Annotated in this window: 90 protein-coding genes, 1 tRNA gene, 4 pseudogenes and 1 riboswitch (2 of these 96 running past the window's edge); of the genes and pseudogenes, 48 read left to right on the forward strand and 47 right to left on the reverse strand. The window is 71.2% G+C overall.

Annotated features, from left to right (window positions below; translation table 11 throughout):
- Together ACN27G_RS22825 and ACN27G_RS22830 are read left to right on the forward strand one after the other, a co-directional pair.
- Positions 1-892, forward strand: the 3' portion of a protein-coding gene (locus tag ACN27G_RS22825; RefSeq protein WP_421494809.1) for a hypothetical protein. It extends 428 nt beyond the left edge of the window; only the last 892 of its 1320 coding nucleotides appear in the window; its start codon lies beyond the left edge, outside the window; its stop codon occupies positions 890-892.
- Between the two features lie 139 nt (positions 893-1031).
- Positions 1032-1502, forward strand: coding sequence for an ATP-binding protein (locus ACN27G_RS22830; protein ID WP_421494810.1), 471 nt, complete (start codon positions 1032-1034; stop codon positions 1500-1502).
- Between the two features lie 111 nt (positions 1503-1613).
- On the opposite strand, the gene ACN27G_RS22835 is transcribed toward ACN27G_RS22830, so the two are convergent.
- Entirely contained in the window at positions 1614-2954 is a 1341-nt protein-coding gene (locus ACN27G_RS22835) for an extracellular solute-binding protein (RefSeq protein WP_421494811.1), read from the reverse strand.
- A 104-nt stretch (positions 2955-3058) separates the two neighbouring features.
- Positions 3059-3985 carry an SMP-30/gluconolactonase/LRE family protein gene (locus tag ACN27G_RS22840; protein ID WP_421494812.1) on the reverse strand — a complete coding sequence of 309 codons (927 nt, stop codon included), beginning with the start codon at positions 3983-3985 and terminating at the stop codon, positions 3059-3061.
- Between the two features lie 287 nt (positions 3986-4272).
- On the opposite strand from ACN27G_RS22840, the gene ACN27G_RS22845 reads away from it, so the two are divergent.
- Genes ACN27G_RS22845 through ACN27G_RS22860 form a run of 4 tightly spaced genes read left to right on the forward strand, consistent with a single transcriptional unit; the run spans position 4273 to position 8811 of the window.
- Complete coding sequence (locus ACN27G_RS22845) at positions 4273-4443, forward strand: hypothetical protein (protein ID WP_421494813.1); 171 nt, start codon at positions 4273-4275, stop codon at positions 4441-4443.
- Positions 4444-4497: 54 nt separating this feature from the next.
- Complete coding sequence (locus ACN27G_RS22850; RefSeq protein WP_421494814.1) at positions 4498-5736, forward strand: FxsB family cyclophane-forming radical SAM/SPASM peptide maturase; 1239 nt, start codon at positions 4498-4500, stop codon at positions 5734-5736.
- Positions 5733-7556, forward strand: a complete 1824-nt coding sequence (locus tag ACN27G_RS22855; protein ID WP_421494815.1) for an HEXXH motif domain-containing protein — start codon at positions 5733-5735, stop codon at positions 7554-7556. Before ACN27G_RS22850 ends, ACN27G_RS22855 begins: the two co-directional genes overlap by 4 nt.
- Before the next feature lie 7 nt (positions 7557-7563).
- Positions 7564-8811: an MFS transporter gene (locus ACN27G_RS22860; RefSeq protein WP_421494816.1), complete on the forward strand. Its 1248-nt coding sequence runs from the start codon at positions 7564-7566 to the stop codon at positions 8809-8811.
- A 149-nt stretch (positions 8812-8960) separates the two neighbouring features.
- Here ACN27G_RS22860 and ACN27G_RS22865 read toward each other — a convergent pair whose 3' ends face one another.
- From ACN27G_RS22865 to ACN27G_RS22880, 4 genes are all read right to left on the reverse strand, one after another.
- Positions 8961-9773: a hypothetical protein gene (locus tag ACN27G_RS22865; protein WP_421494817.1), complete on the reverse strand. Its 813-nt coding sequence runs from the start codon at positions 9771-9773 to the stop codon at positions 8961-8963.
- A 77-nt stretch (positions 9774-9850) separates the two neighbouring features.
- A complete protein-coding gene (locus tag ACN27G_RS22870) occupies positions 9851-10378 on the reverse strand; it encodes an O-acetyl-ADP-ribose deacetylase (protein ID WP_421494818.1) in 528 nt (175 codons plus the stop codon).
- A gap of 127 nt (positions 10379-10505) precedes the next feature.
- Positions 10506-11519, reverse strand: a complete 1014-nt coding sequence (locus ACN27G_RS22875; RefSeq protein WP_421494819.1) for a coiled-coil domain-containing protein — start codon at positions 11517-11519, stop codon at positions 10506-10508.
- A gap of 3 nt (positions 11520-11522) precedes the next feature.
- Positions 11523-11656: riboswitch (cyclic di-AMP (ydaO/yuaA leader) on the reverse strand.
- A gap of 249 nt (positions 11657-11905) precedes the next feature.
- A complete protein-coding gene (locus ACN27G_RS22880) occupies positions 11906-12934 on the reverse strand; it encodes an SDR family oxidoreductase (protein ID WP_421494820.1) in 1029 nt (342 codons plus the stop codon).
- A 249-nt stretch (positions 12935-13183) separates the two neighbouring features.
- On the opposite strand from ACN27G_RS22880, the gene ACN27G_RS22885 reads away from it, so the two are divergent.
- Complete coding sequence (locus tag ACN27G_RS22885) at positions 13184-13963, forward strand: polysaccharide deacetylase family protein (RefSeq protein ID WP_421494821.1); 780 nt, start codon at positions 13184-13186, stop codon at positions 13961-13963.
- 24 nt (positions 13964-13987) lie between these two features.
- On the opposite strand, the gene ACN27G_RS22890 is transcribed toward ACN27G_RS22885, so the two are convergent.
- Together ACN27G_RS22890 and ACN27G_RS22895 are read right to left on the reverse strand one after the other, a co-directional pair.
- Positions 13988-15109 carry a glycosyltransferase family 2 protein gene (locus ACN27G_RS22890; RefSeq protein WP_421494822.1) on the reverse strand — a complete coding sequence of 374 codons (1122 nt, stop codon included), beginning with the start codon at positions 15107-15109 and terminating at the stop codon, positions 13988-13990.
- 104 nt (positions 15110-15213) lie between these two features.
- Complete coding sequence (locus ACN27G_RS22895; protein ID WP_421494823.1) at positions 15214-15759, reverse strand: hypothetical protein; 546 nt, start codon at positions 15757-15759, stop codon at positions 15214-15216.
- 108 nt (positions 15760-15867) lie between these two features.
- Here ACN27G_RS22895 and ACN27G_RS22900 point away from each other — a divergent pair, with 108 nt between their 5' ends.
- Both ACN27G_RS22900 and ACN27G_RS22905 read left to right on the forward strand, forming a co-directional pair.
- On the forward strand, positions 15868-17157 hold the full coding sequence (locus ACN27G_RS22900; protein ID WP_421494824.1) for a GNAT family N-acetyltransferase: 1290 nt from the start codon (positions 15868-15870) through the stop codon (positions 17155-17157).
- Positions 17158-17358: 201 nt separating this feature from the next.
- Entirely contained in the window at positions 17359-17673 is a 315-nt protein-coding gene (locus tag ACN27G_RS22905; protein WP_421494825.1) for a hypothetical protein, read from the forward strand.
- A gap of 59 nt (positions 17674-17732) precedes the next feature.
- On the opposite strand, the gene ACN27G_RS22910 is transcribed toward ACN27G_RS22905, so the two are convergent.
- The 3 genes from ACN27G_RS22910 to ACN27G_RS22920 form a co-directional block, all read right to left on the reverse strand.
- Complete coding sequence (locus ACN27G_RS22910; protein ID WP_421494826.1) at positions 17733-18209, reverse strand: ribose-5-phosphate isomerase; 477 nt, start codon at positions 18207-18209, stop codon at positions 17733-17735.
- A gap of 77 nt (positions 18210-18286) precedes the next feature.
- A complete protein-coding gene (locus ACN27G_RS22915) occupies positions 18287-19612 on the reverse strand; it encodes a DUF1015 family protein (protein ID WP_421494827.1) in 1326 nt (441 codons plus the stop codon).
- A gap of 124 nt (positions 19613-19736) precedes the next feature.
- Positions 19737-20366 (reverse strand): disulfide bond formation protein DsbA, encoded by a 630-nt coding sequence (locus tag ACN27G_RS22920; RefSeq protein ID WP_421494828.1) that lies wholly within the window; start codon positions 20364-20366, stop codon positions 19737-19739.
- 219 nt (positions 20367-20585) lie between these two features.
- Here ACN27G_RS22920 and pepN point away from each other — a divergent pair, with 219 nt between their 5' ends.
- Positions 20586-23138 carry an aminopeptidase N gene (pepN, locus tag ACN27G_RS22925; protein WP_421497423.1) on the forward strand — a complete coding sequence of 851 codons (2553 nt, stop codon included), beginning with the start codon at positions 20586-20588 and terminating at the stop codon, positions 23136-23138.
- Between the two features lie 111 nt (positions 23139-23249).
- Here pepN and ACN27G_RS22930 read toward each other — a convergent pair whose 3' ends face one another.
- Positions 23250-23438 carry a DUF397 domain-containing protein gene (locus ACN27G_RS22930; protein ID WP_421494829.1) on the reverse strand — a complete coding sequence of 63 codons (189 nt, stop codon included), beginning with the start codon at positions 23436-23438 and terminating at the stop codon, positions 23250-23252.
- Positions 23428-24210, reverse strand: coding sequence for a helix-turn-helix domain-containing protein (locus ACN27G_RS22935; RefSeq protein WP_421494830.1), 783 nt, complete (start codon positions 24208-24210; stop codon positions 23428-23430). The genes ACN27G_RS22930 and ACN27G_RS22935 overlap by 11 nt, the downstream gene beginning before the upstream one ends.
- 350 nt (positions 24211-24560) lie before the next feature.
- On the opposite strand from ACN27G_RS22935, the gene ACN27G_RS22940 reads away from it, so the two are divergent.
- The 8 genes and pseudogenes from ACN27G_RS22940 to ACN27G_RS22975 all read left to right on the forward strand — a co-directional run bounded on the left by ACN27G_RS22940 (position 24561) and on the right by ACN27G_RS22975 (position 31204).
- Positions 24561-24857 (forward strand): hypothetical protein, encoded by a 297-nt coding sequence (locus ACN27G_RS22940; RefSeq protein WP_421494831.1) that lies wholly within the window; start codon positions 24561-24563, stop codon positions 24855-24857.
- Between the two features lie 107 nt (positions 24858-24964).
- Positions 24965-25156 (forward strand): flavin reductase, encoded by a 192-nt coding sequence (locus ACN27G_RS22945; protein WP_421494832.1) that lies wholly within the window; start codon positions 24965-24967, stop codon positions 25154-25156.
- 419 nt (positions 25157-25575) lie between these two features.
- The gene (locus ACN27G_RS22950; RefSeq protein ID WP_421494833.1) at positions 25576-26079 is read left to right on the forward strand and encodes a hypothetical protein; all 504 of its coding nucleotides are present in this window, start codon (positions 25576-25578) and stop codon (positions 26077-26079) included.
- 232 nt (positions 26080-26311) lie between these two features.
- On the forward strand, positions 26312-27175 hold the full coding sequence (locus ACN27G_RS22955) for a TIGR02391 family protein (RefSeq protein ID WP_421494834.1): 864 nt from the start codon (positions 26312-26314) through the stop codon (positions 27173-27175).
- A 230-nt stretch (positions 27176-27405) separates the two neighbouring features.
- Positions 27406-28047 carry an SIMPL domain-containing protein gene (locus ACN27G_RS22960; protein ID WP_421494835.1) on the forward strand — a complete coding sequence of 214 codons (642 nt, stop codon included), beginning with the start codon at positions 27406-27408 and terminating at the stop codon, positions 28045-28047.
- A gap of 35 nt (positions 28048-28082) precedes the next feature.
- On the forward strand, positions 28083-28532 hold the full coding sequence (locus ACN27G_RS22965) for an SRPBCC family protein (RefSeq protein ID WP_421494836.1): 450 nt from the start codon (positions 28083-28085) through the stop codon (positions 28530-28532).
- Between the two features lie 328 nt (positions 28533-28860).
- Positions 28861-30497: pseudogene (locus ACN27G_RS22970) on the forward strand (IS1634 family transposase).
- Between the two features lie 251 nt (positions 30498-30748).
- Positions 30749-31204, forward strand: a complete 456-nt coding sequence (locus tag ACN27G_RS22975) for a hypothetical protein (protein WP_421494837.1) — start codon at positions 30749-30751, stop codon at positions 31202-31204.
- Between the two features lie 347 nt (positions 31205-31551).
- On the opposite strand, the gene ACN27G_RS22980 is transcribed toward ACN27G_RS22975, so the two are convergent.
- On the reverse strand, positions 31552-35259 hold the full coding sequence (locus tag ACN27G_RS22980) for an NACHT domain-containing protein (protein ID WP_421494838.1): 3708 nt from the start codon (positions 35257-35259) through the stop codon (positions 31552-31554).
- Between the two features lie 587 nt (positions 35260-35846).
- Between ACN27G_RS22980 and ACN27G_RS22985 the strand changes: the two genes are divergently transcribed.
- Positions 35847-38054 carry an ATP-dependent nuclease gene (locus ACN27G_RS22985; RefSeq protein WP_421494839.1) on the forward strand — a complete coding sequence of 736 codons (2208 nt, stop codon included), beginning with the start codon at positions 35847-35849 and terminating at the stop codon, positions 38052-38054.
- The gene (locus ACN27G_RS22990) at positions 38051-39913 is read left to right on the forward strand and encodes a UvrD-helicase domain-containing protein (RefSeq protein ID WP_421494840.1); all 1863 of its coding nucleotides are present in this window, start codon (positions 38051-38053) and stop codon (positions 39911-39913) included. Before ACN27G_RS22985 ends, ACN27G_RS22990 begins: the two co-directional genes overlap by 4 nt.
- A 150-nt stretch (positions 39914-40063) precedes the next feature.
- On the opposite strand, the gene ACN27G_RS22995 is transcribed toward ACN27G_RS22990, so the two are convergent.
- The 6 genes from ACN27G_RS22995 to ACN27G_RS23020 all read right to left on the reverse strand — a co-directional run bounded on the left by ACN27G_RS22995 (position 40064) and on the right by ACN27G_RS23020 (position 44593).
- Complete coding sequence (locus ACN27G_RS22995) at positions 40064-40618, reverse strand: hypothetical protein (RefSeq protein WP_421490766.1); 555 nt, start codon at positions 40616-40618, stop codon at positions 40064-40066.
- 157 nt (positions 40619-40775) lie between these two features.
- Positions 40776-41186: a RidA family protein gene (locus ACN27G_RS23000; RefSeq protein ID WP_421494841.1), complete on the reverse strand. Its 411-nt coding sequence runs from the start codon at positions 41184-41186 to the stop codon at positions 40776-40778.
- A gap of 272 nt (positions 41187-41458) precedes the next feature.
- Complete coding sequence (locus ACN27G_RS23005; protein ID WP_421494842.1) at positions 41459-41884, reverse strand: DUF5130 family protein; 426 nt, start codon at positions 41882-41884, stop codon at positions 41459-41461.
- Positions 41885-41888: 4 nt separating this feature from the next.
- Positions 41889-42167, reverse strand: a complete 279-nt coding sequence (locus ACN27G_RS23010; RefSeq protein ID WP_421497424.1) for a hypothetical protein — start codon at positions 42165-42167, stop codon at positions 41889-41891.
- Between the two features lie 227 nt (positions 42168-42394).
- On the reverse strand, positions 42395-43672 hold the full coding sequence (kynU, locus tag ACN27G_RS23015; protein ID WP_421494843.1) for a kynureninase: 1278 nt from the start codon (positions 43670-43672) through the stop codon (positions 42395-42397).
- A gap of 27 nt (positions 43673-43699) precedes the next feature.
- The gene (locus ACN27G_RS23020) at positions 43700-44593 is read right to left on the reverse strand and encodes a tryptophan 2,3-dioxygenase (RefSeq protein WP_421497425.1); all 894 of its coding nucleotides are present in this window, start codon (positions 44591-44593) and stop codon (positions 43700-43702) included.
- Between the two features lie 190 nt (positions 44594-44783).
- On the opposite strand from ACN27G_RS23020, the gene ACN27G_RS23025 reads away from it, so the two are divergent.
- From ACN27G_RS23025 to ACN27G_RS23035, 3 genes are all read left to right on the forward strand, one after another.
- Positions 44784-45236, forward strand: a complete 453-nt coding sequence (locus tag ACN27G_RS23025; RefSeq protein WP_421494844.1) for an Lrp/AsnC family transcriptional regulator — start codon at positions 44784-44786, stop codon at positions 45234-45236.
- 148 nt (positions 45237-45384) lie between these two features.
- Positions 45385-45909, forward strand: coding sequence for a hypothetical protein (locus ACN27G_RS23030; protein ID WP_421494845.1), 525 nt, complete (start codon positions 45385-45387; stop codon positions 45907-45909).
- Between the two features lie 15 nt (positions 45910-45924).
- Positions 45925-46752 (forward strand): class F sortase, encoded by an 828-nt coding sequence (locus ACN27G_RS23035; RefSeq protein WP_421494846.1) that lies wholly within the window; start codon positions 45925-45927, stop codon positions 46750-46752.
- A gap of 42 nt (positions 46753-46794) precedes the next feature.
- On the opposite strand, the gene ACN27G_RS23040 is transcribed toward ACN27G_RS23035, so the two are convergent.
- On the reverse strand, positions 46795-47328 hold the full coding sequence (locus ACN27G_RS23040; RefSeq protein ID WP_421494847.1) for an HNH endonuclease: 534 nt from the start codon (positions 47326-47328) through the stop codon (positions 46795-46797).
- A 394-nt stretch (positions 47329-47722) separates the two neighbouring features.
- Between ACN27G_RS23040 and ACN27G_RS23045 the strand changes: the two genes are divergently transcribed.
- The 3 genes from ACN27G_RS23045 (at position 47723) to ACN27G_RS23055 (ending at position 50928) form a co-directional block, all read left to right on the forward strand.
- Complete coding sequence (locus tag ACN27G_RS23045; RefSeq protein ID WP_421497426.1) at positions 47723-48763, forward strand: mechanosensitive ion channel family protein; 1041 nt, start codon at positions 47723-47725, stop codon at positions 48761-48763.
- A gap of 229 nt (positions 48764-48992) precedes the next feature.
- Positions 48993-50369, forward strand: a complete 1377-nt coding sequence (locus tag ACN27G_RS23050; RefSeq protein ID WP_421494848.1) for an MFS transporter — start codon at positions 48993-48995, stop codon at positions 50367-50369.
- A gap of 127 nt (positions 50370-50496) precedes the next feature.
- Entirely contained in the window at positions 50497-50928 is a 432-nt protein-coding gene (locus ACN27G_RS23055) for a globin (RefSeq protein ID WP_421494849.1), read from the forward strand.
- A gap of 39 nt (positions 50929-50967) precedes the next feature.
- On the opposite strand, the gene ACN27G_RS23060 is transcribed toward ACN27G_RS23055, so the two are convergent.
- The 4 genes from ACN27G_RS23060 to ettA all read right to left on the reverse strand — a co-directional run bounded on the left by ACN27G_RS23060 (position 50968) and on the right by ettA (position 54762).
- Complete coding sequence (locus tag ACN27G_RS23060; RefSeq protein ID WP_421494850.1) at positions 50968-51570, reverse strand: YbjN domain-containing protein; 603 nt, start codon at positions 51568-51570, stop codon at positions 50968-50970.
- Positions 51571-51701: 131 nt separating this feature from the next.
- Positions 51702-52469 carry a hypothetical protein gene (locus tag ACN27G_RS23065; RefSeq protein WP_421497427.1) on the reverse strand — a complete coding sequence of 256 codons (768 nt, stop codon included), beginning with the start codon at positions 52467-52469 and terminating at the stop codon, positions 51702-51704.
- A 111-nt stretch (positions 52470-52580) separates the two neighbouring features.
- Positions 52581-53081, reverse strand: coding sequence for an acyl-CoA thioesterase (locus ACN27G_RS23070; protein ID WP_421497428.1), 501 nt, complete (start codon positions 53079-53081; stop codon positions 52581-52583).
- A gap of 4 nt (positions 53082-53085) precedes the next feature.
- Positions 53086-54762: an energy-dependent translational throttle protein EttA gene (gene ettA / locus ACN27G_RS23075; protein WP_421494851.1), complete on the reverse strand. Its 1677-nt coding sequence runs from the start codon at positions 54760-54762 to the stop codon at positions 53086-53088.
- Between the two features lie 319 nt (positions 54763-55081).
- On the opposite strand from ettA, the gene ACN27G_RS23080 reads away from it, so the two are divergent.
- Both ACN27G_RS23080 and otsB read left to right on the forward strand, forming a co-directional pair.
- The gene (locus ACN27G_RS23080) at positions 55082-56482 is read left to right on the forward strand and encodes an alpha,alpha-trehalose-phosphate synthase (UDP-forming) (RefSeq protein ID WP_421494852.1); all 1401 of its coding nucleotides are present in this window, start codon (positions 55082-55084) and stop codon (positions 56480-56482) included.
- Positions 56483-56493: 11 nt separating this feature from the next.
- Positions 56494-59088: a trehalose-phosphatase gene (gene otsB / locus ACN27G_RS23085; protein WP_421497429.1), complete on the forward strand. Its 2595-nt coding sequence runs from the start codon at positions 56494-56496 to the stop codon at positions 59086-59088.
- 275 nt (positions 59089-59363) lie between these two features.
- On the opposite strand, the pseudogene cobA reads toward otsB, so the two are convergent.
- From cobA to cobC, 3 genes and pseudogenes are all read right to left on the reverse strand, one after another.
- A pseudogene (gene cobA / locus ACN27G_RS23090) lies at positions 59364-60767 on the reverse strand (uroporphyrinogen-III C-methyltransferase); the annotation flags it as partial.
- The gene (cobT, locus tag ACN27G_RS23095) at positions 60764-61864 is read right to left on the reverse strand and encodes a nicotinate-nucleotide--dimethylbenzimidazole phosphoribosyltransferase (RefSeq protein ID WP_421494853.1); all 1101 of its coding nucleotides are present in this window, start codon (positions 61862-61864) and stop codon (positions 60764-60766) included. The gene cobT and the pseudogene cobA, both read right to left, overlap by 4 nt.
- Positions 61864-63132 (reverse strand): Rv2231c family pyridoxal phosphate-dependent protein CobC, encoded by a 1269-nt coding sequence (gene cobC, locus ACN27G_RS23100; protein WP_421494854.1) that lies wholly within the window; start codon positions 63130-63132, stop codon positions 61864-61866. The genes cobT and cobC overlap by 1 nt, the downstream gene beginning before the upstream one ends.
- Positions 63133-63276: 144 nt before the next feature.
- Here cobC and ACN27G_RS23105 point away from each other — a divergent pair, with 144 nt between their 5' ends.
- Positions 63277-65439 (forward strand): transglycosylase domain-containing protein, encoded by a 2163-nt coding sequence (locus ACN27G_RS23105; RefSeq protein ID WP_421494855.1) that lies wholly within the window; start codon positions 63277-63279, stop codon positions 65437-65439.
- A 46-nt stretch (positions 65440-65485) separates the two neighbouring features.
- Here ACN27G_RS23105 and ACN27G_RS23110 read toward each other — a convergent pair whose 3' ends face one another.
- The gene (locus ACN27G_RS23110) at positions 65486-66055 is read right to left on the reverse strand and encodes a GNAT family N-acetyltransferase (protein ID WP_421494856.1); all 570 of its coding nucleotides are present in this window, start codon (positions 66053-66055) and stop codon (positions 65486-65488) included.
- 872 nt (positions 66056-66927) lie between these two features.
- Positions 66928-68301, reverse strand: a pseudogene (locus ACN27G_RS23115) (cobyrinate a,c-diamide synthase); the annotation flags it as partial.
- 297 nt (positions 68302-68598) lie between these two features.
- Here ACN27G_RS23115 and ACN27G_RS23120 point away from each other — a divergent pair.
- Entirely contained in the window at positions 68599-69474 is an 876-nt protein-coding gene (locus tag ACN27G_RS23120) for an SURF1 family protein (RefSeq protein ID WP_421494857.1), read from the forward strand.
- A gap of 30 nt (positions 69475-69504) precedes the next feature.
- Here the strand turns inward: ACN27G_RS23120 and uppS are convergent, their stop codons facing one another.
- The 3 genes from uppS to ACN27G_RS23135 form a co-directional block, all read right to left on the reverse strand.
- Positions 69505-70281, reverse strand: a complete 777-nt coding sequence (uppS, locus tag ACN27G_RS23125; protein ID WP_421494858.1) for a polyprenyl diphosphate synthase — start codon at positions 70279-70281, stop codon at positions 69505-69507.
- A gap of 83 nt (positions 70282-70364) precedes the next feature.
- Positions 70365-72209 carry an ATP-dependent DNA ligase gene (locus tag ACN27G_RS23130; protein WP_421494859.1) on the reverse strand — a complete coding sequence of 615 codons (1845 nt, stop codon included), beginning with the start codon at positions 72207-72209 and terminating at the stop codon, positions 70365-70367.
- 78 nt (positions 72210-72287) lie between these two features.
- A complete protein-coding gene (locus ACN27G_RS23135) occupies positions 72288-72494 on the reverse strand; it encodes a hypothetical protein (RefSeq protein WP_421494860.1) in 207 nt (68 codons plus the stop codon).
- Positions 72495-72713: 219 nt separating this feature from the next.
- On the opposite strand from ACN27G_RS23135, the gene ACN27G_RS23140 reads away from it, so the two are divergent.
- Positions 72714-74468 (forward strand): hypothetical protein, encoded by a 1755-nt coding sequence (locus tag ACN27G_RS23140; RefSeq protein WP_421494861.1) that lies wholly within the window; start codon positions 72714-72716, stop codon positions 74466-74468.
- Between the two features lie 52 nt (positions 74469-74520).
- Here ACN27G_RS23140 and ACN27G_RS23145 read toward each other — a convergent pair whose 3' ends face one another.
- The 5 genes from ACN27G_RS23145 to ACN27G_RS23165 form a co-directional block, all read right to left on the reverse strand.
- Positions 74521-75885, reverse strand: coding sequence for a dipeptidase (locus ACN27G_RS23145; protein WP_421494862.1), 1365 nt, complete (start codon positions 75883-75885; stop codon positions 74521-74523).
- Positions 75886-75967: 82 nt separating this feature from the next.
- On the reverse strand, positions 75968-77140 hold the full coding sequence (locus tag ACN27G_RS23150; protein WP_421494863.1) for a M48 family metallopeptidase: 1173 nt from the start codon (positions 77138-77140) through the stop codon (positions 75968-75970).
- A 90-nt stretch (positions 77141-77230) separates the two neighbouring features.
- Positions 77231-78010, reverse strand: coding sequence for a hypothetical protein (locus ACN27G_RS23155; protein ID WP_421494864.1), 780 nt, complete (start codon positions 78008-78010; stop codon positions 77231-77233).
- 10 nt (positions 78011-78020) lie between these two features.
- Positions 78021-79547: a cobyric acid synthase gene (locus ACN27G_RS23160; protein ID WP_421497430.1), complete on the reverse strand. Its 1527-nt coding sequence runs from the start codon at positions 79545-79547 to the stop codon at positions 78021-78023.
- Positions 79548-79687: 140 nt separating this feature from the next.
- Positions 79688-80746 (reverse strand): cobalamin biosynthesis protein, encoded by a 1059-nt coding sequence (locus tag ACN27G_RS23165; protein ID WP_421497431.1) that lies wholly within the window; start codon positions 80744-80746, stop codon positions 79688-79690.
- A 429-nt stretch (positions 80747-81175) separates the two neighbouring features.
- On the opposite strand from ACN27G_RS23165, the gene ACN27G_RS23170 reads away from it, so the two are divergent.
- Positions 81176-82537, forward strand: coding sequence for an acyltransferase family protein (locus tag ACN27G_RS23170; RefSeq protein ID WP_421494865.1), 1362 nt, complete (start codon positions 81176-81178; stop codon positions 82535-82537).
- Between the two features lie 269 nt (positions 82538-82806).
- On the opposite strand, the gene ssb is transcribed toward ACN27G_RS23170, so the two are convergent.
- Entirely contained in the window at positions 82807-83622 is an 816-nt protein-coding gene (gene ssb / locus ACN27G_RS23175; RefSeq protein WP_421494866.1) for a single-stranded DNA-binding protein, read from the reverse strand.
- A 171-nt stretch (positions 83623-83793) separates the two neighbouring features.
- On the opposite strand from ssb, the pseudogene ACN27G_RS23180 reads away from it, so the two are divergent.
- The 11 genes and pseudogenes from ACN27G_RS23180 to ACN27G_RS23230 all read left to right on the forward strand — a co-directional run.
- Positions 83794-84825: pseudogene (locus tag ACN27G_RS23180) on the forward strand (alpha/beta hydrolase); the annotation flags it as partial.
- A 1002-nt stretch (positions 84826-85827) separates the two neighbouring features.
- Positions 85828-85900: transfer RNA gene (locus ACN27G_RS23185), tRNA-Arg, on the forward strand.
- Positions 85901-86228: 328 nt separating this feature from the next.
- Complete coding sequence (locus tag ACN27G_RS23190; RefSeq protein ID WP_421494867.1) at positions 86229-87740, forward strand: hypothetical protein; 1512 nt, start codon at positions 86229-86231, stop codon at positions 87738-87740.
- A 396-nt stretch (positions 87741-88136) separates the two neighbouring features.
- Complete coding sequence (locus ACN27G_RS23195; RefSeq protein WP_421494868.1) at positions 88137-89189, forward strand: hypothetical protein; 1053 nt, start codon at positions 88137-88139, stop codon at positions 89187-89189.
- Positions 89186-90022, forward strand: a complete 837-nt coding sequence (locus tag ACN27G_RS23200) for a fumarylacetoacetate hydrolase family protein (protein WP_421494869.1) — start codon at positions 89186-89188, stop codon at positions 90020-90022. The genes ACN27G_RS23195 and ACN27G_RS23200 overlap by 4 nt, the downstream gene beginning before the upstream one ends.
- A 17-nt stretch (positions 90023-90039) precedes the next feature.
- Positions 90040-91755: a non-ribosomal peptide synthetase gene (locus ACN27G_RS23205; protein WP_421494870.1), complete on the forward strand. Its 1716-nt coding sequence runs from the start codon at positions 90040-90042 to the stop codon at positions 91753-91755.
- A gap of 5 nt (positions 91756-91760) precedes the next feature.
- On the forward strand, positions 91761-93536 hold the full coding sequence (gene asnB, locus ACN27G_RS23210) for an asparagine synthase (glutamine-hydrolyzing) (protein WP_421494871.1): 1776 nt from the start codon (positions 91761-91763) through the stop codon (positions 93534-93536).
- Entirely contained in the window at positions 93533-94267 is a 735-nt protein-coding gene (locus ACN27G_RS23215; RefSeq protein WP_421494872.1) for a thioesterase II family protein, read from the forward strand. The genes asnB and ACN27G_RS23215 overlap by 4 nt, the downstream gene beginning before the upstream one ends.
- Before the next feature lie 22 nt (positions 94268-94289).
- Positions 94290-95024, forward strand: coding sequence for a hypothetical protein (locus ACN27G_RS23220; protein ID WP_421494873.1), 735 nt, complete (start codon positions 94290-94292; stop codon positions 95022-95024).
- Entirely contained in the window at positions 95021-95755 is a 735-nt protein-coding gene (locus ACN27G_RS23225) for a hypothetical protein (RefSeq protein ID WP_421494874.1), read from the forward strand. Before ACN27G_RS23220 ends, ACN27G_RS23225 begins: the two co-directional genes overlap by 4 nt.
- A 109-nt stretch (positions 95756-95864) precedes the next feature.
- Positions 95865-96638 carry an SDR family oxidoreductase gene (locus ACN27G_RS23230; protein ID WP_421494875.1) on the forward strand — a complete coding sequence of 258 codons (774 nt, stop codon included), beginning with the start codon at positions 95865-95867 and terminating at the stop codon, positions 96636-96638.
- 5 nt (positions 96639-96643) lie between these two features.
- On the opposite strand, the gene ACN27G_RS23235 is transcribed toward ACN27G_RS23230, so the two are convergent.
- The 3 genes from ACN27G_RS23235 to ACN27G_RS23245 are packed head-to-tail and all read right to left on the reverse strand — an operon-like array spanning position 96644 to position 101887.
- Positions 96644-97921: an MFS transporter gene (locus ACN27G_RS23235; protein WP_421494876.1), complete on the reverse strand. Its 1278-nt coding sequence runs from the start codon at positions 97919-97921 to the stop codon at positions 96644-96646.
- Complete coding sequence (locus tag ACN27G_RS23240) at positions 97918-98742, reverse strand: alpha/beta fold hydrolase (protein ID WP_421494877.1); 825 nt, start codon at positions 98740-98742, stop codon at positions 97918-97920. Before ACN27G_RS23240 ends, ACN27G_RS23235 begins: the two co-directional genes overlap by 4 nt.
- Positions 98732-101887, reverse strand: a complete 3156-nt coding sequence (locus tag ACN27G_RS23245; RefSeq protein ID WP_421494878.1) for a non-ribosomal peptide synthetase — start codon at positions 101885-101887, stop codon at positions 98732-98734. The genes ACN27G_RS23240 and ACN27G_RS23245 overlap by 11 nt, the downstream gene beginning before the upstream one ends.
- 294 nt (positions 101888-102181) lie before the next feature.
- On the opposite strand from ACN27G_RS23245, the gene ACN27G_RS23250 reads away from it, so the two are divergent.
- Positions 102182-103027 (forward strand): AraC family transcriptional regulator, encoded by an 846-nt coding sequence (locus ACN27G_RS23250; RefSeq protein ID WP_421494879.1) that lies wholly within the window; start codon positions 102182-102184, stop codon positions 103025-103027.
- Here ACN27G_RS23250 and ACN27G_RS23255 read toward each other — a convergent pair.
- On the reverse strand, positions 102987-105965 hold the full coding sequence (locus ACN27G_RS23255; RefSeq protein ID WP_421494880.1) for a BTAD domain-containing putative transcriptional regulator: 2979 nt from the start codon (positions 105963-105965) through the stop codon (positions 102987-102989). The genes ACN27G_RS23250 and ACN27G_RS23255 overlap by 41 nt on opposite strands.
- A 414-nt stretch (positions 105966-106379) precedes the next feature.
- Here ACN27G_RS23255 and ACN27G_RS23260 point away from each other — a divergent pair, with 414 nt between their 5' ends.
- The 3 genes from ACN27G_RS23260 (at position 106380) to ACN27G_RS23270 (ending at position 108692) form a co-directional block, all read left to right on the forward strand.
- Entirely contained in the window at positions 106380-107009 is a 630-nt protein-coding gene (locus tag ACN27G_RS23260) for a ClpP family protease (RefSeq protein ID WP_421494881.1), read from the forward strand.
- Positions 107010-107068: 59 nt separating this feature from the next.
- The gene (locus ACN27G_RS23265) at positions 107069-107554 is read left to right on the forward strand and encodes a GNAT family N-acetyltransferase (RefSeq protein WP_421494882.1); all 486 of its coding nucleotides are present in this window, start codon (positions 107069-107071) and stop codon (positions 107552-107554) included.
- A 145-nt stretch (positions 107555-107699) separates the two neighbouring features.
- Positions 107700-108692, forward strand: a complete 993-nt coding sequence (locus tag ACN27G_RS23270) for a DNA polymerase domain-containing protein (protein WP_421494883.1) — start codon at positions 107700-107702, stop codon at positions 108690-108692.
- Positions 108693-108815: 123 nt separating this feature from the next.
- Here ACN27G_RS23270 and ACN27G_RS23275 read toward each other — a convergent pair whose 3' ends face one another.
- The 4 genes from ACN27G_RS23275 to ACN27G_RS23290 form a co-directional block, all read right to left on the reverse strand.
- A complete protein-coding gene (locus tag ACN27G_RS23275) occupies positions 108816-110165 on the reverse strand; it encodes a PHB depolymerase family esterase (RefSeq protein WP_421494884.1) in 1350 nt (449 codons plus the stop codon).
- A gap of 172 nt (positions 110166-110337) precedes the next feature.
- Positions 110338-111378 carry a LacI family DNA-binding transcriptional regulator gene (locus tag ACN27G_RS23280; protein WP_421494885.1) on the reverse strand — a complete coding sequence of 347 codons (1041 nt, stop codon included), beginning with the start codon at positions 111376-111378 and terminating at the stop codon, positions 110338-110340.
- Between the two features lie 71 nt (positions 111379-111449).
- Positions 111450-112445, reverse strand: a complete 996-nt coding sequence (locus ACN27G_RS23285) for an asparaginase (protein WP_421494886.1) — start codon at positions 112443-112445, stop codon at positions 111450-111452.
- 97 nt (positions 112446-112542) lie between these two features.
- The gene (locus ACN27G_RS23290; RefSeq protein ID WP_421494887.1) at positions 112543-113364 is read right to left on the reverse strand and encodes a Clp protease N-terminal domain-containing protein; all 822 of its coding nucleotides are present in this window, start codon (positions 113362-113364) and stop codon (positions 112543-112545) included.
- Between the two features lie 379 nt (positions 113365-113743).
- Between ACN27G_RS23290 and alaS the strand changes: the two genes are divergently transcribed.
- Positions 113744-115343 carry the 5' portion of an alanine--tRNA ligase gene (gene alaS, locus ACN27G_RS23295; protein ID WP_421494888.1) on the forward strand. The gene runs 1076 nt beyond the window's last position, so only the first 1600 of its 2676 coding nucleotides appear in the window; its start codon is at positions 113744-113746; its stop codon lies off the right edge, out of view.

Raw genomic sequence — 115343 nt, forward strand, 5'->3', positions numbered from 1 at the left:
CCTCGACACCCTGCGGCAGCAGATTCCGGCCGTACCGGTCGAGCCGGCTCCGGCCGGCACGGCGGTGGACGAGGATCCGCCGCCGAGGGCGCTGCTCGACGGCGACCCGGAGGAGGTCTTCCCGGCGGCGGGTGGCCCGGAGTTCGACGCCGGCCTACCGGAGTGGTCGGGGGGTGCGGCCGGGATGGCGCCGGACGGCGGCGCGGCCGGACCTGTGCCGGAGGGCGGCGCGGCCTGGCTCGGGCTGGACTTCGGCGGTGTGCTGCGCCAGGCGCGCGGCCTGTTGAACGTGACCACCTACTACACGATGAAGGACCGTGCCGGGAGGGTCGGTGCGGGCGGCGTCGCCACGCTGCTGGCCGGGCTGGCCACGGCGACACCGACGGTCCGGCTGCATCTGGCCGGCCATTCCTTCGGTGCCCGCGTGCTGGCCGCCGCCGCCGCGCGGCACCGTGGGCTGCACTCCTGCACCCTGCTGCAGGGTGCGTTCAGCCACCACGCCTTCGCGGCGAACTTCAACGGCCGAGGCGACGACGGGCTGTTCCGGCCGGTGCTGGCCGACCGGCACCTGACCGGTCCGATGCTGATCACGCACACCGTCAACGACCGGGCGGTCGGGCTGGCGTACGCCGCCGCCTCCCGGCTGGCCCGGCAGGCCGGCGCCGGCCTGGGCGACGCGAACGACCCGTACGGGGGCATCGGGCGCAACGGGGCACTGAAGACGCCGGAGGTGGCCCAGCCCTGCGTCGATCTGCTGGAGGTCGGCGCCGGCTACCGCTTCCAGTCCGGCAGGGTGCACAATCTGAAGGCGGACCGGTTCGTCAGCTCGCATGGCGACGTCAGCGGCGGGGAGGTCGCCTACGCGCTGTGCTGCGCAATTCACTCTCAGTAGCATCGCCGGGCGCCGCTTCACCAATCGGCCAGCGGATGGGGTCCCGACGGCCGGATATCCGATCACCTTTGATTGACTCCGGCACCGCTGGGTACGGTCCGCTGTACCGTGACGAATCCGCGGTGATCTTGGAGGCGCCATGACTGACGGTCCGTTGCCGGATCAACGGACGGAGACGCAGCATGGCCCTCTGCTGCTCCATGCCGACTTCGACGGTGAGAGAGTTACCGAGATACGCCGGATGCTGACCGACTGCCTCCGGGCGGCCGGGCTCACCGGCGAGCGGCTGGACGACTTCGTGACCGCGGTCAACGAGGCGATGACCAACGCGATCCGGCACGGCGGCGGACGGGGCGAGATGCGGCTCTGGCGGAGAGGGCATCTCGTCTGCGAGGTCCGCGACCGGGGGCCGGGCTTTGCCGACCCGCTGCCGCATCTGCCCAGCAGCCGCCCCCGGCCCTCCGCCAACGGCGGGATGGGACTCTGGCTGGCCCGGGAACTCGCCGACACGGTCGAGCTGCACAGCAGTGCCGACGGCGTCCGGGTGCGGCTGAGCATGGCCGTGCCTCCGGCCGTCCCGCACGGCGACCTGACGGGCGGCGCCAGCTAGCCGCTCTCCGCCTCCCGATGGCACTGCCGGTCCGTCCGGTGCGGACGGGCCGACCGCGGCTCACTTCACCGCGCTCGCCGTCAGCCCCTGCGCCGGGAAGCGTCGCAGCGTTCAGCCACCGGTGCCCATCTCCTGTTGGGCCTTGCTGAGCGCCGCCATGATCTCCGGCTCGCCGACCGGCTGCCCACTGGCGACCTTGGCGAAGAGGTCCCGGACAGCGCCGCCCACGGTGGTCTCGTACCGGCCTTCCTCGGGCACCTGCGGCAGCGGCGCGGCGGTGTCCGCCAGTACGTCCCGGAAGACCCTCATCAGCGGGGTCTGGAAGGCCGGGTCGGAGTAGGCGTCCTTGACCACCGGCAGCGACCCGAACGCCTTGTTGAGGATCTGCTGCTCCTCGCTGCTGGTCAGGAACTTCACCAGCTCGAGGGCGCCGGCCCGGTTGTCGGTCTCCTTGAAGACCGAGACGTTGATCCCGGCGACGTGGCTGTTCACCCGGCGGCCGCCCGGCGGTAGCGGGTCGGCGATCGGGATCGGCGCCACGCCGTACTCCTCGGGCTTCATCCCGGCGGCGGCGAGCACCCCCACCGCGTTGTTCTGCCCGAGCAGCATCGCCGCCCTACCCTTGGCGAAGTCGCCGATCGGCTGGTCGGCGGTGCTGTACCCGGCGTTGCTCGGGTTGACGATCTTGTGAGTGGCCATGAGGTCGACGTACTGCTGCAGCGCCATCAGCAGGTGGTGAGTGGTGAACTGCGGCTTGCCGGTGGTGTCGAAGACCTCCACCCCGTGCTGCTGGCCGAGGACGAAGGCGTGCTGGGCGTTCGCCCGGGGGCTGGCACCCTCGATCGCCAGCCCCCACTGGCCGTCTCTGGTGAGCTTCCTGCCGACCTCGACGAACTCGGTCCAGTTCTCCGGCGGGCTGTCGATGCCCGCCTCGGCGAAGAGCCGCTTGTGATAGAAGAGCCCGTGCGCGAGCCCGTAGAGCGGCATCGAGGTCGGCGGCTGCCCGGCCGCGCCGGTCGCCGAGAAGCTCGGCCCGAGGAACCGCTCGGGACCGCCGAGCGTCTGCAGCTCGGCCGCCTCGAACGGCAGGAAGGCCCCGGTCGCCTGCAACGAGGCGGACCAGGCGTTGTCGATGTTGAGCACGTCGGGGCCCTGCCCGGAGGTGGTGGCGGCGAGGATCCGGTTGAGCAGGTCCGGCCAGCCGATCACCTCGAGGTCGACCGTGATCCCGGTCCGCCGCTCGAACTTGTCGAGCTCCGGCCGCAGGACCTTCCGGTCCTCCTCCAGGCTGGCGCCCTGGTTGCTGGCCCAGTAGGTGAGGGTCTTCCCGTCACCATCACCGTCACCGCCGCCGCCGTCATCGTCGCCGCAGCCGGCCAGCGGTATCAGCAACAGCGCGGCAAACGCGGTCGCACCGGCCGCCCGGACCCGGCCGACCTTCCGAAAACGCATGTCAACCCCCAGGACACCATCGTCGAGGTGACCCGGGCGAGCCACCCGGTCACCATCGACCAATGGAAATCCATACATCGAAGGCTGTCAAACCCCGAATGCTCTCACGGCTTGCGGACGGCCACCGCCGTGTACGGGGTCTCGGGCGTCGGCGGGGTGCTGAAGCGCGCGTTCGGCAGGTAGAGCCGGTTGCCGTACGAGGCGACGGTGGTCGGGACGTCGAACCGGGGGTCGGTGAGCCGATCGACGATCCGCCCCGAGCGGCCGTCCCGGGACAGCCGCAGCACCGCCACCGTGTTGAGCTGGTTGAGCACCGCGTAGAGGGTGCGCCCCTCGAGCAGCAGCCCGTCCCCGTTGGTCAGCAGTTCCCCGCCCAGGTCGACCTGCCGGGTCACCCCCGAGCGCGGGTCGACGTGGAACAGCAGGCCGGTGCTGGACTGCACCACCAGCAGCGCCCGGCCGTCCGGTGTCCGGCAGATGCCGTTGGCGTTGAATCCGGTGGTGTAGGCCATCTCCCCGGTCAGCGGCAACCGCCGCACCTCGGCACGCCGGCCGGTCGGTACGACGTAGAGCACCGGGTTCGTCGAGTCGGTGAAGTACGCCGCGTGCGGCGTCAGGACCACGTCGTTGACGAAGCTCGGCTCGGTGGTGAAGCTGAGATCGGCGAGCAGCCGGCCACTCCAGGCGTCCACGATCCGACCGGTGCCGGCGGTGCCGCCCGCGACGAAGAGCCGGCCCCGATCGTCCAGTTTGAGCCCGATCGAGGGGAAACCCTCCCCCGGCCCCCGACTGATCACCCGTCCCTCGCCGGTAGCCAGGTTCGCCCGGTAGATCGACCCGTCGGCCCGGGAGCCGAAGTACGCGAACGGCAGCGCGCCGATGGTGATCCCTTCCGGCATCCAGCCGTCGGGCAGGTCGAGGGTGCTGGGGAACGGCTTCCGGGACGGGTGTGCGCCCGCCTTCTCCGGGGTGCCGACCGCGGCGGCGACCCCCAGCGCGGCGAGGCCGGTCAGGACATTACGTCGGATCATGAAAGATCTCCATCCGTACTCCTGGAACACTCTTCGTGCCGGAGCACGCACGCGGGCGTCGACGGGTTCACTCAGCAGCCCGCTGCCATCGCGACGGCCACCGCCACCGCCACCGTCACGTGTGACAGAGCCATGACAAATCGATGATCGTTAGCGTTACCGTGATCGCCACTCGTACGAGATGTTCATCGGCACCCGGGGCAGCGGCTACGGCGAATCCGGATCGCCCTCCGGCTCCTGCCGTCGGGTCCGAGACACCCACGGTTGTACGAAGGGATGTGGAGAAAATGACTCCACCGCACGATTCCGCTCACCACGAGACCCCCGAGTTCGCCATCCCGTCGCTCGCCCGACTGAGCGAGGGCGACAACCCGGTCCTGAGCCGGACCCTGGAGCGCGCCCTGGACGACGACGGCGACGAAGGCAAGAACTCGGCCGCCTTCGCCTCCTTCATCTAGGCCCCGCCAGGCAGCCGATGGTCGTCACGTCGACGGGGTTGTGAAGGAGTTGCAATGAGCGTAGACCTCGGAATGCCGTCGACCCGCGGCCATCGGCTCTGGCCCGACGACGTCCTCGACGTCGACGGGTTGCGGGCAACCGGGTGGCGGCCCCGTCCCATCCGCCAGTACATCCTCAAGATCAACAGTAGGTGCAACCTCGCGTGCGACTACTGCTACGTCTACGGCATGGCCGACCAGAGCTGGCGCGACCAGCCGGTGAGGATGGCCGCGGCGGTGGTCGGGGCGGCCTCCCGGCGCATAGCCGAACATGCCCGACGGCACCGGCTCTCCGCCGTGCAGGTCGTCCTGCACGGCGGGGAGCCGCTGCTCGCCGGCCCCGAGCCCGTCCGCGAGATCGTCTCGACGGTACGGAGCACCGTCGGCGCGCAGACGGCGGTCCACTTCGGGCTGCAGACCAACGGAGTCCTGCTGGACGGCCCGTTCCTGGCGGTGCTGGCGGAGCTGGACGTGGCGGTGGCCGTCAGCATCGACGGTGGTCCCGCCGCCAACGACTCCCATCGGCGGTATGCCAACGGAAAGGGCAGCTACGCACAGGTGGCCCGCGCCCTGCACCTGCTCCGGCACGACTACCGGCAGCTGTACTCGGGGCTGCTCTGCACCATCGACATCGCCAACGATCCGATCGCCACCTACGAGGCGCTGCTGGAGTTCGCGCCGCCCTCCGTCGACTTTCTGCTGCCGCACGCGAACTGGGGCACCCCACCGGCCCGGCGCGGGGCGGCCGGCGGCACCGAGTACGCGGACTGGCTGTCCACCATCTTCGACCGCTGGTACGCCTCGGGCGGCCGGGAGACGCGCGTCCGCTACTTCGAGGAGATCATGGCGACGATGTTCGGCGCACCGAGCAGGACCGAGATGATCGGTCTGTCGCCGGTGGCGTTGGTGGTCGTGGAGACCGACGGGACGCTGCAACAGGTCGACACCCTCAAGTCGACGGCGCAGGGGGCGGCGAGGACCGGCCTGAACGTCTTCGACGACTCGATGGACGACGTCCTCGGGCATCCGTCGATCGCGGCCCGGCAGCTCGGTCACGCCGGGCTCTCGGGCACCTGTCAGAGCTGCGCCGTGCACCGCATCTGCGGCGGCGGCTACTACCCGCACCGCTACGATCCGGGCAACGGCTTCCTCAACCCCTCGGTCTACTGCGCCGACCTGAAGAAGCTGATCACCCACATCAGGGACACCGTGGCCCGCGACCTCGACACCCCTCCGCCGGGAGCAGCCCGATGACCGGCATGCCGAAGCTCTCCGACGCGCAGGTGGCCGAGCTCGCCGTCGGTGGCGCGACGGCCGGCACCGTCGCCGTACTCCGCGCCGGCCAGGCGGTCAAGACCACCCTGCGGCTGCACCGGCTGCTGACGTCGATCGACGAACGCCATCCCGGCAGCCGGCTGGCGGCCCTGGCCCGGCACCAGTTCGACGCGCTCGCCGACGTCCAGCGCTCCGCCCCGGAGACGGTCCTGGAGCTGCTGACCCATCCGCACGTCGGCGCGTGGGCCGCCCGGTGCCTGCGACGGGTCCGGCAGGGTGCGCCGGCCGACGACGAACTGACCGCCGAGGTCGGCCACCTCGCCGCCGTGGCGGGCGCGGCCGCGATCCGCGCCGGACAGGAGCTGACGATCCCGGTCCCGTCGCGACACGGGTGCGTCGCGCTGCCCTCGCTCGGCGTGGCGCGCGTCGCCGACGCCCCCGACCGCGGTTGGGCGACCCTGGTCTGCGCCGCCGGCGAGGGCGAGGTGGCCGGCGGCGGTACCCCGGTGGCGCTTCCGGCGGATCCGCGAGCCGACGGTCCGGGCTGGACGCCGATCCGCGTACTGCGCAGCGAGGGTCCCGTGCCGCTGGAGGTCCACCTCGACGACCTGGACCCGTTCCGCGACTGCGGGCACCTGCCGGTCGCGGCACGGCTCCGGGCCGAGGAGGCCGAGCGGTTCGCGGTGGCGTTCGACGAGGGCTGGCGGCTGCTCTGCCGGGACCATCCCCGGTACGCCCCGGGACTGGCGGCCGGCCTGCGCTCCCTGGTCCCGATGCGGGACGATCCCCGGCGGCGCAGCTCGGCGGTGACCTCGATGGACGCGTTCGGAGCGGTGGCGCTGACCACCCCGCGTGACGCTCCCGGGCTCGCACTCACGCTCGTCCACGAGTTCCAGCACGGCAAGCTGGGCGCCCTGCTCGACCTGCTACCCCTCTACGAACCCGACGACCGGCCACGCTACTTCGCGCCCTGGCGCGACGACCCCCGGCCGTTCGGCGCCCTGCTACAGGGCATCTACGCCCATCTCGGCGTCACCGACTTCTGGCGGGTCCGGCGCCATCGCGACGACGACCCGGCCGCGCTGGCACACGTGGAGTTCGCCCACTGGCGGGACCAGACCATCGAGGCGACCGCGACCGCCCGCGCCGACGGCCCGCTGACCGAGGCGGGCGGGCGCTTTCTCGCCCTCCTCGACGGGGAGCTCCGGCGGTGGGCGTCGGAGCCGGTCCCACCGGCTCCGCTACGGCTCGCCGAGGCCGCCACCACGGACCGCCGGATCGGCTGGCGGCTCCTGTGGCAGCCCGCTCCCGACGACGTGGACCCGCTGGCCCGGTCCTGGGTCGCCGGCGAGGCCGCACCCCCGGCAGCCGGCGCCGTACGGATCAGCCTGCCCCCTCGGGCCGCGACGCACCGCAGCAACCCCCGTCTCACCCTGCTCTACCTGCTGCTGGCCGAGCCCGGTCGGACGGAGCGGCTCGGCGACGACCCCCAGCGACTGGCGCGGGAGGTGCCCGGCGCCAACCCGGCCGACCTGTGCTACCTGCTGGACCGGCACGAGACCGCGGTGACGGAATACCTGCGCCAGATCGCCGCCGACGGCGGCACCGACTCCGCGTGGAGCGGCCTCGCCCTGGCCTACCGGGAGCAGGCCCCCGCGACGGAGGCCAGCGAGATGCTGATGCAGCATCCGGAACTGGTACGCGCCGTCCACCGACGCGTCGACGAACTCTCCGGCCACCGCCCCGACCCGGTGACGCTGGCCGCCTGGCTGCGGCCCGTCCGCACCACCAGCGGGTGACGCCGTCGTGGTCGCCACCGCTACCGGCGCGCCGGAGCAGGACGAACCAGCCCGCTACCGTGACATCTTCGCGGTGCCGGAGTTCCGGCTGCTGGCCGCCGGGTCGGCGCTGCAACTGACCTTTTCCATGGTGGTCACGCTGACCCTGTCGGTGGTGGTCTACCGGGAGACCCGGTCTCCGCTGCTGGCGGCGCTGGCACTGGCCGCCGGCTTCCTCCCGCATCTCGTGGGCGCGACGTTCCTGCTCGCCATCGCCGACCGGGCCCGCCCGCGCCGGGCCCTGGTCCTGCTGGAACTGCTCCGCGCGGCGGTCGCCGTCGTGCTGGCCCTCGGATACCTACCGGTCTGGGCGATGCTGCTGCTCGTCCTCACCGCCAACGTGCTGGCGCCGGTCAACACGGCGGTCCGGTCGGCGCTCCTGCCCGACCTGCTCGACGGGGACGCGTACGTGCTGGGCAGGTCGGTGATGAACATGATCGCGTCGAGCGCCCAGATCGCCGGGGCGGCCCTCGGCGGCCTGGCGCTCGCCACGGTCGGTCCGAACGGCGCGTTCGTGGCGGTGGCGGCCGGCTGCACGGTCACCGCGGCGGCGTACCGGTTCGGCCTGGCCGAACGGCCGCCCCGGGGACGCGACCAGGGCTCGACCATCCGGCAGACCTGGTCCGTCAACCGGTGGCTACTGCGCAGCCGGACGACCCGGGGACTGCTGCTGGTGCAGTGGCTGCCGCTGGTGCTGGTGGCCGGCGCGGAGGCGCTCTTCGTCCCATACTCCGCCGGCTGGAACGTCCCGTCCGCCGCCGGCCTGCTCTTCGGGGCGGCGGCCGGCGGGATGCTGCTCGGCGACATCGCCGTCGCCCGCTTCCTCGGCCCCCGCAGACGCGAGCAGCTCGCCCTCGCCCTGGCGCTGCTGCTGACCGTCCCGTACCTGGCCTTCGTCCTCCAGCCTGGCCTCTGGCTCAGCGTCGCCGTGGCCGGTTTCGCCAACATCGGCGCCGCCTACCAACTCGGGGTGCAGCGGCGTTTCCTCGACGCCGTCCCGGAGTCCATGCGGGGGCAGGCCCTGGGCCTGGTCCCCACCGGCATCATGGCCATCCAGGGCGTCACCTTCACCCTGGCCGGCTGGCTCGCGCAGCGGTGGAGCCCGCACGTGGTCATGCTCGGCTTCGCGGCCCTCGCCGTCGTCTCGACGCTGGCGCTGGCCGCTCATCTGCTGCCCGATCCGTGGCGTCGCCGGGAGGTCGTGCGACCCGGGTGACGGCCGGCCCCGCCCGCCGCCGACCGAGGTTGCGGGAGGACGCCATGATCGCAGGGGACGGCACTGGCATCGCCGCTTAAGGAGGCATGGATGGTCCTCACCGCTCAGCCCCGACCGCGCCCCCTGCCGAAGCGGGATCGGTCGGGGCCTCAGCTGCGCTTTCGGGGCCCGGTGTCGCCCGTCTCCACCCCGCCGCCGCTCGGTCGCGCCGCGAGGCTGGCGTGCAGCCGGTCCAACTCCGTGGCGGTGCCGATCCCGGCGCGGAACCGGGGATGTGCGACGTACTCGCGGATCGCCGCGGCGAGGAAGTCGGGTTGCACGTTCAGCAGTCCGACCGGTAGCTCCGTGCCACGGGGTGAGCCCGGCCCCGGATGCCAGTCCCGGCGGTGGAGGATGATGCGCGGGCTGACCGGCGCCGGTGCCGGCGGACCATCCGGTGCCAACTCCTCCCAGGCGATGGTGGTGCGCCCCCGCACCCCCCGCAGGGCGATCCCGCCCGGTTCCAGCGCGATGCTCGCCTGCCGGAGAAACGGCATCGCCACCGCCATCCCGAGGACGACGGCGAAGAGCATCGCGTGATAGGTCTCGGACGGCCAGTCGTGGAAGCCCGGCCCCTCCCGGTCGGGCCAGCGGTCCAGCACGACGAGACCTCCGGCGAACCAGAGCATCGCGATCGCCAGCACCCCCTGCGAGCGGGGAAAGGCACCGGCGACGAACCGGCGCGCCGTGGCGTCGACCGTGAACGTGGCGGGACGCAGTTGCGGCGGGGCAACGGTCCGCGCGAAGACGACGAGCGGCACGACCACGCTCGCCACCAGCGCCAGCACGTGGATCAGCAGTCCCAGCTCGGGGGGCTCGATCCGGTCGGTGACCGGTTCCACCCACCGGGTCACCGCGAGCCGGCTCAGGAAGGCGGCGATGCCGAGCGCCAGGGCGGCGCCCCGGACAAGGCTGAACGGCATGCTGCCAGCGTAGCGAGGCCGCTCAATGCCGCCGGCCGCGCCGGTGGGCTCCCGGAACTCGGGCTGCGGCTGGACCATCAGCCGGTCGAGGCGTTCGTCTCCGGCGGGTCGAGCGCCGCCCGCAGCAGCGTCAGGGTCGTCTCGTCGAAGGCGACCAACCTGATCCGCTCCACCTGCGACGGGGTGGAGCGGAGCGTCCCGACCGCGATCCGGGCCGCCCGGTCGGCGGGAAAGCCGTAGACCCCGGTGGCGATGGCCGGGAAGGCGACGCTTCGCGCGCCCAGCTCATCGGCGACCGCCAGGCAGCGGCGATAGCAGGAGGCGAGCACCTCGGCCTCGCCGTACCCGCCACCCCGCCAGACGGGTCCGACGGTGTGGATGACGTGCCGGACGGGCGGGTCGAGGTCGAAGGCGGGCGTCGCCATCGCCTCGCCCGGCGGGCAGGGGGCGATCGCCCCGCCCGCCTCGGCCAGCCGGGGCCCGGCGGCACGGTGGATCGCACCGTCCACACCACCGCCGCCGAGCAGCGACTCGTTGGCGGCGGTGACGATCGCGTCCACCTGCTCCCGGGTGATGTCGCCCCGGACGACGTCGATGACGGCCATCCGCCGATCATGCCAGCCGAGCCGCGCCGCTGTCCCCGGCACCCGGCCGGCCCCGCGCGCCGATCGCCCCGCCACCCGGTGCCCGGGTGACGGGGCGATCGTTCGGAGGTCGGGTGCGACCGCCCGGCTACAGCATCGACACGTGCACGTGGTCGGTGTGGTCGCTCGGGCCGCTGTACGATCTCCAGCCCTCGCCCGGGAACCAGATCTCCCTGTACCAGATCACGTAGAGGATCCCGAGCCGGTCCGAGTTGCGGATCAGGAACGCGGCGAGGTCGTTGCCGTACTTCATCTGGTCGTCGTTGGCGGCCCGGCTGAACCCGGAGTTGCGCAACGACCAGTCACACGCCCGTCCCTTGGGGTGCTCGAAGGGCCCGCCCGGACGGAAGCAGCCGACGAACCTCTTGAAGCCGGCGCGACGTACCTCGTTGTACATGTGCAGGGTCCGGGCGGTGATGCAGCCGCCGGTGGTGGGATCGTCCTTGTTGCACGGCAGCGACGGGAAGCCGTCGTCCATCCCCGGCCCGGGTCGGGCGACCGGAGAAGTGGCCTCCACCAGCCCCTTGTCCGGACGCGACCTGCCACCCACCAGGGCGAGGGCCTTCTGCGCGTCCGTCTGCTGCTTCTTGATGACCTTTTCCTGGGCGGCCTGCTTGGCGACCTCGTCGTCGATGGCCTTCTTGGCCGCGCCGACCTGCTCACGCGCCTCGTTCAGCGACCGGAGCTTGCTGTTGTTGAACAGGTTCAGCTCGTTGAGCGCCGACATCCGCTCGATGAACGAGTCGGTCTCGCCGGCGTTGCCGTTGCCCAACAGCATCGAGATCGCGCTGAGCTTGCCGCTGCGGTAGGACGCGGCCGCGATCTCGCTCGCCTCCGGTGCGAGTGCCGCCAGCCTGGCCTCCGCCTGCCGCAGCTGGGTGCCGAGCTGGGCCTGCCGCTTCTTGGACTTGGCGAGCTCGGCCTTTGCCTCCGCGAGTCGCTTGCCGGCACTGGCGAGCACGTCGCCGAGGAGCGGCGAGTCGGCCTCCTCCTGCGGGGCCGGCTTCGGCGCCGCCGACGCCTCCGACGGGACCACGACCAGTGCTGCGGCGGTGAGCAGTGCCAGGGCAGTCGCCAGCCTTCGGCGTAGGGGTGCCCTCACATGTATCCCTTCCGTCGGCCGCCGACCGGGTTAGCTGACGGGTTCGGGATGGAAGTGGTCCCTACCGCTCTCGCGGATTCACCCCAGGGGTGCGTGGGTCCCCGGCTCGCCGTGCGGCGATTAGGCGGCGATCAGCGCCGGCACCATGCGGTATCCGGCGACTCTGAACGGCAGACAGCATACCCGGTTCCACTTCCGAAATGGCAAGACCAGATTTCCGGTAATAGCGTTGCCGGACAACGACTATCAGTAATCGTGGCGCCTCGGAGGCATCGAAGGGCATCCTTCGTCCGCAGTTATCGACAATCTGCTGTCGGCTATTCACCAACCGCGTAACCTGCGGCGGTGCGAACAGCCGTCCAGGTTGGCCGGTGGTGGTTGCCCGGCTACCGCCGGCGCCAGGGCGCTGTGCCGAAGAGCACACCGGCAACCGCACCCGCCGACAGCAGCCCGGCGGTCAGCACCCTCCGGTGCCGGGACAGCCACAGTTGCGGGCTACGCCCCCGCGACCGCGCGTCGAACGAGCCGTGCGCGCCCTGGTCCGCCTCGCCGCCGTCGTCGACCGGGTGCCAGAGGTTGGTCGGGCGGTCCGGGTCGGTCGGCTGGTCCGTCTGCTGACTGGCGTAGCCGGTCCGGGCCAGGTAGCGGTCGAGCAGCCCGGGTACGAACCGGTTGCCGAGGATGGTGCCGACGGTCGAGGCGCCGACCCAGTACTCCCGCCGCTCCGGATGGTCGGCGGCGTACACGATCGCCCTGGCCGCGACCTCGGGCTGGTAGATCGGTGGCACCGGCTGGGCACGGTTGCGCAGCCGGGACAGCACCCAGTCGAACTGCGGGGTGTTCACCGCCGGCAGCTGCACCATGGTGACCCGCACCGGGCTCCGGTCGTGCAGCAGCTCGCAGCGCAACGACTCGGTGAAACCGACGATGGCGTGCTTCGCCCCGCAGTACGCCGACTGGAGCGGGATCGACCGGTAGGCCAGCGCCGAACCGACCTGGACGATGGTGCCCGTTCCGCGGGGCAGCATCCGGTCGAGTGCGACCCGGGTGCCGTAGACGTAGCCGAGATAGCAGACCTCGGTCACCCGGCGGAACTCCTCCGGGCCGATCTCCTCGAACGGCGCGAAGACCGAGGTGAAGGCGTCGTTGATCCAGAGGTCGATCGGCCCGAGTTCGCTTGTCGCCCGCTCCGCAGCCGCCTCCACCTGGGAGTGCTCCGACACGTCCGTCTCGATCGGCAGCGCGACGCCGCCGTTGGCGCGCACATCCTCGGCCACGGCGTGCAGGCCGGTCTCGCCGCGGGCCAGCAGCGCCAGCCGCATCCCCCGGCGGGCCAGTAACCGGGCCGTCGCCCGGCCCACCCCGGCACTCGCTCCGGTGACCACCGCCACTCGTGCCGCAGGTCGCCCGCGCATCCGTCTCCTCCGTCCTCCGGCCCTCGGCGGGCCGGATCTCGCCGGTGTCGACGGCGCCGGCTACCCCGGCCCGGGCTCCGGCAAACCTCGGCCGACGACCTGCGGCACACCGGACCGGACGGCGGGCGAGCCACGGACCGACGGGCGAGCCACGGACCGACGGGCGATCGGGGCCACCCGTCCGGGTGAGGATGAACGCCGGCCGCCCGGGTAACCGCAGCCGCGATGGTGTGGCGGGTGGAGGAACGGGTGCGTGCCAGCACGGTACCGGCGACGACCGTCGGTGCCGCGCTGGCCGCCCAGGTGGTGCCGGCGGTGACGGTGCTGCCCGGCGTACGGCTGCGGTTCTTTCCCCGGCTGAGCGGGCGCGGCGCCCCCGGCCACGTCGCACTCACCTTCGACGACGGCCCCGACCCGGTCTCCACCCCGCTCTTCGTCGAGGCCCTCGCCGCGCACCGGATCCGCGCGACGTTCTTTCTGCTCGGCTCCATGCTGGCCCGTGCGCCGGAACTCGGCCTGGATATCGCCGCCGCCGGGCACGAGGTGGCGGTGCACGGCTGGGGACACCGCAACCTCCTGCTGCGCGGCCCGCGCGCCACCTACCGCGACCTGGCGCGGACCCACGAGCTGATCGGCGCGGTGACCGGCCGGGTTCCCCGGTTCTTCCGGCCGCCGTACGGGGTGCTCAGCGCCGCCGCGCTGGTCGCCGCCCGCCGGCTGGGCCTGACCCCGGTGCTCTGGACCTGTTGGGGGCGGGACTGGACCCGGTCGGCGACCCGCGCCTCGGTGCTCGACACCCTGCTGGACGGGCTGGGCGGAGGCGGCACGGTGTTGCTGCACGACTCCGACTGCACCTCGGCGCCGGGTGCCTGGCGGGCCAGTCTCGCCGCGCTGCCGTACCTGCTCGACGAGTGCCTGCACCGGGGTTGGCAGGTCGGCCCGCTCGGCGAACACGGCCGGGCCGGACCCGGCCGACCCGGGCCGGTCGCGGTGCGGCGGCGATCGGTCCACCGGCCGGTTCACCACTGACGAACCGGCCCGGCATGCTCGCGGTCAGCCCAGCCGGTCGGTCAGCTTCCCGGAGACCGTACCCGCGGCCCGGCTGCCGGGCACGGTCGGCGCCGCGCCGGGCGGGCCGGCGGTGTGCTGCGCCCCAACCCGCGGATGCCGGACCCGGGCGACCACGCCGAGGTGCGCCCGACGGGCGACCTGGAGCGCGGCGAAGAGCCCGTAGGCGCCGCGACCGAGCAACCGGTGCTTGACCCCGAGCGTGCCACCCGGCGGCTGGTAGCCGGCCGGGGGCAGGTGCGCCCGGTACCGGGTGACGATCTCGGCGAAGAACTCCCGACGCCGCTCCGGCGGCACCCGGCGGGGATGCCCGAGGACCTGCAACAGGTGCCAGATCATCCGCTGGAAGATCAGGTGACGCAGGTCGGCCGGCACCTCCGGATCGGCGTCCAGGCCGGCCAGGACCCGGTCCCAGTGCGCGAAGACCTCGAAGTGCCGTCCACTGACCGTGGCGGTGATCGCCCCCTCCGCACGCTGCCGGTACGCGTAGCAGCAGCGGTCGAGCAGCGTGATCCGCCCGGCGGCGAGCATCAGCGGGAAACTGAACGAGACGTCCTCGTACCAGCCCGGACCGAAGGGTAGGTCCAGGTCGACGAGGAACCGGCGCCGGATCACCTTGTTGCAGGTGATGTGCAGCACCGAGAGCAGGGCGGGCCGCTCCCGCAGGGTGAACGTCTCCGGTGCCGGGCGGCCGGCGGCGACCTGGGCGAGCGACAGGTGCCGGGTGCCGCCGCCCGGGTAGTGCCGGGTGTAGGCGGTGACCAGCAGGTCCGGCCGGGTCCGGGTGAGCCGGTCGGCGACGGCGGCGAGGCTTCCCTCCGGCAGCCAGTCGTCGCCGTCGACGAACCACACGTACTCGCCGGTGGCCCGGGCCAGGCCGGTGTTGCGGGCCGCACCGAGCCCCTGGTTGCGGTCGAGGGTGACCACGACCAGCCGAGGGTCGCGGGCGGCGTACCGGGCCAGGACCGCGGCGCAGCCGTCGGTCGAGGCGTCGTCCACCGCCACCAGCTCCAGATCACGGAAGGACTGGCCGAGGATGGAGTCCAGGCAGTCGGCCAGGTACTCCCGTACCTGGTAGACCGGGACGATCACGCTGAGCAGAGTCACCGTGGGCAACCTCCGGGGAGGACGGAGCCCGAATATAGCGCCCAGTAATCAGAAGGCGCGCAGACAGTAACTGTCGAGTGACCAAATTGTGACTTGTCGCCCGCTCAGAGGCTCGCCACCCAGTTCCAGAGGTCGACGACCCACTCCGTCTGGCGCAGGTACGCCACCCCGACCCCGGCCAGGAACAGCCCTGTCACCAGGTGTGCCCCCCGGGCGCTGCGGCGGATCCGTCCGAACTGCCGCTCCCAGATCACCCGCCCGACCAACCGGGCCAGCGCGAAGAGGCCGACCGCGACGAAGAGGGTCAGCACGAAGGTGACCACCGGGCTCGTCAGGTCGCCCCGCGCCGAGATCGCCCAGATCCCCCAGCAGACGAAGGCGAAGAGACCACCCATCACGCTCCAGTGGCGTCCGATGCGGAGCTGCCGCCAGTGGTAGCCCGGCGGGAGCTGCTCCCGCTCCGGCTCGGCCGCCGGCCAGCCGGTGCCGGTCGGCTCGTGCGGCGCCTCCGGCCCGGTACCCGACCGGGGCACCCCGACCTGTGCCACGCCCCGCCGGAAGCCCTCCGGCACCGGCGGCGTAGCGGGGTGCTGCGCGTCGGGCGGCATCTCGACGGTCCGCTCGGCCCACGGTTGCGTCTGGTCTGCCATCTGTCGTAGTCCTCCCCATCGCGCGGGCCCGGAACCCGTCCCGGTTCCGAGGGTAGCCAGCCGGTTAAACCATTCGCCGGGGCACCGGCGATCGACTAGACAGGGGCGATGACCGACACCGGACCCCCGTCATCGCCGGCGATCGAGGTCGGCACCGCGGCCGACTGGGACGGCACCGCCGCGCTGCTGAACACCGCCTTCCACAGTTTCCCGGACGACCCGGCGGCGGCGGAGGCGACCCGGGCCGTCGGCGAACCCGACCGGTCCCTGCTGGTCCGCTCCGGGGAGTCCGTGGTGGCGCACGCGGCGGCGTTCACCCGGGAGCTGACCGTGCCGGGTGCGGTGGTGCCGGCGGCGCACGTCACCCGGGTCGCGGTGGCGGCCACCCATCGGCGGCAGGGGCTGCTCAGCCAGCTGATGCGGCGACAGTTGCGCGACATCCTGACCACCGGTGACGAGCCCGTCGCGGTGCTCTGGGCCAGCGAGAGTCCGATCTATCCCCGGTTCGGCTACGGGCAGGCATCACAGCGGTTGCAGCTTGACGTCCACACCGCCGAGCTGCGCCTGGTCGAGCCCGACGGCACCGGGCAGGCCCATCCGGGCACCGGACGCGCCGCCACGCCACCGATCACGCTCCGCACCGGCGACCCCGTCGCCCTGCAACCCGTCCTGGCCGCCCTCTGGGACCGGCTCCGCCCCGAGCGGCCGGGCTGGTCCAGCCGGCCCGATCCGTGGTGGCGGTACATCCTGGCCGAGGGCGGCACCGAGCGATCCGGCGGTGCCACGCCCCGGTTCGCCGTACTCGCCGAGACGGCCGACGGACCGGTCGGCTACGCCCTCTGGCGCAGCCGCGCCGGCTGGGACGAGCGTGGTCCGAGGGCGGCGGTGACCCTCGACGAGCTGGTGGCCGCCGACCCGGCGGCGTACGCGACGCTGTGGCGGTTCCTGCTCAACATCGATCTGACCCGGCACCTCTCCTATCTCTTCGCCGCCGTCGACGAGCCGTTGCAGCACCTGGTCGACGAGCCGCGCCAGCTCGGCGCCGTGCTCGCGCCCGGCCTCTGGATCCGGATCGTCGACCTGCCGGCGGCACTCGCCGCCCGCAGCTACGCCGCCGATGTCGACGTGGTGCTGGAGGTCAGCGACCCGCTGCTGCCGGAGAACGCGGGGCGGTGGCGGTTGACGGTTGCCGGCGGGACGGCCCGATGCCGGCGTACCGACGACCCCGTCGAGCTGGCCTGCGACGTACGCGATCTCGGTGCCGCCTACCTCGGAGGTCCGTCCCTGGCGGCGCTGGGCATGGCGGGCCGGGTCCGGGAACTTCGCCCCGGCGCCCTGGCCCGGACGTCCGCCGCGTTCGGCTGGCACCGCGCGCCCGCCGGTCTGGCGATCTTCTGAGCCGCTCCTGAGCCGGAGGCCACGCGCTTCCGAGCCGCGAGCCGCGCGCCCGTGGGCGACCAGCGGCAGGCTGACGCGCCGCTGCCGAAGGTCCGGCGAGCGGGCCGCGACCGAAGGTCCGGCGAGCGGGCCGCGACCGAAGGCCCGGCGAGCGGGAAGGAGTAGGGTCGGGCGCGTGGCCGAACGCAGTGAGGAGGCGCCGTGACCGACCCGGAGCGCCGACGGCGGCGGCTGCGCCACGATCCGTCGGGCGGTCCCGGCGACCGGGCCGGCGAGGCGCGGCGCGGCGCCGACCCGGGCACCGGACCGGGCACGTCCGGGGAGGAGCGGGACGCGGAACGCGGCCTGCGCGGGCTGATCGGCTCGGGCGCCTCCCAGGTGAGCGTCGCCGCGGCGATGCGTGCCCGGGACGCGGCCCGGCCGACCGATGCCGATCTCGCCGAGGCGGCCGAACGGCTGGTGCTGATCCGGCGTAACTGGGTGCCCCGCGACGAACTGCCGCGCGGCGGTCGCTGAGCGCCCGCCCGACCGCCACGTCGGCGGAGCGTCGTGACGACGCGGCGGGTGGCGGGCCGTTACGACGCGGCCGGCAGCGCCGGCAGGGCGCCCGAGCGTTCGTACTCGGCGACCTGCCCGATCCGCCGGGCGTGCCGCCCGTTGCCGGAGAACGGCGTCGTGAGGAAGGCTTCCACGATCGCCGTCGCCTCGTCCAGGGTGTGCTGCCGGGCGCCGACCGCGACCACGTTCGCATCGTTGTGCTGCCGCGCGAGCTGGGCGGTCTCGACGTTCCAGGCGAGCGCGGCGCGCACCCCGACGACCTTGTTGGCGGCGATCTGCTCGCCGTTGCCCGAACCGCCGATCACCACACCGAGGCTGCCCGGGTCGGCCACCACCCGGGCACCGCTGTGCAGGCAGAAGACCGGGTAGTCGTCGTCCGGGTCGAAGAGGAACGGCCCGACGTCGACCAGTTCGTAGCCCTGCTTGGCAAGGTGGTTCGCCAGGTGCACCTTGAGTTCGTAGCCGGCGTGGTCGGATCCCAGATAGACGCGCATACCGGGCAGTCTCTCAGCCCGCCACGGCGGTCCGCGCGCAGGCACGGGCCAGCGCCGAACGGATCACAGCGGAGCCCTCACTCCGGGGTGGTGCCCCGGTCCAGCTCGGCCAGGACCAGCCCGGCCCGGGCCTTCGGGGTGAACCAGGTGCTCTTGCGGGGCATCTTCTGCCGGGCAAGGTTGACCGCGACGAAGTCCTGCACGGTCACCGGAGCGATCAGGATCGCCAGCTCCGCCCGGCCCGCGTCGACCTCGCCGACCAGCCAGCTCGCCGGGTAGTCGCCGCCGACGTACGTGATCCGCTTGTCGCCGGGGTCGAGCCCGAGCGCGTCCCGCAGCAGCACCCGCTCGACGAGTGCGTGGTCGAGGTTCTCCACCCCGCCGCCGGAGCCGGCGGGAAGGGTGACCGCGTAGGTCGTGCCGGCCGTGTAGAGCTGGATCGTGCCGCCGGCGGCCGGCACCGCCGCCGGGCCCGGCACCGGCTCGATCCGGGCGCCGGCAGCGCGGAGCCGGTCGACCAGCTCCTCCGGGGTACTGGTCAGCTCGCTGACCAGTCGGTTGTAGGGCTGGATCGCCACCGAGGCGGGGGTGGTGACCACGGCGAGAAACCGGGGTAGCCCGCCGGTCTGCGCGGCCAGGCTGCGGTGGTTGCCGTCGGCGACGACCAGCTCGCCGGCACCGGCGAGCGCCAGCAGCTCGCTCTGGCGCGCTCCCGGCCCGAGCAGCCAGATCGCGTGGGTGCGTCCCGCCTGGTCGATGTCGGTCGCGGCGGGCGCGCCGGCCGTGTCGGTGGCCTCGGCGAGCGCCCGGTGCAGCGCCTCGCCGGCGTTGCCCCCCGGCTCGGCACCGCTCCCGCCGGCACCGCTCCCGCCGGCACCGGCACCCGGGGTGCCGCTCCCGCCGACGCCGTCACCTCCGGCCGAGCCGCCGGACCGGTTGCCGGTCTGGAGCAGCAGCACCGGCGAGAGGAGGTGACCGGTCGCCTCGGCCAGCGCCACCCGCTCCCGCACCTTGGCGATGAAGACGTCCTCGTTGCGGATCACCAGCCCGGGCTCGTCCGCGCTGGTGGAGATCTGGTCGGTGTCGACCATCGCGAACATCCCGTAACCGGGCTCCTCACCCGGCGCGCTGATCCGGTAGAGCACCACGACCTGCTCGGCCGGGGTGTAGCTGCCGTCGGCCCGCGCCCGCGCCAGCCGGGCGACGGCGTCGGACAGGGCGTCCGTGAACGACCTCCCGAGGCTCTCCGGCGCCCGGTGCGGCATCTCGATCGCGAGTGCGCTGGATGGGTTGTCCCGGATGATCGCCGTGATCTCCGCGTCGTCGGCGAACTCGTCGTAGTTCTGCGCGCCGGTGCCGCCAGTGGTGACCCAGGCTCGGGTGATCGGATGCACGACCGTCATGTGCCGGAACGCTACCGGCGGCGGCGGAACCGGCGTGCGGACACCCCGACCCTGTCCACCCCGTGGGCGCCCCGGCCGGCGACACGCCACCGTCGCCGCCCGGGGGATGCCGTGCGGATGCGCCTCAGTCGAAGCTCGGCCGCTCGTTGCGGGTCCGCTTCAACTCGTAGAAGCCGGGAGTGCCGGCGACCAGCAGTACGCCGTCCCAGAGCCGGCCGGCCGCCTCTCCCTTCGGAGCCGGGGTGATCACCGGGCCGAAGAACGCGACGGTCTCTCCCGGCACCGGGCCGGGGGCGTGGATCACCGGCGTGCCGACGTCCTGACCCACCGGCTTCATCCCGGCGTCGTGACTGGCCCGCAGCGCCTCGTCGTACCCGGTGGAGCCGGCGACGTCGGCCAGTGCCGGGTCCAGGCCGGCATCGGCCAGCGCCGCACGGTACAGCTCCGGGCCCCGCTCCTCCCTGTCGATGTGGATCCGGTTGCCGAGCGCGGTGTAGAGCCTGCCGACGGCCGCGGAGCCGTACCGCTGCTCGACGGCGACGCAGACCCGGACCGGGCCCCACTTGCTTTCCGGCCCGTCCTGGTCGCCGTCGGAGCGGCCGTCCCGGCCCGCGTTGAGCACGACGAGACTCATCACCCGGAACCGGATGTCGACCGGACGGACCCGTTCCACCTCCAGCAGCCATCGCGAGGTGATCCAGGCCCACGGGCAGACCGGGTCGAAGAACATGTCAACGGATGCGCGCTCGGACAAGGCACGGCTCCCTTCGCCGTCGGAGAGGTCGGGACCTGCGGCACCGTTACAGATCTTCCCCCCGACGGCCGTTTGTCGACAGCGGGGATGAGACCGTGATGTGGAGCACCGGTGCCCGGACCGCCGGCATGAAACACTCGACGTCGAGCCGTGGGGATGGCTTGACGCTGTCAACGGGGACAGCCAGCGGGAAGATGGATGGAGATTCACGTGCCAGGAGTGCGTAACCTGACCCAGGTCGAGGCCACCGAGCGGGGCCGCCTGCTCGACGTCACCGGCTACGACATCCGCCTGGACCTGTCGTCTGCGGGGCAGGGCGCGCAGAGCCGCACCTTCCGTTCGACGACCGAGGTCCGGTTCCGGTGCGCCGAGCCCGGTGCCCACACCTTCATCGAGGTGGCGGCCGATTCGGTACGCGGCGCGACGCTCAACGGCGCGCCCGTCGACCTGTCCGGCTGGTCCGCCGAGGCCGGACTCGCGCTTACCGGTCTGGCCGCCGAGAACACCCTGGTCGTGGACGCAAACTTCCTCTTCTCCTCCAGCGGGCAAGGGCTGCACCGCAGCGTCGACCCGGTCGACGGCGAGACCTATCTCTACAGCCAGTTCGAGACCGCCGACGCGCAGCGGGTCTTCGCCTGCTTCGACCAGCCCGACCTGAAGAGCGTCTTCACCTGGCACGCCACCGTGCCGGCACACTGGCGGGTGATCTCCAACATGCCGGTAGGCGCCGAGGAGCCGGCCGGCGCGGAGAGCAAAACGGTCCACTTCGCCGAATCGGCCCGGATGAGCAGCTACGTCACCGCGCTCTGCGCCGGTCCCTACCACGAGGTGCGCTACCGCCACGACGGCATCGACCTCGGCTACTTCTGCCGGACCAGCATGGCGCGGCACCTCGACTCCGACGAGCTGAACCTGATCACCACCCAGGGCTTCGACTTCTTCCACGAGCAGTTCGGCGTCCGCTACCCGCTGCCAAAGTACGACCAGGTGTGGGTGCCCGACTTCAACGCGGGTGCGATGGAGAACTTCGGCTGCGTCACGCACGCCGAGGCGCACTACCTGTTCCGGTCCCAGGTGACCGACTTCGAGTACGAGCAGCGGGCCAACACGGTCCTGCACGAACTGGCGCACATGTGGTTCGGCGACCTGGTCACCATGCGCTGGTGGAACGACCTGTGGCTCAACGAGTCCTTCGCCGAGTGGGCCAGCCACTGGGCCAACACCAACGCCACCCGCTTCTCCGACGCCTGGACGACCTTCCTCTCCGTCCGCAAGAACTGGGGCTACCGGCAGGACCAGCTCTCCTCCACCCATCCGGTCTACTGCGAGATTCCGGACCTGGAGGCCGTCGAGGTCAACTTCGACGGCATCACGTACGCCAAGGGCGCCAGCGTGCTCAAGCAGCTCGTCGCGTACGTCGGGGAGGGGCCGTTCCGGCAGGGGCTGCGCAGCTACTTCGACAGGTACGCCTGGAGCAACGCCACCTTCGACGACCTGCTCAGCGAGCTGGAGGCCGCCTCCGGCCGGGAACTGCGCAAGTTCGCGGCCGAGTGGCTGGAGACCTCCCAGGTCAACACGCTGCGTCCCGAGGTGTCGATCGGGCCGGACGGCACGTACCAATCGGTGGCGGTGCGGCAGGAGGCGCCGGCCGAGCACCCGACGTTGCGTACCCACCGGATCGGGGTCGGCCTCTACGACCTGACCGACGGCCGGCTGGTCCGGCGGGACCGGATCGAGGTCGACGTGGCCGGCGAGCGGATCGAGCTGCCACAGCTCGCCGGCGTGGCCGCCCCGGACGTGCTGCTACTCAACGACGACGACCTGACCTACGCCAAGCTCCGGCTGGACGACCGCTCGATGGCGACGGTGGTACGCCACATCGCCGCGATCGAGTCGTCGCTGGCCCGGGGTCTCTGCTGGGCCGCGGCCTGGGACATGGCCCGGGACGCCGAGCTGGCCGCCCGGGACTACGTGGCGCTGGGGTTGGCCGGGCTCCCCGCCGAGACCGACATCAACCTGGTCACCGCGACGCTGCGCCAGGTCTCCGCCACCCTCGTCTCGTACGCCACGCCGGAGTGGGCACCGACCGGCTGGGCCCAGCTCGCCCGTACCGCCGCGACCGCGCTGCGCGCCGCCGAGCCGGGCAGCGGGCTGCAACTCGCCTGGGCCCGCACCTACGCCTCGGCGGCACGCACCGAGGAGGAGCTGGCCGTGCTGCGGGGCTGGTTGGACGGCGTCGAGGTGCCGGCCGGGCTGACCGTCGACACCGAGCTGCGCTGGACCGTGCTCCGCGCCCTGGTGGCCAACGGTGCGGCGGGTGCCGCCGAGATCGACGCGGAGCTGGCCGCCGACCGGACGTCGGGCGGTGAGCGGGAGGCCGCGCTCGCCCGCGCGCTGGTGCCGACGGCCGAGAACAAGGCCACGGTGTGGCGCGGCCTGACCGGCGACGAGGTGCTGCCGAACTGGCGGCACCGGGCGCTGCTGCAGGGCTTCCAGCACCCGGCGCAGGTCGAGCTGACCGCACCGTACGCCGAGCGGTTCTTCCAGGTCGTCGACCAGGTCTGGGCGAGCCGGGACAGCGAGCCGGCGCAGGAGTTCGTCATGCTCGCCTACCCGGCGTACCAGATCAACGAGGAGACGATCCGGGCCACCGACGCCTGGCTGGCGCAGCCGGGGCATCCGGCGCCGCTGCGCCGGCTGGTCGCCGAGGGCCGGGACGGAGTCGTGCGCGCGCTCAAGGCCCGCGCCAAGGACGGCGTCTCACCGGCCTGACCACGCCACCGAACCGACCGCCGCCGGGCGCCGGATTCGTTTCCGGCGCCCGGCGCCGTCGTTGGCCGAAAGAGCATCCGGGTACTCGCCAGCGCGGCGACGGGACCCGCGTCAGCTGTGCGACTTCGCCAGGTTGACGAAGCCGCGCCACGCCTGCGACCCGAAGGTCAGCATCCCGCCGTCCCGATTCTTGCTGTCCCGAACAAGTACCCGGCCAGGAAGATTGTCGGCAACCTCAACGCAGTTGCCAGACGACCCGTTGGATCGGGTGCTCTTCCGCCAAACTGGTTCATTGCTCATTGATAATCCTCAGCATCATGTCTCGGGTCTGGTCGGCAGTCAGCGCCAGCTCGTTCACTGCCTCCCAGACTAGTTCCAGCTCGAGCACGTCACCAGGGGTGGTCGCTACCCTCCCTTGTAGCAGGTCGTCGAGGTAGCCGACCCGCCGTCCGTCGGGCATCGTGGCAAGCGCGAGTGATCCCCCCAGCCCGGCATGGATGCCGGCCGTGTCCGGCACGACCCGGATCCGGACGGTAGGCCGGTGGCCGATGTCCACCAGATGCTCCAGTTGAGCCTTGAGGATTTCGGGCGGTCCACGGTGCAACGCGGATTCCTCGACCATCACAGCCATCTCTACCGGCGGCTTGCGGTCCAGCACGGCCGCTTGACGACTGCAACGGGTCGCAACTACCTCATCAAGCCGGCCGATGTTGGATGGGACAGCGGCAAACACGAGCCGCATGTATTCCTCGGTCTGGAGTAGTCCGGGAATCAGCGTCGGCTCCCACGCGCGCAACAGAACAGCTCGACGCTCATGTTCGACCCACGGGCGCAGCCACGGACGCAGGTCTTCGTGGGCCGTCTTCGCCAGCCCTTGAATCTCGCTGCCGGTGCCGAACACATTGTCAAGGCGCTCTGCCGTGCCTTCCTGCGGAATCAGCTTCCCCGCCTCGAAATACTGGACGGAGGATTTCGAGACACCGATCGCGACGGCAAGCCTGTCCTGAGACGGCTTCCGCTCGGTGCGCAGTTCCCGAATGCGGGCCGGCAGTGACGCCGATGGGCCACTCATACATATCACCCCGGTTGGTCAGTAGCGATGTCGCCATCAGCAGGCGGTCAATGCGTTCATCTTCCGTGATCAGGCCGTCACGGTCCAGGGTGGATCGCAAGCGCCCCGTCCGGGAAGCATGCCCGCTTCGTACCCGTCGGGCAGGGCGCCAACGGGGCGGCGCATCCGGTAACGACCGGCGTGCCGCCACGTTCCCCCAAATTGCCGGACGAGAGGCATTCGCCATGAGACACTCTCGCAATTCCCGCCATCGCCGGGCGTGGTGGCGCCTCTGGCGCTACTGCCGATGCGGCTTCCGATGGGTCTGTCCGGACTCGATCGACCTGGTACCGATGCCGTACGAGCCGACGGTGTCGCCCATCAGCCGGCACGACTTCCGGCGGGCGGTCAGGAACGAGGCGAGCAGGATCGCGATCGCACGGCAGTCCCGTACCCAGGCCCGGGACCGGGCCACACCGGAACCGCCGCCACCCACCCCTACCTCCGTCCCGCAGCCGGAGCACCTGCGGAACGACTACCCCGACTCCCGGCGTGAGCCCCGGCGCGACGGATGGAACGGGCCGACCTGGGCGCACCTGGCCAACGGCCGGGCGGGCGGCCTGACTCCGGCTCAGCAGGACCGGGCCAGGCATGCCGAGCGGGTGTAGCCGTGATCGGGCCGTGGGCGCGATGGGAGCGGCACGCGGCACGGCGTCGGACGGCAGCAGCCGGCGCGGTCGGGCAACACGTTCCCGGGGACAGGTACGCCTGCCGGGTGTGCGAGCACGACTGGCCCTGTCAGGACGCCCGGCTGGCCCTGCTGGTCAGCTTCCAGGGTGACCGGGTGGGACTGATGATGTATCTCGCCGCGCACCTCGCAAACGCCCTCGAAGCGCTGCCCGACCGGAATCCCTCCATGATCGTCGGACAGATCCTCTACTGGGTCCCCCGGCGCCGACACTCCTGACTTTCCTGGTTCCCTTCGCGCCCTCTTCCTCCGGCGCGGCGCGAACGGAACGGCGGACCGATCGGCGGCGGTCCGCCAGGTAGAACCCCGGGCCGTTGTCGAGTCCCCCGAAGGCGGCCCGGGGTGCCGGACTGCCACCGCTGCCGGGACAACCACCAACTCCCTCGGCCGCCGGGCTTGACTGGCAGGAGTGCTTCATGCGCTGTAGCAGCAGCGGGCTTTCGCCGGCATCCGGATCTGCCGATGAGCGCACGTCTATGACTCGTCGCAGAGCTTGAGTTGGCGGTCTTGGCGGGGGTGCTTCTCGCAGCCTGGCATGCGAGACCGTCGGGCTGGCTGAGCCGTCACCAGTGAGCCTGGGCCTGGCCGGGCTAGACTCTGCGCCGCGAAGGATCCTTCGGTGGAGCGAGGCGGCCAACATGGACTACACCGGTGCAGACGACGTGAGGACGGCGCTGGGCATCGACAACTGGCGCAAGCTCAGCAAAGATCATGTTCTGCAACTGGTGGCCATGATGCCCGACCTGGATAAGGACGTCCGGCTGGCGGTCCTCAAGCAGCTCCCCGAGATTCAAAAGATCCTCGTCAAAGCGATGACCACCGTGCGGAAGGTGCACGAGGCAACCCTCGCGTCCAACGACAAGAGCCAGGAGAACGACTACCAGGGGCGGCGGGAGGCCAGGGCGTCGATCATCGCTCAGCTCGAGCGCGACGACTTGGACCCGGAGACCCGTAGACATCTGAATGATCTGCTCATGCAGCTCAGCGATAAGGACGCTGAGAAGGATTCTGAGAACAAGCGTTACCTGGATCGGTGGATGACAAAGTCGGCGATAAGCGTCACCGCCGGCGTTGTGCTGGTCGGTGTAGCCATCGGCGGCAAAGTAGGACTTCAACAGGGTGGTCCACTGCGCAAGTCATGACTTTTTCGGTCGCTACCCAGGGTTGCCGTTAGGTAGGCATTCCGTAGGCGTGGCACCGAGGAGCGCCAGCGCTGCAGGCCGCCCGTCAACCACTGGGAGGACGTCGAGCAGTCGTGGATGGCCCGTAGGTCGCGGTGTTCGGCATGATGAGTTCCCCGAGGCGTTCGAGTACCGGCAAAGTCTCAGCCAGGTGAAAGAGCGAAGCCTGTAGGGCCCGGAGGAGTTGGAAGTGATGGCTGGGTACAGCACCGACTACCTGAAAAGACTCATGGACGCGATCGAGGCGTTTGAGCGGGCTTTCGATAGTTGGATGGTCACTCAGGAAGAGTCGGATCACCTTAGCTCCCGTGGGCTCTTCCCCACTGTATGGACGAAGGAGCGCCAGGATCCGGCTGAGCTGCGAAGGCTCGAGCTGGATGTCGCGGAGACCGCTGGCGCGGCCGCTCGTGCGGTGGCTGTCACCGGTGCGTACATCGCCGTTGCCGGCATCGGAACTATTGACCCAATCGCAAACTGGTCGCTGATGTCAGCTCCCAAGGCGCTGATAGCGCCCAGCGACGTGCGCATGACGGCGGCGACGGTTCGTGGTCGACTAAGGACCATGATCAGTGAGGCCGAAGCTGCAACGGTATCCGGTGCACCGGCCTTCGCTCCGTCTCAACTGCATCCCCTTATCTGGTCAGCGGCCGCTGACCACTGGACTACGCATCAGTATCGAGTCGCAGTGCGTGAGGCCGCGGAGGCATTGACCGTGGAGTGGAAGACTCGGCTTGGTCGCAACGACGTCGACGACACGGTGTTCTGGCAGCAGACGCTCTCGGCGGGCGACCCTGAGCCGCAGAGGCCAAAGCTGGCTTGGCCCGGAGACAAGTCTGATAAAACGAACAAGAGCATGCGTGGCGGGCTGGAACCCTTAGCGAAGGCCCTGAATCAGCTCGCGACGGGACTGAATCTCACGATACGAAACGTCACCACGCACACCCGAGACGAGCTCTCCGAACAGGAAGGCATGGAGCGGCTCGCGGCCTACAGCTACCTCGCACGCCTCCTCGACGAGTGCGAGGTTCGCCGCGCTGAGAACGCGGCCGACGCTTGATGGACTCCTACTGCAGTGATGTCCACACATGCCGCCGATCGAGCGTTACTGTCGGTAGTCGGCTGGTGGGGATCTGAGAATGCCCGGACTTGCCGAGAGCGGATGTCGAATGGGCCCGCTTCGCCGCCGCCTCGGCGGTGTATGCCAGGTGCCGATGGCGGGCGATCACGTCGGGTTCTGCAGGCCGAGCGGGACAACGCTCGGTGGGAGGCCCTCGTAAGATCATCGTCATGCAGCTGATCGAGCGACCGTGGGGCGTCACCGCGTACGGCGCGGCGAGCGTAAAGTCCATGCCGGACATGGTCCGAGCGAGATTCCGGGTCGTGCGGGTGGAACAGAAGCCGTCAGATGCATTCAATACGGCAGCCGAGGCGGTGCGTGCGGTGCGTCAGGCGCTGCGAAACTATGGCATTCCTGACAGTGCGGTGGAGCGATCACGGCTGGATCTCAAGAGTTCGTGGAGCGGCTATGGCGCAGACCGGGTGTTCCTCGGCTATCAGTGCCAGGCGTCGTTTGCCATGGAGTCGGGCCGTCTGGACGTCGTTCAGCAGCTGCTCGATGACGTTGTAGCCGCCGGCGCGAACGAGATCGAGGCCGTTGACTTCGACGTTACGACGAAGGCTGAGATGCGCGCGGATGCTCGGCGTCAGGCGGTAGCGGCTGCTCGACGGAAGGCCGAGTTGTACGCCGAGGCGGCCGGGGTTCGGCTCGGTGCTGTCGTGCACATCGATGACGTCGATCCAGAAAACGTGGGCCACGAACGTTACCGTGGCCATGGTTCGGGCAGTGAGGCTTCCGCTCAGGATCTCGCACCCGGGCATGTAGTGGTTTCCGCTGCGGTGATCCTTGGTTTCTCGATCACCCACGACTGATACCGCGTGCCGACGTGCCAACGCTGATTGAGATAGTGTCCGTCATCGACGCTGCCCCGAACGTGGTGTTCGACCTAGAACTTGATGTGAACGTTCACGCCGCGTCTCTGCACGGCAGTCAAGAAACGGCCACAACCAGCACAGGTCGACGGCGGCTCACGCTCGGGGACGACGTCACCTTCCACGCTCGGCATTTCGGTCTGTGGTGGTGCATGACCAGCCGTATCACCGCCTATGAGCGCCCATCACGCTTTGTCGACGAGCAGACACGGGGTCCCTTCAGCGCACTCCATCATGAGCATCTCTTCCAAGTCCTCGATGGCGGCGAAACGCAGATGACTGACCGCTTGACCATCAGCGCGCCCTTAGGGCCGTTGGGAGCGGTGGCGACCCGGGTTTTGGTCGCGCCGTATCTGCGACGGCTACTGAAGCAGCGGGCAGCCCACATCAAGTATTTGGCGGAAGCCAGCGACCGCAGGGCGTGACGATCGCGGGTGGCATGCTCATCTGCCGCCGAGCGAGCGCGCCGAAACGCAGGGAATTCCGCCACCCTCCGTTGATGTCCGGCGCAGGCGTCGGCTCGATCCCCGCGCACGCAGGTGCCGATATCCGTGCATTGTCGGCCCTCTACGTCGATAGGTAGTAGGTAGCGATCTGCCCGGTCCGGCGCCGTCGTGATCCTTCGCACGGCCGCCTTGATACCTGAGTTTGGTCACCGGCTCGCGGCGCGACGGTGGGCAGCGCGCTGACCTGGGGTGTTGGGTGTTGGTGGGTTGTTTCTGAGGCACTAATTGGTGTCCTACGCTCGGTTTCGTGGCGTGGATTCGGCGGGTGCGGACGGCCTCGGGTGCGACGGCGGTGCAGATTGCCGAGTCCGTCGGCGGATCGTTGCTCATCTGGGCTCGGCGCATACCGAGGCCGAGTTGGGGCTGCTGATCTCGCAGGCCCGCGAGCTGCTTGAAGATCCCGGGCAGGGCGAGTTCGAGCTCGGCATCGAGCCGGTCGCGCGGAAGGCGACGCTGGTCGGCCCGGCCGGTGACGCGGCGCTGTTCGACATCGAGGGCTCACCGGATCGTGGGCCGGCGGCGGTCGCCGCACCGCGGGTGGTGTCGACGGCGTCGCGGGTACTGTACGACGTGCTGGCCTCGGTGTTCACATCCCTGGGCTTCGACGCCCTGGACGACAGGGTTTTCCGGGACCTGGTGATCGCGCGGATCGTGGAGCCGACCTCGATCCGCGACACCGGCCGGGTGCTGACCGACCTGGGCCGCGAGCCGGCCAGCGAAAAGACGATGCGCCGCACCCTGACCCGCGCCCACACCGACGCATACCGTGACCAGATCGCGCGGCTGTGCTTCGCCCACGCCCTGAACAGCGGCGACGTCAGCCTCTGCTTGTACGACGTGACCACGTTGTACTTCGAGGCGGACAAGGAGGACGACCTGCGCAAGGTCGGGTACTCCAAGGAACGACGCGTGGACCCGCAGATCGTCGTCGGGCTGCTGGTCGACCGGCACGGGTTCCCGTTGGAGATCGGCTGCTTCGCCGGCAACAAGGCCGAGACGCTGACGTTGCTGCCCATCATCGGCCAGTTCCAGGCCCGCCACCACATCGCGGGCATGGTCATCGTCGCCGACGCCGGCATGCTCTCCGCGGCCAACCTACGCGAACTCGACGCCGCCGGCCTCGGCTTCATCGTCGGTTCACGCACCACCAAGGCGCCGATCGACCTGGAGTCCCACTACCGCTGGCACGGGGACTACTTCACCCACGGGCAGATCATCGACACCGTCACCCCCAAAACCGGCGCCAACCGGGACAACGACCCCGCCCTCAAGGCCGAGCCGGTGTGGAACCCACGAACGCACACGTCGGCGTGGCGGGCGGTGTGGGCGTACTCGGCCACACGCGCCGCCCGGGACAACAAGACCCTCAACGCCCAAGAGGCGAGAGCGCGGGCCGTCATCGCCGGGGAGAAGACGACCCGAACCCCGAGGTTCGTCACCGTCAACGGCGACGCCCGCACCCTCGACGAAACATCCCTCGCAAGGGCACGGAAGCTGGTCGGACTCAAGGGCTACGTCAGCAACATCCCCCACACCGTGATGAGCCCCAGCGAAGTGATCTCCAACTACCACGACCTGTGGCACGTGGAGCAGTCCTTCCGCATGTCCAAGACCGACCTCGCCGCCCGGCCCATGTTCCACCACACGAAAGACGCCATCGAGGCACACCTGACCATCGTGTTCACCGCCCTGGCCGTCACCCGCGAAGTCCAGACCCGCACCGGACTCGCGATCCGCAACGTCCTCCGCCAGTTGCGACCGCTGCGCTCGGCGACCCTCGCGATCAACGACGCCACGCAGACGTTCCCACCCCAGATCGACCCCGACCGGCAGGCCATCATCGACGCCCTCACCACAAGCGGACCTCAGGCACTAACGAAATGACCGAACTCGGGCGCAGGGCGTGACGATCGCGGGTGGCATGCTCATCTGCCGCCGAGCGAGCGCGCCGAAACGCAGGGAATTCCGCCACCCTCCGTTGATGTCCGGCGCAGGCGTCGGCTCGATCCCCGCGCACGCAGGTGCCGATATCCGTGCATTGTCGGCCCTCTACGTCGATAGGTAGTAGGTAGCGATCTGCCCGGTCCGGCGCCGTCGTGATCCTTCGCACGGCCGCCTTGATATGATCGTCCACCATGTCCGATCCGCCATCGCAGTCCGTGCGGAAGAGCAAGGCTCACCGGCTCAGTTGGACCCTGCCGGTAGTGGCTGGCCTACTTCTCTTCTGCGGGCTGCCGCTTGGGTTCGCTCGGTACTCCGACCGCAACGAATCACGCGAAGCGGACATGGAGATCGGTCGGTATCTGACCCTCGTGCAAGAACGCGATCGCGCTGGCGCCGACGCGATGCTCTGCGGCGGAGACGACACGAGCGCCGCCGATCTGCCCCGCATGAACCAACCGGATTGGCGCCTCCCGCTCGTGGAGTCCTTCGCAATTGTCAGCACATGGGATTGGTCATCGGTGATAGACGGCCACGGCAGGGGCTACCGAGTCCGACTGGTGTTTGCCGGTGGATCGGCCGCGGAGGTAGAGCTGGCGGTGGAGGTGATAGCAGACGACCCGTGCATCGCTACGGAGATTCCTTTCTAAACGAACAGACCTCCACCACCGCCGCTGAGCGGGGCCGCCGACGGCATCCGGACCTGCCGCGATCCGCTCGTCACCGTGGGTGATGACGGTGCTGGTCATCAACTTTCCATTTCCGGACGTGTCGGTGGAGTGCACCGGAAGTAGAGGTGACACGGCGATCTCGGAGGAGCCCAGCGGCCGAGCTATCGATACCGCAAGGTCGATTGCTCCCCGTGGCTTTGGCATCCCGGACGGCGCAGTAGATCCGGCCCTTTCTGGTGCGGTGCTGAGTAAAGTGGGTGACCCTATCCCGGTCCGGCGCGTCGGCGGTGAACGTCGTTGCCGTCTTCGGCGACGGGTTCCGCGCCTCAGCCGTTCGGATGCAGGAAGGGAGACCTGCCCGCATTGCCGGGTATTTGCTGCCAGTAGCACCAGGCCTCCCAGTCTCCCAGAGAGGCCCTCGACTCGAGTTCCTCGTTGCGACCGGTGGTCGCGAGGAGCAGAGCGTAGGGCTCGCTTGCCTCACTGAGGCCGCGATCGACCCACGGCCTCAGAACGTCGAGTGCGGCGTCGGGCTCTCCGGTGCGGGCGAGGAGGCCGGCGAGGGCAATCGCCGCGGGCTCGGCCTCCTTGCGCTCGGGTCCCTCCGCCCGGCGTCTGAGTTCGGCAACGTCACCGGCGGCGGCGAGCCTGCCTGCCTGGTAGCGCTCGACATAGTCATAGCGCCACGAATTCTCGGGTTGTGCCGCCATGTAATTCAGGACGTCGACGACATCATCGGTGTATCCGTGTTCGATGGTCAGCAAAGGGAGAATCTGCTTCGCTGCGTCGTCGCCCGCCTGTGCCCGTTCCTGCACGATCTCGACACCCTCCGCGACGCGTTCATGCTGAGCGAGAAGCGCTGCGAGGCGGAACGCGGCGATGCCATCGCCGTTACTTACTCGGGTGCGCAGCAGGCCTATTGCCACAGATAGGTCACCGCTACGGGCTAGGGCGTCGGCCAGATGCCGCGTGGCGGAACCGTTTCCGCGTGTCGCTAGGTCTCGCAGCCCCTCAATGTCGCCCTGCCGTGCCAGTAGCGTGGCCAGCCGGTCACCAGCCTGCTCGTGTCTGCTCGTCATTGTCCGGATGTCGTTGATCCGCCCTTGAGCCTGTAGCAGGTCCAACAGGGCCACGGCCGCGTATTGGCAACCCGCATCGGAGCGTGACCGCAGTTCGTTGACTGCTCCGCGAGCCAGGAGAACGGTGGCGAGTCGGTCCGCTGCGTGCGCGTACTTGTGACCCCGACCCGCTGCCAGCTCGCGTAGCTCGTCGATTCGGCCATGTACGGCGAGGAGGTCGGCGAGCCACTCGATCTCTAAGTCTCTAATCCGCCGACCGCGGGAGCGGAGGAAGGCGACGGCTCCGTCGACATCGCCGGCGCGCACGTACGTATCGACGACGAGACGCCGCGAGGAAGCCCTAAGCGGGGTGATCTGATCGTGGGCGAAGGCTATCGCATCGGAAGCATCAGCGTGAGCGAGCAGGAACCGGGACATCCACTGGCTGGAGTCACGGTCACCGGCCCTGCTCAGCCGGTGGCGCAGGTCGGCTGCACCGCTGAGATCGCCTTCCGATTCCAGCAGCGTGGCGAGCTTCCGCGCCGCCGCCCAGTCACGAGCCTCGGCCAGGCTCCGCAACTCATCCCGATCCCCATGGTCGGCTAGGAGATCCGCGAGGGCTGCACCCGCGTTCGGACTCCGATTCTTATCGGCCAGAGTACGCAGGCCGGCGAGGTCGCCCCGCTCGGCGAGGATAGCGACCAGGGCGTTCTCGTACGGATTGGCGTCCTCGGTCGAGTCGTCCACCTGACCCGCCCAGCGGAGATAGCGCCGGGCGAACGCAAGGTAGCGGCCCGGTGTGGCACGCCGGCGCAATTCGTCGAACGCCCCCATGGCGACCAGCAGCCCGGCGAGCTTCTCGGCACCTTTGACGTCGAAGGCGCCCACCGACCGCTTGAGCGTATCGGCAGCTCCAGCCAGGTCACCCTGCTCAGACAGCACATCAGCGAGTTCGTCGGCGGCAACACGATCCCCACCCCGGGCCAGCCGGCGCAGAATGTCCGGTGCCGCTTGCCGTGCCAGGTGGTTCTGCAACAGAACGTGCCGGAACTCGTAGGCCGTCCCGGATCGGCGCAGCACTCCGCGACGGTAAGCGTCGTCGAGGAAGGTCCACAATCGCCACGGAAGATATCCACGCCGGACCAGGCTCAGGTGCACCACGCGAAACCGCAGCCATGTCGCCCCACCGGCGGTTGCCGCCGCGATCAGGCCAAACGTCGCTGCAACCATCCCACCCAGTAGAAGCGGACGGGGAACGACCTCGAACCTGGCCCAGGCGGCTGCGCCGATGAGTCCGAGAGTCGCGTAGGAAATGCCCGCCAGAACCGCCTGCCGGGCGTTACTCCAGAACCCGTGGGTGGGAGCGCGGCTGCGAGGGGCGACATTCGGCGGCCGCACGCCAAGGAAGACAGCGGCGACCGTGCCCGCGCCGAGACCAACCGCAGCTCCGCTGAATACCTCGCTGAACGCCAGACCGAGGGCCAGACCGCACGCAAGCCCCAGACGGAGGTGGCCGAAGATGCGCGACGGCAGACCGTTGCCGTTACTTGTCCAGGACGCCGGCGGCCAGCTTGCCGGCCACAGCCGGCGAAAGCCCTCAGACGTGGCCGTCTTGCCGGCAATAACGACGGCTGCGCCGAGCTGAGCAGCACCCCACCACCCGCCTGCACGGAAACCCACGACAACGACTGTCACCAGGACGAACACGGCCGCCAAGCGGCGGATGAAGCGCCTGCGTCCCCGCAAGGGGCGTTTGCCCAGTCGCCACCATTCAATTTCCCGACTGTCGGTACGGCTCAGGTCGTACGCCAGGAAACCCAGCCATCGCCGGGGTCGGCGAGATGCTTCATAGACCGTGTCGAGGAAGGTGTCCAGGAGTCGCCCAACGACGGCCTCAGCGTTCCGCACCGCGAGCAGAGATTCTGGCCGGCTGGTCGGATCCCGATAGGCGATCCGAGCGACGTTGACCATGAGGGGCGTGGACAGGGCGGCCGCCAGGGCGCTGTCCGGATTCGCACGGAGGTAGGCGAACACCGGTTCCCAACGGTGGCGACTAGGCGCCGGCTCCGACAGAAACTCGATCACCGCGTCGAGGGTGACGGGTTCGATCTCAATAACAGCGGCGGCCGCCACGACCTCCCCTGATTCTGCGATCGCGCGGTCGTATTCGGCCGCCCGGCAGGTGACGACTAGGGGGCGCCCCTCGGCCGCATACCGGCTCACTACGGTCAACGCCTGCGCCAGCCGGCCGCCAGGCAGCTCGTCCAGCCCGTCTAACACCGGAATCAGCAGCTTGTCCTGCAACAGCCTGCGAGTTGTGATGTCATCTTCGCCCGCGTCGACGCGCCGGACGATGAAATCCTCGAGGCTCTCTTTAGGCTCCCAGGAACTGACAGGCAGCACCACCGGAACCGCGTCACCTTCGACGCGCAGCTCCAGCAACTGCAGGGCAAACTCCATGGCCAACACGGTCTTGCCGGCACCCGGCGCACCGAGCACCATCAGCTGCCGTCGCGGCAATTCCAAGAACTGCTTGGCAACCGTTGACACGTTGCCGGTTAGCGGCATCCGCTTCCAGCTCCTGCCGCTGGCGGTGCCGAGCACAACGTCGCGCCCTGCGGCCGCCCGCGCCGTGGAGGACCACCTGATCATGATGGGCGCCGGCTGCCTGAGCTGACGCGCCACCGCCTCTCTCGCCAGATCCGTGCCGACCGCGCGCGCCAAGTCAGCCAAGACATGCCCAGCCCGGTCCCCGCCCGCCTGCCGCACCCGCTCGGTCAGCACAAGCGCAGTGCCTATCGCGCCCACCAGCAGGGCCAACACGTTGGACCAGCCGACCCACCGTTCGAACTCGGGCCCACCGGCCGCCCCGGCCGCTCGACCGACGATCCAAATGCTCAGCCCGACGAGAGAGACGGCGATGAGCAGGCGACCCGCGCGCTGCAACCCTTTCACCGCGCCGCCGCCATGGGTCAATTATCCTCCAGGTGGAGGGCAAGCCGGTACCCACGCCGAACGCGGCCCACGCATCGCACCGCCTCGTCAGGCCGCCATACCCGTACGCCCGCGAGCGGCGGCGCTCCGTCGACGAGAGTGCCGTCTCGCGACCACTCACTCACACACGGGAGCTGGGCCGATGAGCTCCCTACGCCGTGAACGGTCACCACGTTGCCGGTTGCCAGCCGCAGCCCGGCAGGATGACCGAGCTGAGTCCGAGACCCTCTGTCATGAACTGGCGGGTGGACGAGCAAGATCCGACGTACGGCTTTGCCGCCGGGCGAGCGTCACGTTGAGTGATGGAGTGCGGGTGGAGATCGACGCGCGGTCGTGCCGAGAAGAGTGCGTTGCCCGGCCTGGTCTTTGAGGCAGCTCATCGTCACCCGAACGGGTGAATATCGAGGCAAATGCTGTGATTATTATCGATGGTTTTAGGTGTTCTACCTCGGTCATTCTACTTCTATCGTGGTGGGTGGTAGCGATCTGGCGAAACGCCGATCGCGAAGAGGGTCTATCATTCGATGGCCCGCGCGCTCCCGTGGCGCGTCTGTCCGAGCGGAGCGGTGTTGTACATCAAGACCTTCCGGGTAAGGAACTTCCGCCGGCTGCGCAAGGTCGGAATCGATCTTGACCCGGAGACGACGATCTTCGTCGGAGCGAACAACAGTGGAAAGACGTCTGCAGCGCAGGTCTTCAGGTTGTTCCTCGGCGAGAGCAAAGGCCGTTTCCAGCTTTATGACTTCACGTCCGACTGCTGGGATGCGTTCGATGCTTTCGACGCGGCGTCGGACGATCCTGAGGGACTCCCGCGTATCGAGCTTGACATCTGGCTGGATCTGAAAGGTGACGATGTCAACCTGCACCGGGTGATCGACTTCCTTCCCGATCTGAGCTGGTCTTCGGAGCTGGTCGGCGTCCGGCTGTCCTACCGGCCCAGGAGCGGCAAGCAGCTGGTCGAGAATTTCGAGGAGTGTCGTAACAAGATCACGGCGGCCAGTCGCGCGGAGGGCTCGGCGTATGAGCCGTGGCCGCGTTCACTGACCGATTACTTGACGCGCGAGCTACAACGTGAATACGAGATCGCTTATGCGGTCCTGGACGCTGGCCAGTGCGATGAGAACTTCGAATTCATCGATGGTTATAGCCCGGATTGGGTCAGCGGTGGCGAGAGCAAGCTCGGCCGCAAGCTCGATGGCCTAGTCAGGATCGACTTCCTCGATGCCCAGCGTCACCTGGTTGATGGGGAGAGTCGTGGCCGGGCGGAGGACCTTTCTCGGAAGCTGAGCGGCTTTTATGCTCGCAACCTCGAACAGCGGGAGGCTGACCTGGCGGCGGTCGCCGCTATCGCGGACTCGGAACTTCGGCTCAACCAGCACTTCGCGGAAGTCTTCGAGTCGACCCTGGACAAGCTCTCCGACCTCGGCTACCCGGGCTTCCAGCACCCGCGTCTGGTGGTAAAGGCATCATTCAACGCGCAGACCGTTCTCAGTAGCGGAGCGCGGGTCCACTACGCGCTGCCCGCAGGCGACGGCTCTGGCGGCGGGGCCGAGCGAACACTGCCTGACCAGTACAACGGGCTGGGCTTCAAGAACCTCATCTACATGGTCGTCGAGGTCCTCGACTTCCATCACCGGTGGATCGACGCAGACGGCGACCGCCCGCCGATCCACCTGGTATTCATCGAGGAGCCCGAGGCTCATCTACACGCCCAGCTCCAGCAGGTGTTCATCCGGAAGATCCGTGAAATCCTTCCCGATGCCGACCCGGCCTTCACCACACAGATGGTCGTCACTACCCACTCCGCGCACGTCATCTACGAGAAGTCGTTCGAGCCGATCCGCTACTTCAAACGAACCGGTCTGGACGGCAACATTCACCACACCGACGTCAGGGACCTGATGACGTTCAGGGGCGCCGCGGAGGAAGCCACGCGGCACTTCCTTCGACAGTATCTGAAGCTCACTCACTGTGACCTGTTCTTCGCTGATGCTGCAGTCCTGGTCGAGGGAAACGTCGAGCGTCTGCTTCTTCCGTTGATGATTCAGCAGTCGGCGCCCGAGCTGCAGTCGTGCCACCTGACAATCCTGGAAGTGGGTGGGGCCTTCGCCCATAAGTTCCGGGAACTCGTCGAATTCCTTGGCCTGCCGACGCTGGTCATCACCGACATAGACAGCGTCCACGGACCGAAAGCAGACGATGCTGCTGCCGCGCCTGATGCGAACGGGTCGGATGATGCCGACGGGCGGGAGTGCCGGGTGGCGTGTATGACCACGAAGGACGACGCCGTCACGAGCAACGAGACGCTGGCGACCTGGATCCCAGGCATCCGGCCGATCGCCGATCTCCTCGACCTTCCCGACAAGGACAAGTGCCCGCTGTCAGGAGGCAATCCCGGCCACGTCCGGGTCGCGTACGAGACGCGCCAGGCGGTCGAGTGGAACGGCGAGCGCGAGGATCGAGCCGGCCGTACTTTTGAAGAGGCCTTCGCCCTGGAGAATCTGACCTGGTGCCAAGACTCGAAACAAGCAGACCTCGGCCTGTGCGTGCGGAAGGCAGCAACGATGTCGTTGGATCAGCTACACGAAGCGATCCACCGACGCGTGAAGAACCTCGACAAGACAAACTTCGCCCTCGCGCTGATCACTGCGAACCCGGCAGAGTGGACCGGGCCGCGCTACATCGTAGAGGGCCTCGATTGGTTGCGTGATCAACTTACGGTGGAGACGTCTGACACCTCACGGTTGACTGAGATCGACGCTGAGGTGGGCGGATGACCAAGCGCATCGACGCCCGGGACACCGACGCCGATCGGGCCCTGCGTGCGATTCTCGACCAGCGCGGTAAGAGAGGGTTTGTAGTAAACGCCGGGGCAGGGTCCGGAAAGACGACCTCGCTGGTCAAGGCGCTGGCGTATGTCGCCAGCGAACGCCGCGAGCAGCTACGTGCACGCACCCAGCAAGTTGCCTGTATAACCTACACGGAAGTCGCTGCTGCCGAGATCCACGACGACGTTCACGACGATCCGCTCGTCTACGTTTCCACGATCCACGGTTTCCTGTGGGATTTGGTCGCACCGTTCCAGTCCGACATCGGCGCCTGGATTGAGGGCCAGCTCACGGCCAAGCTCGCTGAGACCGCCGAGAAGATCGACAAGGCTAGGACGTCCGCCAAGCGCGAGTCAGCGGAGCAGGACCGTGACCGCTACCAGCGTCAACGCGACGCCCTGCGATCGGTGCGCAGATTCACCTACGGCGTCGGACCTGACTACGGCAAGGGGCAGATCGGGCACGCGGACATTCTCAAGATGGTGCCGCACATGCTGATGAGCCAGCCGCTTCTGGCGAAGGTGGTCGCCGCACGGTTCCCGATCATCTTTGTCGACGAGAGCCAGGACACGGAGACAGAAGTCGTCAGGAGTCTTACCCACCTGTACCGGACCGTTTCGGGTGACTTCCTCCTGGGATTCTTCGGCGACCCCATGCAGCAGATCTATGCCACCGGCATAGGCCGGATTCCGGCGGAGCCCGACTGGACCCTGATCAACAAACCGGAGAACTTCCGTTCGTCACGGCAGGTGCTCGAGGTTGTCAACCGCGTCCGGGCCGCCGGCGACGGAGACCAGCAAATCCCGGGCCGGGGCGAACTGACCCCGGAAGGACACGCCTACTTCTTCGTGCTGCCCACAGATGCCGACCGCGCCGCCAGCATGGACACCGTCCGCCGGTGGCTCGCGCATCGCACATCCAATGACGCCTGGACCAGTGTTGCGCCCGGCGGCGCCAAAATCCTTGTAGCCATGCATAAACTCGCCGCTCGGCGACTCGGCTTCGCTGGCCTATACGCCGCCTTCCACCAGTCGAAAGCCCCAGCCGCGCTGTCCGCTGGCTTCGACGAAGGCACAGCCTGGCCCATCGCACCGTTCGTGAACGTAATCCTGCCACTGTGCGAGGCAACGAATGCCGCCATAGCGCCGCGGATCCTGCGCAAGCACAGCACGACGCTGCGAGACGGTATCGCCGAACCGGGAATCGCGCGTCAGCGCCTCGCCGCGGCACGCGAAGCAGTGCGGGAGCTCCGAACGCTGGTAGCCGAGGCTGGTGCAAGCTCGGTGGGAAAGGTACTGCGGCACGCGTACCAGAAGGGACTCATTGAAGCAGTCCCGCTGCTCTCCCGCTACCTCGACCCCGACGGGACGCACAGCGATCAGGTGCTCGGTGAAAAGACCCGGGAGGTCCTGGACGCATTCATGGCGTGCGACGTCAATGAGCTGGACGGATACCTGCGCTACGTCAGACGCGAGTCCCCCTACTCCACACAACATGGGACCAAAGGCGCCGAGTTTCCGAACGTCATTGTCCTGCTCGACGACTCCGAAGGCACACTGCCAGCCCACTCCTACGACAAGCTTCTCGGACTCGCTGAGCTTTCCGACACCGATCGTCGTAACAAGGCCAGCGGCAAGGACACCACCGTCGATCGGAGCCGGCGACTCCTGTATGTCTGCGTCTCACGAGCACGAAACGAACTCGCCGTCGTTCTCTACGCCATGGACGTGGACGCCGCGATCTTGTCTCTCAAGGCCGCAGGTCTAGCAGACCAGCCACTGACGATGGACGACCTATCGGCGACCTGACGGCAGCCGCGTCATCACGCCTCGCTGCTGAAGGATGCCTACCAAGATCGGCTCAATGCACTCTCATGCCGCCGACAGGGATGTATCGGGTCGCTGTCGCCGTCCCGCCGGTTGTGTGACACATCATGAACACCGCTGCGGTCACATCGCCTATTCGTGCTCCCCGGGCGCGGTGGCCGGGGGGAGAGCGGCCGGCGGGAGACCGGTGGGGGTCTCCAGATCGATCTCCGGGCCGCCTAGCTCGGCACGAGCGACCCGGTTGAACTCGCGTTCTGCGTCTCGACATGCCTGAATGAAGGGCTCGGGAACCTGCCCGGCCCCGTAAGCGGCCCTCACCTCGGAAAGTTGTCCCACCGCGAGCATGAGAGCGGCAGCGGCATGGACCGTGGCCGTGGTGTGCGCGATCAGGCCGATTTCGGCTCGGTACCGGACAACCTGGGTGCGCGCCTGGCCGCCGTCGGCGTGCGGTTGGCGGGAGACCGAAGACGCCAGGAGGATTGGTACGTCCGAGTCCAGTACCGTCGCCCGCCACTCCCGGCAGGCGGCGACGAACGCGGCGTACGTCGCGCGCCGATCCCGTATCGACATTGTGCTCTCCTGATGCTCCCAGGAGGCGCGCTGCACCCGTGCGTTGAGCAGCGAACCCAGCGTCACACCGACCAACGCGCCAGTCACCGAAAGGAATGCGAGGACCACTTGAGTCATGGATCCAGAGTCACCGAGAGCGTCAACCATCCCACGAAGGCCGTGACCCAACTCGCGCATCACCCTGGTCGGCGAGCGGGTGCTCTTCGCCTGGGACTGCGCAATTTCCGATCGCCTCCGGCATCCTCATCTGCCGCGCTGCGCGCTTACTGAGTGATCAGCATAGGGCGGCGACGGCTTCTACCTCGACGAGTTGGTCGCGGTAACCGAGGACGGCGACTCCCAGCAAGGTGCTGGGCACATCGTGCGGGCCGAAGTGTCGACTGACCACGTCCCACGCCGTGACAAGGTCGCCCCGGCGGTTGCTGGCGACGTAGACGGTCGTCTTGACCACGTCGGTGAGGTCGGCACCGGCCGCCGCCAGTGCGGTGCGTAGGTTCGCCATGACCTGCTCGGCCTGCCCGGCCACGTCTCCGACCGCGACGGTGGCGCCGTCCTCGTCGAGCGGGCAGGCGCCGGCAGTGAACACGAGCTTCCGCACGTCAGAGGCTACTGCGGCATAGGCGTACGGAGCCTGATCGGTTAGCTGTGGAACTCGGATCAGCTCAACGGAGTCGGATGCGGTCATGGGCGCATGTTTGCAGACGATCTCGGCAGTGACGACCGCATTATGTTGCCCACGGTCTCGGGTACCCGGATCTGCCGCGGAGCGGGCGGAGGGACAGGTTGTCTCAGCTCGCAGCGCGTGAGGATTCCGTCTGGCGGCCGGCGCGCGGTCGTGCTGGAAGCCGGCGAGCTGGCATGCGATCAGGCCAACCCCGACCGAGCCACCCCCGATCGTGGCGACGGGAACAATTCCGGTAGCAGAGCCTTCGAGCCGGTCGGACGGGTGCGACCGGGTCAGTCGGCGCGGCCGGCCCGGGTGGCGAGCTGGTCGAGGCCGCTGACGATCCCGCCGGTGAGGTCGCCGCCGCCGAAGGCCGCGACCATGGAGAGCGCGGCCAGCTTGGCGTCCCGGTCCGGGATCCGCTTGCGCGCCTCGGAGCCGGTCACCACCTCCAGCACCCGCTGGTTCGGCGAGAGTGCGACAAGCACGGCGCGGGCCGGGTCGGTGAGCTCCAGGTGCAGCCGCTGCGCGTGCTCCCGGACCGGTTCGGTCAGCGGGCCCACGTAGACGGTGAAGACCAGGCCGGTCGACTCGTCGGCGATCCGCAGCGCCTCGTCGATCCGGAGCAGCTGGCGGGTGGTGAAGGGGCCGTCGAGCACGTGCGGACGGCCGGCGTCGCCCGAGCCGCCGTCGACCCGCGGCCGAGCCTCCCTCGTCACGCTCTCACCAGCGGTCACTTGCGCCCCCTGTCACGCCGGCGCGCTTCGGCGCGCTGGTGGTCTCGATCTCACCGCTGGTCAACGCCCTGGCTTCCGCACCCGCCGGCAGCGCCGTCCGGGCGGACTCGCCCAGGTGCTCGGGCGAGGAGAGGAACCAGACCGGCGCGAACTCGAAGGGCCGTCCCGGCCGGTAACGCCGGGAGGTGCGACCACTGCCGCCGACCCGGGCCAACACGGTGATCACGAGTATCGCGGCGGCCGGGATGGCAACGAAGATCAGCAACGTGTCGGAAACAGACAACCTCAACGCCCCCAGGCGAAAACGGGATCATCGTGCCCGGCCGGATCGGGTGACGATCATGTCAGCCCGACCGATCCGGTCGCCGTTCACGGTATCGGAAACCGCCGCCCACCAGATCTCGGGGTGCCGATCCAGGCCGGCGACAGTGCGGCGGTGCCGGCCGAGGCCCTCCGCCACGAGCCGGCTCAGCCGCCTCGGCGACGCCGGGCTCACGCCTCCTCGACGAGCCGGGCGAGCGCGTCGACCGCCCGCCAGCAGTCGTGGTAGGTCGAGTAGAGCGGAACCGGGGCCAGCCGGACCACGTCCGGTTCGCGGTCGTCGACGACCACGCCGTACTCGGCGGAGAGCCGCTTGGCCAGCGCGGCGGCACCGCCCCGGCCGATCCGGACGGAGAGCTGGCAGCCGCGCCGGGCCGGGTCGCGCGGGGTGAGCACGGTCAGCGGCCGGCTCGGGACGACCCGGTCCAGCAGTTCTTCGAGGTAGCCGGTCAGCCGTTCGCTGCGGGCCCGCAGCGCCGCCATCCCGACCTGCGCGAAGATGGCGAGTGCGCTGCGCATGGGCGCCATGGCCAGCACCGGCGGGTTGGAGATCAGCCACGCCTCCACGGTGGCCGGCGCCCGGAAGACCGGCGCCATCTCGAACCGGGTGGCCTCCTCCGTGCCCCACCAGCCCTCGAACCGGTCGATCGCCGGGTCACCGAGGTGCCGTTCGTGCACGAACGCCCCGGCCAGCGCACCCGGCCCGGAGTTCAGGTACTTGTACGTGCACCAGGCGGCGAAGTCCACGCCCCAGTCGTGCAGTGCCAGCGGCACGTTGCCGACCGCGTGCGCCAGGTCCCAGCCGACCAGGGCGCCGGCCCGGTGCCCGGCCCGGGTGATCTCCGGGATCTCCATCAGCTCGCCCGTGAGGTAGTTGACCCCACCGAGCAGGACCAGCGCGACCCGCTGCCCCTCCCGGTCCAGGTAGTCCACCACGTCCTCGGTGCGCAGCGTCTCCTCGCCCGGACGGGGGCGCAGCCGCACCACCACCTCGTCCGGATCCAGCCCGTGGTGCCGGGCCTGGCTGCGTACCGCGTAGCTGTCGGAGGGGAAGGCGGCGTCCTCGATCAGGATGCGGTCGCGCCCGGGCGCCGGCCGGTAGAACGAGACCATCAGCAGGTGCAGGTTGACCGTCAGCGAGTTCATCACGACGGTCTCGGCCGGCAGCGCGCCGACCAGCGAGGCACTCGGCCCGGTGAGCGACCGGTAGGAGGGAATCCAGGGCCGGTCGCCGACGAAGTGGCCGGAGACGCCGAGCGTGGCCCAGGTCGACAGCTCGGCGTCGATCTCCGCCCGGGCGGCCCGGGGTTGCAGGCCGAGGGAGTTGCCGACCAGGTAGGCCGCCTCGGCGTACCGGCCGCCCTCGGCCGGCGGCACGTGGAACAGGTGCCGGTGGCCCGGGTCGACGTCGTCGCGCCGCCGGGCCTTCTCCTCCGCCGGGATGGTCATCCGCCGCTCACTCCTCACTCGCTCGCCCTACATCTGGGTGCGGGCGGCCCAGAGTTCCGGGAAGACCTCCCGGGCCATGCTCCGGCGCAACCAGGCGGCGCCGGCCGACCCTCCGGTGCCGACCTTCGCGCCCATGGTCCGGCGCACCGCCTTGAGGTGCTGGTGGCGCCAGTCGTCGAACTGCTCGGCGATCTCCACCAGGGTTTCACCCAGTTGCCGCAGGTGGTTGTCCGGCCCGCTGTCGGCGTAGATCTCCACCCAGGCGGCGGTCACCTCGGGGCTCGGTTCGGCCTCGGCGGAGAAGTCCCGGTGCAGCACCGCGTCCGGCAGCGCGAAGCCCCGGCGGGCCAGCAGGGCGGTCACCTCGTCCCAGAGGCTCGGCGCGCGCAGTGCCTCGACCAGCCCGGCGTGCACCTCCGGCTGCCCGTGGAAGGGCCGGACCAGGGAGGCGGTCTTCAGCCCGAGCAGGAACTCCAGGTGCCGGTACATCGCCGACTGGAAGCCGGAGCCCTCGCCGAGCAGGTTGCGGAACCGGTTGAAGTCGGCCGGAGTCATCCAGCGCAGCCCGCGCCAGGCCGCGTTCAGCCCCTCCAGGTGCAGGGCGGCGCGGTGCAGCGGGGCCAGCGCGGCCCAGAGGTCGTCCGCGCGCAGCCGCTGCCGCGCCTCGCGCAGCTCGAAACAGGTCAGCCCGAAGTAGAGCTCCATGATCTGGCTGACCATCAGGAACGACATCTCGCCCGGATCCCGGCTCAGCGGCTGCTGGAGGCGATGCAGCGTACTGGCGTGCACGTAGTCGTCGTACGGGGTCCGCTCGACCGGCTCCAGCGTCGGCTCGCCACCGTTCGCGGCGGCACGGGCGGCCCGCTGCGCGGCGGTCGACGGCCGTACCCGGGGACGCCCCGCCCGCCGCTGCCGCGGGATGCTCTCCACCGTTGCCTCCGTTCCGTGACGCACTACCCTTATGATCTCCCCCCGCTGCCGTCACGGGGAATGCCGGAGCAACGGTGGTGGGCGCCTTTATCCACCGGTTGTACAGTCCGGGATCGGGATGACTTAGCGTTTGAAAGGTCGCGAGCGGGATCGGCGGCTAGATTACGGAGAGTGGGCACGGGTGGACGACATGGACTGGGCACTGCTCCGCGAGCTCCAGGCCGACGCCCGGCTCTCGTTCAGCGAACTCTCCCGCCGGGTCCACCTCTCTCCCCCGGCCGTCGCCGAGCGGGTCCGCCGGCTGGAGGAATCCGGCGTGGTGACCGGATACCACGCGCACGTCGACCTGGCCCGGGCCGGGCGGAACGTGGTCGCGATGATCCGGATGTCCTGTTACGGGTCGCGCTGCATCCTCCGCGACCCGGAGGTGCCGCAATGGCCCGAGATTCTGGAGATCCACCGGATCACCGGGGACGCCTGCAGCATGCTCAAGGTGGCGGCCGGGTCGATCGAGGCGTTCGAGCAGGTCATCGACAGGTTGGCCCCGTACGGGCAGCCGTCCAGCACGATGGTGCTCTCCAGCCCGCTGCACTGGCATCCGGTCCTGCCCCTGCCATCCGCTTCACCCGACTGACCAGCGCTTTTGCCGGCCGGTCGGGCCCGGATGGGCGTGTGCGACCCGGGTCGGTGGGAACACCCACCCCGACGACGGTCGTGCCAGCGCGGCCCGCCCGACGCGGCGCGCGCACGACCGGGGAAACGCACCGCCGGGGAGGGAAGTCATGCTCGCTGCCAAGGTCGTCGGCCGCACGATCGCCGCCGGCATCGCCGTCGCCGCCCTGGTTCCGGGACCGCTGCTCGGGGACGCCACCGCGGTACGCGCCGGACCCAACACCTTCGTGGAGGTCACCCCCAACACCGCCCAGGCGGGCACCCGGGTCAACATCCGGGCGAGTTGCGACACCGCCAACAACCAGCAGGCGACGGTGCACTCGGACGCCTTCGGCAGGGTGATCGTCCGCCCCGACAACGGCTTCCTCACCGGGTCGGTGACGATTCCGGGCGGCAAGGCCCCCGGGTCGTACGCGGTCAACCTGAGCTGCCAGCAGAACGGCAACAACGCCACCACCACGCTCACCGTGGTGAACATGAGCCAGGGCAGCCAGGGGCCGGCCACCGGTGGCGGCGGTACGGCCGGCGGCCGGGGCGGGACGCTGATGATCGCCGGCGGCATCGGCATCGTGGCCCTCGGCATCGGCTTCGGGCTGGCCGGCCGGCACCGGCGGCGTACCGAGCCGAGCAGCTGACCCGCGGACTCCACCATGTTCCGCTGCTCCACCGGCGGTGGCGCGTGGCGGGGCCGGGCGGAGCGGTGCTGGGCACGGACGGGCCGGTGGCGACGACGTACGGCCCGGCTGGCCCGCCAGGCGACCGCGGCGAGCATCACCAGCCCGGATCCGGCGGACGGCACCCCACCGGGCACCCTGGACGCCGCGCCGCCCCGCCCGGCGCGCGCGACAGGCCGGCGCCGGTGGGCCCGCCGGCCCGGACCGGTACCCGTGATCACCCTGCTGCTCGGTCTGCTCGTCACCCTCTTCGGGGTGCAGAGCGTCACCGGGATCACCCTGCTGCCGAGCGGACTGCCGTTCGGCGCGCCGGCCCCGCCCCGCAGGTTCCCGGTCCTCGAGTCGAGCCCACCCGTCGAGATCGGCATCCGGTCGCTCGACCTGACCGCGCCGGTGCATCCGGTCGGCGTCGCGCCGGACGGCACCATCGAGGTGCCGGCGTCGGACCGCCGCGACGAGGCCGGCTGGTACGACGCGAGCCCGACCCCGGGCCAGTACGGGCCCTCCGTCATCGTCGGTCACGTCGACACCCGCACCGGCCCGGCGGTCTTCCACGACCTCGCCGGGCTGCGTCCGGGCTCGAAGATCGAGGTCGACCGGGAGGACGGGTCGGTGGCGGTCTTCGAGGTCAACTCCGTCCGGCGGTTCAACAAGTCGGAGCTGCCGGTGGAGCAGGTCTACGGCGACTTCAGCCGACCGTCACTCCGGCTGATCACCTGCGGCGGCCGCTGGGTCGGCGGCTCCACCGGGTATGCCGACAACGTCATCGTCTTCGCGTCCCTGGTCTCCGCCCGGCGCACCTGACGCCCCGGCCGGGCGCCGCCCCGGCCCCCGCGCAGCTCCCGGTCAGGCCGCCTCGGCCTCGCGCAGGTCCAGCCAGTCCGCCCAGCGGGGATCCGGTGCCCGGTGCCCGAGCACCCGCCACGCGATGCCCTTCGGTGCGGAAGGCAGCGCGTGCAGCCGCCAGCCCAACTCGGCCGGGGTCTTGTCGCCCTTGGTGTGGTTGCACCTGGCGCAGGCGGCGACCACGTTCTCCCAGGCGTGCCGGCCGCCCCGGCTGCGCGGGAAGACGTGGTCGATCGTCTCGGCCGGACCGCGGCAGTAGACGCAGCGCCAGTTGTCCCGGGCGAAGATGGCCCGCCGGGAGAGCCCGACGTGCGTCCGGTACGGCACCCGGACGAAGCGGGTCAGCCGGACCACCGACGGCACCGGCAGGGCGTTGCGGGCACTGTGCAGGATCCCGTCCCCGTCGGCCACGCAGACGGCCTTGGCGGAGAGGACGAGGATCGCGGCTCGACGCACTGAAACGACACACAGTGGCTCATAGGTCGCATTGAGCACCAACGCTCCGGAGCCCACCGTGGGTCGTATGTCAGGCATCGCGCTCACCCTCTCGGTCGTGTCCCGGTCCGCTCCCTCGCCCGCCTGGTGCCGGCCCCGCCCCCGGTGACCCGTCGGGCAGCACGCACCGACCGGCCGCCACGACCACGGCCGACGCCGGCAGATCACCGGCGTCCGTGCGCCAATAGTCCCCGATAGCTGGCGCGATTGCACGTACTAATCCGGGGTCCCGCAGAAAGCTTTCACGTCCCGTGGCAAGATGACCGGTTCGCCGTCTCACCCCGGCGGTCGGCGGTCGGCGTCCGGCGTTCGGCCCCGGACCGTCCGAGGGGTCTGCGCCACGAGACGGCGGGTCGGCCGGCACCGGCGCGGGCCGGTACGGTACGAAACACTCGTGAACCCCGCGACGTTGATCACCGCCGCCGTGCTCGGGATGCCGGCAGCCGAGACTCCGGACCCGGAGCCGAGCTGTCTGGACGACCCCGGCTGCAAGCTGGTCTGGGACGTGACCGGCTCGGTGTGGTTCGCCGAGGGGAGCACCTACTTCCTGATCAAGCCGGCCACCATCCTGCTGATCCTGCTGTTGGCCGTCCTGCTCCGCTACCTGCTGCACCGGACGATCAACCGGCTGGTGCGGAGCACGTCGGAGAGTCGGATCCCCACCGTGCTCCGCCCGCTGCGGGAGCGGATCCCCAGCACCGTCCCGGACGCGCAGGCCGTCGTGCCGGAGCGGCGGCGGCAGCGGGCCGAGGCGATCGGCTCGGTGCTGCGCAGCATGACCACGCTGGTGGTCTTCGCGATCGCCGTGTTGCAGATCCTCAGCGAGCTGGGCTTCAACCTGGCCCCGCTGCTGGCCAGCGCCGGCATCGCCGGGCTGGCTCTCGGGTTCGGTGCCCAGACCCTGGTCAAGGACCTGCTCGCCGGGCTCTTCATGCTGCTGGAGGACCAGTACGGGGTCGGCGACATGGTGGACCTCGGCGAGGCCACCGGAGTGGTCGAGGCGGTCGGCCTGCGGATCACCACGGTCCGGGACGCCCGGGGAGTGCTCTGGTACATCCGCAACGGCGAGATCATCCGGGTCGGCAACAAGAGCCAGGGCTGGGCGATGGTGGTGGTGGACATGCCGATCGGCTTCGCCCGCACCGAGGAGGCGACGGCGGTGCTGCGGACCGCCGCCGCCTCGGTGGCGGTCGATCCGGAGCTGGCGCCGGAACTGGTCGATCCACCCGAGGTGCTCGGCGTCGAGCAGGTCACCGTGGACGGCTCGGTGATCAGGACCGTTGCCAAGACCACCGCGGAGGGACAGTTCGCGGTGGCCCGGGAGCTGCGCCGCCGGCTCGCGGAGGCGCTGGAGAACTCGGGTATCACCGCCGACATCGTGGCGACCCGGCTGTATCCCCGGCCGTCGACGCCACCGGGTAACGGGGAGCCGCCGCAGGCCGAGGGAGAGACCGGCCAGGGTGGAGCGACCTGACCGACCGGCAGGGGGTCGCGTACCGTGCGGGCGGTCGGGTATCGTCCGTTCGACCAGTCGGGGATGTGACGATCTATCCGTTCGCCCTAGCCACCAGTCATACGATCGGGCAGAATCCAGAACAAGCTCCCTCCCGGAGCGTCACGAAGACCTCGCTGATCCGAACGTCTAACGTTCCCGACAGCCCCATCACCTTTGGTCAGCGGTCGAGAACGATGGAGGCCCACCGGTGTCCGACGAGACACACGTTCCCGAACGGCCGGCAACCTTTCGGGAAGTGTTTGCCCAGCGTGAATACCGGGCGGTCTTCGCGGCCACCGTACTGACCTGGACCGGCGACTACCTCGCCAAGGCCGCCGTGACGCTGCTGGTCTACCAGCAGAGTCAGTCCGTGGCGCTCTCCGCCGCCGCGTTCGCCACCAGCTACCTGCCCTGGCTGCTCGGTGGGCCGCTGCTCACCACGCTGGCCGACCGGTACCCGTACCGGACCGTCATGGTGGTATGCGACCTCGTCCGGCTCCCGCTGTACGCGACGATCGCGATCGGCGGTCTGGACACTCCGGTGATCCTGGCGCTGCTCTTCGCCGCGACGCTGGCGAACCCGCCGAGCCAGGCGGCCCGGTCGGCGATGCTGCCGCTGCTGCTCACCGGGGACCGGCTGATCGTCGCGCTCTCCCTGCACGCCAGCGCGGGACAGGCGGCACAGATCGCCGGCTACGTCGTCGGGGCCGGCATCGCGCTGTACAGTCCGGCCCTGGCCCTGCTGATCAACGCCGCCACCTTCGGCCTCTCCGCGTTGATCATCTGGTTCGGCGTGCGGCACCGGCCCGCCGTGCCGCCGGAGGACGGGCGCCGCCACCTGCTGCGCGAGACGGCCGCCGGCTTCGCCATGGTCTTCGGGACCCCGGTGTTGCGGGCCATCGCGATCCTGGTCTTCTGCGCGATGCTCTTCGCCATCGTGCCGGAGGGGCTGGCCGCGGCCTGGGCCACCGAGCTCGTCGGCACCGGCGCCGGCCGGAGCGCCACCCAGGCGCTGATCATGATCGCCGCGCCGGCCGGCTTCATCCTCGGCGGGCTACTGGTGGGTCGGGGCCTCCGGCCGGAACTGCGCCGGGCCCTGATCCGCCCGTTCGCGGTCCTCGCCCCGCTGGCCCTGGTGCCCGCCGTGTTCAACCCGCCGCCGGTGGTGGTGGCGCTGCTGGCCGCGGTCGCGGGCGTGGCGGTCGCCGGCCTGCTGCCGGTGACGAACGGCCTCTTCGTGCTGGCCCTGCCGCAGGGCTACCGCGCCCGGGCGAACGGCGTGATGAACACCGGCGTGCAGGTCATGCAGGGGGCGGCGGTGCTGGCCACCGGCGTGCTGGCCGACCGGTTCACCATCCCCCGCGTGGTGGGCCTGTGGAGCCTCGCCGGCGTGCTGCTGATGCTGCTGCTGGCGCTGCGCTGGCCCGCCGCGCAGCGCTTCGACGCGGCGATCGCGGAGGCCCGGCGCCGCTCGGAGCAGGCCGCCACGCCCGTCCCGGCCACCCCGGGCCGCCCGGCGGAGCAGCGTACGCCGCCGCCCAACCCCCGCCCGCCCTCCTCCGAGGCCGGTATCGGCGCCGTCTGATCCCGGCCCCGCTCCCGCCGCCAGGGGGTGCCCCGGCAGGCCGGAGAGGGGTGGTGTGAGCCAGCCCGCACCCGGCAGAGGGCTCGGGCGACGGTCGACGGCCGGATGCGGGTGTCAGGATGGAGCGGTGAACCCCGCAGGTGAGCGAGAGCAGACCCGCCCGTCGCAGACCTTCTACGAGGAGATCGGCGGCGAACCGGCCTTCCGGAGGCTGGTCGACGAGTTCTACGCGGGTGTCGCCGACGATCCGGTGCTCCGGCCGATGTATCCGGAGGCCGATCTCGGGCCGGCCGCGGAACGGCTGAGGCTGTTTCTGATCCAGTACTGGGGCGGCCCCACCACCTACTCCGCGCAGCGCGGGCACCCCCGGCTCCGGATGCGGCACGCGCCGTTCCGGGTCGGGCCGGCCGAGCGGGACGCCTGGCTGCGGCACATGCGCCGGGCCGTGGACCGGCTGGAGCTCTCCCCGGCGCAGGACGAGACGCTGTGGCAGTACCTCGAGCGGGCGGCGTACTTCATGGTCAACACCATGGACGAGACGCCGGGTCCGGCGCGCTGAGCCCGGCCCGGTGAGCCCGGCGGGCAGGAGCGTCCCTCCCTACAGGAGGGCGCCCTCGTCGTGCAGCCAGTCGACGAAGGTGGTGGCCACGGCGGCCCCGCAGTCCAACATCTCGACGAGCAGGGCGTCGTGCGCCCCGGCGCTCAGCGGCACCTGCAACTCGGCGTAGATGGGCAACTGCCCGCGCTCGGTGGGGTCACCGACGTACGCCTTGCAGAACCGCCGGGTGTGGTTCCACTCGTTGACGACCCGGTAGGCCCGGTCGGCCCAGTCCGGCGGGACGGTGGAGTGTGGACGGGCCCGCATGACGAGGATCTCGTCGTCCGGCCCCTCCAGAGTGAAGAGCACGGCGTGCCGCTCCCACATGGCCAGCAGGCTGCCGTCGCCGTCGGCGAGATAGCGCACGTCGAGCAGATCCAGCGCGTCACCCACCCGGCGCAGGGTCACTGGCGCGATCACCGGAGGAATGTCCCTGATCCCGGTCCGGTCACCGAGCCGGGACTCGGGTTCCGGCCGGGCGTCGTGTTCCGGCTCCCGGGGCGCCGGCGGTCCGACCCGGACAGCACCTTCCGACGCGATCCTGCTTCGAGTTTCCGGCTCACCGCCACCGGCGGGGCCGGGGCGCCATGACCACCACGGCATAGCTTGCGCACCTCACTCCCCAGCGGATCCACCTGCCTACGTTGCGTTGGATCCGAGGCCCGACGGTACCCGTACAGTCGGCTCGAAGCACCCCCCCAACTGCAGCCCCGGGACAGATGGACCATGTCACATCAGCCGTTCGGGTGATCACCTGCCGGTTTTATCGCAAGCTGGCTGACCTTCTGTGACCATGACACTCCGAATGGTGCCGCCAAACCGACCCAACGACCGGCGATCCGCACCTGTACGGCGTCCTGCCCCGCCGGGCCAGGGGAGCCGAGAAAGCCCATCCGGACGATGGCCTGGACCAGTCGTTGCGATACCTCGATCCGGCCGTCCGCGCCCGCCGGGCCGACCCCGTCCGCGCTCGCCGGGCCGATCCCGCCCGCGCCCTCCCGGCCCGTGGCCGATCCGCCGGCACCGGCCGTTTGCGCTCCGGTCACCACCACTGCCACGTGGTCGAGCAGGGCGTCCCGGAGCGCACGCTGGCCCACCGCCCGGCCGGCCACGCCCTCGCTGGCCGCGCCACGCAGGGTCTCCGCCGCCGCTACCGCGATCCGGCGCAGTTCCGCACCGTCGATCGTCTCCACCACCGTCCCGGACGACCCCGGCACCGGCCACCGCCAGTCGGCGTCGCGCCGCCGGGGCAGCGCCGCGCCGCCCCGGCCGAGTTCGGCGAGCAGCTCGGCGGCGGAGACCGTGGCATCGCCGGGACCGGCCCCGGTCACCGCCCGGGCCACCAGCACGCCCCAGGGCAGCCGCGCCCAGAGCACGGTCCGGTCCGCTGCCCCGCCGGGCCGGAGCCGGACCACCGCGCCCGGATCGAGCCGGGTCAACCGGGCCAGGAAGGCGCCGGCGTCCGGCAGCCCGGTCAGGCCGTGCTCCGCACCCGTCACCATCGACGCACCGCCCGAAGGCTCTTCCACACCGGCCACCGAATCGCTCCCCTACGCTGGCTCGTGCCGGCCGGCCCTTCGCCGGCCCCGGTCCCGGGCCCGGTCCCCCGCTCGCTACGCCGGCCCGGTGGCGGCGGGCGGCTCGAGCAGGTACGGCCGTAGGAAGTCCTGCTCCTGATCGGTCAGCCGGCGGGCCCGCTGCTTCGTCAGATCGAAGGGTACGAGCACCGAGCGGGCCCGGCTGGCCAGCACCTCACCGTCGAAGAGCTCGTAGCCGATGGTGAACCGGGACTGCCGGAGATCCTCCACCCACATCTCGATGCGCACCGACGGGGCACGTTCGGCGGTCGCCCGGTCGAGCGCGTACTCGACCGGGCGCAGGTAGTCGATCTCGTGGCGGTAGATCACCACGCCCTCGGCGAAGGAGTCGACGCCCCGGTCCCGGGCAGTGGCGAACATCAGCGCCACCCGGGCCTCCTCGTAGAGGGTGAGGAAGCGGGCGTTGTTGACGTGCCCGTACGCGTCCAGGTCGGACCAGCGCAGGGTGCAGTCGTAGACGTACCGGCGACTGTCGGGTCGCCCGGCCGGGACCGGGACCGCCGGCCGGGACCGCACCGGACTAGTCACGGGTGAGCTTCCGGTAGGTGACCCGGTGCGGCCGGGCCGCCTCCGCGCCGAGCCGGTCGATCTTGTTCTTCTCGTACGCCTCGAAGTTGCCCTCGAACCAGAACCACCTGGACGGATCCTCGTCGGTGCCCTCCCAGGCCAGGATGTGCGTCGCCACCCGGTCCAGGAACATCCGGTCGTGCGAGATGACCACGGCGCAGCCGGGGAACTCCAGCAGCGCGTTCTCCAGCGAGGAGAGGGTCTCCACGTCCAGGTCGTTGGTGGGCTCGTCGAGCAGGATGACGTTGCCGCCGATCTTGAGCGTCAGTGCCAGGTTGAGCCGGTTGCGCTCGCCGCCGGAGAGCACCCGGGTCGGCTTCTGCTGGTCGGGGCCCTTGAACCCGAAGGCCGCCACGTACGCCCGGGACGGCATCTCGACCTTACCCACCATCAGGTGGTCCAGCCCGTCCGAGACGACCTCCCAGACGGTCTTGTCGCCGGCCAGTCCGGACCGGTTCTGGTCGACGTAGGAGAGCGACACGGTGTCGCCGACCCTGACGGAGCCGGCGGTCGGCTGCTCCAGCCCGACGATGGTCTTGAAGAGGGTGGTCTTGCCGACGCCGTTCGGGCCGATGATGCCGACGATGCCGTTGCGGGGCAGCGAGAAGCTGAGGTCGTCGATGAGCACCCGCTCGCCGAACGCCTTGCGCAGCCCGTGCGCCTCGATCACCGTGTTGCCCAGCCGGGGGCCCGGCGGGATCTGGATCTCCTCGAAGTCCAGCTTCCGGGTCTTCTCGGCCTCGTTCGCCATCTCCTCGTAGCGGTCCAGCCGGGCCTTGGACTTGGTCTGCCGGGCCTTGGCGTTGGAGCGGACCCACTCCAGTTCCTCGCTGAGCCGCTTCTTCATCTTGGCGTCCCGGCGACCCTCGACGGCCAGCCGGGCGGCCTTCTTCTCCAGGTAGGTGGAGTAGTTGCCCTCGTAGCCGGAGGCCCGGCCCCGGTCGAGTTCGAGGATCCAGCCGGCGACGTTGTCGAGGAAGTACCGGTCGTGGGTGATCGCCATGACCGTGCCGGCGTACTTGGCGAGGTGCTGTTCCAGCCACTGCACGCTCTCCGCGTCCAGGTGGTTGGTCGGCTCGTCCAGCAGCAGCAGGTCGGGCGCCTCCAGCAGCAGCTTGCAGAGCGCCACCCGGCGCCGCTCGCCGCCGGAGAGCTGGGTGACCTCGGCGTCCGGCGGCGGGCAGCGCAGCGCGTCCATCGCCAGCTCGAGCTTGGAGTCGATGTCCCAGGCGTCGGCGTGGTCCAGCTCCTCCTGGAGCTGCCCCATCTCGGTCATCAGCTCGTCGGAGTAGTCGGTCGCCATCTGCTCGGCGATCTTGTTGAACCGCTCCAGCTTGGCCTTGGTCTCCGCCACCGCCTCCTCGATGTTGCCGAGGACGGTCTTGGCGTCGTTGAGCGGCGGCTCCTGGGCGAGCAGCCCCACGGTGTAGCCGGGCATCAGCCGGGCCTCGCCGTTGCTGGGCCGGTCCAGCCCGGCCATGATCTTGAGCAGGCTGGACTTACCGGCGCCGTTCGGGCCGACCACACCGATCTTGGCGCCCGGCAGGAAGCTCAGCGTCACGTTGTCCAGCACGACCTTGTCGCCGTGCGCCTTGCGCGCCTTCTCCAGGACGTAGATGTACTGGGCCACGGTGCGGCCTACCTCCCACGGATGTGATGTTCCCTACGTCCGGTTCACGACCGACCGCGACGTCAGGCTTACTGTCGACAGCGGTGCCGGCTTCGCGCCGGCTGCCGCGTGCTGCGGCTACCCGCCACTGTCAATCCTGACAGGTCCGGCGGAGGGCGCCCACATCACCCTCCGGCGGCCGGTCGGGTGGCCATGATCACCCTTGCGTTTCTCCACCGCCGTTCGCAGGGCAGGAAGAGTGGCACTGGGGGCGAGGCACCGCGGATACGCTCAGTACGCTCGGCGGTGGACGCCCGTCATCACCGGAGGTGCACTGATTGTGACCGTTCGTAGCTCGTTCGTGGTCGTGGCGAACCGCCTGCCGGTGGACGAGGTGACCACCCCCGAGGGACGCCAGTGGCGCCGGAGCCCAGGAGGCCTGGTCACCGCCCTGCACCCGGTGCTCGCCCAGCACCAGGGCACCTGGGTCGGCTGGGCCGGCGGGGTGGGCGCCGCACCGGAACCGTTCGACCTGGAGGGGATCCGGCTGCACCCGGTGCCGCTGAGCGCCGAGGAACTCGAACGCTACTACGAGGGCCAGTCCAACGCCACGATCTGGCCGCTCTATCACGACGCCGTCGAGACGCCGGCGTACAAGCGGCGCTGGCGCGAGGCGTACCGGCTGGTGAACGCCCGGTTCGCGGAGGCCGCCGCCGACGTGGCGGCCGAGGGCGCGACGGTCTGGGTGCAGGACTACCAGCTCCAGCTCGTGCCGGCGATGCTCCGGGAACTCCGCCCCGACCTGCGGATCGGCTTCTTCCTGCACATCCCGTTCCCGCCGATCGAACTCTTCATGCAGATGCCGCTGCGCGCCGAGGTGCTGCGCGGGCTGCTCGGCGCCGACCTGGTCGGCTTCCAGCAACGGCTGGCGGCGCAGAACTTCGTCCGGCTGGCCCGGCACCTGCTCGGGCTCCGCTACGAGGGCCAGATGATCCAGGTCGACGGCCGGCGGGTCAAGGCGGGCGCCTTCCCCATCTCGATCGACGTCGCCGAGATGGAGCGGATGGCCATCGACCCAGGGGTGCAGGCCCGGGCGAAGCAGATCCGCACCGAGCTGGGCGACCCGAAGACGGTCATCCTCGGGGTGGACCGGCTCGACTACACCAAGGGCATCGAGCTTCGACTCAAGGCCTTCCGCGAGTTGCTGACTGACGGAAAGTTGACAGTTCCCGACGCGGTTATGGTGCAGGTCGCCACGCCGAGCCGGGAACGGGTGGAGCACTACCAGGCACTCCGGGTCAAGGTGGAACGTGAGGTTGGCCGGATTAATGGGGAATTCGGCCGGGTCGGTGTGCCGGCAGTCCATTACCTCCATCAGTCGTACAGTCGCAGTGAACTGGCCGCGCTCTACAGCGCGGCCGACGTGATGATGGTGACCCCGCTGCGAGACGGAATGAACCTGGTGGCCAAGGAGTACGTCGCGACCCGCGCCGACAACGGCGGCGCCCTCGTGCTCAGTGAGTTTGCCGGCGCCGCCACCGAGCTGCGTCAGGCATTCCTCTGTAACCCGCACGACCCGGACGGTGTCAAGGACGCGCTGCTGCGCGCGGTCCACGTCGACCGGGTGGAAGCCCGGCGCCGCATGCGCATCATGCAGCGCCACCTGCGCACCCACGACGTCGGGCACTGGGCCCGGTCCTTCCTCAACGAGTTGGGCGTCCCAGAGACGGAGGACGAGTGAAGTCCGGCTCCCTGCTCGACGGGGGTCCGCGGACCCTCGACGGGATCGACCCCGCGCTGCGGGCCGCGATCGGCCGGATCGCCCGGGTGCCACAACTCCTGGTCGCCTGCGACTACGACGGCACCCTCGCACCGATCGTGGAGGACCCGACCAAGGCCGTGCCGCTGCCCGAGTCGGTCGCCGCCGTACGCGCGCTGGCCGCCCTCCCGCAGACCACCGTCGCCGTGGTCTCCGGCCGGGCCCTGCGCGACCTCGCCACCCTCTCCCGGCTCCCCAGCGAGGTGCACCTCGTCGGCAGCCACGGCTCCGAGTTCGACGTCGGCTTCGTCGAGCGGCTCTCCCCCGAGCTGATCGAGGTGCGCACCCGGCTCCGCAACGAGCTGCGCCAGGTCGTCGCCGGCCAGGCCCGGGTACGCCTGGAGACCAAGCCGGCAAGCATCGCCGTGCACACCCGGGGCGCCGATCCCGAGGTGGCCGCCGAGGTCGTCGCGGCCGTCAACAGCGGCCCGGCCACCTGGCCGGACGTCACCGTCACCCGGGGCAAGGAGGTCATCGAGCTATCGGTGATCCCCACCAACAAGGGCACCGCGCTCGAACAGCTCCGCACCCAGCTCTCGGCCAGCGCCGCCCTCTTCCTCGGCGACGACGTCACCGACGAGAACGCCTTCGCCAAGCTGCACGGCCCGGACGTCGGCATCAAGATCGGCCCCGGCGAGACCCGGGCCGCCTTCCGGATCGACCAGCCCGTCGACGCCGCCCGGGTCCTCGCGCTGCTCCTGGAGGTACGCCGGAACTGGCTCTTCGGCGAGCGCGCCGTGCCGATCGAGCGGCACTCGATGCTGGCCAACGGGCGTACCGTCGCTCTGGTCACCCCGGAGGCGAGCCTGAGCTGGCTCTGCCACCCCAAGCCCGACTCGCCGGCGATCTTCGCCGACCTGGTCGGCGGCAACCCGGCCGGCTTCTTCAGCATCGCGCCCGAACGCGGCGGCCTGCCGCTCGGCCAGCGCTACCGCCCCGGCACGATGACGGTGGAGACCCGCTGGTCCGGCCTGACCGTCACCGACTGGCTGGACCGCCCCTCCAGCGACGGGGTGCCGACCGGCCCGGCCGTGGTCAGTGGCGACTCGACCCTGATCCGGGTGCTCACCGGCGCCGGCCGGGTACGCCTCGACTTCGCCCCCCGCCCCGAGTTCGGCCAGGTCGCCGTGCAGCTCCAGCCGCTCGGCGACGGGCTGCTGGTGCTCGGCTCCAACGAGCCGATCGCGCTCTACTCCCCCGGGGTGGAGTGGGAGATCGTCAACGACGGGGGCTACGAGAGCGCCCGGGCCGTCGTCGACCTCGCCGCGGCCGGCGGTTCACTCAGCTGCGAGCTGCGGTTCGGCTCGCACAGCCTGGACCACCACCGGGTGCCGGTGCACGAGCGGCAGGCAATGGCCGAACAGCCGTGGCGGGACTGGCTCGGCGGGCTGAAGCTCCCGGGCACCGCCCGCGAGCTGGTGGCGCGCAGCGCGCTCACCCTGCGCGGCCTGGTCCACGAGGCCAGCGGCTCGATCCTGGCCGCCGCCACCACCTCGCTGCCGGAGGAGCTGGGCGGGGTTCGCAACTGGGACTACCGCTACTGCTGGCTGCGCGACGCGGCGCTGACCGCGCGGGCGCTCGTCGACCTCGGCTCGCTGGGCGAGGCCGAGGGCTTCCTGCGCTGGGTCGACGGCTGCGTCGAGCGCACCGGCGGGCACCCGGAGCGGCTGCACCCGCTCTACACCGTCGACGGTTTCGAACTCGGTGCCGAGGCGGTCATCGACACCCTGCCCGGGTACGCCGGCTCCCGGCCGGTCCGGGTCGGCAACCTCGCCAACCACCAGCTCCAGCTCGACGTCTTCGGGCCGATCGCCGACCTGCTGGCGGCAGTCGCCGACCTGCGCGGCGAGGTGTACGAGACCGAGTGGCGGGTGCTGGAGAACATGGTCGAGGCGGTCGCCCGGCGCTGGCACGAGCCCGACCACGGGCTCTGGGAGGCCCGGCTGCCACCCCGGCACCACGTCTACTCCAAGGTGATGTGCTGGATGACGGTCGACCGGGCGCTGCACGTGGTCCGGCGGCACGGCAGCGGCGAGCGGCCCGAGTGGGTCGAGCTGCGCGACCGGATCGGCCACAACGTGCTGGAGTTCGGCTGGCACGCCGGAGCCGGCGCCTACACCGTGGCGTACGGGGACGAGGAGATGGACGCCTCCTCGCTCTGGATCGGACTGTCGGGTCTGCTGCCCGACGACGACCCCCGGTTCCTGGCCACCGTGCTGAAGGTCGAGGCCGACCTGCGCAGCGGACCGGTGGTCTACCGCTACCGTTGGGACGACGGTCTGCCCGGGCGGGAGGGCGGCTTCCACATCTGCACGGCGTGGCTGATCGAGGCGTACCTGCGCACCGGCCGGCGGGCCGACGCGGAGGAGCTGTTCGTGCAGATGGTGGACACGGCCGGCCCGACGGGCCTGCTGCCCGAGCAGTACGACCCGATCTCCGAGCGCGGCCTGGGCAACCACCCGCAGGCGTACAGCCACCTGGGCCTGATCCAGTGTGCCCTCCGTCTGGACAACCTGGTCAAGGTCTGACGCCCCGCCACTGACCGGCGGGACGTGTGCCCGACCGGCAGGAGCGCGCGACCCCGGTGACGTGGTGGCCTCGCGGATCCCGTGAGGCCACCACTCCAGTCGTCCACCTGGGCCCGCTACTGCGGTCGGGTCGTCTGGTTGGCAACGTTGGCGGAGGAGGGTCCTGCGGCGGCGGTCCCGGCCGCTGGCGCTCCGGCCGCTGGCGCTCCGGCCGCTGGCGCTCCGGCCGCTGGCGTCCCGGCCGCTGGCGTCCCGGCGCCGGCTGGCAGGTCGGCCAGCGTGGTCACCACGTCGCCGAAGACCACCACCGCCGGGGGCCGGAAACCGGCCGCTCGCGCCTGGGCCGCGACGGCGTCCAGGGTCGAGCGGAGCACCCGCTGCCCGTCGGTCGTACCCTCCTGCACCACCGCCGCCGGGGTCTCCGGAGGCCGGCCGTGCGCCTGCAGCGCGGTGGCGATGGCCGCCAGGTTGTTGAGCCCCATCAGGACCACCAGGGTGCCGCGCAGCCGGGCCAGCGCCGACCAGTCGACCAGCGAGTCCGGGTGGTCCGGCGGGAGGTGCCCGGAGACGACCGTGAACTCGTGCGCCACGCCCCGGTGGGTCACCGGGATGCCGGCCGCTGCCGGCGCGGCGACCGAGCTGGTCACCCCGGGGACCACGGTCACCGGTATCCCGGCCGCCGCGCAGGCGAGTGCCTCCTCGCCGCCCCGGCCGAAGACGTACGGGTCGCCGCCCTTGAGGCGTACCACCCGGGCGCCGGCCAGGGCACGTTCCACCAGGACCTGGTTGATCTCCTCCTGCATGGCGGCCGGCCCGTGCGGGATCTTCGTCGCGTCCACCAGCTCGACCTCGGGGCGCAACTCGTCCAGGAGCAACCCGGGCACCAGCCGGTCGGCGACCACCACGTCGGCCTGGGCGAGAAGCCGCCGGCCGCGGATCGTGATGAGCTCCGGGTCGCCCGGACCCGCACCGATCAGCGCGACCCAGCCCACCCGGCGCACCGCCCTCCCGTCCGGGACGGTCCTGTCCGGTGCCGTTCCGTCCGGCGCCGTTCCCGTCGGGACCGTTCCAGTCGACGCCGTTTCGTCCGGGGCCGTTCCCGTCGGGGCCGTTCCGGCCGGGGCCGTTTCGTCCGGGGCCGTTCCGGTCGGCGTGGTCCCGTCCGGTGCCGCTCCGGTGGCGCCAACCGGCACCGCCGGGACGGCCACGCCGCCGGCCGCGCCGGAGAGCGTTCCGGCGATCAACTGCTCCTGGATCGCGTCCCGGACCGCCACCGCACGGCGCGGGTCACCGCCGCCGAGCACGGCGACGGTGAGCGGGCCGTACCGGGTCACCGCCGGGGTCCAGGCGGTGGCGGCGGCACGGTCGTCGGCGCGTACGCAGAAGATCTGCCGCTCCAGCGCGGCGGCGCTGACCGCGTCCGCGGCCGCCGGATCGTCGACCGCCACCTGCGCCAGCCAGGCCCCGTCGAGGTCGGCGGGGGTGAACGCCCGGGCGACCCACTCGATCCGGCCCGCGTCGACGTGGGCGCGCAGCGCCGGGGTCAGCTCCGGGGCGACCACCACGACCCGGGCCTCCGCGTCCAGCAGCGCCGGCACCCGCCGGGTCGCCACCGCTCCGCCACCGACCACCAGCACACGCTTGCCGGCAAGCCGGAGCGCGAGCGGATACATGATCATTTCTCCGACACTCCCGCCGCGTCGAACGTGGCCACCTCGTGCAGTACGCGCACCGCACCGGCGACCACCGGATAGGCAAGCAGGGCGCCGGTGCCCTCGCCGAGCCGCAGGCCCAGGTCGATTATCGGCAGCAGGCCCAGCCGGTCCAACCCGGCGGTCGCACCGGGTTCCGCCGACCGGTGCCCGGCGACCATCGCGCCGACCGCCTCCGGCGCGAACGCGGCGGCGGCCAGCCCGGCGGCGACGGCGCTGACCCCGTCCAGCAGGACGGGAACCCGCCGTGCGGCGCCGGCCAGGACGAAGCCGGCCAGCGCGGCATGCTCCAACCCGCCGACCGCCGCCAGCACCCCGAGCGGATCGGCCGGGTCCGGCACGTGCCGGGCCAGCGCGCTCCGGACCACCGCCACCTTCCGGGCGTACGTGGCGTCGTCGATCCCGGTGCCCCGCCCGGTGGCCTCGGCCGGGTCGATGCCGGTGAAGGCGGTGATCAGCGCCGCCGCCGCCGTGGTGTTGCCGATCCCCATGTCACCGGTTAGCAGGATCCGGGCGCCGGAGTCGAGCAGGTCGTGCGCGGCCGTGATGCCGGCCTCGACCGCGCCGCGCGCCTCGTCCCGGGTGAGGGCCGGGCGCGCGGTCATGTCCCGGGTGCCGGACCGGATCTTGGCGCTGACCAGCCGGGGCGCGGAGGGGGCCGACCGGTGCGACGGGTCCTGCCGCTGGGCCGGCACGGGCGCCGGGGCGAGCGGGGTGGCCACCCCGACGTCGACCACGGTCACCGTCGCGCCGGTCTGCCGGGCGAACGCGTTGACCACCGCCCCACCGGTCAGGAAGTTCGTCACCATCTGGGCGGTGACCTCCTGCGGCCACGGCGTCACCCCCTGGGCGTGCACACCGTGATCGGCGGCGAAGATCGCCACGGCGGCGGGCTCGGGCAGCGGCGGCGGGCAGACCCCGGCCAGTCCGGCCAGCCGGATCGAGAGCTCCTCCAGCGCGCCCAACGAACCGGCGGGCTTGGTCAGCCTGGCGTGCAGGTCGTGGGCCGCGGCCATGGCCGCCTCGTCGAGCGGACCGATCCCGGCGAGAGTGGCGTCCAACATCATTCCTCCAGGATTCCGGCCAGCGCGGCCACGAACATGTCGGTGGTGGCAGTGTCCCGTACCGCCAGGCGCAGCCAGTCGGGACCCAGGCCCGGGAAGGTGTCACCGCGCCGCACCGCGAAACCCCGCTCGCGCAGCGCCAGCCGCACCTGTGCCGCCCCGGGCAGGTGGATCAGGACGAACGCGCTGGCCGGGGTGCCCGCGACGCGTACCCGGGGAAGTTCGTCGAGCCGGCGGACCAGATACGACCGCTCGGCCGCGAGCCGCGCGGCGATCCGGCGCTCGGCCGCGACCGCGTCCGGCGTGGCGCAGGCAGCCGCGGCGGCGAGCGCGGGGGTCGAGACCGCCCAGAGCGGCTGTACGGCTGCCAGCCGCCCGACAAGCTCGGCCGGGCCGAGCAGGTATCCGATCCGCAGTCCCGCCAGCCCCCAGGTCTTGGTGAGGCTCCGCACCACGACCCCCCCCGGAAGGTCCCGCCGGGCGGCCAGGGACTCGGGCTCGGCACCGCCCCCCTCCGAGTCGCCGGGATCGCCCCCCTCGGAGGGACCGACGGCGGCACCGCCCGGTACGGCCTCGCGGCTGACAGCCTCGCGGCTGACGGCCTCACGGCTGACGGCATCGCGGCTGACGGCATCGCGGCTGACGGTGGAGTCGGCGAAGGCTTCGTCGACGACGAGTACCCGACCGGGGCGGGCCAGCCCGGCGAGGACGTCGGCCGGATGGAGCACCGATGTCGGGTTCGTCGGGTTGCCCACGAAGACCAGGTCGGCGTCGGCCGGCACCAGATCCGGATCCAGCCGGAATCCGTTCTCCGGTGACAGCAGCACCCGCTCGACGCGATGCCCGGCCGCCCGCAGCGCCGCCTCCGGCTCGGTGAACTGGGGATGTACCACCACCGGCCGGCGCGCCCCCCGCAGCGCCCAGGCGAGCAGCACGAATCCCTCCGCCGCCCCGGCGGTCAGCAGCACCTCGTCGACCGGCCGCCTGTGCCGGGCGGCGACGGCGGCCCGGGCCGGGCCCGGGTCGGGATAGGCGGTCAGCGTCTCCAGCGAGGCGAGAATCGGCTCCCGCAACCAGGCCGGCATCGGCTGCCGCTGCACGTTGACCGCGAGGTCCACCAGGCCCGGAGCGAGTTCGACGTCGCCGTGGTGGCCGAGATCGGGTTCCTCGGTCAGGGCCGGGCGTGCGGGTACGGGTGCCGCGGGCGCGCCAGCGCGATGATCCTGGCCGGAGCCACCGGGTACGGCACCACGAGGCGGCCGGTGCATGGCCACGATCCTGCCGGGTCGCCGGCTGTGGCGGCCAGCGGGCGGCGCGGCGCCGGGCCGCGGCCGTCGAGTCGATCGTCCCGGAGACCGGCATATCCGCGAATTTTTATCATGTTTTACCAGGATTCATCATAGCTTGAAGCCGTGACCAACCCCACCCACTCCACCCCTGGTCGACTCGTGCCCCTGCTCCGCGCCGGCCTCATCGCCGGTGTGGTCGTCGCGGCGGCGCTCTTCCCGTTCGTCGCCGCCGGCGGTCTGGCCGCCAAGGCCGGTGCCGACCTGGTGCAGAAGACGCCCGCCGACCTGCTCGCCTCCGCACCCGCCCAGACCAGCTACGTCTACGCCGCCGACGGCACGACCCTGATCACCACCTTCTACGAGGAGCACCGGCGGTACGTGCCGCTTTCCCAGATGTCCCCGTACATCCAGCAGGCGATCGTCGCGTCGGAGGACTCGCGGTTCTACGAACACAACGGGGTCGACCCCAAGGGCGTGGTCCGGGCCTTCGTCGCCAACCAGCAGGCCGGCGGAGTCTCCCAGGGCGCCTCCACGCTCACCATGCAGTACGTCCGGATGGCGTTGCGGGACAGCGCCAAGAGCCCGATCGAGGTCCAGGAGGCCACCGCACAGACGCCACTGCGCAAGCTCCGCGAGATGCGGCTCGCCCTCGACCTGGAGAAGGAGACGACGAAGTCGCAGATCCTGGAGCGCTACCTCAACTCGGCCTACTTCGGGCACCGCGCGTACGGCATCTTCTCCGCGTCGGAGATCTTCTTCTCCAAGTTGCCGAAGGATCTCACCCCGGTCGAGGCGGCCACCCTCGCCGGGCTGGTGAAGGCCCCGACGGCGTACGACCCGGCCAGCTCGGACCGGAAGGCCGCGACCGACCGGCGCAACTACGTCCTCGACCGGATGCGGGCGATGGGGTACCTCTCCCCGCAGGACACGGCCGCGGCACAGGCCGAACCGATCCAACTGCGGCTGAGCAGCCCGCCGAACGACTGCATGTCGGTGCCGGAGGAGCACAACGACTGGGGCTTCTTCTGCGACTACTTCAAGACCTGGTGGGCCGCCCAGCCCGCGTTCGGCAGGAACTCGTTGGAACGCCTGGACAAGCTGCGTCGCGGTGGCTACACCATCATCACCAGCCTCGACCCGGAGACCCAGGAGATCGCCGAGCGGCAGGTGCTGGCCGACGAGTCCGCCGGCAGCCCGTACGCGCACGGCCTGGTCGCCGTCGAGCCCGGCACCGGCTACGTCAGGTCGATGGCGGTCAACCGGACCTATTCGCTCGACCAGAGCGAGAACGGTCCGCACTCCGACCCCAGCAAGCGCGGCCGGATGAAGGGCAACTATCCGAACACCGTCGTCCCGCTGCTCGGCGGCGGCGACCTCCCCGGCTACCAGGCCGGATCCACGTTCAAGATGTTCACCATGCTCGCCGCGCTCGACGCCGGCCTCCCGCTGAACACGGCGTTCGACTCGCCGCACCGGATCGTCTCGATCTATCCGGACGGCAGCGGCGGACCCACCGACTGCGGTGGCTACTGGTGCCCGTCCAACGCCAGCGGCGCGATGAGCGGTCGCCAGACCATGTGGTCCGGCTTCGGCAAGTCGGTGAACACCTACTTCGTCTGGCTGGAGCAGCAGGTCGGCGCCGAGAACGTGGTCCGGCTCGCCGAGCGGCTGGGGCTGCAGTGGCGTACCGACATCGACAAGCGGCAGGCGTCGCCGGACCAGGCGCACAAGTGGGGCTCGTTCACCCTGGGGGTCTCCGACGTCACCCCGCTGGAGATGGCTAACGCGTACGCCACGGTCGCCGCCGAGGGGCGGTTCTGCGAGGCGCTGCCGGTCACCTCGATCGTCGGGGCGGACGGGCTGCCGGCGACGTACCGGACCGGTTCCGGGATGGATCTGGAGATCGCCCTGCCCCGGTGCAGCCAGGAGGTCAGCGCCGACGCGGCGCGGGCCGCCACCGACGCCGCCCGGTGTCCCACCGGTGACACGCCCGCCCGGGGCTCCTGCGGCGGCTGGTCCACCGCCGACCGGGTCCGGGGCGTCGTCGGCCGGCCGGTGGCCGGCAAGACGGGTACCACCGACAGCGACCGGGCCGCCTGGTTCGTGGGCTACACCCCCAACCTGGCGGCGGCGAGCTTCCTCTCCGACCCGGACAGCCCGATGAACCCGGTCGGCTCGGGCCCGGCGAACAAGCCGATCGACGCGGTAGCCGGGTTCCTGAAGGACGCGTTGAAGGACCAACCGGTACGCCAGTTCACCCCACCCTCCGGCGAGATGGTCGGTTAGCCGGGACGTGCGGGGCGGGCGGAGTGCCGGAGTGGTGGAGTGGTGCTCAGTGCAGGTCGGCGGCGACGAGTGACCAGACCTCCAGGTCGACCCGGCCGCTGTGCACGTACCCGGCGTTGCGCAGCAGCCCCTCGTAGGTGAACCCGGCCTTCTCCGCGACCCGCCGCGACGCGGTGTTGCCGGGGGCCACCCGGAGTTCGAGGCGCTGGAACCCGTGTTCCAGGATCAACGCCACGGCGAGCGCGTCGACCGCCTCCGCCGCCATACCGAACCCGCGCGCCTCCGGCGCGATCGCGTACGACACCTCGGTGACCCGGCCGCCCCAGTCGGTGCGCTTCGTCCAGAGGCAGCCCACCAGGCGCTCGTCCTCACGCCGGATCACGCCGTAGTGGTCGCCGTTGCCGCTGTCCCGCCGCTCCTGGGCCATCTCCGTGCACCAGGCCTCGCCGTCGATCTGCCCGAGCTCACGCTGGAACGGCAGCCACCGTTGGGTCTGCTTGTCGGCGAAGATGGCGGAGACCGCGGTCGCGTCGGAGGCCCCCAGCGGTCGTACGTGCATCCGGGGCGTCGACACGGTCAGGGTCGGAAAGCGGCGTACCGCTACCTCTCCGCTCATCCCGCCGAATCACCCCACTTTCCTCCGGTCCGCCTCCTGATCCAGCTCTGTCGGCCCACCGCCTACCGATCCGACCGCGCCGGTCGGCCCGGACCGGCCACATCCGCGGCCGGTTCGCCCTCCGTCCGGCCCGACCCTGGCGACGTCTGCGAGCCGTCACCGCCCCTGACGGGTGCCGGCCGGTCACCGACGCCCGCGCCCGCCGGTCCGGCCGGTCGATGACCGGGAGTCGGGGCCGGGTGGCCGGACGCGGTACCGGCCGCCCCGGCGGGAACGCCTGGGCTGGCCCCAGCCGACGGCGGGACCGGCGCGGCCGTAGAGACCGACGCCACCGAGGAGACCGGCACGGCCGACGACGACATCGACGCAGGCGGAGAAACCGGCGCGGCCGCCGAGATCGGCGCAGAAGGAGAGACCGGCGCAGACGGAGAGACCGGCGCAGAAGGAGAGACCGGTGCAGACGGAGAGACCGGTGCGGCCGCCGGGATCGGGGCAGCCGCCGGGATCGGGGCAGCCGGCGCGGTGGGCCCGACCTGTCGCGGGGGCGACACCGGAGTCGCCGGCCCGGCCGGATCGGACGGGCCGGACGGGCCGGACAGGTTGGACGGGTTGGACGGGCCGGACGGCGACACCGACGCGGCCGGGGTGAGCCGATCGGGTGCAGGGGCCCCGGCCGCGGGCGCGCCTGGGACTGAGGGCTGCGCGGACGGCGGCGCGGACGACGGCCCGACCGGCGCGGACGGCGGCCCGGCCGGCGCGGACGACGGCCCGACCGGCGCGGACGACGACGACGGATCGGCCGGCGCGGGCGCGCCAGGCTGCCCGGCCGACGCGGGCTGGGAGGACGGCCCGCCCGACGCGGGCGCCACGGCTGCCGCCACGGCCGCGACCAGGCGGCTGGCGATCACCGGGCTGCTCGCCCAGTGCAGGGTCAACTGGGAGGCGTGCACCCGGCGCCACACGAACCCCTCCGGCGGGCCACCACCCCAGCTCCATGCCGGGGTCTGCCCGGACCGTGGGGTCAGTACGCCGCGATGCTGCTTGTAGCCGACCATCCGGGCGCCGACACGGGCCACCGGGGTGTCGGCCTGCGCCGTCGCCTCGCGGTAGCCGACCACGGTCCGTTCCATGCTCACCCCGGCGGCGTCCAGCACTCCGCACATCGGGCGCCCGTCGAACTCACGGGCCAGCCAGAGCAGCCCGGCTCCCTCGGCGATCACCGGTCGACCCGTCCGGGCCAGCTCCGCGACGGCGATGCAGAGCCGGCGGTTGGCCGACAGCTCCTCGGCGTACACCTCGGGCAACGCGCCGCCGATCACCAGCGCGCCGGTGCCCTCCGGCAGCGCCTCGTCGCGGAGCGGGTCGAACGTCGCCACCTCGGCACCGGCCGCCGCCAGCAGTTCCGCGGTCTCCGCGTACGAGTAGGAGAGGGCGGATCCGCCGGCCAGCGCCACCACCGGACGCCGGGCCGACGCGTCGTCGGCCGGCGGCACCGGCCCCAGTTCGGCGAGCGCCTCCGCCGGCGACCAGACGGTCACCGGCACCCGGGGCGCCGAGCGGGCCAGCGCCAGCAGCCGGTCGAGGTCGACGGCTCCGGCCATCGCCTCGCCGAGCCGGCGCACTCCCCGATGCGCCTCCACCGCCCCCTGCATCACCGGCACCACGCCGTGCTGTCGGGACGGCAGGACGGCGGGCAGATCCCGCCGCCGCAGCGCCCCGAAGACCGGTACGCCGATGTCGTCCAGCGCGTCCCGGAGCAGTTGCTCGTGCCGGTCCGAGGCGACCCGGTTCAGGATGACACCACCGAGCCAGAGCATCTCGTCGTACGCCCGGAAGCCGTGCGCCAGCGCGGCGACCGACTGGCCCATCGAGCCGACGTCGACGACCAGCACCACCGGCGCGCGCAGCGCGGTGGCGATCGCGGCGGTCGAGTCGACCTCCGGCCGACCGGCCAGGCTGTCGAAGAGACCCATGGTGCCCTCGACCACCGCGATCTCGGCATCGGCGGAGGCGTGCGCGAAGAGCGGTGCGATCCGCTGCGAACCGACCAGCCGGGGATCGAGGTTGCGGCCCGGCCGTCCGGCGGCGAGGCCGAGATAGGCGGCGTCGGTGTGGTCGGGGCCGACCTTGAACCCGGTGGCATCCAGTCCACGGGCGGCGAGGGCGGCGAGCAGGCCGACCGCGATCGCGGTCTTTCCGTGTCCGGACGACGGTGCGCTCACCACTACGCGCGGCGCGGCGATCATGGTTGATACTCCTCGGGGCGCGGCCACCGGCCAGGGACGGCCGGTGCGGAGCTTGCGGTACGACCTGCGGGGTGGTTCAGGTGCCGGGGTGGTGCTGGTGCCGGGGTGGTCCTGGTGCGGGCGGTCCTGGTGCGGTGGCGGTCCGCTGCACGGACCGGGCCGACCCGTCGATAGAACCGACGCGCGTGAGGATACCCGGCACCGGGCGCCCCGCCGCCCCGACCGCGCCGGCCACCCGGGAAACCGCGGCGCCGGCCACCCGGGATGCCGCCCGGGCTGCCCGGGTAGCCTCGTGCTGTGTACCGGTTCCTGCTCACGCCCCGCTGGCTGGGCATCCTCGCGCTGACCCTGGCCGCGGCCACGGTGATGGTGCTGCTCGGCAACTGGCAGCTGAGCCGCTACCACGAGCGGGCGGCGACCAACGAGCGGATCGACCGCACCGCCACGCTGCCGCCGGTGCCTGTCGAGCAGGTGCTGCCCCGGCCGGGCGACGCGGCCGGCACGACCGGGCAGGCGCCGCCGGCCGACGCGGCCTGGACCCGGGTCACCGTGACCGGGCGGTACGACGACACGAACGTGATCCTGATCCGCAGCCGTACCGTCGAGAGCAGGGTCGGCTTCGAGGTGCTCGCCCCGTTGCGGCTTGCCGACGGCAGTGCCGTGCTGGTGGACCGGGGCTGGATCCCACCGGCTGCCGACGGACGCGCGTTGTCCCGGCCCGAGATACCCGCCGTGCCGTCCGGCGAGGTGACCGTGGTCGGCCGGGTGCACCTCTCGGAGAGCAGGCCCGATGCTGTCGTGCGCCGGGACGGCCGGCTCGAGACCCGGCGGGTCGCCGTACCGGCGCTCGCGCGTGAGCTGCCCTATCCGGTCTTCCACGGATATCTGCTGCTGGACGAGCAGACTCCGGCCGCCGATCCGGCCTTCTCCCCGATACCGATCCGGCACGAGAACGACTGGCTGAACGGCGGATACGTCGTTCAGTGGTGGCTCTTCGCGGTGCTGGCCCTGGTCGGTTTCGGCTGGGCGGCCCGGCGGGAGGCACGCGGCGACACGAAGGACGACGCCGGGCGGGACCGCATCGGCCCGGACCGGCTGGGCGAGAACCCGGCAGGCCAGGACCGGCCGGCCCAGGACGGGCTGGACCGGTCGGCGCCCAGTCCTCGCCCCTGATCGGAGCGGACAGGCCGTGGCCGGCGGCGTTCAGGCGCCGTACCGGCGTTGGCGGGCGGCGTACGACCGCAGGGCGCGCAGAAAGTCGACGTACCGGAATCCTGGCCAGTAGGCGTCACAGAAGTACAGCTCGGAGTAGGCCGCCTGCCAGAGCAGGAAGCCGGACAACCGCTGCTCACCGCTGGTCCGGATGATCAGATCGGGGTCGGGCTGGCCCTGGGTGTAGAGGTGCGCCGCGATGTCCTCGGCGGTCAATCGCCGGGCCAGCTCTGCGGGGGCGACCGCCGCTTCCGCCGCCTGGTCCAGCAGCGCGCGGATCGCGTCCACCACCTCCACCCGACCGTCGTAGCCGACCGCGATGGTCAGATGGAGGTCGGCCCCACGGTCTGCGGTCGCGTCCCGGGCAAGTTTCAGGGCGTGCCGGGTCGAGTCGGGCAGCGTGTCGAGCCGACCGGCGAGGTGCAACCGCCACCGGCCGGGAGCTTCGGCCAGCCGGGCGACGACGATCTCCTCGATCGCCTTCATCAGGTACTGGACCTCGCCGGATGCCCGCTTGTGCAGGTTGTCGGTCGAAGCGACGAAGATCGTGACGTGGGCGATCCCGATCTCGGCACACCAGCCGAGCACCTCGTTGACGTGCTCCGCGCCGTAGCGGTGGCCGAGGCTGGGATTCTCGAAGCCCTGCTTCCGGGCCCACCGCCGGTTGCCGTCCATCACCAGTGCCACGTGTCGGGGCAGCGGCCTGCCGGCCAGTTGTGCCCGCAGACGGCGGGCGTACAGCCGGTAGAGCGTGCGGCGGAAAACCACGAGGGAACCGTAGCAACCCCGGGCCACCTCCGGCGGACGTGCCACGGCGACCTCAGCCGTCGCGCGGACCTCCGACGGCGGCCTCAGCCGTCGCGCCGACCCGCGTGGATGGCCCGTACGGTGTCGATCGTGTCGGCCTCCGCCGCGCTCTTGTCGTCGCGGTAGCGCAGCACGCGGGCGAAGCGCAGGGCCACCCCGCCCGGATAGCGCGGGCTGCTCTGCACCCCGTCGAAGGCGATCTCCACGACCTGCTCGGGACGCACCCGGACCACCCAGTCGCCACGTTCCACCGCCAACTGCTGGAAGCGCTCGGTCTGCCAGCGCAGCAAGTCGTCGGTCAGCCCCTTGAACGTCTTGCCGAGCATCACGAAGCCGCCGGTCTCGGGATCACGGGCCCCGAGGTGCAGGTTCGACAACCAGCCCCTGCGCCGACCACTGCCCCACTCGACGGCGAGTACGACGAGATCGAGGGTGTGCCGCGGTTTCACCTTGATCCAGGCGGCGCCCCGCCGCCCGGCATCGTACGGCGCTTCCGGCGCCTTGACCACGATCCCCTCGTGCCCGGAGTCGACCGCCGCCGTGAATGCCGCGGATGCCTGCTCGACCGTGTCGACGGTGATCCGCTCGACGAGCTGTGCCGGTGCGACGATGCCGGCCAGCGCGGTCCAGCGTTCGTGCCCCGGCGCGTCGAGCAGGTCGACGCCGTCCAGGTGCAGGATGTCGAAGAAGTACGGCGTCAGCACGACGTCGCCGCTCGTGCGCGCCGCCGAGAGCACCGACGGGGCAGCGGCCGCCGGATGGTCGGGCGCGGGTATCTCGGCGGGGGCCGCACCGGAGGTGCCGATGCGGGGCATCTCGGAGACGTCCACCGGCACGGCCACGGCCCGCGCCGAACCGGCCGTCGACGCTCCGCCCGGCGCCGCCCCGAAGCTGCGGCTGCCGGCCTCGTCACTGCCGGCCTCGTCACCGCCGGCCGCGCCTGTGCCGCCGGCCGCAGCTCCAGTACCCGCAGCACCGCCGGCCGCAGCACCGCCGGCCGCAGCACCGCCGGTCTCGGCGCGGACGGCTCGGCGGGCTCCCCTGGTCGCCGCCCGGCTGGCCGTCTCCTGGAACGGTCGTGGCCGGCCCGACGCGTCGAGCGCGATCGCCTCGCCGTCCAGCACCAATTCGCGGGCCGGCAGGGCGCGGACGACCGCCACCACCTCGGGAACCCGGGGTGTGATCTCGTCGAGGCTGCGGGTGAAGACCGCGATGTCGTCACCGGAACGGTGCACCTGGATGCGGATGCCGTCGAGTTTCACGTCGACCACCGCCGGCAGGCCGACCGCGCTCAGCGCCTCCTCGACCGAGGCCGCGCTCTGCGCGAGCATCGGTGCCAGCGGGCGGCCGACCTGCAATGCGAACTCGGCCAGCATGCTCGCGCCGCCGGTCAACGCCGCGACGGCGACCGTCTTCAGGTCGCCGGCCAGCAGCAGGGCCCGGCGGACCGTGGGCAGCGGCACCTCCGCCGCCCGGGCGATCGCCTCGGTCAGCAGGCCGGCCTGGGCGCCCTGGCGAAGCTCCCCGCTGAACAGGTGAAGCAGCATCCGCCGCTCGTCGACGGTGGCGGCGGCGAAGAGGGTGGCCAGCAGCTCGCGACGACGGTTCTGCGAGCCCGCGCCCCGCACCTCGGCCAGTGCGGCGATCGCGGTGTCGACGTCGGCAACCGTCAGGGTCGGCTGCTCGGCCGGCGGCGGCAGCTCGCGGAGGCTGGCGTAACCGACCCCGGTCTGCCGCTGGCGCAGCTCTCCGGCGAGGTATGCCGAGCCGGCCGCGAGCTCGTCGGGCGCGAGGGTGCGCAGCGCCTCGGCGAGCAGCTCGACCTTGGCCCGCCGCCCCGAGGTGGCGGCGACCGCGGCGGAGGTGGCTGCCAGGTCAACGAAGCGCACGGCTCCATCCTGGCAGCCACCACCGACAACTTTCGTCCGGTCCGCCCGGCATCCCCCGCTCGACCAGGGCGGGAGCGGTCAGACCGGCGCCGGCTCCTCGATGCGTAGACCACGGGCGCGCACGCTGTCGGCCACCCGGGCGAGGGCGGCGTCGAGCGCACAGAGAACGGTGGAAAGCTCGCCGAGCTGGTCCCGGAGCGCATCCTCGGACCACGCGGAGACGTCGACGTCCCGCAACGCACTGACCGCGGCGTCGAGCCGCGTAATGGCCTCGTTCGTACTCATGTTCGAAAGCTTACCGCCTCGACGATCCTGCCGGGTGCTTTCGCCGGTTTCTTCCCGGGGATCCCGGGTCGGGGCGGAAGTAAGTTATCTTCGACTACGCACACCCGTCCGCTGTCCACACTCCCTCCAGCTGTCCACACTCGTCGCCAGCCGGCCACTCCCCCTCCAGCCGGACGCGGTCCGCTCCGGGCCCGCCCGCCGGCCAGACCCCGGAGCATCATGACGAACGCCGATCCCCGCCGAGGCGGGCGGCTCGCCGCAGCCGTCGCCGCCCTGCTCGTGGCATCCGCCCTCACCGCCGCACCGGTCCCGGCACACGCCGCGGCCGCCGAGCCGCAGCTGGCCGCCGGGCCGCAGCTACAGGTCTCCGGCACCGTCGAGGCGCGGATCGACGCGGCCGGCAGCTCGATCGGCTTCCACCTGCGCAACGCGGGCGACGCGGCGGCGACCGGAGTCGAGGCGGTCTACGACGCCCGATCCACCACCGGCGACGTCGTTGTCTCCGTCCCGCCCGGCACCACCGACTGCCAGCAGGCCGAGAAGACGGTGCGGTGCGGGCACGGCGACCTGGCCCCGGGGCAGGAGACGCTGGTGCAGCCGATCGTGCTGAGCAGCGCCCCGGGTGCCCGGCCGGGTCCGGCGGGCGTCGTCAGGGTCGGCGTCTCGGCCGAGGGCCCCGGAGGCGCCGTCTCCGCGACCCACGAGCTTGCGGTCAGCATCCGGGCAACCGGCTCGGGCCTGGTGGCCAGCGTCGACGACCTCGGCTCGGCGCAGCATCGGGTGGGCGGCGGCGACAAGCGCCCGCTGCACGCCACCGTCTTCAACTTCGGAGACACCGCACTGCCCGGCTTCGCGCTGACGATCACGCTTCCGCTCGGCGCGACCTTCGCCGAGCGGTACGGAGACTGTGTGTACGGCGACGACCGGCCCGGCGAGCCGCCGGCGGGCTACGTCTACGGCCCGCAGCGGGTGACCTGCCAGATGAACCTGATCCTCGAGCCGGGCACCGGTGTCGCCTTTTCCGAGCCCGAGTCGGGCGACGCGGCATTCAACGTCGTCTTCGGCCAGAACCTGCCGGGTCCGGCCGAGGATGCGGGCAGCGTCGAGGCCGACGAACTGGCCGACCAGCCACTGTCCGAGGCCCTGCGCCGGGCCGGCTCGACCGACGCCCCCGCGCTGGCCGACAAGGTAGCCGAGCTGCGCACCGCATTGGAGCAGCGTGGCGGCGGGACGGCAGAGCGCGGCGGGACGGCAGAGCGCGGCGGGACGGCAGAGCGCGGCGGGACGGCAGAGCGCGGCGAGGTGGAACCGCGGTCCGGGGCGGCGCCGCCGTCTCCGGACACACCGGACCCGACCACGTCGGAGAGCCCGGCCCGGGTCGAGGACGCCGTCGCACCGGCCAACGTGGCCAGGTTCAGCATCTGGACCAGGGCGAACAGCCACGATCTCGAGGTACGGAGCAGCCCGGTCACCGGCTCGGTGGGTGACACCGTGGAGGTGCCGTACACGGTCACCAACCACGGCCCGTCCGACGGCGGCGCCTCCTGGCGGATCGTCGCGCCCGGCGGCACCGTCCTGCTGCCCAGTCAGTGGTGCACGTTCCGCGACGAGCAGGGCGACGAGGTCGCCGAGCTGACCGAGGTCGACTGCGCCACCGAGACCCGATGGCCGGCGACGGCCTCCGGCGGGGGCGTACTGTCGTCCACCGTTCGAGTGAAGATCAACTCCGCGCCCGGCGCGGACGGGACGATCACGGTGCGCAGCCTCGGCCCGTCGTCGGAGAGCGGCCCGAAGAGCAACAGCGCCAAGCTTCTGATCAACGAACCGGGCGGGGGCGGCGGCGCTGGCGATGGCGACGACGGACTGCCGATCACCGGCGGCCGCACCGGCCCGATGGCGATGATCGGCGCCGGTGCCCTGCTCCTCGGCGCCCTGCTGCTGCTCTTCGGGCGCCGGCACCGGCCGGTGCCGTAATCCCCCGATCAGCCGGCCGGTGCCGTCATGATCCTGCGATCAGCCGGCCGGCTCACCCGGCGGCGTTCGCCTCGGCAACCCTGGCCAGCAGCAGCGCCTCCGCCAGGCAGACCCGGGCGAACTCCCCGAGGTGCAGGCTCTCGTTCGGTCCGTGTGCCTGTGCGTGCGGGTCCTCGACCCCGGTCACCAGGATCGCGGCCTCGGGAAACATCCGGCGGAACGTCTCGATGAACGGAATCGAACCGCCCACCCCCATGTCGATCGGCTCGACCCCGTCCCAGGCGGTCCGGAAGGCGGCCCGGGCCGCGTCGTAGACCGGACCCGAAGCGTCGATCACGCAGGGTTCACCGTCGTGTTCCCGGGTCACGGTGACGGTCGCCCCGAACGGGGCGTGCTTGCGCAGGTGCTCGACCAGCGCGGCGTACGCCGACGCGGCCTGGTCACCCGGGGCCAGCCGGACACTCAGTTTGGCCTTTGCCGACGGCACCAGTGCGTTCGGCGCCTCGGCGGTCGGCGGCGCGTCCAGCCCGATCACCGAGATCGCCGGCTTGTTCCAGAACCGGTCGGTCAGCCGTCCGGTGCCGAGGAAGGAGACGCCGTCGAGCATCCCGACCTCGGCCCGCAACCGGTCCTCCGGATAGTCGACGGTCGCGCCCGCCCCGCTGACCAGCCCTTCCACCGCCACGTCGCCGGCCGGATCGTGCAGGGTGGCCAGGAGTTGGCAGAGCGTGGTCAGGGCATCCGGTACGCCGCCGCCGAACATGCCGCTGTGCACCGCCTGGGAGAGCGTGCGCACCTCCACGAAGCAGTTGACGATCCCGCGCAGCGACGTCGTCAGCGCCGGTACGCCGATGTCCCAGTTGCCGGAGTCGGCGATCACGATCACGTCGGCGGCGATCTCGTCCCGGTGCTCGACGAGGAGCCGTTCCAGCGAGTCGGAGCCGTACTCCTCCTCACCCTCGACGAAGAGCACCACGCCGACCGGCAGCGCGTCGCCGAAGGCCCGCAACGCGGCGACGTGTGCCAGGATGCCGGCCTTGTCGTCGGCCGCGCCCCGCCCGTAGAGCCGGCCGTCGCGCTCCACCGGCTCGAACGGGTCGCTCTGCCAGAGGCTCAGGTCGCCGACCGGTTGCACGTCGTGGTGCGCGTACAGCATCACGGTCGGCGCGCCGGGCGGCGCGGGACGCCGGCCGATCACCGCCGGCTGGCCGCCGGAGCGGACCACCCGCACGTCGAGCGAGCAGCCGCGCAACAGCTCGGCGACCGCCTCGGCGGAGCGCTCGACCTGGGAGTGGTCGAACCCGTCGAAGGCGATGCCGGGAATCCGGACCAGTCGCTCCAGGTCCGCCCGTACGCCGGGCATCTCGCGTTCGATCGCGGCACGCAGTTCGGCTTCGGTGCGGGTAGTCGTGGTCATGGAAAGATCGTAAGCGCCGGTCCGGCGACCGGATCGCCCAGTCCCACCGCTCACCCACCGGCCCCCGGAAGACCCGCCGAGATCAGGAGGGGTCGTCCGCCGGCCCCGGCGGTACGTCGCCCTCGGCGGCCGTGCCCGGCCGGGCGGAACCGTCGGCGCCGCCCGGTTGGCCGTTCCGCCGGGTGCGACCGGCGGCCCGGGCAGCCGCCTCACCCGCCGCGTTCATCCACGAGCGGGCCCGGCCGGCACCGCCGCCCACCCACTCGCCGACGTCACTGGCGCCGTCACCCAGCCGGCGCAGCAGGCCGACCAGCGGATCCTGGGAACGTCCGAATGCCTCCCGGTACGACTCCGCCGCCGCCTTGATCTCGGCGGAGACCGAGGTGAGGCCGTCGTCCTCGCGACGGGGGTAGTCGCCGCCGACCATTCGGGCGTACTCGCCGGAGTCGACCCACCTGCGCAGGTCGGCGGCGCGGGCCACCGGCACGGGATGGGTACTCCAGGCGGTCATCCTGATCTTGTGCAGGCTGTCGCGCAGGTCGCCACCGCCGTCGTACTCGGCGGCCTGCTCCACGAAGGCGGCCGTGTCGATCTGGCTCAGGTCACCTCCGCCGGCCAGCTTCATCAGCACCCGCACCGCCGCCGCCGGATCCTGGCTGGCGAGCAGCCCGGCCCGGTCGCCGGAGAGTTCCGCCTTGCGCCACCACTCCAGCATCGCGGCGATGATCGCCCGGAGTGCGAGGGCGCCGACCGGCAACCAGCTCAGGTTGGCCGCCCACCGGGTCAGGATGCTCAGGATGGTCTTGTAGACGGCGTGCCCACTGCCCACGTGCCCCAGCTCGTGCCCGAGCAGGAAGCGGAGCTCGTCGTCGTCGAGCTGGCTGACGCAGGCCGAGCTGATCACGACGAATGGCCGGTCGAGGCCGATCGCCTCACCGGTCAGCCAGGGTGACTGGGTCACGAAGAGCTCGGGCAGCTCGGCGACGTCCAGCGCCGCGCCCGCCTCGGCGTAGAGCCGGTAGACCCTCGGGTACTGCCGGTGGTCGACCCGGATGGCGGCGGCCAGGTAGGAGAGGCGGAAACCGCGCTCGTTCCACATCCCGAAGAACGCCTTGACCACGTCGTCGAAGCCGCGCAACTCCCGCAGGGCGGTAAGCGCGCCGCGATCAGCAGGATGCTCCCAGGCGCGTGAGCTGATCCCGGTGAGCACCACCCGCCGTCGCGCCGGAGTGCCACTCGTACCGCCGGTCGTCATGGTGTCCCCCCGCCCGCGCCGCGTTGGCCTGTCCTGCCGATCGTGCCGCAGCGACCCGGATACGTCCATAAGCAGACCAGGGTCAGTCGGTCACCGGATCCGGACGAAGGCGGTGCCGTCCGGGTCGGGGACGGCAGCACCGTCCACCACCCGTTCGGCCCGCTCGGCGGTGCGGTCGGCCGCGAAATGCGCCCGCTCGCCGCGCCGCCAGGTGTCGAGCTGAGGCAGCAGCGCCGCCCCGTCCCGGGCCAGGGTACGCGCCCGGCACAGCTCCGCCGGTGCGGTCACGAAGACACCGAGGGTCAGTTCGGCGGCGACGGCCGAGCGGGCGCTGGAGACCCCTTCGAGGACCAGCACCGGCGCGGGTGGTACGACGATCCAGTCGTCGCCGAAGCGGCCGCGGGTCCAGTCGTACCGGCGGTAGCGACCGGGCAGCCCGGCGCGGAGCGGGGCGAGGACCCACTCGTCGAGCCGGTGCCAGAAGGTGAACTGGTCCGCCCAGCCGTCGAGGAGATCGTCGGTGTTCACCACCGGTGTCTCCGGCCCGCCCCGCGCGGTCCCGGACGGCACGGTCCCGCCCCGCACGGTGCCGGACGGCACGGTCCGCAGCGGGGCCGTCCCAGGCGGGGCCGTCCCAGGCGGGGCCGTCCCAGGCGGGGCCGTCCCAGGCGGGGCCGTCCCAGGCGGGGCCGTCCCAGGCGGGGCCGTCCCGAGTGCGGTCCCGAGGGCGGCCGCCAGCCGGCCGGCGAAGACGGTCTTGCCCGCCCCGCTCGGCCCGTCGACCGCGACCAGGCGGGTCCGGCCCAGCCGGGCCGGCCGGCGCAGGATCTCTGCCGCCAACCCGGCGTACGACTCGACGACGGGCGGCATTCGGCAGACGCTACCCCTCCGCCCCGGGCGGGACGAAGGGCAGCGCCGGTGGTGGACCATGCTCGATGAGCCGCCACAGGGCGGCGGTGTCGAGGTGCTCCTCCACCAGGTCGCCGAGGATGTCGAGGGTGCGTTCGCGGGCCGCGGCGAACGATGTGTCCGGAGCGACCTGGAAGCCGTGCCGGCCGGCCAGCCGGGCGACCTCGGTCAGAAACCTGCGGCGGAACTCGTCCGAGGTGAAGGCGCCGTGCCAGTGGGTACCGAGGACGTGACCGAGCGCCGCACCCTCCGCCGCGCCGCCGGAATGCCGGATCAGCGGGGGGAGAGCGGGGTCCAGCTCGGAGACGTACCCGTGATGGATCTCGTAGCCGTGGACCGGGACCGACCCGAACGCGGTGCCCGTCGAGCGGGTGACGGTCTTGGCCGCGCCGAAGGTGATCCCGATCGGCAGCAGGTGGAGACCGGGCACCAGGCCACGCCCGCTCTCCACCTCGTCGTCGATGCTCCGGGCGAGCATCTGGAAGCCACCGCAGATGCCGAGCAGCGGCCGTCCGGCGGCCGCATGCGCGAGCACCGTGTCGGCCAGCCCGGTACGGCGCAGCCACTCCAGGTCCGCCACCGTCGACTTGGTGCCGGGCAGTACGACGAGGTCGGCGGCGGCGACCTCGGCCGGCTCGACGGTCAGCCGGACCCGTACCCCGGGCTCGGTCGCCAGCGCCTCCACGTCCGTGGCGTTGGAGATCCGAGGTAGCCGGATCACCGCCACGTCCAGCCATTCGCCGCCCCTGGGCGGCGCCGGGCGCCCGAGCACCCGTCCGTAGGCGAGCGAGTCCTCGGCGTCCAGCCAGAGGTCGACGTGCCAGGGCAGCACTCCGTACGTCGGCCGCCCGGTGAGCCGGGTCAGCATGTCGAGGCCGGGCTGGAGCAGGTCGAGGTCGCCCCGGAACTTGTTGACGACGAAGCCGGCCACGAGCTCCTGGTCGGCTGCGTCCAACAGGGCCACGGTGCCGAACATCGCGGCGAGGACACCGCCCCGGTCGATGTCACCGACCACGATCGCCGGCAGCCGGGCGTGCCGGGCCAGCCCCATGTTGGCGTAGTCGGTGTCCCGGAGGTTGATCTCGGTCGGACTGCCCGCCCCCTCGCAGAGCACGACGTCGTATTCGGCGCGAAGCTCGGCGAGCGCCTCGAACGCGGCCGTGGCCAGCCGGGGGCGGAGCGACCGGAAGTTGCCGGCGGTGACGGTGTCGACCGCCCGGCCGAGCAGCACCACCTGGCTGGACCGGTCACTTCCCGGCTTGAGGAGCACGGGATTGAAGCGCAGGTCCGGCGGGATGCCGCAGGCCGCCGCCTGCATGGCCTGCGCCCGGCCGATCTCGCCGCCCCGCCCGTCCGGCCCGATCACCACCGCCGAGTTGTTGGACATGTTCTGCGCCTTGAACGGTGCCACCCGGACACCCTGCCGGCGCAGCCACCGGCAGATGCCGGCGGTGAGGACGCTCTTGCCGGCATCCGACGTGGTCCCGGCGACCAGCAGCCCTCCACCCGTCCCGCCGCGCGGGCGAGCCGGACCCGTCGCCCTCCCGGCGGTCGCCGGGCTCGCGGCACCCGCCGGGCTCGCCGGACCCGCCGGGCCACAGGGGGCCGTCCGGTTCTCCGGCCTCACCCTCTCCGGCCTCACCGAAGTCGTCGAGCTGACGCGCGGGCCGGCTCGGGAATCCCACACCGCCGTCCCCGAGGTGGTACACCGATCCCTGGCAGTTTTCCCGTGAGTCGGCGGGTCGCCGCCCGCCGTGGTCGGCCGGTGGCCGCGTACGCCACCGCGATGCCGAGTGCGGCGAGCCCGACCGCACCGGAGAGCCGGGCCGCCCGGTCGATGTGCCGCGCCTCCGGGCGTGGACCGTCACCGAGGAACGGCCGGACCTCGGCCCGTCCGAAGTAGACGTTCCGTCCGCCGAGTCGCACGCCGAGGGCTCCCGCCATCGCCGCCTCGCACTGCCCCGCGTTGGGGCTGGGATGGTCCGCCCGGTCCCGCCGCCAGATCCGCCAGGCCCGGCTCCGGTCGCCCCGGACCAGCGGCGCGGCAGCGATGGTGAGCAGTCCGGTCAGCCGGGAGGGCACCAGGTTCAGCAGGTCGTCCAGGCGGGCGGCGGCGGCGCCGAACCGGACGTAACGGTCCGAGCGGTGCCCGACCATCGCGTCCAGGGTGTTTGCCGCGCGGTAGCCGAGGAGACCGGGCAACCCCCCACCCACCGCGCCCCAGATCAGCGGCGCGACCACCGCGTCGGAGGTGTTCTCCGCGACCGACTCGACGGTGGCCCGGGCGAGCTCGGACTCGTCCAGCGCCGACGGATCGCGCCCGCAGAGGTGCCCGAGCCGCTGCCGCGCCGCCGGTAGGTCGGCCCGGCGGAGAGCTCCGCTCATGGTCGCGGCTTCCCGGCGCAGCGTCCGCCCGCCGAGCACCGTCCAGGTCGCCGCCGCGACCAGCGCCGCGCGGGCCAGCGGCCGACGCCGGGTCGCCACCGTGGCCGCCACGCCAAGGGTCACCGGTACGCCGACCGCCAGTGCCGCGAATCCGGCACCGGCGGTACGCCGGGGCTGGTACAGCCGCCGTTCCAGTGCGCCCGCCGCCTGGCCGAACCCGGCGACCGGATGCCACCGCCGAGGATCACCGAAGATGGCGTCCAGGGCGTACCCGGCCGCCAACCCTGCGGCGTTCGCCGCGCCGTCGTCCAGCCATCCGGTCACCCCGGCCCGACGGCCGGCCGCCCGTGCGGAGCCGCCGCCGCGAAGCGGGCCGCCTCCCGCCGCCCCGCTCCCGGGCGTGCTGCCGCTCCCGGGCGTGCTGCCGCCTCCCGCCGCGCCGCCGGGTCCGGACGCGCTGTCGACTGGCCACACGGCGACCACCTCCCCAGACCCCGGAGAGCCTAGTCCGCCCGTCCCGGCCGCCCTCGGCACCTCGCTGACCAGCCCGGCGTCACCGTGCCGGACCGAGCGGTGCCCACGCGTACGGCGATCGGGCCCGGTCACCGGATAGGGTCGCGGCGGACCCGCGACAGCGGGCGTACGCAGCCGGGGAAGCACCGCACGAGGCGGACATCCCGGCACAATGTGACCGATGGAGGCATAAGTGCTGGTCATCGATGTGCCCATCGAGGAGGTCCGATGACCAGTGTGACGCCCGCCACCGACGCACTCCCCGACCCGCTCCCGGACACTGGCCGGACCACGGAGGCCGGCGAGACCAGCCGAGCTGGCGGGGCCGGCCGGGGCGGCGGGGCCACCGCGCTGAACCGCCTGCCGTCGCTGACCGGACTGCGGTGGATAGCCGCGATGCTGGTCTTCGGCTTCCACGTCGGGACGATGCAGATCGTCGCCGAGCCCGAATACGGGGCGGTGGTCGACTGGGTCTTCACGTTGGGCCTTTCGGGGGTGCAGTTCTTCTTCATCCTCAGCGGGTTCGTGCTGGTCTGGTCCGCGCGGCCCGGCGACAGCAAGCGGGCGTTCTGGCGGCGGCGAGCCGCCAAGATCTATCCGAACCACCTGGTCACCTGGGCCATCGTCATCGCGCTCGCGCTCTACTGGGCCGATCCGGTCAACCTGAAGGCCGCGCTGGCCAACCTCGTCCTGGTGCAGGCATGGATCCCCGTCGACGGCTACTTCTACAGCATCAACAACGTCAGCTGGTCGCTCGCCTGTGAGATGTTCTTCTATCTCTCACTTCCGTTCGTGCTTCCCCTGATCCGGCGGATGCGGGCGTGGCAGCTCTACGCCGTCGTCGTCGCCATGCCGCTGCTGATCATGGCGATGTGGCCCGGTCAGCAGCTCCTTCCGGAGACGGTCCGCTGGTGGTTCACGCAGATCTTTCCGGTCGTACGGTCCTTCGAGTTCTGGATAGGCGTCGCCGCCGCCGAGCTCATGTTGCGCGGGAAGTGGCGGGGCCCCGGCCTGCTGCTCTCCACCGGTCTCTTCGTCGCGCTCTGGGTGGCCTGCATGGAGTGGATCCGGGCCGAGCTCTGGACCACGGTGCTGGCCGTCGGCTACGTACTCGTGATCGCGAGCGCGGCCCGGGCCGACGTCACCGGCCGCTGGTCGCCGTGGCGCTCGCGAACCCTGGTCTGGCTCGGCGAGGTCTCGTTCGCGTTCTATCTGGTCCATGTGTTCCTGATCAAGGCCATCTTCCGGTTCAGCGGGCACAGCGGTGGGTTTGCCGGCTGGTGGGGGCCGGCCGTCGCGATCGCGCTCCTGCTGGTCAGCCTCGTCGCCGCCTGGCTGCTCTTCCGGTTCGTCGAGACGCCGATGATGCGTCTCCTCGGTCCTCCGCGCCGCAGGCGTGGCGCACCGCCGCCGCCTGCTCTGGTGCGACAACGACAGCCCGAGGCGGCGACCCGATCGGTGCCCGCACCGCGCCGCGCGCCGTCGACTCCCGGCGCTGCCGCCGAGCCGTCCGCCGTACCTCCGCCGAACACACCACGCGGAGGCGACGTATCCGAACCGGAGCGCCCGGCGGCCGAACGGGTGAGGTAGACGGCCGCTCGCCCCACCCGCCCCACCGACGTGCCGCCCGCCCCGTGCCAGGACAGACGCCGGCACGTGCCTGTCGGCGACCGGCCCGGACGGGCCGGTGCGCGGCCCGACGGTACGGGTGGGAAGGTCGGCCGGTGCCAATGACCGACCTCCCCACCCCTCGGTCGGCCCGGACGGCGGTGCGGAGGCGACCACCGGTCTCGCCAGGCGACCTCGTCCGGCGACGTCGATCGAGCGACCCGCCCGGTGGGAACCGCGCCGGAGTCCGATCAGACGGACGCGTGGGGGCGGGTGCGACCGCGCCGGGTGCGGGCCGCCGCCCCCTCGCCCGGTTCCGCGCCCGCCCCTTCGGCCCGCCCCTCGGCCGGGTCGTCGTCCCGCCCCACCTCCGGGTCGGCGCCCGCTCCGGCGCTCGACCCGTCGCCCGGCCCGGCGCTCAACCCGTCGCCCGGCCCGGCGCTCAACCCGTCACCGGGGGCGGCCTCCTCGTCATCCGGCAGCCCGTCGAGTTCGATCCGGTCGCCGAAGGGATCGGCCGGCAGACCCGCCGGATCGAAGCTCTGACCGGGCGACACGGGCAGGCCACCCCATTCGCCGTCGTCGTCGAACGGGCGCTCGTCGGGCAGGGCCGGCGCTTCCTCGCGCGACACGGAGTCGGTGGTCTCGCCGTGCACCCGGGCTTCGGCCTCGGCCTCCTCCATCGAGGATGTCGCCGTGGACGGCCGGTTGCGGGCGAAGCGTCCCCGGCCCCGGGACAGGTCGTGACCGACGGCCAGCGCCTCCAACTCGTACATCGTGCGGTGGTTGCCGGCGTCGTCGGTCCAGTCGCGGGTGTAGAGGCGACCGACCAGGACGACCGGATCGCCGACCATCACCGATGAGGCCACTCCCTCGGCCAGTTTCCGCCAGCAGTTCACCCTGACGCGCAGGCTGTTGCCGTCGACCCACCGCCCGCTCTCCCGGTCGAGGCGACGGGCGGTCGAGGCCACCTTGAAGTTGGCCACCAGGGTGCCACTCTGGGTGGTACGCCGCCACTCCGGCGCGGTCAGCACGTTACCGACAATCGTTACGTAGGTGTCGAACATCGCCCCTCCACAGGGATCCGGTTGTTCCCGTCCAAGCCGACTCGTCCGACAGCGTTCCGCTCCGAGACGGACGGCGGCCAGCGCCGCCAGCGCGACTGTGGACAACCCGCCGCCCTGTGGAAAAAGCCCTGATCAAGCCGCCATCTGCTATGGCGGAGTAGCGTCGGCGGGATGGAACCGGACCTGCTCGGAGCCCCGTACCAGCGGCAGACGATCGAGCTCGGCCGCGACGACGAGGGACCGGTGGTCGCCACGCTCGTCCGGCGCCGGGCCGACCGGCCGACCGATCGGGCCGTGCTCTACGTGCACGGCTTCGCCGACTACTTCTTCCAGACCCACCTGGCGGACTTCTTCGTCGCGCACGGCTGGCACTTCTACGCGCTCGACCTGCGCAAACACGGGCGCAGCCTGCTGCCGCACCAGACGCCGAACTTCTGCACCGACGTGACCGACTACTTTCCCGAACTCGACGCGGCGGCCGAGATCATCCGGAACGTGGACGGTAACCGGACACTACTTGTCAACGGGCACTCGGCGGGCGGGCTGATCACCGCGGTCTGGACGCACGCCCGCCGCTCGGCCGGCATCGTCGACGGGCTCTTCCTGAACAGCCCGTTCTTCGACCTCAACATGCCGTGGCTGGTCCGCCGGCCGGTTCTGGCGACGCTCGCCCGGGTCGGCCACCGGATGCCGTACCGCACCGTTCCCCGCCGGCTCTCCGCGGTGTACGGCCACAGCCTGCACGCCGAGCACCGGGGCGAGTGGCGATACGACCTCGCCTGGAAGCCCGTTGCCGGCTTTCCGGTCCGGGTCGGCTGGCTCGGGGCGGTCCGGCGGGCACAGCGGCAACTCCGGGCCGGGCTGGAGATCCCGGTCCCGATCCTGGTGAGCATCTCGGACCGCACCTTCCGGGGACGTACCTGGCACGACTCCGCGGCGCTGTCGGACGCCGTGCTCGACGTCGAACACATCGCCCGGTGGGCGCCGAAGCTGGGCCGGCACGTGACGTTGATCCGGTACGACGGTGCCCTGCACGACGTGACGCTCTCCGGACCGACCGTCCGGCAGCAGGTCTTCACCGATTTGGACCGTTGGGCCTTGGCCTACGTCGTTTCGACCGGCGCGCCGGTGGCCGCTCCGGCCAGTCCGTCGTCCCGCCGTCACCCGACCGCTGCCGGGGCACGCGGTACTGGCCCGGCTCCGGTCCCGCGCCCGTCCGCCACCGGCCGGGCCCAGGCTCAGGCTCCTCCTCCGGCTCCGGCTCCGGTTCGGGGCGGAGCTCACCCTGCCACCGAGCCGTCGTCGGCGCCGGCTGCGCGCGACGCGCACCCCCGCGCCACCGGCCCGGCTCCGGCTCAGGTCCCGCACCCCGCCGCCGGTCCGGCTCAGGTTCCGGTGCCGGCTCCGGTGCCGCGCTCCGCCACCGCCCCGGGGGCTCCCGGAACCGCTCCGGATCCTCCCGCCGGCTCTCCCGAGCCCGGTCGACGTCCGGCCGACGGCTCCGTTCCCGTGCCGGCGGATCTTCCCAGCGCTCCGGCTCCGGAGGCTCCGGCTCCACCCAGCGATCCGGCTGCGGTTCGGAATCCGACGCCGTCCCGTACGCGGACCAGCCGCCCTGCCGCCAGACCAACAGTTCCCGACTGAGCAGGTTCTGGTCACCGGCGAAGAAGATCCGGTCCACGGCTCGCCGTACCTTCTCCATGCCCGGCCGCGACGCCGTACCCGTGACGAGCACCACGTCCCGGGCCGGTACGCCGACGACGAGCTCGCCCGGCACGGACCGTTCCAGGTCCTCCCACACCTCGGCGGCGAGCAGGACGGTGGACTCGAGCCCTCCGAAGGAGAGCATCGGCGCGGGCGGTTGCCCCTCGATCCGCAACCTGGGCAGGAGCCGGTAGAGGTTGTCGACGGCCACCTGCCGCAGCTCCGCCTGGCTGATCTCCAGGTCGTCCAGGTCGTCCCAGGTGACCAGGCGCTGACCGTAGGGCGGCCCGAACGAGTAGCCGACGTCGAGCTCCTGGGTGAAGTCTTCGAGCAGGTGGTCCTCGCCGTACCGGGTGTCGTCGACCGACACCAGGAGCGGCAAGAACATTGTGCTCGTCAACTGCACGCTTCGAAACCTAGTATGTGCAGGCCAGATCGTCACGTCCTCGGCCGGCCGTAGTCCTGGCAGCGGTACCCTGCTGAGGCACGCCGACCAGGCTCGCGCCCGTAGCTCAGCGGATAGAGCAGCTGCCTTCTAAGCAGTTGGTCGCAGGTTCGAATCCTGCCGGGCGCACCGCTCCCGACGGTGCACGAACCTCTGGTTCCGGATCTGGGGCTTGTTCCGTCGTCGAACCTCGGACGCCCAGTCTGGCTGTTTCGTTCGGTTATGCGTGCTTCGTAGACCACATCCCTGCCGTCGCCTGTGCCCGGGCGGCGCGAGAACCGCGCCAACAGTGAATCGTTGTCCCGAGTGCCCCGGTCCACGAATTCCGCTCCACAAGCCTTTCGAGCAGCTCACGGGCGCCACTATGGATGGCACGCCGGCACCGCCGCTAATCGCCACCGCATCGAGGATTAGCATGTCCGCGTGGTCCCCTGAGGCATCGACGGTGGAGGCGAACGTGGGAAACAGGACCCTGACAATCGGCGCCCCGGTCGATGAACTGCACGAGCGGCGGTTGAAGGCGGTAGCGGCGGCCTGTGAACGGCTTGGCGCTCTCATCGACCCTTCCGCCGAGACGCCTCCCCCCGCCACCGTGGACCTGCTGCGCAACCTGGCGTCCGCCGGACGGATCGCGGTGAGCTCCGAGGACGACGAGGCCGGCCCCTGGACGCTGGCCTACGTCCCGTCGCCGGCCGCGCTGGCGGCGGTGGCCACCGGATCGACGACCACCTGGGGCCCGCGTCTGGACGCCAAGCAGCAGAAGGCGCTGCGCCGGGCGCCGGGCGCGGTCTTCCGCCTGCCGTTCGCCGATCCCGCGACGGGAGCCGCGAGCGGCGGCGCGGTCACCACCTTCACGACCGACTGGTCGCCCTTCACCGCAGCCTGTGCGATCGTCGTTCACCCGGACCACGAGGCGCTCGTCGGGACCCAGGTGCGGCGGCGTCCGTACTTCAGCGGCCGCTTCGTGCGTCACCCGCTACACGGGGACCTGCTCCCAGTGTGGGTCGCGGACTGGGCCAAGCCCGAGTTCGGGACGGGTGCGGTCATCGTCAACCCGGCGCACTCGGCCGCCGACCTGGAGTTCGCCCGCGCCGTCGGGCTTCCGATCCGGTTCGGTCTCGGGGATCACGAGCCCGGTGCCGATCCGGCAAGCTGGCTGACGCCGCCGGTCGTCAAGGCCGGGATGGCGGTGCGGGCGGGGCGGCACGATGGCCTGAGTCACCTGCAGACCCTCGAGGCGTACCTCGGCGACCTGATCGAGGCCGGCCACGCCGACCGTACCGAATCCGTCTCGCTCGGCCGTGCCCCGCTCGCCGTGCTGGCCGCGGATCCCGCCGGAGACGTCTCCTGGTCGCCGACGCTGCGGGCGCGTAGTTTCACCGACGACGCCGGGGAGCCAGCGTCCGTGTCCGCATCGCTGCGGGAAACGCCGCTGCTCACCGCGGCGACCGGGTACGCCGCCGGAGCGGCGACGTTGGTCAGTTCCTCGGAGGCTGTCGGCGGCGATCTGCTGTGGCTGCGCCTGATGATGATCGACCTTGCGGTCACCCACCCGCCGGTCCTGGTGCTGCCGGTGGCCCGCGCCGTCGTCGCGCAGGGCGTGGACCCGCAGTGGCTGGACGGCTCGCTGCTGGTGACCGGCCGGCCGGAAGAGGTGGTGTCGGTGAAGGCCCAGGTAGGCGAGCAGATCGCGCGGATCGCCAAGGACCACGCGGCCGTGCTGGCCGGCTCCGGCGGGTCGGAGGGCACCCCGTCCAGGGCGGCCGACCAGATCCTCGCGGCGCTCTCCGCCGCCGACTTCCCGACGGCCTTCAAACTGGTCGGCGCGACCGCGAAGACCGTCCGCCGGGGTGGGACGATCGGCGAATCGGAACGGAGCGCGTTTCTGGCCGCACTGTCCGTGTTGTTTGGATTTCCGCTGCCCGAGGACTTCTCCACGACGGCACTGAAAGGCGCACTCAACAGGTAGCCGCGTGCCCAGAGCGGAACCCTCCGCCCGTGCAGGGCAGCGACTCCCAGTTGCCTGGTCTCAATAACTTTCCGATCCGAGATTCCTCGCGGCCATTCCGGTGATGCCCGAGTTCGGTCCTTCGTCCGGCTCGCACCGATCGGCCGTATGTGACACAGAGGGCACCTTACTGACGGGTCTGCGTCGGCCAAGATGGCGACAAGATATCGCCAAGATTGCGCGGCAAGACTATGGCCGGTGCACATCTTCCGGAAGGTGTAATTTCGCAGGCCCCTTTGGCCGCCATCCACCAGTCCGCCAGGACGCCCTCCGATTCGCATTGACTGTCGCAGCTGAGGCCCGCGGGGCAACGTCGCAACCTGCGGGTTCTCGGCTGTCTAGGTTCGGGGAGTCAGCATGTTCGCCGCGCAGTCCCTACTCGTCGAGGTGCTTGATACAACCCTGCGTGAAGGGTCGTACGTCGTCGATTTCCAACTCGACGAGAGATTCGTCGTCGGCCTGCTCAATCGCCTCGACGAAACTCCGATCAGCAAGATCGAAATCGGTCACGGTGTCGGCTTCGAGGCCGAACGGACAGGAATACGGCCCTGCAATATCGACCTGAAGAGCTGGTGCGAGATCGCCCGCTCGGAGTTGGCCTCCTCTCAGTGGGGCATGTTCGCGCAACCCGAGTTCAGCCGGTTGGAGACCCTCCGCGAGCTGTGCGACCAGGGCATGTCCTTCGTGCGGATCGGAATGTCGCCCGAGCAGGTACAGGCGAACCTGGGTTATCTTAGGCGAGCCACCGAGATGTGCGACCAGGTGTATCTCAACCTTATGAAGTCGAGCGCCACCCCCGCCGACCTCATACCGGGTCTGCTGGACAGAATTCCGGACAACATCGCCGGACTCTACATCGTCGACTCCTACGGATCGATGCTCCCCAGCGACGTCAATCGTTACATCCTTGCCGCCAAGGAATGCTGCTCGGTGGTCGGATTCCACGGCCACGACAACCTTGGCATGGCAAACGCCAACAGTATGGCCGCATTGGATTCGGGGGCATCCATCATCGACGGCACCCTGGCCGGCATCGGCCGGGGCGCCGGAAACGCGGAGACCGAGTCGTTGGCGGGAATCCTGAGCATCGTCGGTGACGACATTTTCTCATATCAGAAGCTTGCCAAGATAGCGGAGTTCTGTCGGGCGAGCCTGCACGTCACTCCCGACAACCGGAACCTTCAGGTCCTCGGCGGCGTGATCGGCGTGCACTCCGGATTCTTCCCGCTCATCGAAGAGATCTGCGCGGAAAACTTCCTCGACCCGGGACACCTGATGAAGACCGCTGTCGAATTGGCCGAGCGGAGCGTCGGCAAGGACGACATACGTGCGGCGGCGCAGCTCATCGTCGGGTACGCGGCGGCGGTAACGACCCCTATGGCCGATGCGCTTCTTGGAGGAACGAAGTGAGGCTCGCCCGAATCGAGACGCCCGACGGCCACGAGATCTTCGTCAGTCACGACGGGATCTGGAGACGACTGTCGGACATCGAGGGTTTCGCCGCGCCGCGTAGGCTGGTTGATCTGCTCGACGATTCCGTGCGGCGGGAGCTTGTCGGTCTGCTCGGCCGCTCGCCGGCCGCCGGACGGGCCGACATCCGGCTTGCCGGGGCGGCGACCGTCCTCGACAGCGGTGATATCTGGGGTGCCGGGCTGAACTACCGGAACCACTCCCGTGATCTCGACGCCGAGCAACCCGTCTCCGGGCCCGGGTCGTACCTGCGGCCGCGGAACTGCCTGATCGCGAACGGCCGACCGATCGAGTTGCCGACGCGCAGCAAGCGGGTGACCGCCGAGGCCGAGTTGGGCCTCGTCATCGGCAGGGACTGCAAGAACGTGCCGCGTTCCTCCTGGCGCTCGGTCGTCGTCGGAGTCACCGCCGTGCTGGACCTCACCGCGGAGGACGTCATCCGGGAGAATCCCCGGTACATCCCGTGGGCCAAGGGGTTCGACACCTTCTGCAGCGTCGGACCGCAGCTCGTCACGTTGGACGAGTTCGACGACGTGAGTCTCAAGTCGATTCGGGTGTCGACCGTCCGCAACGGCGAGGTCATCGCCACCGCGCTCACCTCCGACATGAAATACGACCTGGGCTATCTGGTGGAGTATTTCACCGCCGACCGGACCATTCCCGCCGGCACGGTCATCTGTACGGGGACACCGGGCGCCGCCGTCGTCCGCCCCGGCGACTCGATCGAAGCGATCGTCGAGGGTGTCGGCGCTCTGCTGCACCCCGTGGCATGAGGACTGGTGATCTGTCCATGAACGACTTCTCCGTGATCCTCGACATCGACCGGGCCGTACGCGCCCATCCGGAGCGCGACGCCATCGCGACCGGGACGGGCACCATCAGCTACCGCCGTTTCGGCGAGGGTGTCGCCGACTTCGTGGCGCAACTCGAAGCGAACACCGCCCCCGGCGAGTTCATCGGGATCGAGGCCACCCGGACCGCCGGTTCGGTTGTCGCGATGGTGGGCGCGATGAAGGCCGGCCGTCCGTTCCTCTTCATCGACCCGCGCGACACCGCGTCGTACTCGACGAAGATAAACCTGCTCGGCATCACCACCCTCGCCAGGACGCCGGCCGGCTCCGAGATGCCGGTGGTCGGTGTGGTGCCGGCGCGGTGGCGCGGTGGCTCCGACGAGCCGGCGCCGTCCTGGAAGCAGCCGGAGGCCGAGGCCGACCGGATCGCCTACGCGATCTACACCTCGGGATCCACGGGAGAACCCAAGTGCGTGCTGGTACGCGGCGAACCACTGGGCACGGTCATCCGCGATCACGTGGAACGCCTGGCGATGGACCCGACCTGCCGCACGCTGCAGTTCGCGCGGCTGACGTTCGACGGGTGCATCACCGAGATCCTCTGGACGCTTACCGCCGGCGCATGCCTGGTGGTCCTGGACGAGGAACACCTCACCCCGGGGTCGGTGCTCCAGAACACGCTGGAGCGGTTCCGCGTCACCCACGTCAAGACCACACCGTTCGCCCTGACGGCGACCACGCCGACCCGGAACACGAGCCTGCGCCACGTGATCAACGGCGGTGGCGCGTGCCGCCAGGCGGTGCTCCGGAAATGGTCGTCGGTCGCGGTCTTCCACAATGCCTACGGAACCACCGAAACCACGATCTGCAACCTCCTCAGCGGTCGTCTGGATCCCGACGCCTGGGCCGATTCGGTCCCGCTCGGCGAATTCGTGGGTGACGGCGGTTACCGGATCGACCCGATCCCCGGGGCGGTTCGGCCGGCGCTCGCCGCCGGGACGGACATCCGCGGAGAACTGGTGCTGACCGGCGACTGCGTCGCCCTGGGCTACCTGACGCCGCACGGCACCCAACTCTTCCTCGACGGCACCGGGGACCGTGTCTACCGCACCGGTGACATCGTCGAGCGTCGGACCGGACAGATCTTCTACGTCGAGCGACTCGATCGGCAGATGAAGGTCCGGGGCTACCGGCTCGACCCCGGCGAGGTCGAGAGCGCGGCCTGCGGGCTCGGCGGTGTCGACGAGGCGGTGGTGACCGCCGAATCACACGACGACACGTACGCGTCCGACGCCGACGCTCTGGTCTGCTACTACGTGGGCACCGCCACGGTCCGCGACGTCCGGGCGCACCTGGAGAAGGTCCTGGACTCCTACAAGGTGCCCTCCGTCATCGAGCACATCGGCACGATGCCCTACACGCGCAACGGCAAGGTCGACCGGGACGCGCTCCGGGTGAGCCGCCACCGCACGGCGCCGGCAGGTGGCGACGACGCGCCCGCCGAGCGGGTGCTCGCGGCGGTACGCCAGCTCACCGGGACGGTCGACGTCGGTCTCGACGACAACTTCTTCGAGGTCGGCGGCGATTCGGCCTCCGCGGTGCTGCTGGTGGGCACGTTGCGGCAGCTCGGTTGGATGGATGTCGGTGTCCGGGACGTCCTGCGCGCGGAGAACCTGAAGGCGCTGGTCGCCCCGCTGCCGGATCGGGGCGTGTGATCGTCATGTGCGGTGTCTGTGGCACCTTCGCGCCGGACGGACGGATCGATCGCGGCATCGCGGCGGCCATGCACTCCCAGTTGGTGCACCGCGGGCCTGACGAAACCTACTCGCTGAACACCGGAACGATCTCGGCGAAGCTCGGCCGGCTCGGCATGACCGGCCTCGCGGACGGGTGGCAACCCGCCGAGGACCGCAGTGGTCGTTACGTGGCGATGACGAACGGCGAGATCTTCAACGCCGGCCAGTTGCGGTCGAAGGTGGGTCAGGACCGCCAGCGCAACGGCGTCGACGTGTCGGTGATCCCGGAACTGTTCGCAGGGTACGGCGTCGACGGGCTCGCCCTGGTCGACGGGCAGTTCGCCACCGTCATCCTGGACCGTGCCGAGAACGTCACATACCTGGCCAGGGACCGGTTCGGCATCTGCCCGATGTACTACACGGTCACCGGCGGGACGGTGCACTTCTGCTCCGAGATCAAGCCTCTGGTGCGATGCGTCGACCGCAACTGGAAGCTGAACATGGGCGCCGTCGACCAGTACTTCTCGATGGGCAACATCGTCGCTCCCCAGACGCTCGTGACGGCGGTGCTGGCCGTACCGCCCGGCTGCGCGGTGCGGTTCGGCGCGGGTGAGCCGGAAACCCTGCGGTACTGGCGCTACGGTGAGTTCCAGGACGCCGCGGAGGCGGTGCCCGCCGAAGCGCTCCGCGAGGGTCTGCGGCAGTCGACGCGCGACCGGCTGGCCGCCGATGTCGAGATCGGCACCTATCTGAGCGGCGGGTTCGACTCGACGGCGATCGTCATGGAGGCGGCCGACCTGCTCGACCGGCCCATCCGGACCTTCTCCGTCGTGTTCGACGAGCGGAACCTGGACGAGGACCGGTTCCAGACCGAGGTGGCCGAGCTCGTCGGGAGCAAGCACGAGCGGATCCGGTGCCGGCAGGCCGACATCACGTCGACGTTCGAGCGCATGGTCCGGCACTGCTGCTATCCGCAGCGTGAGACATACAACGTGGCCGCGATGATGTTGGCCGACGCCGTCCGTTCCGCCGGCATCAAAGGCGTCGTCTCCGGAGAGGGCGCCGACGAGCTCTTCTTCGGTTACGACTCCTACGCCTTCGACAGCGCGGCCAGATCCAGCCGCAGTTCCCGGCCGGAGAACGAGCAGGCATGGGGCCGGGCGGATTTCGGCTGGGAGGTCGACTGGCGCGGGGTGGACCGGCGCCGGAACACGTACCTCACCCCGGCGGCCCGGGAGGCGGTCTCCGGCAACGAGTTCTGGCGTACCCGACTCATCCCCTTCACCGACGAGGAGGTGAGGCACCTCTCGCCCATGCAAATGCGTTCCATCGCCGACGTCTACGTGCAGATGTCCGGTCACCTGCTCGGAGACCACGGCGACTCCATGGTGATGGCCAGCTCGGTCGAGGGACGCTATCCCTTCCTCGGCAACTCGGTGGTCTCACTCGCCCTGGAGGTCAGGGACGAGGCCAAGATGGTCGACTTCGAGGGCAAGGCATGCCTGAGAGCGGCCTACCGGGGAGTCGTCCCGGATTCGGTCCTGCGGCGTGGCAAGCACGGTTTCACCGCGTACGACCTGCGGGCGGGCATGGACGCGCGGACGTGGGCCGGTTGGCGCGAGCTGGTCGCCGCCTCCGGTGTCTTCGCCGACGACTGCCTGGACGCGGACCCGCGGACCACCCAGTCGGAGAAGTGGGACTTCCGGCTGTGCGCGATCAGCATCGCCATGGTGATGGACGAACTGGGGCTGCGGCTGTGAACCCCCGACAGGACCGGGTGACGGAGGCGTCCCGGGCGTCCGGGAATCCGGACATCGTCGTCTTCCCGGGTGCCGGCTCGTTCGGCGGCGAGCTCAAGACCGTGGTCCAGGAATTCGGGCCCTCGGCGTGGCTGGTCCACTATCCCGGCCGGTTCGGCAGGAACTTCGGCAGGGGGGCCGACTCGTTCAGCGCTGTCGTCGAGCACTGTCTTTCCCAACTGGCCCGGCGGACGCCGCGTCGACCGGTGCTCGTCGGGCACAGCTTCGGCGCGTACGTCGCGTACGCGGTCGCCGCGCGGCTGGAGGGGCTCGGGACGGCGGTCGCCTCGTTGGTCGCCGTCGGCGCGACCGCACCGAGCCTGGTCACGGTCCCCGAATCGGTCACCAGGAGCCGGCCGGATCTCGTCGCCTACCTGGCGGATCTCGCCCCGGGCGCCGATGCCTCCGACGCCTGGCGGGATGCCACCCTCGATCTGGCCATGCAGGATCTCCGTATCCTGCGCGAATTCTCGCCATCGGACTACGGCCGACTGCGCTGCCCCATCCATGCCGCCGGTGGCGACCAGGATCAGTTGGTGTCCGCGAACGGACTCGGGGCATGGCGGTCCAGCACCTCCGGCGGACACACCCACCGCGTCTTCGCGGGCGATCACTCCAACTTTCTGCACAGCGCCGAGTTCGTTTCTTGGCTGCGCGAGATCGGTGTCGGGGCCGACGCGGGACATGGCTGAGACAGATCAGGAAGGAACATCGATGCATATTCTGAACGACCTGCGGAAGGCGCTGCCGGAGCGGGACGTGCCGGCGGTCGAACGCTGTGCCACGGACCTGTACGAGGCCCTCCCCCGGCCGGACGAACTGGGGAAGAACATCGTCATGGTCGCGTACGGCGGCGGCAAGGACAGCGCGTACGCGGTGGCGTTCGTCCGCGCCGTGCACCTGACCCTCGCCGAGCGGTACGGCGAGACGTTCACGTTGCGCCTCGTCACCATGCGGCACGGTGGGATGCCGTACCAGGTGATGCTGAACATCGACCGGACGTATCAGGCGCTCGGTGTCTACGGCGACCCGAACACCGAACTGCTGCTGCTGGAGGGCGACCAGGTCCGCGCCTTCGAGCGGGACCGGGCCATGCCGTACCGGCTGCTCGAATTCAACCGGATCGACATGTTGATGTCCGGCCACCGCGCCTACGGCGATGGACGGGCCACCTTCTGCAACGCCTGCAACCTGAACGTGGCGAACTCCTTCGGCGTCGCCGCCCGGCACGGCGACGGGGTGGACCTGATCATCACCGGTGACTCTCCCCGTGAGCAGCGGGACTACGCGTTGTGGATCCGCAAGCTGGCGCGGGACGCGGGCCAGAAGCCGGCCGACGGCGGTAAAGGCTTCAAGGCACGCTGGAGACGCTCAACGGACTCGCGCAGGTGTACTTCCAGGAGATCCACGGGACCGGCAATGTCGAGCGGATCCAGGAGCGGGGGGTGACGGCTGACGTCCCCACCGGGTTGAGGTTCTTTTCGATCTACGACTACACCAGCTATGCCTCGGGGGCGCACTGGCAACTCCTGACCGACCACCTCGGGTTCGTCTTCGACGAGATCGCCTTCAACTTCACCGAGTCCGACTGCGCCAACCCCGCCCTCATGGCCCACCTGCGTGGGCTGCGGACCGAGCGGGCGTACCGGCGGTCCTACGGCGAGGGCATCGACCAGTACGTCGACTTCGCCCTGGGTCTGATGGAGCGTAAGCACTTCCCGCCGCATCTGGTCGACGAGATGCGGGCCCGCTACAGCACAAGTGCCGGCGTCGAGACGATGCGCAGGGTGGCCGCCCAGTACGCGGCGGACGCGTTCGGACTGACCGAGACGCACCTGGTCTGCATGGTGTATTCACCCTTCGCGGGACGGGCGGTCAATCTGCACGGTTTTCTGGCCGGGGAGCATCCGGAGCTGGTGCAGGACGAGGAGCGCATCCGCGGTCTCCTGGCCGGCGCGGAGGACGGGGAACTGGCGGCCCGGCTGGAGCGGATCAGCGGACTGAGCGTCACCGACCTGCGGGTCCTCTACAACGGCCCGCTCTGGTCGCCCCGCACGGACGTCTCGGCTCAGGCGCCCGTGCTCCAGCAGGTGATGTCCACCGACCCGCACCAGAAGGTCATCACCGCGAAACACAACCGCGAGGGGGACGAGATTCTCGACCGGGTCGCCGGCCGCTAGGCCGGTCGCCCGGGGTACGCGGGCGCAGCCGAACCCGGCTGCGCCCGCGTGTCGCGCGTCGGTGGGGAAATGCGTCGGCGGGGAGATGCGTCGGTGAGGAGATGAGGAGATGGATCTCGGTCTGGCCGGACGTACCGCGCTGGTCTGCGGCTCGACCGGTGGCCTGGGCGAGGCGATCGCGCGGACCCTGGCCGAGGAGGGCGCGAACACCGTGCTCTGCGGCCGGAGAGCCGGACGGGCCGCGGACATCGCCGGCGGACTTCCCCGGGCCGTCGGTGTCGACGTGGACCTGCTCCATGAGAACGGTCCGGCCGAACTGTTCGCGGCGACGGTGGATGCCTTCGGCCCGCCGGACATTCTCGTGCTCAACGGGCCCGGGCCCAGGCCCGCGGCGGCGGCGGAGATCGACATCGACGACGTGGACGCCGCGTTCGAGGGACTCGTACGCCCGCACGTCAGGCTGGTCTCGCTCGCGCTGCCCGCGATGCGGGCGGCCGGCTGGGGGCGCATCCTGGCCGTCGGGTCCAGCGGCGTCGTGGCCCCGTTGCCCAACCTGGCGCTCTCCAACCTCGGTCGGGCCGCGCTCACCGGCTACCTGAGAACGCTTGCCGCGGAGGTCGCCGCCGACGGTGTCACGGTGAATCTCCTGCTGCCCGGTCGGATCACGACCGACCGGACCGCCGCGATCGACGCCGCGAACGCGCGACGCTCGGGTCGCAGCGTCGCCGAGGTCGAGCGGGCGTCGGTCGCCACCATCCCGGCCGGCCGTTACGGGCGTCCCGCCGAGTTCGCCGCCGCCGCCGCGTTCCTCTGCGGCGCGCCGGCCTCCTACATCACCGGCGTCGCCCTGCGCTGCGACGGCGGGCTGGTACGTGGTCTCTAGACCCGTCAGTCGGTCGTGGCGGCGGCCGGCATCGTCCGGAGCCTGGTGACCGGTGAGAACAGCACACTGAGGACGAACAGCGCGCTGGCGGAGGTGGACACCCAGAGCGCCTCCCGTACCCCCGCCACCGCGGCGATGGTGCCGGCGATCGGGCCGCCGAGCGCGCCGACGCCGAACATGACCGCGCGCACCGCGGCGTTCATCCGGCCCAGCATGTGCGGCGGGGTGACCGTCTGCCGAAGGCTCATGATCACCACGTTGACGATGCTCAGTCCCGTGAAGCCCAGGAACCACGCGGCGGTGAACATGGCGTAGACCACCCACGTCGGACCAGAGGCGGCGGGAAGCAGCAGCGAGGAGGCGAAGGCCATGATCAGACCGCCGGCGTAGACGTGCCCGAGGCGCAGCCGGCTCACCAGTCGCTGCGACGTCAGTCCGCCGAGGATGCCGCCGCACGCGCCGATGGTCAGCATCAGTCCGAGCACGGAGGGGGGTACCTCGCGGTCCCGCACCGCGTAGAGGATGAACATGGGCTGGGTCGCGGACATGAAGAAGTTCGCCATCGCGCCGACCACGGCGACCCAGCGTACGTAGGTGTTCCCCACGACGAAGCGGAGCCCCTCCACCAGATCCGCGGCGGGTCGCCGCCGCGACGAGCGGACCGGCACCGCCTCGCGGGTGCGGATCATGAGGAGGGAGAGCACCGAGCCGAGGAAGGTGACGGCGTTGGCGGCGATCGCGATCGGGGCGGAGAGCAGGTTCACCAGTGAACCCGCCACCCCGGGCCCGGCGGCGTCGGCGGTCGCGGCGGTGGTGGCCAGTTTGGCGTTGGCCTCGACCAGGTAGTCGGAATCCCGGACCAGGGTGGGCACGAACGACATCCAACTGACGTCGAACAGCACGGCGGCCATGCCCACCCCGAAGGTGATCGCCAGGAGCAGCGGTACGGTCAGCGCGTCGAACGCCGCCAGCAGCGGGACGAGCCCGATCAGGATCATGCGTACGGTGTTGGCGCCGATCATCGCCGTCCGCCGTTGGTGCCGGTCGACCCAGACCCCGAACAGCGGGCCGAACAACAGGTACGGCACCATCTGGAGGAAGCGCAGGATGCCCAGGTCCTCGGGCTGCGCGTTCAACGTGATCACGGCGGTGAGCGGTAGCGCGAGCATGGTGATCTGGGTGCCGAACAGCGACAGCGTCTCGCCGGACCAGAACTTGAGGAAGTCGCTGTTGCGCCACAGACTGCGCCGGTCGCCGGCGACGGTCGTGTCCTGCGCGGTCACCAGGGGCCTCGGAGAGCGGCGGTGGACGTCTGTCGGAGCGCGTCCCCGATGACCGTGGCAAGTCTGGTTGGACCGGCGTCGTGCCACAGCGAGTAGTGGTCGCCCGGCAGCGTCACCTCACGGACGTCGTCGATCAGGTCGGCCCACGGCAGCGTCTCCGGCGGTGAGTGCTGTCCCCTGATCACCATGGCCGGGCCCGGGTGACCGGGCTGGACCCGGTGCTCGTTGAGGGCGCGTACGTTGTTGCGGAACACGGCGAAGCGCTGGTCCAGCGTCTCGGAGTCCAGCTCGTCCGGAAGCCAGCCGTGGGCGCGCAACCGGTCCCACGCCTCCTCGCCGGTGCCCTCCTCCGCGCAGACCCGTAGTATCTCCGCGGTCCGGTCGGCGACCCCGCCGAGGGTGTCGGCGGCAAAGCCCGCCACGAACCGTGCGCGCAGGGCCGGGTCCGGCGGCGTGGGTTCCCCGGTCGGCACCCAGGCGTCGATGAGCACGACCAGCGGGACCGGGCAGCCCGTGGACCGCAGCCGCGCGGCCATCTCCAGCGCCAGGACCCCGCCCATCGACCAGCCCAGCAGGTGCACCGGCCGGTCCTTACGGTGCACGTCGACGACCCGGGCATATGCGTCCGCGAGCGCGGCCAGGCCGCCCGACAGGACCTCACCGTCGTCGTAGCCGGGCGCCTCGATGCCGATCAGCGGCCGGTGGTCGAGCATGGTGGCGAGCGGCAGGTACGTGTGGCAGGACCCCGAAGCGGAGTGCACGCAGTACACCGGGGCCCCGTCGCCGTCGGCGCCCAGGGGCACCAGGATGTCAGACAGCATTGCCCGGTCCCCCTCTGGTCCGGGCCGCCAGAAGGCGCTCCACCTCGGCCGCGATCACCCGTACCGTGGCGTCGGCGAACATGGTCCGCACCCGCACCTTGACGCCGAAGACCTTGTTCAGCCGGCTCACCACCCGCATGGCCTGCAACGAGTTGCCGCCGACCGCGAAGAACGCGGCGGTGGCGCTGACCCGCTCCACGTCGAGCACCGCGGCGTAGATGGCGGCGACGGTCTCTTCGGTTTCGGTGGCCGGCACGACGTACTCGTCGGCGGGATCGGCGAGTACCGGCTCCGGAAGCGCCTTCCGGTCGACCTTGCGCGCCGTGGTCATCGGCAGCTCGTCCATGATCACCCAAGCCGAGGGGATCATGTAATCGGGAAGCTGCCTGGCCAGGTGGGCGCGGAGGTCGGCCGGGTCGGGAACGCGGGTGGCGGCCGGTGTGGCGTAGCCGACGAGCTGGTCGTCGCCCCGACGGTCGGGCCGGAGCGCGACCGCCGCGACGCCGACATCCTCGTGCGAGATGAGCACTGATTCGATCTCCTCAAGCTCGATCCGCAGTCCGCGCAGCTTCACCTGGCCGTCCCGGCGCCCGAGGAACTCCAACTGGTAGTCGCTGGTCCAGCGGACGATGTCGCCGCTGCGGTAGACCTTGCCGCCGGGGTGGAACGGGTCGTCCACGAACGCCGCCGCCGTCAGTTCCGGCTGGTTGAGATAGCCCCGGGCGAGCCCTTCCTCGCCACCGATCAGGAGCTCGCCGGCCACCCCGCGGGGGACCAGCCGGCCGGCGGCGTCGACCACGTACATCCGGCGGTCGGTGAAAGGGGCGCCGATCGGAGGCGCGCCGCGCGCCGGGCGGTGCGGGCACTCGTAGGTGGTGCAGCCGACGGCGGCCTCGGTCGGCCCGTAACAGTTGATCAGCCGCCGGCCGGGCAGGTTCCACTTGTTGACCGTCTCGGCGGTGACCGCCTCGCCGCCCGCCATGATCTTGCGCAGGTGCGGATACGGCCCGCTCTCGACAAGCGCCAGCATGGTCGGCGACATGCAGATGTAGCTGACCTGCTGGGCCCGCATCAGCGCCGCGAGCGCGTCGGGCGCCGAACCGGACTCCTTGTCGACCAGGATCAGGGTCGCTCCGGCGGTGAGCCCGGCAAAGATCTCACCCTGCGACATGTCGAAGGAGAGGGCGGCCAACTGCAACATCCGGTCGTGTGGCCCGAGCTCGAACACCCGCCGGTAGGAGGCGATGAAGGACTGCAGCGCCCGGTGCTCGATCAGGACCCCCTTGGGCTGGCCCGTCGAGCCCGAGGTGTAGATGACGTACGCGAGCGAGTCGCGCCCCGCCACCTCCTCAAGTGGCGCGGCGTCGGCCCCGGCCGCCGCGATCGCCTTCCAGTCCGTGTCGACCTCCACGATCGACCGGGACGTCGCCTCCGGGATCCGCTCCCGCAACCGGTTCTGGGTCAGCACGATCGAGGCGGCGGTGTCCCGGAGGAGGTACTCCAGGCGGTCGGCCGGATGGTTGGCGTCGAGGATGGCGAACGCGGCCCCCGCCTTCAGGACGCCGAGCAGCGCGACCAGCGCGTCGAGGTCCCGTTCCATCGCCACGGCCACGATCTGCTCATGCCGGACGCCGCGACTGCGCAGGTAGGCCGCGACCGCGGACGCCTTGCGGTCCAGTTCCAGGTAGGTCAGGCTGGTGCCCTCGTACACGGCAGCGATGTGGTCCGGCTGCGCCTGGACCCGCCGGGCGATCGCGGCGTGCACCGGTTCGGCGCGGTGGGCCAGCATCTCGCCGGTACCGGCCGCCAGCAGCTTGGCACGCTCGTCATCGCTGAGTATCGGAAGCTCCGAGACCCGGGTACTCGGCCGGGCGCAGGCCGCGGTGAGTACGCGCTCCAGGTGGCCGACGAAGTCCTCGATGCGCCAGGCGTCGAAGAGGTCCGTCGCGTATTCGACGAACAGCCGGAGCCGGTCCTCCGACTCCACGAAGGTCAGGGACAGATCGAACCGCGCGCCGAGCGACGTGCCGTCGACCGGCTCGACAGTCAGGTGGGGAAGGTCGAGGACGGTTCCGGAGGTGCGTCCGTTCAGCACCTGCACGCAGACGCCGAACAGCGGGTTGCGGCCGGGGTCGCGGTGCGGACGGACCCGGTCGACCACCCGTTCGAACGGGACGTCCTGGTTGTCGTAGGCGTCGAGCATCGTGTCGGCGAGCTGCGCCAGCAGTTCGTCGAAGGTGGGATCGCCGGCCAGGCTGGTCCGCAGCACCACCATGTTGGTGAAGTAGCCGACCACCTCCTCCAGGTCGGGATCGCTGCGACCCAGCGCGGCCGTACCGACCGGGACGTCCGCCTCACCGGTGTAGGAGGACAGCACCACGGTGAGCGCGGTCGCCAGCACCATGAAGAGCGAGACGTTCTCGTTCGTGGCGAGCCGGCGCGCCGCCACCAGGACGTTCGCCGGCAGGTCGACGCTGAGCGAGGCGCCGGAGTAGCTGGGCTCGGCCGGTCGCGGCCGGTCGCTCGGCAGCTCCAGCGGGGGAAGTCCGCGCAGCTGTGTCTCCCAGTACTGGAGCTGCTCCTCCAACGCGCCGGTGAGCAGCTTCTCCCGCTGGCGAGCGGCATAGCCGCCGTAGTCACCGCCCGGCGCCGCGCTGGGCACCGGCTCCCCGCGCGAGGCGGCGGCGTAGGTCTCCGCGAGCTGCGCCAGCAGCAGGCTGGTGGACCAGCCGTCCGTCACGATGTGGTGGTAGACCTGCGCCAGCACATGCTCCTGCGGGCCGAGCCGGAACAGCCTGAAGCGGTACAGCGGCCCGGCGACGAGGTCGAACGGCGCGGCCGTGTGCACGGCCAGGCGGTCGCGCAGCCGGTCCTCCCGGGTCTCCGCCGGCTCGGCCGACAGGTCATCCACGGGAAGCGGCACCGTCGACGCCGGCGCGATCACCATCGTCGGCGTGCCGTCCCCACCGGAGACGGTGCCGCGCAGCACCTCGTGACGGGCGACGAGCGCCGTCACGGCCGCCTGCAGCGCGGCGACGTCCAGCGGTCCCCTGATCCGGTGCGCCGTCGCGACGTTGTACGTCGCCAGGCCGGGCACCATCTGCTCGAGGAACCAGAGCTGTTCCTGGCCCACCGACAACGGCATGTGTCCAGAAGACACCGGAGCCTGGTTGATCGTCATGGCGTTCGCTCCCCACCCCGCATCGACACATATGTTGGTGCGCATCAGTCGTCACCGAATGCCCCGACACGTCCAGGGCGCTGCTCTGTCCGCCGATGAGTATGTCCATCCGACGACGGCTCTTCTTGGACGTTCCTAACCCCTGTCGGGGTGGGCGTCTTCGGCCCGGACCCGTGTCCGGTGCGCGGCTGGAGTATCGTCGGCGCTCTCGACAGTCGCGTGCGCCTGCCGCGACGGCATGACTCGGGGAGCGAGCGAGTGAGGGCTCCGTCGGACGCGATGATCGCGGCGTGGCGGCCGCCGGTAGCGGGGATCATCGAAGTCTTTCACGCCGAGTACGCCAAGCACGAGTACCCGGTACACACGCACGACGCCTGGACCCTGTTGATCGTCGACGGTGGAGCGGTGCACTACCAGCTCGACCACCGGGAGCACACCGCGTTCGGGGCCACGATCACGCTGCTGCCGCCGAACCTGCCGCACGACGGACGGGTCGCCGCGCCCGGCGGCCTGCGCAAGCGAGTGCTGTACCTGGATCAGACCCTGCTGCACGACACGATGGTCGGTCCGGCCGTCGACGCCCCCGAGCTGTGCGACCCGCTGCTGCGGACCCGGGTCGGTCAGCTCCACGACCTGCTCGCGCAAGGGGGCGACGACCTGGAGGCGCACTGTCGGTTGGTCCTGATCGGCGAACGGCTGCGGGCCCATCTGAGCGGCGGATCCGTCGAACCACCGGTACGTCGCGAACGCCGGCTGGCCCGCCGGCTACGTGAGCTGCTGGACGAGCACACCGCCGAGGGCATCCAGCTGGACCATGCCGCCGAACTGCTCCAGGCGCACCCGGTCCACCTGATCCGGATATTCCGCCGGGAGTACGGTCTGCCGCCGCACCGCTACCTGACCGGTCGCCGGGTGGAACACGCCCGGCGGCTGCTTCTCGCCGGAATTCCGCCGGCCGACGTGGCGACCGCCGCCGGCTTCTACGACCAGTCACACCTGTGCCGGCACTTCAAGCAGTTGGTCGGGGTCAGCCCGGCCTATTTCGCCCGGCTGAGCCATGGGATCACTCGACCTCATGGAGATCGAACTCGGCCAGCAGACTGAGCGCGCTGCCCTCGATGCTGCGGAACCCGGCCCGCCGGGCGGTCCGCAGGGACGTCTGGGCCAGCGCCCGCTCCGTGGCGTTGCCCCAGTCTGCGCGCATCCTGACCATTCCCAGCGCGGCCAGCGCCTCCTGGTAGGGGATCCTGGCCGCCGACGCGGTGGCGTACGCGATCTCGTAGTGCCGCAACGCCTCGTCGACGCGACGACCGACCTCGAGTGCCTCCGCGAGGGCGCTGTGAGCGTCGGCCCTGGTCCGATGGTCGCCGAACTCCCCGCTGATGCCGATGGCGGCGCGGGCGGACTCGACCGCCGCGTCCACCCGGCCGGCGGCGCACTGGATCCGGGCCAGGATGGTCAGGGCGGCGGCCTGGCCGAGTTGGTTGCCGCTCTCCCGGTGCATCGCCAGGCCACGCTCGGCGTGGTAGGCCGCGGCGGACGGGTCGCCGAGCCCGTGGTACACGGCCCCCATACTGGTCAGCGTGCTCGCCTGCCCAGGCGGCGAGCCGATTTCGGTGTACAACGTGTGCGCGGCCGTGTAATAGCTGATCGCCTTGTCCAGGTCGGCCATCAGCCGGTGGACGTCACCCAGGTTCTCCAGGTTAACGGCGGTGCCCACCAGGCTCCTTGCCCGCTGATTGGCCTCCAACGCCTGGGTGAACTGCTCCAGAGCCTCCCTCAGCCGACCGAGGTCGGCGTAGACGACGCCGAGATTGCACAGTGCCGCGGTGTGGCCTTCGAGCCAGTTGCCCTCCGCGCTCAGGCCCCTGGCCTTCGCCAGGTGATCGAGTGCCTCCTCGAACCGGCTGATGCTGTGGCTCGCCTGGGCCAGGCTGTGGTGTGCGGCGGCCTGTCCGAGCAGGTTCCCGTTGACCGCCGCCGCCGCCAACCCGGTCTCGGCGAGGACGAACCAGTCCCGGAACGGCTGTTGTAGGCCGAGATATCCGCGCAGCCAGTCTGCGATCAACCAGGCTGGTTCGTGCAGTCCGTCGTCCATGGCCCGTTGTGCCACGGTCACCAGATTTTCTCGCTCGTCATCCAGCCAGGACTTCGCCTGCCGGTGGTCGGTGAAGGCCACCGCCACGCGCGTCGGCCAGTCCGGCAGTCTCGGCAGCCGGAACACCTGCGGATAGAGGATTTTCGCGGCGGCGTCGACGACCGCCAGATAGAAGTCGCAGAGTCGTCGCAGGGCCGACCGCCGCTCGGCGTCGCCGATCTCCACCGCGCACCGCCGCTGCGCGTAGAGCCGCAACAGATCGTGGAAGGTGTATCGGTTGTCGGCGACCGGCTGGATCATGTGCATGGCGGCAAGCTGGTCCAGCACCCGGTCGGCGTCCTCGTCGGACAGGCCCATGAGCGCCGCGACGGATCCGGTGGAGAAGTCGGGACCGGCGAACGCGCCGATCAGGCAGAACAGTCGACGTGCCGTCTCGGGCAGTGCCTGGTAGGACAGGTCGAAGGCGGTCTGTACGGCGATCTGGTCGTCGTCGGAGACGGCCAGCGCGTTCAGGCGGTCTCCCGCGTACAGGGCCGAGACGAAGTCGGCGAGCCGCTGGGTCGGCCGGTCCGACAGCCGTGCCGCGCTGATGCGCAGCGCGAGCGGAAGGCAGCCGCAGGCGGCGGCGAGGTCGCGCAGCGCCTGGTCGTCGGCCGCGTACTCGTCACCGAGAAGGCCGGTCAACAGCTCGACCGCCTCGGGTTCGGTCATGACGTCGAGGCTGAGTCGCCGGGCCCCGTCCCACGCCACCAGCCGGCTGAGCCGGTTGCGGCTGGTCACCAGGACCAGACACCGCGCCGAGCCGAGCAGCAGGGGCCGGACCTGGTCGGCCGAGGCCGCGTTGTCCAGCAGGATGAGGAGTTGTTTGTCGGCGGCCATCGACCGGAAGAGCGCGGCAGCGTCGTCCACGTCGATCGGCACCTCCTGCGGCGGCACACCGAGTGCCCGGAGAAACCGCGCGAGCACCTCGGCCGGCTGCTGTGGCGGCATCTGGCTGGAGAAGGCGTGGAGGTTGATGTACAGCTGACCGTCGGGAAACTGGTCCCGGACGTGGTGTGCCCAGTGTGCGGCAAGGGTCGTCTTGCCGACACCCGCCGGGCCGGAGATCACCATCGCCCGCTCCCCGGCGGCGAGGTACTGATTCAGGCGCTGGAGATGCTCCGTCCGTCCGGTGAACCCCGGGGCGTAGGCGGGCAGTTGTGCTGGTACCGCCGCCTTCGGGGGAATCTCCGGTTTCTCATTCGGTGGTCGCCGCCGCCCCTCGGTGGTGCCCAACAGGATGGCCATGTGCAGGTCCTGCAGTGCTTTTCCAGGGTCGGAGCCCAGTTCCTGGGCCAGGTGCTTGCGGGTGCGGTCGAACCAGTCCAGGGCTTCGGCGGTGCGGCCGGTGCTGGCGAGAGCGCGCATCAATTCGTAGACGAGCGATTCGGCGAGCGGCCGGGAGGGGACCAGCATCGTAAGCTGGGAAATAACGGTTTCCGGTCGGCCGAGGTCGAACTCGGCAGCCGCCCACATTGCCGCCGCAGTGGTTCGCTGAATCTCCCAGGAATGTCGGATATTTGCGGCCCAGATCGTATCCAGGCCGGTCAACGGGACACCGTGCCACAGCCGCAACGCCTCGCCGAGGGCTGCCGCCCGGCGGTCCTGCGGCGCGTCCGCCGGGCTGCCCTTCTTGACGAGGTCCTGGAATCGCAGCAGGTCCACCCGCTCGCGGGGAACGTGCAGCGCATAGCCCGAGCCGAGCCGTTCCAGGAACACCTGCTCCGAGGCCAGCTCGGCCAGCAGCCCGCGAAGCCGTGACACATGGGCGTACAACGCGCTGCGGGCCGCCTTTGGCGGGCGGTCCCACACGCGGGCGGCCAACTCCTCCATCGGGACCGGTCTGCCGGCATCCACCAGCAGCGCCGCCAGGACCGCTCGCTGCTGCGCAGGACCGAGCTCCACGTGGCGGTCCTCGACGATCGCCGAAATCGGCCCCAGCATTCTGATGTATATGCCCATTCCCCCCGGGTCAGATACGATCCGCTACCGTGGCTCACGGCCGACGACCAATTGTCACCCGCCATACTTCCTGCGGCAAGGGGGCGGGCAGCCATTCCCGGCACGGCTCGTGACAGTCGGTGAGCATCCACCCGTGACATACCGAACACGTCGACCGGTGAGGTGGACACAAAGCCCCTGTGACAAGTAGGCCACTTCTCCTATCAGGCGACGCAGAACTCGTTGCCCTCCGGGTCACGCATGACGACGTACCGTCGCCCGCCGGCAGAGCCCGAGCCGATTCCGCCGATGGCTGAAGAGGTGCGCCGACAGCGTAAGCACGAGACAACCAGCCATGGCCGTCACTACGTTGCTGGCATGACTGACCTGCACACTCCCCGGGCGCGGGGCGGAGAAGAGCCACACGGCGCCCTCGACGACGCGGTCTACAGCCGGCTGCTGAAGGAGCGGATCATCTTCCTGGGCAGCGAGGTCACCGACGAGGTGGCCAATCGGATCTGTGCCCAGCTACTGCTGCTCGCGGCCGAGGACCCGGCGCGGGACGTGAACCTCTGGATCAACTCGCCGGGCGGCTCGGTCTATGCCGGCATGGCGATCTACGACACCATGCGGTTCATCGACAACGACGTGTCCACCGTGGCGATGGGCATGGCGGGGTCGATGGGACAGTTCCTGCTCTGCGCTGGCACGCCCGGCAAACGGTACGCCCTGCCGCACGCGCGGATCATCATGCACCAGCCCTCCGGCGGGATGGGGGGCACGGCCTCCGACATCGCGATCCAGGCCGAGCAGATGCTGCACACCAAGCGGATGCTGTTGGAGTTGGTGGCCCGGCACGCCGGGCAGACGTACGACCAGATCGTGCGGGACGCCGACCGGGACCGCTGGTTCACCGCTGCCGAGGCCCGGGATTACGGCTTCATCGACAGCGTGGTCCGCGACGCCGCCTCGTCGGCGGCACCGGACCAACCGGCGACACCGAACTGACCGGGTGACCCGCGGCAGTCCCGGTTGCCGCGCTCCAACCGCACGGCTACCTTCGCGCCGTGCGGATCCGCGAGTTCACCCCCGCCGACTGGCCCCGGGTGTGGCCGATCGTCCGGGATGTCGTACGGGCCGGAGAGTCGTTCACCTATGACCCCGGGATGACCGCCGAGCAGGCGTACGACGTCTGGGTCGAGTCACCGCCCGGACTGACGGTGGTGGCCGTGGCGGACGGCCGGCTGCTCGGCACGGCAAAGATGGGGACCAACCGGCCCGGTCCGGGCGCACATGTCTCGACCGCCAGTTTCATGGTCGCCGCCGAGGGTCGGGGTCGGGGCGTGGGCACCGCCCTCTGCCGGCACGCCCTGGACTGGGCGCGCCGGAACGGGTACGCCGGCATGCAGTTCAACGCCGTCGCCGAGTCCAACCGGCGGGCCGTCGCCCTCTACCGGCGGCTGGGATTCGCCGTGGTCGGCACCGTGCCCGGCGCCTTCGCCCATCCGACGCTGGGCCGGGTCGGCCTGCACGTCATGTACCGCGAGTTCTGAGCCGGCGCACGGATGTGGGTAGAGCGCCGGCAGGCACTGGCGACCGCAGCGATGAACCGGCAGGTGCACTCGGGCGCCCATCCTCGCACCATTCTCGCCAATCCCCACGGTTGACCGGGCGGTGGGGCCCCGGGACAGTGGTCGGATGGCGGGCAGAGCCGACGAGGTGCGGGACGGGGTCCCGCTGACCAACCTCGACCAGCCGCTCTTCGACGGGGCGGACGCGACAAAGCGCGACCTGGTGGACTACCTGGACCAGGTGCGGGATCCGCTCGTCCGCCAGTTGCGGGACCGGCCGCTCTCGGTGATCCGGGTGCTCCGGGGCCAGCCGCCCTTCATGCAGAAGAACGTCCCCCGCTACACCCCGGAGTGGGTGCCGACCGTCTCGCTCTGGGCGGAGGCGTCGAGACGCCAGGTGTCGTACGCCCTCTGCAACGACCGGCGCACGCTGCTCTGGTTCGGCAACCAGCGGGCCGTCGAATACCATCCGACGCTGGCCACGGCGACGCGGCCCGACCGCCCCACGCACCTGATACTCGACCTCGATCCGCCGGCCGCCGACACCTTTCCACCGGTCGTGAGCGCTGCCCAGTTGGTCCGGCAGGCGCTCGCCGATGCGGGACTGGCCGGATCGGTGAAGACCAGCGGGGCGAAGGGCGTGCACGTCTTCGTACCCGTCGATCCGGAGACCCCGGTCGAGGACGTTGCCGCGGCGACCCGGGCGCTGGCCGTGCGGGCCGAGCGGCTCGATCCCGCGCTGGCGACCACCGCCTTCATCCGGGAGGACCGGGGCGGCCGGGTCTTCCTCGACTCGACCCGGGCCGGCGGCGCGACGGTCGTCTCGGCGTACAGCCCACGACTCCGGCCGGGCGTGCCGGTCTCGTTTCCGGTGGCCTGGGACGAGCTGGACCGGGTCGTCCCGGCCGATTTCACCCTGCGTACCGTGCCCGCCCTGCTGGCCGGCGGGGATCCGTGGACCGGGCGGATGCCCGCGCCGCAGCGGCTTCCCGCCGATCTCGTCGCGGAGGGGCACACCATCCCGATCGCCCGGGTGCAGGCGATGCACGAGGGGAAGCGCCGCGCCCGTGCCCGCCGGGCCGCCGAGGCGACCGAGGCGACCGAGGGCACCGCCGACTGACAAGCCGGCGACTGACAAGCCGGCGGGTTGCCGGCGGAGTCTCCTCCGCCGGCAACCCGCTCCTCCCTCGCGCGGCCCATCGCTGTCGCGATCACGAGGAGGTCTTCTCCGGTACGGAGGGGCTCAGCTGAGCGCGCACTCCGTCCCGTTGAGGCTGACCGTGGCCGGCTTACCGGTGTTGCCGGTGTGGCTGGCCTGGAAGCCGATCCCGACCGACGCGTTCGGCCCGATCGTGCCGTTGTAGCTGGCGTTGCGGGCGGTCACCGCACCGCTGCTCGGGCTGTAGGAGGCGTTCCACCCCGAGACGATGCTCTGACCGGCGGGCAGCGTGAAGGAGAGGCTCCAGCCGTTGATGGCGGTGCTGCCCCGGTTGGTGATGGTGATCGCGGTGGTGAGGCCGGTGTTCCAGGCGTTCACCGTGTAGCTGACCGCGCATCCGCCGCCCGGTGGCGGGGTCGGGGGCTGCGTCGGGGGCTGGGTCGGTGGTTGCGTCGGCGGCGGGGTCGTGGTCGGCACGGCGGTCGGCGGCGTGGTCGGCGTGCCGGTGGGCGGGGCGCTCCCGTCCAGCCCGAAGAAGCGGATCGCCTCGGCCGCGTTGACCGGGAGGTTGTGCGGCACGCCCTGCATGCTGATCGCCTCGACCGGCGCCATCGGGCCGCTGCCGCCGTAGCGGGTACGGGTGTGGCCGGACTGCGGCGTGTCGGTGTAGGTCGGCGTCTGGCTCAGCCCGTGCACGTTGGTCCACTGCTTGATCTCTTCGCCGAAGTTCGGGTAGCGCAGCGTCTCGTCGTTCGTGCCGTGCCAGAGCTGCATCCGGGGCCGGGGGCCGGTGTAGCCGGGGTAGGCGTTCCGGACCAGGTCGCCCCACTGCTGCGCGGTCCGGATGACCTGCCCGTTGGCGCACTGGCTGTTCCAGGTGGAGCCGCCGGTGGTGGCGAAGCAACTGTGCGGCACACCGGCGAACGCCGCTCCGGCGGCGAAGACGTCCGGATAGTTGCCGAGCAGGACGTTTGTCATCATGGCGCCGGAGGAGACACCGGTGACGAAGACCTGGCCGGTGCTGTAGCGCTGCTGCACGTACCGGACCATCGACATGATCGAGACCGGGTCGCTGCCGCCGTCGCGGCGCAGCGCCTGGGACGAGTAGACGTCGAAGCACTGGCCGCTGCGGGTCGCCGAGGGGTAGACGACGATGTAGCCGTACCGGTCGGCCAGCGAGGCGAACTGGGTGCCGGAGTAGAAGCCGGGCCCGGTGCCGGTGCAGTAGTGCACCGCGACCAGGATCGCCGGACGCGTCGCCAGCCGGTCGGGCACGTAGAGGTGCATCCGCAGGTTGCTGGGGTTGGTGCCGAAGTTGGTCACCTCGGTCAGCGACGCCGCCGAGGCCGGCGTGGTCAGGGTGAGGCTCACCATGCCCGCCGCCAGCACCACCGCGCTTCCCGCGACCGCGAGTGCGCGTACGAGTCGTCCCATCCTGATCCTCTCTCCACCGGCCGGTGCGACCGCGGACGGGCGGTCGGGGCGTCGTCCTGGTCACTGAAACATCCCAAAGTATTGATGTAAATGTTTCACCGCACAAGATATAGACAGACATGAGTTTATGGCGGGGACGTGTCCCCGGTCGGGTCGGCCGGATCCCTGCGATTCAGCGGCGCGACGGCGGGGCGGTGCTCTCCCGGACCACGAGCTCGGTCGCCAACTCGACCCGATGCTGGTCCAGGGACCGACCCGCGGCGAGATCGATGATCATCCGGGCGGCGGTCACCCCCATCCGCTCCAGCGGCTGGCGCACCGTGGTCATCGGCGGCCCCGACCAGCGGCTGAAGGAGAGATCGTCGAAGCCGACCACGCTCAATTCGTCCGGGATGCGTACGCCGGCCCGCCGGGCCGCCTCGTATACCCCGAGCGCCTGGAGCTCGTTCGCCGTGAAGATCGCGGTGGGCGGGTCGGGCAGCGCCAGCAGTTCCCCGCCGTCGGCCAGGCCGCCCTCGACGTAGAGGGTGCTGATCCGGACCAGGTCGGGATCGACCGGTACGCCCGCCGCGTCCATCGCCGCCCGGTAGCCGTCGAGCCGCGCCCGGCAGCACGGCCACTGCGTCGGCCCGCTCAGCATCGCGATCCGCCGGTGCCCGAGGTCGAGCAGGTGCCGCGTGGCGGCGAGCCCGCCGTTCCAGTTCGTCGCCCCGACCGACGGGGTCTGGTGCAGCGGCTCACCCGTCGGGTCCAGCACGACGAGCGGGATGGATCGGGTGGCGAGCTGCGACTGCTGCGCGACGGTCAGCTCGGAGAAGACCGCGATCACCCCGGTCGGGCGCCGGGTCAGGACCTGCTCGGTCCAGGCCCGGCCCGGGGTCAGCCGCCCCTGCATCTCGGTCAGCACGACGGCCAGGTCGTGCTCGCGCGCCACCTTCTCGACGCCTCGGATGATCTCCAGGGCCCAGAGGCTCTCCAGGGCGTGGAAGACCAGCTCGACGATGGCGACCGAGGTCGAGCCGACCGGCCGCCGGTAGCCGTGCTCCCGCAGGATCGTCTCGACCCGCTGCCGGGTCTCCAGCGCGACCCCGGTCTGCCCGTTGATGACCCGGGACACCGTCGGCGCGGAGACCCCGGCCAACCGGGCGATCTTGGCGACGGTGAGCACCCTGCCGCGCCCGCCCCGGGCCGCCTGCGGGTTGGTGCCGGTCATCGCCGCAGCCTACGCGAATATCGACCGACGGCACCGTCCCGGCTCCGCGCCGGCACCCGCCCCCGCCCGGCTCAGCGGTCGGCGGGGCGGGCCAGCCGGTCGAACCAGTCGCGCGCCGCCGCCACCCCGCCGCCACCGCCGAGTGCCACCATCAGCGCCACCCGCGCCTTGGCGGCGGGCAGGCCCCGCGCCCCGATCGCACCGATCCGGGCGGCGAGCCCGGCACCCGGTGGCAGCTCCGCCAGGGCGGCCGTCCGGGTACGGGCCCGGGACGCCACCACCACCGGGATGTCCCAGCCGGTCAGCTCGGCGATCGCGGCGAAGAGGCCGGCCGGCACGTTCCCCGGCCCGGTCCCCTCCAGTACGACACCCCGGGCGCCCGCGTCCACGACCGCGCTGAGGAGTCCGGCGACCATCCCCGGATAGGTCTTCACCAGCGCCACGTCGGGTTCCGGCTCGCCGCCCGCCTCCGGTGGCCGGGGCGGGGCCGCGCCCAGCAGCTCGACCCGGGCCCCGGCAATCCGTCCGACCGGTGCGAACGGTGCGGAGGAGAACGCCCGGACGGTGGTGGCGTCGACCAGGCTCACCCAGCGGGCGGCGTGCAGTTCGTCGTCCAGACAGGCCACCGCACCGAGCCCGCGCAGTGCCGGGTGGGCGGCGGCGACGATGGAGTTGGCCAGGTTGCGCGGGCCGTCGGTGGAGAGTTCGTCGAGCTGCCGCTGGGCTCCGGTGAAGACGATCGCACCCCGCCGGGCGGCCGGACCGGCCAGCAGGTCGGCGAGGTAGGCGCTCTCCTCCAGGGTGTCGGTGCCGTGGCTCACCACCACGCCGTCGAACCCGTCCGCCAGGATGGCCGTCCTGATCCGGCGGGCGAGGCCGAGCATCGTGCCCGGGCTGGTGTCCCAGCTCGGCTCGGCGAGCACGTCCTCGACCGTCACCTCGGCGCCGAGCCGATCCGCCGGGATCGTCGCGACCAGCTCCGCGCCGGACGCGACGCCCTCCCGGCCCGGCGCCGTCGCGTAGCCGATGGTGTCCTTCGTCGCGAGCAGCAGCACCCGGTCGGCCACCTCTGATCCCTCCCTGGTCCGGGCCGCCCCACCGTGCGGCGGGCGGTCGATGACGGCGAACCGGCCGCCAGGATCCTGGGCACGTCGATGACGCCGATCAGTCTCCGCCGGTCCCGCCGACCCGCTCCTCCAGCCGTTCGAGGCGCGTGACGATCGGCTGGAGTTCCCGGCGTACGGCGGCGGTCAGCAGTGCGGCGATCTCCGGCGACGCCCCGGCGGTGCTCGCGGTCGACGGCGCTGCGGCGGCGTTCTCGGGGGACGGTGCGGTGCCGGCGGAGCCCGCCTGCGCCGCCGTCTGCGCCCGGAGGTGTACGTAGCCGGCGAGGGCCGCCGCCACCGCCCGGCGGGTCAGCCGCAGCTCGGCGCCGAGCGACCGGAGCAGCTGGCCACCGCCGCCGTCCGGCTCGGCGATCAGCCCGAGCAGCAGGTGCTCGCAGCCGACGTAGTTGTGCCCGAACGCCGTCGCCTCGGTGACGGCCAGCTCCAGGGCGTTCGCCGCCGGCCCGCTGAAGTGCAGGGCGTCGTCCGGATCGGCACCGGGCTCGGCGGCCGGCCGGCCGGCGAGGTCCCGGGCCAGCCGCTCCGGCTCGATCTCCTCGGTGCGCAGCACGTGCAGGGCCAGGTTGGTCCCCTCGGCCAGCATCCCGGCGAGCAGGTGGGCGCTGCCGACCGCCGCCGAGCCGTCCGCGCGGGACCGTTCGACGGCCATCAGCACCGCCGCGCGGGCCCGCGGGGTGAAGTGCGGCAGCCGGGCGGCCAGGTCGGCGTCGTCGAGCTCGCCGAGAGCGGTCTCCCGGATGGCGGTGACCCGACGTACGGCCTGTTCGAGGGCGCGCTGGCAGACCGCCGAGACGGGAATCCCGGCGACCCGCACCGCCTCGGCCAGCTCGTCGGGGAGATAGACGTTGATCTTCGGCATCGCCGCATCCCTTTCCTCGACACCTCCAGTGCTACCCCCACTATAACCCCAAGGGGGTTATCAAATATCCCCGTCGGGGATCCTCCGCCTGCGCTAGGCTCGACCGACGTGATCGGAGCGACGAGACTCGATCGGAGTGCCACGGATGGCGACGGTGGGGCGGCGAGCGACGGTGGGGCGGCGAGCTAGTTCCGCCGAGCTGGGGAACGAGGACAGCGTCCTCGCCTGACCCCCTCGGCCCGGCTCGGCGCACGCCCTCTCGGCCCCGACCATCCGCTCATCGCGCGAACGCACCCGGACGGAGATCGCGAGGACCCCGTACGGCTTCCGCCGTCCCGGGCTCCGGTGCGCGTTCGCCAGCGACCCGACAGGCGAACCGATGCGATCCTCCGACATCCGCCGGACCTTCCTCGACTACTTCACCGCACGCGGCCACACGCCGGTGCCGTCCAGCCCGCTGATCCCCGACGATCCGACGCTGCTGCTCACCATCGCCGGGATGAACCAGTTCACGCCGTACCTCCTCGGCGACGCCGCACCGCCCGCACCCCGGCTGACCAGCGTGCAGAAGTGCGTACGCACCAGCGACATCGACAACGTCGGCCGGACGACCCGGCACGCGACCTTCTTCGAGATGCTCGGCAACTTCTCGTTCGGCGACTACTTCAAGGCCGACGCGATCGCGTACGCCTGGGAGCTGCTGACCCGGCACTACCGGCTCGACCCGGACCGGCTCTGGATCACCGTCTACACCGACGACGACGAGGCGGTCGGGCTGTGGCGCCGGGTCGGCGTGCGGGACGACCGCATCCAGCGCCTCGGCACCGCCGACAACTACTGGTCGATGGGGGTGCCGGGACCCGCCGGCCCCTCCTCGGAACTCTGCTACGACCGAGGGCCGGCCTTCGGCGTCGAGGGCGGCCCGGCGGCCGACCCCGAGCGGTACGTCGAACTCTGGAACCTCGTCTTCATGCAGGATCTCCGGGGCGAGGGCGGGGTCAAGGACGACTTCCCGATCGTCGGCCCCCTGCCGAGCCGCAACATCGACACCGGCCTCGGCCTGGACCGGCTCGCCGCGATCCTCCAGGGCGTCGAGACGGTCTGCCAGACCGACCTGCTCGCCCCCACCCTGGCGCTGGTGCAGGAGCGTGCCGGGCGCCCCTTCCCCGGCCGGGACGGCAGTGAGGAGTCCGTCTCCTTCCAGGTGGTCGCCGAGCACGCCCGTACCACCGCGTTCCTGATCGCCGACGGCGTGCTTCCCGGCAACGAGGGGCGCGGCTACGTGCTCCGCCGGATCATGCGCCGGGCGATCCGGCACGCCCGGTCGCTCGGCATCGACGCGCCGGTGCTGGGCGCGGTCACCGGCAGCGTGGTGGCGAACCTCGGCGGGGCGTGGCCGGACTTGGCCGCGCAGCGCGGGCTGATCGAGGCGGTCACCACCCGCGAGGAGGAGAGTTTCACCGGTACGCTCCGGCAGGGCGGCCGGCTGCTCGACGCGGCGATCGGCCGGGCCCGGCAGGCGAACTCCGACCGGCTGCCCGGCGAGACCGCCTTCGAACTGCACGACACCTACGGCTTTCCGGTCGAGCTCACCGTCGAGGCGGCGCGGGCGGCCGGGCTCGACGTCGACGAGGAGCGCTACGCGGCCCTGCTGGACGCGCAGCGGCGCCGGGCCCGCGAGGGCGGCCGGGGCCGGGACGCGGCGGCGCGGCGCCGGACGGAGAGCTACCGGGAGCTGCTGGCCCGGCACGGCCCGACCGACTTCGTCGGCTACACCGACGACTCCGCCGAGACCGAGCTGCTCGCCGTGCTGGCCGACGGCCGCCCGGTCGGCTCGGCCGGCGAGGGCGACCGGGTCGAGCTGGTGCTGCGGCGCAGCCCGTTCTACGCCGAGTCCGGCGGCCAGCTCGGCGACGGCGGACGGATCCGGACCGCCGACGGCGCCCTCGTGGAGGTCACCGACACCCGGTACGGCGTCG

Source organism: Plantactinospora sp. WMMB334 (genome assembly GCF_049179095.1).
Taxonomy (GTDB): domain Bacteria; phylum Actinomycetota; class Actinomycetes; order Mycobacteriales; family Micromonosporaceae; genus Plantactinospora.

Bases quoted from the DNA above. Each gene is read 5' to 3' on its own strand.
- ACN27G_RS22950 (WP_421494833.1), top strand. From the start codon at position 25,576: ATGGACTACACCGGTGCAGACGACGTGAGGACGGCGCTGGGCATCGAC.
- ACN27G_RS23065 (WP_421497427.1), bottom strand. From the start codon at position 52,469: ATGGTGACGGGTGCGGAGCACGGCCTGACCGGGCTGCCGGACGCCGGC.
- ACN27G_RS23060 (WP_421494850.1), bottom strand. From the start codon at position 51,570: ATGCCGTGGTGGTCATGGCGCCCCGGCCCCGCCGGTGGCGGTGAGCCG.
- ACN27G_RS23035 (WP_421494846.1), top strand. From the start codon at position 45,925: ATGTTCCGCTGCTCCACCGGCGGTGGCGCGTGGCGGGGCCGGGCGGAG.
- ACN27G_RS23000 (WP_421494841.1), bottom strand. From the start codon at position 41,186: ATGACCGCATCCGACTCCGTTGAGCTGATCCGAGTTCCACAGCTAACC.
- ACN27G_RS22935 (WP_421494830.1), bottom strand. From the start codon at position 24,210: ATGAGTGGCCCATCGGCGTCACTGCCGGCCCGCATTCGGGAACTGCGC.
- ACN27G_RS23290 (WP_421494887.1), bottom strand. From the start codon at position 113,364: ATGCCGAAGATCAACGTCTATCTCCCCGACGAGCTGGCCGAGGCGGTG.
- ACN27G_RS23045 (WP_421497426.1), top strand. From the start codon at position 47,723: ATGCCGGCAGCCGAGACTCCGGACCCGGAGCCGAGCTGTCTGGACGAC.
- ACN27G_RS23240 (WP_421494877.1), bottom strand. From the start codon at position 98,742: ATGCTGTCTGACATCCTGGTGCCCCTGGGCGCCGACGGCGACGGGGCC.
- ACN27G_RS22975 (WP_421494837.1), top strand. From the start codon at position 30,749: ATGTCCGATCCGCCATCGCAGTCCGTGCGGAAGAGCAAGGCTCACCGG.
- cobT (WP_421494853.1), bottom strand. From the start codon at position 61,864: ATGTTGGACGCCACTCTCGCCGGGATCGGTCCGCTCGACGAGGCGGCC.
- ACN27G_RS23140 (WP_421494861.1), top strand. From the start codon at position 72,714: ATGACGAACGCCGATCCCCGCCGAGGCGGGCGGCTCGCCGCAGCCGTC.
- ACN27G_RS22910 (WP_421494826.1), bottom strand. From the start codon at position 18,209: ATGCGCGTCTATCTGGGATCCGACCACGCCGGCTACGAACTCAAGGTG.
- ACN27G_RS23260 (WP_421494881.1), top strand. From the start codon at position 106,380: ATGACTGACCTGCACACTCCCCGGGCGCGGGGCGGAGAAGAGCCACAC.
- ACN27G_RS23145 (WP_421494862.1), bottom strand. From the start codon at position 75,885: ATGACCACGACTACCCGCACCGAAGCCGAACTGCGTGCCGCGATCGAA.
- ssb (WP_421494866.1), bottom strand. From the start codon at position 83,622: ATGTTCGACACCTACGTAACGATTGTCGGTAACGTGCTGACCGCGCCG.
- ACN27G_RS23230 (WP_421494875.1), top strand. From the start codon at position 95,865: ATGGATCTCGGTCTGGCCGGACGTACCGCGCTGGTCTGCGGCTCGACC.
- ACN27G_RS22900 (WP_421494824.1), top strand. From the start codon at position 15,868: ATGACCGACACCGGACCCCCGTCATCGCCGGCGATCGAGGTCGGCACC.
- ACN27G_RS22830 (WP_421494810.1), top strand. From the start codon at position 1,032: ATGACTGACGGTCCGTTGCCGGATCAACGGACGGAGACGCAGCATGGC.
- ACN27G_RS22995 (WP_421490766.1), bottom strand. From the start codon at position 40,618: ATGACTCAAGTGGTCCTCGCATTCCTTTCGGTGACTGGCGCGTTGGTC.
- ACN27G_RS22840 (WP_421494812.1), bottom strand. From the start codon at position 3,985: ATGATCCGACGTAATGTCCTGACCGGCCTCGCCGCGCTGGGGGTCGCC.
- ACN27G_RS23270 (WP_421494883.1), top strand. From the start codon at position 107,700: ATGGCGGGCAGAGCCGACGAGGTGCGGGACGGGGTCCCGCTGACCAAC.
- ACN27G_RS23195 (WP_421494868.1), top strand. From the start codon at position 88,137: ATGTTCGCCGCGCAGTCCCTACTCGTCGAGGTGCTTGATACAACCCTG.
- ACN27G_RS22870 (WP_421494818.1), bottom strand. From the start codon at position 10,378: ATGGCCGTCATCGACGTCGTCCGGGGCGACATCACCCGGGAGCAGGTG.
- ACN27G_RS22880 (WP_421494820.1), bottom strand. From the start codon at position 12,934: ATGCGCGGGCGACCTGCGGCACGAGTGGCGGTGGTCACCGGAGCGAGT.
- ACN27G_RS22845 (WP_421494813.1), top strand. From the start codon at position 4,273: ATGACTCCACCGCACGATTCCGCTCACCACGAGACCCCCGAGTTCGCC.
- ACN27G_RS23170 (WP_421494865.1), top strand. From the start codon at position 81,176: ATGACCAGTGTGACGCCCGCCACCGACGCACTCCCCGACCCGCTCCCG.
- ACN27G_RS23220 (WP_421494873.1), top strand. From the start codon at position 94,290: ATGCATATTCTGAACGACCTGCGGAAGGCGCTGCCGGAGCGGGACGTG.
- ACN27G_RS23040 (WP_421494847.1), bottom strand. From the start codon at position 47,328: ATGCCTGACATACGACCCACGGTGGGCTCCGGAGCGTTGGTGCTCAAT.
- ACN27G_RS23030 (WP_421494845.1), top strand. From the start codon at position 45,385: ATGCTCGCTGCCAAGGTCGTCGGCCGCACGATCGCCGCCGGCATCGCC.
- ACN27G_RS23280 (WP_421494885.1), bottom strand. From the start codon at position 111,378: ATGACCGGCACCAACCCGCAGGCGGCCCGGGGCGGGCGCGGCAGGGTG.
- kynU (WP_421494843.1), bottom strand. From the start codon at position 43,672: ATGACCATCCCGGCGGAGGAGAAGGCCCGGCGGCGCGACGACGTCGAC.
- cobC (WP_421494854.1), bottom strand. From the start codon at position 63,132: ATGCACCGGCCGCCTCGTGGTGCCGTACCCGGTGGCTCCGGCCAGGAT.
- ACN27G_RS22955 (WP_421494834.1), top strand. From the start codon at position 26,312: ATGGCTGGGTACAGCACCGACTACCTGAAAAGACTCATGGACGCGATC.
- ACN27G_RS22915 (WP_421494827.1), bottom strand. From the start codon at position 19,612: ATGACGGTCGTGCATCCGATCACCCGAGCCTGGGTCACCACTGGCGGC.
- ACN27G_RS23110 (WP_421494856.1), bottom strand. From the start codon at position 66,055: ATGAGCGGAGAGGTAGCGGTACGCCGCTTTCCGACCCTGACCGTGTCG.
- ACN27G_RS22865 (WP_421494817.1), bottom strand. From the start codon at position 9,773: ATGCCGTTCAGCCTTGTCCGGGGCGCCGCCCTGGCGCTCGGCATCGCC.
- ACN27G_RS23275 (WP_421494884.1), bottom strand. From the start codon at position 110,165: ATGGGACGACTCGTACGCGCACTCGCGGTCGCGGGAAGCGCGGTGGTG.
- ACN27G_RS23205 (WP_421494870.1), top strand. From the start codon at position 90,040: ATGAACGACTTCTCCGTGATCCTCGACATCGACCGGGCCGTACGCGCC.
- ACN27G_RS23245 (WP_421494878.1), bottom strand. From the start codon at position 101,887: ATGCCGTTGTCGGTGGGCCAGGAACAGCTCTGGTTCCTCGAGCAGATG.
- asnB (WP_421494871.1), top strand. From the start codon at position 91,761: ATGTGCGGTGTCTGTGGCACCTTCGCGCCGGACGGACGGATCGATCGC.
- ACN27G_RS23155 (WP_421494864.1), bottom strand. From the start codon at position 78,010: ATGCCGCCCGTCGTCGAGTCGTACGCCGGGTTGGCGGCAGAGATCCTG.
- ACN27G_RS22990 (WP_421494840.1), top strand. From the start codon at position 38,051: ATGACCAAGCGCATCGACGCCCGGGACACCGACGCCGATCGGGCCCTG.
- ACN27G_RS22850 (WP_421494814.1), top strand. From the start codon at position 4,498: ATGAGCGTAGACCTCGGAATGCCGTCGACCCGCGGCCATCGGCTCTGG.
- ACN27G_RS22835 (WP_421494811.1), bottom strand. From the start codon at position 2,954: ATGCGTTTTCGGAAGGTCGGCCGGGTCCGGGCGGCCGGTGCGACCGCG.
- ACN27G_RS23150 (WP_421494863.1), bottom strand. From the start codon at position 77,140: ATGACGACCGGCGGTACGAGTGGCACTCCGGCGCGACGGCGGGTGGTG.
- ACN27G_RS23135 (WP_421494860.1), bottom strand. From the start codon at position 72,494: ATGAGTACGAACGAGGCCATTACGCGGCTCGACGCCGCGGTCAGTGCG.
- ACN27G_RS22895 (WP_421494823.1), bottom strand. From the start codon at position 15,759: ATGGCAGACCAGACGCAACCGTGGGCCGAGCGGACCGTCGAGATGCCG.
- ACN27G_RS22960 (WP_421494835.1), top strand. From the start codon at position 27,406: ATGCAGCTGATCGAGCGACCGTGGGGCGTCACCGCGTACGGCGCGGCG.
- ACN27G_RS22930 (WP_421494829.1), bottom strand. From the start codon at position 23,438: ATGAGCAATGAACCAGTTTGGCGGAAGAGCACCCGATCCAACGGGTCG.
- ACN27G_RS22855 (WP_421494815.1), top strand. From the start codon at position 5,733: ATGACCGGCATGCCGAAGCTCTCCGACGCGCAGGTGGCCGAGCTCGCC.